The 115,343-nt window shown below is 60.2% G+C and carries 102 protein-coding genes, 5 pseudogenes and 1 other annotated feature (1 of these 108 running past the window's edge); of the genes and pseudogenes, 74 read left to right on the top strand and 33 right to left on the bottom strand.

Translation table 11 applies throughout. From position 1 onward, the window contains the following. The 4 genes from AC1MGT_RS23635 to AC1MGT_RS23620 form a co-directional block, all read right to left on the bottom strand. Window positions 1-310, bottom strand: partial view of an ATP-binding protein gene (locus AC1MGT_RS23635; protein WP_499504455.1) — the start only. The gene continues 2,579 nt to the left of window position 1, outside the view; 310 of the gene's 2,889 nt are visible here — the first part of the coding sequence; the start codon lies at window positions 308-310; its stop codon lies beyond the left edge, outside the window. A gap of 11 nt (window positions 311-321) precedes the next feature. Further along, window positions 322-3,219 carry a DUF1156 domain-containing protein gene (locus AC1MGT_RS23630; RefSeq protein ID WP_499504454.1) on the bottom strand — a complete coding sequence of 966 codons (2,898 nt, stop codon included), beginning with the start codon at window positions 3,217-3,219 and terminating at the stop codon, window positions 322-324. A gap of 77 nt (window positions 3,220-3,296) precedes the next feature. Then, window positions 3,297-6,824 carry a helicase-related protein gene (locus tag AC1MGT_RS23625; protein ID WP_499504453.1) on the bottom strand — a complete coding sequence of 1,176 codons (3,528 nt, stop codon included), beginning with the start codon at window positions 6,822-6,824 and terminating at the stop codon, window positions 3,297-3,299. Between the two features lie 22 nt (window positions 6,825-6,846). Further along, window positions 6,847-7,752, bottom strand: coding sequence for a BrxR family transcriptional regulator (locus AC1MGT_RS23620; protein WP_499504452.1), 906 nt, complete (start codon window positions 7,750-7,752; stop codon window positions 6,847-6,849). 381 nt (window positions 7,753-8,133) lie between these two features. On the opposite strand from AC1MGT_RS23620, the gene AC1MGT_RS23615 reads away from it, so the two are divergent. The 6 genes and pseudogenes from AC1MGT_RS23615 to AC1MGT_RS23590 all read left to right on the top strand — a co-directional run bounded on the left by AC1MGT_RS23615 (window position 8,134) and on the right by AC1MGT_RS23590 (window position 12,609). Next, window positions 8,134-9,063: a hypothetical protein gene (locus tag AC1MGT_RS23615; RefSeq protein WP_499504451.1), complete on the top strand. Its 930-nt coding sequence runs from the start codon at window positions 8,134-8,136 to the stop codon at window positions 9,061-9,063. 98 nt (window positions 9,064-9,161) lie between these two features. Then, window positions 9,162-9,448: pseudogene (locus AC1MGT_RS23610) on the top strand (DDE-type integrase/transposase/recombinase); the annotation flags it as partial. A gap of 468 nt (window positions 9,449-9,916) precedes the next feature. Then, window positions 9,917-10,102, top strand: coding sequence for a YhhA family cyclophane-containing RiPP (gene yhhA, locus AC1MGT_RS23605; RefSeq protein ID WP_499504450.1), 186 nt, complete (start codon window positions 9,917-9,919; stop codon window positions 10,100-10,102). 6 nt (window positions 10,103-10,108) lie between these two features. After that, window positions 10,109-11,257, top strand: coding sequence for a cyclophane-forming radical SAM/SPASM peptide maturase YhhB (gene yhhB / locus AC1MGT_RS23600; protein ID WP_499504449.1), 1,149 nt, complete (start codon window positions 10,109-10,111; stop codon window positions 11,255-11,257). After that, complete coding sequence (gene yhhC, locus AC1MGT_RS23595; protein WP_499504448.1) at window positions 11,226-11,819, top strand: cyclophane-containing peptide 2OG-Fe(II) oxygenase YhhC; 594 nt, start codon at window positions 11,226-11,228, stop codon at window positions 11,817-11,819. The genes yhhB and yhhC overlap by 32 nt, the downstream gene beginning before the upstream one ends. Beyond that, window positions 11,776-12,609 (top strand): aKG-HExxH-type peptide beta-hydroxylase, encoded by an 834-nt coding sequence (locus AC1MGT_RS23590; RefSeq protein ID WP_499504447.1) that lies wholly within the window; start codon window positions 11,776-11,778, stop codon window positions 12,607-12,609. The genes yhhC and AC1MGT_RS23590 overlap by 44 nt, the downstream gene beginning before the upstream one ends. An 858-nt stretch (window positions 12,610-13,467) precedes the next feature. Here the strand turns inward: AC1MGT_RS23590 and AC1MGT_RS23585 are convergent. Together AC1MGT_RS23585 and AC1MGT_RS23580 are read right to left on the bottom strand one after the other, a co-directional pair. Further along, window positions 13,468-14,841 carry an HNH endonuclease gene (locus AC1MGT_RS23585; RefSeq protein WP_499504446.1) on the bottom strand — a complete coding sequence of 458 codons (1,374 nt, stop codon included), beginning with the start codon at window positions 14,839-14,841 and terminating at the stop codon, window positions 13,468-13,470. 494 nt (window positions 14,842-15,335) lie between these two features. Further along, window positions 15,336-18,737 carry a TM0106 family RecB-like putative nuclease gene (locus AC1MGT_RS23580; protein ID WP_499504445.1) on the bottom strand — a complete coding sequence of 1,134 codons (3,402 nt, stop codon included), beginning with the start codon at window positions 18,735-18,737 and terminating at the stop codon, window positions 15,336-15,338. Window positions 18,738-18,914: 177 nt separating this feature from the next. Between AC1MGT_RS23580 and AC1MGT_RS23575 the strand changes: the two genes are divergently transcribed. The 4 genes from AC1MGT_RS23575 (at window position 18,915) to AC1MGT_RS23560 (ending at window position 25,566) form a co-directional block, all read left to right on the top strand. Continuing rightward, complete coding sequence (locus tag AC1MGT_RS23575; protein WP_499504444.1) at window positions 18,915-20,540, top strand: ATP-binding domain-containing protein; 1,626 nt, start codon at window positions 18,915-18,917, stop codon at window positions 20,538-20,540. A 610-nt stretch (window positions 20,541-21,150) separates the two neighbouring features. Then, complete coding sequence (locus AC1MGT_RS23570) at window positions 21,151-23,346, top strand: coiled-coil domain-containing protein (RefSeq protein WP_499504443.1); 2,196 nt, start codon at window positions 21,151-21,153, stop codon at window positions 23,344-23,346. An 88-nt stretch (window positions 23,347-23,434) separates the two neighbouring features. Beyond that, window positions 23,435-24,142 carry an IS6 family transposase gene (locus tag AC1MGT_RS23565; RefSeq protein WP_044663628.1) on the top strand — a complete coding sequence of 236 codons (708 nt, stop codon included), beginning with the start codon at window positions 23,435-23,437 and terminating at the stop codon, window positions 24,140-24,142. A 284-nt stretch (window positions 24,143-24,426) separates the two neighbouring features. Further along, window positions 24,427-25,566, top strand: coding sequence for a glutathione-independent formaldehyde dehydrogenase (locus AC1MGT_RS23560; RefSeq protein WP_499504442.1), 1,140 nt, complete (start codon window positions 24,427-24,429; stop codon window positions 25,564-25,566). Between the two features lie 219 nt (window positions 25,567-25,785). Here the strand turns inward: AC1MGT_RS23560 and AC1MGT_RS23555 are convergent, their stop codons facing one another. Then, entirely contained in the window at window positions 25,786-26,493 is a 708-nt protein-coding gene (locus tag AC1MGT_RS23555; RefSeq protein WP_044663628.1) for an IS6 family transposase, read from the bottom strand. A 123-nt stretch (window positions 26,494-26,616) separates the two neighbouring features. On the opposite strand from AC1MGT_RS23555, the gene AC1MGT_RS23550 reads away from it, so the two are divergent. Then, a protein-coding gene (locus AC1MGT_RS23550) for an IS3 family transposase (RefSeq protein WP_499504441.1) occupies window positions 26,617-27,785 on the top strand; the annotation gives its coding sequence in 2 pieces (ribosomal slippage) (window positions 26,617-26,881 and window positions 26,881-27,785; 1,170 coding nt in all). A gap of 37 nt (window positions 27,786-27,822) precedes the next feature. Further along, window positions 27,823-28,227: pseudogene (locus AC1MGT_RS23545) on the top strand (IS6 family transposase); the annotation flags it as partial. A gap of 271 nt (window positions 28,228-28,498) precedes the next feature. Here the strand turns inward: AC1MGT_RS23545 and AC1MGT_RS23540 are convergent. Together AC1MGT_RS23540 and AC1MGT_RS23535 are read right to left on the bottom strand one after the other, a co-directional pair. Then, a complete protein-coding gene (locus AC1MGT_RS23540) occupies window positions 28,499-29,200 on the bottom strand; it encodes a 3-hydroxyacyl-CoA dehydrogenase NAD-binding domain-containing protein (protein WP_499504440.1) in 702 nt (233 codons plus the stop codon). A gap of 67 nt (window positions 29,201-29,267) precedes the next feature. Then, window positions 29,268-30,848 (bottom strand): isocitrate lyase, encoded by a 1,581-nt coding sequence (locus AC1MGT_RS23535; RefSeq protein ID WP_499504439.1) that lies wholly within the window; start codon window positions 30,846-30,848, stop codon window positions 29,268-29,270. Between the two features lie 1,256 nt (window positions 30,849-32,104). Here AC1MGT_RS23535 and AC1MGT_RS23530 point away from each other — a divergent pair. The 14 genes from AC1MGT_RS23530 (at window position 32,105) to AC1MGT_RS23465 (ending at window position 49,870) form a co-directional block, all read left to right on the top strand. Then, window positions 32,105-32,956 (top strand): alpha/beta fold hydrolase, encoded by an 852-nt coding sequence (locus AC1MGT_RS23530; protein WP_499504438.1) that lies wholly within the window; start codon window positions 32,105-32,107, stop codon window positions 32,954-32,956. A 119-nt stretch (window positions 32,957-33,075) separates the two neighbouring features. After that, window positions 33,076-34,818 (top strand): GMC family oxidoreductase, encoded by a 1,743-nt coding sequence (locus AC1MGT_RS23525; RefSeq protein WP_499504437.1) that lies wholly within the window; start codon window positions 33,076-33,078, stop codon window positions 34,816-34,818. 83 nt (window positions 34,819-34,901) lie between these two features. Beyond that, complete coding sequence (locus tag AC1MGT_RS23520; RefSeq protein WP_499504436.1) at window positions 34,902-36,251, top strand: MFS transporter; 1,350 nt, start codon at window positions 34,902-34,904, stop codon at window positions 36,249-36,251. Window positions 36,252-36,282: 31 nt separating this feature from the next. After that, window positions 36,283-37,080, top strand: coding sequence for a sterol desaturase family protein (locus AC1MGT_RS23515; protein ID WP_499504435.1), 798 nt, complete (start codon window positions 36,283-36,285; stop codon window positions 37,078-37,080). 99 nt (window positions 37,081-37,179) lie between these two features. Beyond that, window positions 37,180-40,239: a xanthine dehydrogenase family protein molybdopterin-binding subunit gene (locus tag AC1MGT_RS23510; protein ID WP_499504502.1), complete on the top strand. Its 3,060-nt coding sequence runs from the start codon at window positions 37,180-37,182 to the stop codon at window positions 40,237-40,239. Beyond that, window positions 40,236-41,054 (top strand): FAD binding domain-containing protein, encoded by an 819-nt coding sequence (locus AC1MGT_RS23505; RefSeq protein ID WP_499504434.1) that lies wholly within the window; start codon window positions 40,236-40,238, stop codon window positions 41,052-41,054. The genes AC1MGT_RS23510 and AC1MGT_RS23505 overlap by 4 nt, the downstream gene beginning before the upstream one ends. Then, on the top strand, window positions 41,051-41,629 hold the full coding sequence (locus AC1MGT_RS23500; RefSeq protein WP_499504433.1) for a (2Fe-2S)-binding protein: 579 nt from the start codon (window positions 41,051-41,053) through the stop codon (window positions 41,627-41,629). The genes AC1MGT_RS23505 and AC1MGT_RS23500 overlap by 4 nt, the downstream gene beginning before the upstream one ends. Window positions 41,630-41,677: 48 nt before the next feature. Then, on the top strand, window positions 41,678-43,228 hold the full coding sequence (locus tag AC1MGT_RS23495) for an AMP-binding protein (protein WP_499504432.1): 1,551 nt from the start codon (window positions 41,678-41,680) through the stop codon (window positions 43,226-43,228). Next, complete coding sequence (locus AC1MGT_RS23490) at window positions 43,225-44,736, top strand: UbiD family decarboxylase (protein WP_499504431.1); 1,512 nt, start codon at window positions 43,225-43,227, stop codon at window positions 44,734-44,736. The genes AC1MGT_RS23495 and AC1MGT_RS23490 overlap by 4 nt, the downstream gene beginning before the upstream one ends. Then, window positions 44,733-45,335 carry a UbiX family flavin prenyltransferase gene (locus AC1MGT_RS23485; protein ID WP_499504430.1) on the top strand — a complete coding sequence of 201 codons (603 nt, stop codon included), beginning with the start codon at window positions 44,733-44,735 and terminating at the stop codon, window positions 45,333-45,335. The genes AC1MGT_RS23490 and AC1MGT_RS23485 overlap by 4 nt, the downstream gene beginning before the upstream one ends. A 16-nt stretch (window positions 45,336-45,351) precedes the next feature. Further along, window positions 45,352-46,158, top strand: a complete 807-nt coding sequence (locus tag AC1MGT_RS23480) for an enoyl-CoA hydratase/isomerase family protein (RefSeq protein ID WP_499504429.1) — start codon at window positions 45,352-45,354, stop codon at window positions 46,156-46,158. A 20-nt stretch (window positions 46,159-46,178) separates the two neighbouring features. Further along, window positions 46,179-47,630, top strand: coding sequence for an aldehyde dehydrogenase family protein (locus tag AC1MGT_RS23475; protein ID WP_499504428.1), 1,452 nt, complete (start codon window positions 46,179-46,181; stop codon window positions 47,628-47,630). A 37-nt stretch (window positions 47,631-47,667) separates the two neighbouring features. Further along, entirely contained in the window at window positions 47,668-48,777 is a 1,110-nt protein-coding gene (locus tag AC1MGT_RS23470) for a porin (protein ID WP_499504427.1), read from the top strand. A 115-nt stretch (window positions 48,778-48,892) separates the two neighbouring features. Further along, window positions 48,893-49,870, top strand: coding sequence for a LysR family transcriptional regulator (locus AC1MGT_RS23465; protein WP_499504426.1), 978 nt, complete (start codon window positions 48,893-48,895; stop codon window positions 49,868-49,870). Window positions 49,871-49,944: 74 nt separating this feature from the next. Here the strand turns inward: AC1MGT_RS23465 and AC1MGT_RS23460 are convergent, their stop codons facing one another. After that, the gene (locus tag AC1MGT_RS23460; RefSeq protein ID WP_499504425.1) at window positions 49,945-50,865 is read right to left on the bottom strand and encodes a LysR family transcriptional regulator; all 921 of its coding nucleotides are present in this window, start codon (window positions 50,863-50,865) and stop codon (window positions 49,945-49,947) included. Window positions 50,866-50,997: 132 nt separating this feature from the next. Between AC1MGT_RS23460 and AC1MGT_RS23455 the strand changes: the two genes are divergently transcribed. The 8 genes from AC1MGT_RS23455 to AC1MGT_RS23420 all read left to right on the top strand — a co-directional run bounded on the left by AC1MGT_RS23455 (window position 50,998) and on the right by AC1MGT_RS23420 (window position 58,055). Further along, window positions 50,998-51,738 (top strand): SDR family oxidoreductase, encoded by a 741-nt coding sequence (locus tag AC1MGT_RS23455; RefSeq protein ID WP_499504424.1) that lies wholly within the window; start codon window positions 50,998-51,000, stop codon window positions 51,736-51,738. A 182-nt stretch (window positions 51,739-51,920) separates the two neighbouring features. Beyond that, window positions 51,921-52,931 carry a zinc-binding alcohol dehydrogenase family protein gene (locus AC1MGT_RS23450; protein ID WP_499504423.1) on the top strand — a complete coding sequence of 337 codons (1,011 nt, stop codon included), beginning with the start codon at window positions 51,921-51,923 and terminating at the stop codon, window positions 52,929-52,931. A gap of 50 nt (window positions 52,932-52,981) precedes the next feature. Next, window positions 52,982-53,983 carry a zinc-binding dehydrogenase gene (locus tag AC1MGT_RS23445; RefSeq protein WP_499504422.1) on the top strand — a complete coding sequence of 334 codons (1,002 nt, stop codon included), beginning with the start codon at window positions 52,982-52,984 and terminating at the stop codon, window positions 53,981-53,983. A 4-nt stretch (window positions 53,984-53,987) separates the two neighbouring features. Next, the gene (locus AC1MGT_RS23440) at window positions 53,988-54,695 is read left to right on the top strand and encodes an IS6 family transposase (RefSeq protein ID WP_044663628.1); all 708 of its coding nucleotides are present in this window, start codon (window positions 53,988-53,990) and stop codon (window positions 54,693-54,695) included. 284 nt (window positions 54,696-54,979) lie between these two features. Continuing rightward, entirely contained in the window at window positions 54,980-55,483 is a 504-nt protein-coding gene (locus AC1MGT_RS23435) for an RrF2 family transcriptional regulator (protein ID WP_499504421.1), read from the top strand. A gap of 100 nt (window positions 55,484-55,583) precedes the next feature. Further along, window positions 55,584-56,765, top strand: a complete 1,182-nt coding sequence (hmpA, locus tag AC1MGT_RS23430; RefSeq protein WP_499504420.1) for an NO-inducible flavohemoprotein — start codon at window positions 55,584-55,586, stop codon at window positions 56,763-56,765. A 121-nt stretch (window positions 56,766-56,886) separates the two neighbouring features. Beyond that, the gene (locus AC1MGT_RS23425) at window positions 56,887-57,264 is read left to right on the top strand and encodes a group III truncated hemoglobin (protein ID WP_499504419.1); all 378 of its coding nucleotides are present in this window, start codon (window positions 56,887-56,889) and stop codon (window positions 57,262-57,264) included. Between the two features lie 83 nt (window positions 57,265-57,347). Further along, window positions 57,348-58,055: an IS6 family transposase gene (locus AC1MGT_RS23420; protein WP_044663628.1), complete on the top strand. Its 708-nt coding sequence runs from the start codon at window positions 57,348-57,350 to the stop codon at window positions 58,053-58,055. 175 nt (window positions 58,056-58,230) lie between these two features. Here the strand turns inward: AC1MGT_RS23420 and AC1MGT_RS23415 are convergent, their stop codons facing one another. Both AC1MGT_RS23415 and AC1MGT_RS23410 read right to left on the bottom strand, forming a co-directional pair. After that, entirely contained in the window at window positions 58,231-58,536 is a 306-nt protein-coding gene (locus AC1MGT_RS23415; RefSeq protein ID WP_499504418.1) for a transposase, read from the bottom strand. Between the two features lie 223 nt (window positions 58,537-58,759). Next, window positions 58,760-59,653, bottom strand: coding sequence for a LysR family transcriptional regulator (locus AC1MGT_RS23410; RefSeq protein WP_499504417.1), 894 nt, complete (start codon window positions 59,651-59,653; stop codon window positions 58,760-58,762). Between the two features lie 283 nt (window positions 59,654-59,936). Here AC1MGT_RS23410 and AC1MGT_RS23405 point away from each other — a divergent pair, with 283 nt between their 5' ends. The 4 genes from AC1MGT_RS23405 (at window position 59,937) to AC1MGT_RS23390 (ending at window position 64,268) form a co-directional block, all read left to right on the top strand. Next, window positions 59,937-61,067 (top strand): alkene reductase, encoded by a 1,131-nt coding sequence (locus AC1MGT_RS23405; protein WP_499504416.1) that lies wholly within the window; start codon window positions 59,937-59,939, stop codon window positions 61,065-61,067. Between the two features lie 174 nt (window positions 61,068-61,241). After that, window positions 61,242-62,144, top strand: a complete 903-nt coding sequence (locus AC1MGT_RS23400; protein WP_499504415.1) for an NADP-dependent oxidoreductase — start codon at window positions 61,242-61,244, stop codon at window positions 62,142-62,144. A gap of 29 nt (window positions 62,145-62,173) precedes the next feature. Beyond that, entirely contained in the window at window positions 62,174-62,866 is a 693-nt protein-coding gene (locus AC1MGT_RS23395) for an IS6 family transposase (RefSeq protein ID WP_499504414.1), read from the top strand. Window positions 62,867-63,090: 224 nt separating this feature from the next. Further along, a protein-coding gene (locus AC1MGT_RS23390; protein ID WP_499500736.1) for an IS3 family transposase occupies window positions 63,091-64,268 on the top strand; the annotation gives its coding sequence in 2 pieces (ribosomal slippage) (window positions 63,091-63,358 and window positions 63,358-64,268; 1,179 coding nt in all). 14 nt (window positions 64,269-64,282) lie between these two features. Here the strand turns inward: AC1MGT_RS23390 and AC1MGT_RS23385 are convergent. From AC1MGT_RS23385 to AC1MGT_RS23375, 3 genes are all read right to left on the bottom strand, one after another. After that, window positions 64,283-64,588, bottom strand: coding sequence for an ArsR/SmtB family transcription factor (locus AC1MGT_RS23385; RefSeq protein ID WP_379737139.1), 306 nt, complete (start codon window positions 64,586-64,588; stop codon window positions 64,283-64,285). Window positions 64,589-64,800: 212 nt separating this feature from the next. Next, the gene (locus tag AC1MGT_RS23380; protein WP_499504413.1) at window positions 64,801-65,772 is read right to left on the bottom strand and encodes an LLM class oxidoreductase; all 972 of its coding nucleotides are present in this window, start codon (window positions 65,770-65,772) and stop codon (window positions 64,801-64,803) included. 88 nt (window positions 65,773-65,860) lie between these two features. Beyond that, a complete protein-coding gene (locus tag AC1MGT_RS23375; protein ID WP_184238331.1) occupies window positions 65,861-66,985 on the bottom strand; it encodes an alkene reductase in 1,125 nt (374 codons plus the stop codon). A 305-nt stretch (window positions 66,986-67,290) separates the two neighbouring features. Between AC1MGT_RS23375 and AC1MGT_RS23370 the strand changes: the two genes are divergently transcribed. After that, window positions 67,291-68,513, top strand: a protein-coding gene (locus AC1MGT_RS23370; protein ID WP_499504412.1) for an IS3 family transposase whose coding sequence is annotated in 2 segments (ribosomal slippage) — window positions 67,291-67,570 and window positions 67,570-68,513 — 1,224 coding nt in all. Because the reading frame shifts where the segments join, the coding sequence is not laid out codon by codon here. Then, window positions 67,569-67,685, top strand: a sequence feature (AL1L pseudoknot). It overlaps the preceding gene by 117 nt. Before the next feature lie 40 nt (window positions 68,514-68,553). Here AC1MGT_RS23370 and AC1MGT_RS23365 read toward each other — a convergent pair. Then, a pseudogene (locus tag AC1MGT_RS23365) lies at window positions 68,554-69,195 on the bottom strand (IS6 family transposase); the annotation flags it as partial. Window positions 69,196-69,492: 297 nt separating this feature from the next. Next, on the bottom strand, window positions 69,493-69,891 hold the full coding sequence (locus AC1MGT_RS23360) for a winged helix-turn-helix transcriptional regulator (protein WP_285383209.1): 399 nt from the start codon (window positions 69,889-69,891) through the stop codon (window positions 69,493-69,495). 98 nt (window positions 69,892-69,989) lie between these two features. Between AC1MGT_RS23360 and AC1MGT_RS23355 the strand changes: the two genes are divergently transcribed. From AC1MGT_RS23355 to AC1MGT_RS23335, 5 genes and pseudogenes are all read left to right on the top strand, one after another. Next, window positions 69,990-70,835, top strand: a complete 846-nt coding sequence (locus AC1MGT_RS23355; RefSeq protein ID WP_499504411.1) for an SDR family oxidoreductase — start codon at window positions 69,990-69,992, stop codon at window positions 70,833-70,835. A gap of 254 nt (window positions 70,836-71,089) precedes the next feature. Continuing rightward, window positions 71,090-71,782 carry an IS6 family transposase gene (locus AC1MGT_RS23350; RefSeq protein WP_499504410.1) on the top strand — a complete coding sequence of 231 codons (693 nt, stop codon included), beginning with the start codon at window positions 71,090-71,092 and terminating at the stop codon, window positions 71,780-71,782. Between the two features lie 26 nt (window positions 71,783-71,808). Then, window positions 71,809-71,970 (top strand): annotated as a pseudogene (locus AC1MGT_RS23345) (helix-turn-helix domain-containing protein); the annotation flags it as partial. A gap of 1 nt (window position 71,971) precedes the next feature. Continuing rightward, a pseudogene (locus tag AC1MGT_RS23340) lies at window positions 71,972-72,025 on the top strand (hypothetical protein); the annotation flags it as partial. A 33-nt stretch (window positions 72,026-72,058) separates the two neighbouring features. Then, complete coding sequence (locus AC1MGT_RS23335; RefSeq protein WP_499504503.1) at window positions 72,059-72,226, top strand: hypothetical protein; 168 nt, start codon at window positions 72,059-72,061, stop codon at window positions 72,224-72,226. Window positions 72,227-72,412: 186 nt separating this feature from the next. On the opposite strand, the gene AC1MGT_RS23330 is transcribed toward AC1MGT_RS23335, so the two are convergent. Together AC1MGT_RS23330 and AC1MGT_RS23325 are read right to left on the bottom strand one after the other, a co-directional pair. Next, window positions 72,413-72,964 carry an isochorismatase family protein gene (locus tag AC1MGT_RS23330; RefSeq protein ID WP_499504409.1) on the bottom strand — a complete coding sequence of 184 codons (552 nt, stop codon included), beginning with the start codon at window positions 72,962-72,964 and terminating at the stop codon, window positions 72,413-72,415. Between the two features lie 2 nt (window positions 72,965-72,966). Beyond that, window positions 72,967-73,650 carry a TetR/AcrR family transcriptional regulator gene (locus AC1MGT_RS23325; protein ID WP_499504408.1) on the bottom strand — a complete coding sequence of 228 codons (684 nt, stop codon included), beginning with the start codon at window positions 73,648-73,650 and terminating at the stop codon, window positions 72,967-72,969. A 74-nt stretch (window positions 73,651-73,724) separates the two neighbouring features. On the opposite strand from AC1MGT_RS23325, the gene AC1MGT_RS23320 reads away from it, so the two are divergent. Then, window positions 73,725-75,338, top strand: coding sequence for a 4-hydroxyphenylacetate 3-hydroxylase family protein (locus AC1MGT_RS23320; protein ID WP_499504407.1), 1,614 nt, complete (start codon window positions 73,725-73,727; stop codon window positions 75,336-75,338). Between the two features lie 5 nt (window positions 75,339-75,343). Beyond that, complete coding sequence (locus AC1MGT_RS23315; RefSeq protein WP_499504501.1) at window positions 75,344-77,290, top strand: propionate--CoA ligase; 1,947 nt, start codon at window positions 75,344-75,346, stop codon at window positions 77,288-77,290. A 138-nt stretch (window positions 77,291-77,428) separates the two neighbouring features. Here the strand turns inward: AC1MGT_RS23315 and AC1MGT_RS23310 are convergent, their stop codons facing one another. Continuing rightward, entirely contained in the window at window positions 77,429-77,734 is a 306-nt protein-coding gene (locus tag AC1MGT_RS23310) for a putative quinol monooxygenase (protein ID WP_499504406.1), read from the bottom strand. A 161-nt stretch (window positions 77,735-77,895) separates the two neighbouring features. Next, window positions 77,896-78,603 (bottom strand): IS6 family transposase, encoded by a 708-nt coding sequence (locus AC1MGT_RS23305; protein WP_044663628.1) that lies wholly within the window; start codon window positions 78,601-78,603, stop codon window positions 77,896-77,898. Window positions 78,604-78,646: 43 nt separating this feature from the next. Between AC1MGT_RS23305 and AC1MGT_RS23300 the strand changes: the two genes are divergently transcribed. Next, window positions 78,647-79,618, top strand: coding sequence for a hypothetical protein (locus AC1MGT_RS23300; protein ID WP_499504405.1), 972 nt, complete (start codon window positions 78,647-78,649; stop codon window positions 79,616-79,618). A gap of 431 nt (window positions 79,619-80,049) precedes the next feature. On the opposite strand, the gene AC1MGT_RS23295 is transcribed toward AC1MGT_RS23300, so the two are convergent. Then, window positions 80,050-81,972 carry a hypothetical protein gene (locus AC1MGT_RS23295; protein ID WP_499504404.1) on the bottom strand — a complete coding sequence of 641 codons (1,923 nt, stop codon included), beginning with the start codon at window positions 81,970-81,972 and terminating at the stop codon, window positions 80,050-80,052. Between the two features lie 323 nt (window positions 81,973-82,295). Between AC1MGT_RS23295 and AC1MGT_RS23290 the strand changes: the two genes are divergently transcribed. The 9 genes from AC1MGT_RS23290 to parM all read left to right on the top strand — a co-directional run bounded on the left by AC1MGT_RS23290 (window position 82,296) and on the right by parM (window position 88,217). Next, window positions 82,296-82,859 (top strand): hypothetical protein, encoded by a 564-nt coding sequence (locus AC1MGT_RS23290; RefSeq protein ID WP_499504403.1) that lies wholly within the window; start codon window positions 82,296-82,298, stop codon window positions 82,857-82,859. Between the two features lie 136 nt (window positions 82,860-82,995). Next, entirely contained in the window at window positions 82,996-83,154 is a 159-nt protein-coding gene (locus tag AC1MGT_RS23285) for a hypothetical protein (RefSeq protein ID WP_499504402.1), read from the top strand. A gap of 497 nt (window positions 83,155-83,651) precedes the next feature. Beyond that, entirely contained in the window at window positions 83,652-84,038 is a 387-nt protein-coding gene (locus AC1MGT_RS23280; protein WP_499504401.1) for a hypothetical protein, read from the top strand. 132 nt (window positions 84,039-84,170) lie between these two features. Continuing rightward, entirely contained in the window at window positions 84,171-84,461 is a 291-nt protein-coding gene (locus AC1MGT_RS23275) for a hypothetical protein (protein WP_499504400.1), read from the top strand. 54 nt (window positions 84,462-84,515) lie between these two features. Continuing rightward, on the top strand, window positions 84,516-84,863 hold the full coding sequence (locus tag AC1MGT_RS23270; protein WP_499504399.1) for a hypothetical protein: 348 nt from the start codon (window positions 84,516-84,518) through the stop codon (window positions 84,861-84,863). Window positions 84,864-84,872: 9 nt separating this feature from the next. Continuing rightward, a complete protein-coding gene (locus AC1MGT_RS23265) occupies window positions 84,873-85,337 on the top strand; it encodes a hypothetical protein (protein ID WP_499504398.1) in 465 nt (154 codons plus the stop codon). Window positions 85,338-85,494: 157 nt separating this feature from the next. Then, window positions 85,495-86,190: a WGR domain-containing protein gene (locus AC1MGT_RS23260; RefSeq protein ID WP_499504397.1), complete on the top strand. Its 696-nt coding sequence runs from the start codon at window positions 85,495-85,497 to the stop codon at window positions 86,188-86,190. A gap of 3 nt (window positions 86,191-86,193) precedes the next feature. Continuing rightward, complete coding sequence (locus AC1MGT_RS23255) at window positions 86,194-86,649, top strand: hypothetical protein (protein WP_499504396.1); 456 nt, start codon at window positions 86,194-86,196, stop codon at window positions 86,647-86,649. 413 nt (window positions 86,650-87,062) lie between these two features. Next, a complete protein-coding gene (gene parM / locus AC1MGT_RS23250) occupies window positions 87,063-88,217 on the top strand; it encodes a plasmid segregation protein ParM domain-containing protein (protein ID WP_499504395.1) in 1,155 nt (384 codons plus the stop codon). 644 nt (window positions 88,218-88,861) lie between these two features. On the opposite strand, the gene AC1MGT_RS23245 is transcribed toward parM, so the two are convergent. The 5 genes from AC1MGT_RS23245 to AC1MGT_RS23225 all read right to left on the bottom strand — a co-directional run bounded on the left by AC1MGT_RS23245 (window position 88,862) and on the right by AC1MGT_RS23225 (window position 95,284). Then, a complete protein-coding gene (locus AC1MGT_RS23245) occupies window positions 88,862-90,244 on the bottom strand; it encodes a hypothetical protein (RefSeq protein ID WP_499504394.1) in 1,383 nt (460 codons plus the stop codon). 379 nt (window positions 90,245-90,623) lie between these two features. Beyond that, a complete protein-coding gene (locus AC1MGT_RS23240; RefSeq protein ID WP_499504393.1) occupies window positions 90,624-91,706 on the bottom strand; it encodes a ParB/RepB/Spo0J family partition protein in 1,083 nt (360 codons plus the stop codon). Next, entirely contained in the window at window positions 91,706-92,974 is a 1,269-nt protein-coding gene (locus AC1MGT_RS23235; protein ID WP_499504392.1) for a ParA family protein, read from the bottom strand. Before AC1MGT_RS23235 ends, AC1MGT_RS23240 begins: the two co-directional genes overlap by 1 nt. Before the next feature lie 421 nt (window positions 92,975-93,395). Beyond that, window positions 93,396-94,283, bottom strand: coding sequence for a hypothetical protein (locus AC1MGT_RS23230; RefSeq protein ID WP_499504391.1), 888 nt, complete (start codon window positions 94,281-94,283; stop codon window positions 93,396-93,398). Beyond that, window positions 94,280-95,284: a tyrosine-type recombinase/integrase gene (locus AC1MGT_RS23225; protein ID WP_499504390.1), complete on the bottom strand. Its 1,005-nt coding sequence runs from the start codon at window positions 95,282-95,284 to the stop codon at window positions 94,280-94,282. Before AC1MGT_RS23225 ends, AC1MGT_RS23230 begins: the two co-directional genes overlap by 4 nt. 466 nt (window positions 95,285-95,750) lie before the next feature. On the opposite strand from AC1MGT_RS23225, the gene AC1MGT_RS23220 reads away from it, so the two are divergent. Together AC1MGT_RS23220 and AC1MGT_RS23215 are read left to right on the top strand one after the other, a co-directional pair. Continuing rightward, window positions 95,751-97,598 (top strand): DUF7380 domain-containing protein, encoded by a 1,848-nt coding sequence (locus AC1MGT_RS23220; RefSeq protein ID WP_499504389.1) that lies wholly within the window; start codon window positions 95,751-95,753, stop codon window positions 97,596-97,598. Between the two features lie 462 nt (window positions 97,599-98,060). Next, entirely contained in the window at window positions 98,061-98,324 is a 264-nt protein-coding gene (locus tag AC1MGT_RS23215; protein ID WP_499504388.1) for a hypothetical protein, read from the top strand. Here AC1MGT_RS23215 and AC1MGT_RS23210 read toward each other — a convergent pair whose 3' ends face one another. Beyond that, window positions 98,325-98,579, bottom strand: coding sequence for a hypothetical protein (locus tag AC1MGT_RS23210; protein ID WP_499504387.1), 255 nt, complete (start codon window positions 98,577-98,579; stop codon window positions 98,325-98,327). It abuts the gene before it with no gap. A gap of 151 nt (window positions 98,580-98,730) precedes the next feature. Here AC1MGT_RS23210 and AC1MGT_RS23205 point away from each other — a divergent pair, with 151 nt between their 5' ends. The 15 genes from AC1MGT_RS23205 (at window position 98,731) to AC1MGT_RS23135 (ending at window position 110,720) form a co-directional block, all read left to right on the top strand. Then, window positions 98,731-99,423 (top strand): hypothetical protein, encoded by a 693-nt coding sequence (locus AC1MGT_RS23205; protein ID WP_499504386.1) that lies wholly within the window; start codon window positions 98,731-98,733, stop codon window positions 99,421-99,423. Window positions 99,424-99,477: 54 nt separating this feature from the next. Further along, window positions 99,478-99,636: a hypothetical protein gene (locus tag AC1MGT_RS23200; RefSeq protein ID WP_499504385.1), complete on the top strand. Its 159-nt coding sequence runs from the start codon at window positions 99,478-99,480 to the stop codon at window positions 99,634-99,636. Window positions 99,637-99,788: 152 nt separating this feature from the next. Continuing rightward, window positions 99,789-101,081, top strand: a complete 1,293-nt coding sequence (locus AC1MGT_RS23195) for a metallophosphoesterase family protein (RefSeq protein WP_499504384.1) — start codon at window positions 99,789-99,791, stop codon at window positions 101,079-101,081. A 67-nt stretch (window positions 101,082-101,148) separates the two neighbouring features. Further along, window positions 101,149-101,637: a hypothetical protein gene (locus AC1MGT_RS23190; RefSeq protein ID WP_499504383.1), complete on the top strand. Its 489-nt coding sequence runs from the start codon at window positions 101,149-101,151 to the stop codon at window positions 101,635-101,637. 15 nt (window positions 101,638-101,652) lie between these two features. After that, entirely contained in the window at window positions 101,653-102,273 is a 621-nt protein-coding gene (locus tag AC1MGT_RS23185) for a hypothetical protein (RefSeq protein WP_499504382.1), read from the top strand. Between the two features lie 184 nt (window positions 102,274-102,457). Continuing rightward, a complete protein-coding gene (locus AC1MGT_RS23180) occupies window positions 102,458-102,940 on the top strand; it encodes a hypothetical protein (protein WP_499504381.1) in 483 nt (160 codons plus the stop codon). A gap of 81 nt (window positions 102,941-103,021) precedes the next feature. Next, window positions 103,022-103,414: a hypothetical protein gene (locus tag AC1MGT_RS23175; protein ID WP_499504380.1), complete on the top strand. Its 393-nt coding sequence runs from the start codon at window positions 103,022-103,024 to the stop codon at window positions 103,412-103,414. A gap of 194 nt (window positions 103,415-103,608) precedes the next feature. Further along, window positions 103,609-106,041: a hypothetical protein gene (locus tag AC1MGT_RS23170; RefSeq protein ID WP_499504379.1), complete on the top strand. Its 2,433-nt coding sequence runs from the start codon at window positions 103,609-103,611 to the stop codon at window positions 106,039-106,041. Between the two features lie 206 nt (window positions 106,042-106,247). Then, entirely contained in the window at window positions 106,248-107,105 is an 858-nt protein-coding gene (locus AC1MGT_RS23165; RefSeq protein ID WP_499504378.1) for a hypothetical protein, read from the top strand. A 17-nt stretch (window positions 107,106-107,122) separates the two neighbouring features. Next, entirely contained in the window at window positions 107,123-107,635 is a 513-nt protein-coding gene (gene ssb, locus AC1MGT_RS23160) for a single-stranded DNA-binding protein (RefSeq protein ID WP_499504377.1), read from the top strand. A 161-nt stretch (window positions 107,636-107,796) separates the two neighbouring features. Further along, on the top strand, window positions 107,797-108,921 hold the full coding sequence (locus AC1MGT_RS23155; protein WP_499504376.1) for a DUF7146 domain-containing protein: 1,125 nt from the start codon (window positions 107,797-107,799) through the stop codon (window positions 108,919-108,921). A gap of 283 nt (window positions 108,922-109,204) precedes the next feature. Then, window positions 109,205-109,510: a hypothetical protein gene (locus AC1MGT_RS23150; RefSeq protein ID WP_499504375.1), complete on the top strand. Its 306-nt coding sequence runs from the start codon at window positions 109,205-109,207 to the stop codon at window positions 109,508-109,510. A gap of 136 nt (window positions 109,511-109,646) precedes the next feature. After that, on the top strand, window positions 109,647-109,775 hold the full coding sequence (locus tag AC1MGT_RS23145; RefSeq protein ID WP_499504374.1) for a hypothetical protein: 129 nt from the start codon (window positions 109,647-109,649) through the stop codon (window positions 109,773-109,775). 123 nt (window positions 109,776-109,898) lie between these two features. Further along, entirely contained in the window at window positions 109,899-110,162 is a 264-nt protein-coding gene (locus AC1MGT_RS23140) for a hypothetical protein (RefSeq protein WP_499504373.1), read from the top strand. Between the two features lie 60 nt (window positions 110,163-110,222). After that, on the top strand, window positions 110,223-110,720 hold the full coding sequence (locus tag AC1MGT_RS23135) for a glycine zipper 2TM domain-containing protein (protein ID WP_499504372.1): 498 nt from the start codon (window positions 110,223-110,225) through the stop codon (window positions 110,718-110,720). Between the two features lie 866 nt (window positions 110,721-111,586). On the opposite strand, the gene AC1MGT_RS23130 is transcribed toward AC1MGT_RS23135, so the two are convergent. Genes AC1MGT_RS23130 through tnpA form a run of 5 tightly spaced genes read right to left on the bottom strand, consistent with a single transcriptional unit; the run spans window position 111,587 to window position 114,580 of the window. Further along, entirely contained in the window at window positions 111,587-111,940 is a 354-nt protein-coding gene (locus tag AC1MGT_RS23130; RefSeq protein ID WP_499504371.1) for a hypothetical protein, read from the bottom strand. An 8-nt stretch (window positions 111,941-111,948) separates the two neighbouring features. Beyond that, window positions 111,949-112,290: a hypothetical protein gene (locus AC1MGT_RS23125; RefSeq protein ID WP_499504370.1), complete on the bottom strand. Its 342-nt coding sequence runs from the start codon at window positions 112,288-112,290 to the stop codon at window positions 111,949-111,951. Then, window positions 112,287-113,831, bottom strand: coding sequence for an IS66 family transposase (tnpC, locus tag AC1MGT_RS23120; protein ID WP_499503200.1), 1,545 nt, complete (start codon window positions 113,829-113,831; stop codon window positions 112,287-112,289). The genes AC1MGT_RS23125 and tnpC overlap by 4 nt, the downstream gene beginning before the upstream one ends. A gap of 30 nt (window positions 113,832-113,861) precedes the next feature. Then, window positions 113,862-114,209: an IS66 family insertion sequence element accessory protein TnpB gene (gene tnpB / locus AC1MGT_RS23115; protein ID WP_499503201.1), complete on the bottom strand. Its 348-nt coding sequence runs from the start codon at window positions 114,207-114,209 to the stop codon at window positions 113,862-113,864. Then, on the bottom strand, window positions 114,206-114,580 hold the full coding sequence (gene tnpA / locus AC1MGT_RS23110; RefSeq protein WP_332533717.1) for an IS66-like element accessory protein TnpA: 375 nt from the start codon (window positions 114,578-114,580) through the stop codon (window positions 114,206-114,208). The genes tnpB and tnpA overlap by 4 nt, the downstream gene beginning before the upstream one ends. Window positions 114,581-115,131: 551 nt before the next feature. Between tnpA and AC1MGT_RS23105 the strand changes: the two genes are divergently transcribed. Then, on the top strand, window positions 115,132-115,343 hold a 212-nt coding region (locus AC1MGT_RS23105; RefSeq protein ID WP_499504369.1), incomplete at its 3' end, for a hypothetical protein.

Here is a 115,343-nt window from a genome sequence, read left to right as displayed (position 1 = left end):
GGGTCGCTCCCTTCGCCAGGTGATAGACCGCCAGAAGCGTGTGGGTTTTGCCGCCGCCAAAGGCCGTCTGCAGCTGGACGACTGGATCGCCGCCCTTCCCCGCCAGGCGCTTTACGACGGAGTCTAGCAACAGGCGCATCCCCTCCGTGATGAAAGTCCGTTGGAAGAACAGCGAGGCGTCCTGATACTCTTCGGGCGCGATGCCCTGATGGACCTTCGAGATGTCGGCGGCGAACTCAGCTTGCTGGAACGTGCCCCTCAGGACATCTTCATGCGGAACGGCGATTTCGCGCCAAGGCTTCAAAGTCATGGTGTTCTTCCTTAGATGTCCATGGCGACTTGCGATCCCAAGTGCCCTTTAACGTGCGACGCCTCTTCAATGCCAACCCACGAGGTGATCAGCTCGTTGTATGCGCGCGCGTCTTCGGCCCACCCTTTGCGCTCGCAGAGCGTGTAGAGGCGATAGGCCAGGCTTCGGATGGGCTCGGCCCGCTGCGGCATTCCCGCTAACAGCGCGCCCGCCACCCCTTCGCCGCTGGCGCGAAGGGCGCGGATGAGCTGATGCAGCGCCTCCCATACCGGCGTGTTGTTGTTCTCCGACGGCGACCACTCGTCAGCGTATTCGACAGGCTTCAACAGCCTGACGCGGCCCGACAAGGCCTCCACCACTCCGGCGTCTCGGACATGGTCCACGCTCGTCCCCTTGGCCCTAGCCAGCACCGTGGCCTTGCCGAACTCGCCGGCAGCCCAGCCATGCTCGTCAAACCATCCTAGGCAGAACTGGGTGTCCGAGTCGAAATCGTCGATCCCCTCGGTCAGCATTCGGTTGATGAGCGTAAGCGCGGTGTGGACCGTCATGGGGCGGCCGTCGGCTTCCAGCACAGACGTGTATTTTGAGAAGATGGCCATCCCCGGGCCAATCACGGCCTGCGCGAGGTCGACCGGGGCGACAGGCGAAATGCCTTCCGCGCCGCCGATCATCACATCCACCGCCTCTTTCAACTCATCCTTCAACTCACGCAGGAAGTCTCGGCGAGAAATTGAGGAGGCGGACTCGACGCGCTGGCGACACACGAGCACGATGCTCGAGGCCAGGGCGTTGGTCCCTTGGCTCACCATCCGGCTGCCATTTTCCGTGCGAAGCGGCCAAGTTCCCGTGATCGCGAAGCCGGCCGCCAGAACCGCCTCCAAGAAGGTCTCCCATCCCGTGCTGCTCGTCCCGGCGTCCGTTGTCTCGGCCTGCTTGAAAGCGTAATAGATCGTGGTTGGAAAAGCAGGGTGAGCCTGGTCGGCCAAGCGATGCATTGCCTCCGTCATCCCATCAAGGAAGAACTTCTCCGCCGCCGGCTTGCTGCCATGCCTGTAAACCGTCGCCACTAGCTCTTCCGCCTTGGGCACGAGCATGGTCGAGAACAACTGGGGGAAGACTGGGCGCAAAGCCCGGCGCAGCCAGACATAGAAGAAGTCGGACAGGTCCGCGTAGCCGATGTTGTCGTAGTAAGGCGGATCCGTGGAAACCACTTTACGAAGCGAAACGCTTTGAGTCTGCGCGTCCTGCTGAGCGGCGTGACCGCGGAACCATTTCGGGGTGATGGCAAACACTTTGTCCATGGCCTTGGCCACGCCATCGATAAAGACCTCCCAAGAGCCCGAGCTGTCGCAGAACGGATTGGCCTCGGCGAAGTCCCACAGCATGGGGAAGCCCTGCCGTCCAAACAACTGGCGCGGGCATTGAGCAGTGGGCTCCCAGCGAACTAAGCTGTTGCCCAGATCCGCCATTTTGTCCAGGCAAAAGGCCATGAAGATCGAGACGGCGTCCGCGTAAGCCGCTGGCCCAAGGCCGCCATCGTCGAGAGAGCGATGATCGTCCTGCCAGCCGCTGGCGATCGCGTCGGCCTTAATCCGCTCCCGCAGCTCCGAAACGAGATCGGAGAATGTGGTCAAGCAGACGATTTGCCTTGGCGTGAACATATGGCCCCACGTGGTCAAGCCATACGCCGAGCACACGCCCCCGGTGATCATCGCGCGCGTGGGCGTCGAGCCGGAAAGGAACGACTGGCGCGCCTCGTCGACAATGGACTCGTTCGCCGCGCGATGAGCGGCCTCCTCCATTGCCTCGGTGGGCGACAGGTAAATGCGGCCTTTCACGCCTTCAGCGACGATGGCCATGAGCTTGACGCCGATGCGACCCGCCTTTCCTTCAGCGCGGATATAGTCGCGCGCGATGGGCGACCCGCTCAGCAGACAGAAAAAGTCCTTAGCCTTCCCCGCCTTGGTCCCGCTCTTCGCGCCCTCTGGTGGCTTGCCGGAGCGCACCTCGAAGCGATAGGTGTCTCCATTGACCACGGGCTCGACATAAGACTCTTTGCCGGCGCGATTCGCAAGGATAAAACTGGACACCAGAGGGACGTCGACATGCGAAAACGCCGGGTTGGGGCTTTTGACTGTGCGAGCCCACAGCCAGGCGAGCACGGTCGCCTTACCGCCGCCCTGCTCTTTACCCAGGTCGACCTCGGGAAAGTGATGGCCAATGCGTTTGAACGCTTCGTCGCGCATCCATCGCCCGTAACGGCGCACATCTTCTGCTAAGCCTTGCGCTCCGTTCCAATCGGTGGGCAAGCGCGCCTGCTTGATCGACTCGTGAATCGGGCCGACAGGTGCTCTGGACGAGAACCTTGGCGGGATCTCGATCATCGCTTTATTGATCAGGACCGCCACAGGGTTCAAATCGGTGGCGAAGCTCTCCAACCCCAATCGCTGAGCTTCAAGCGGCAGCGCGCCGCCTCCGGCGAAGGGATCGTGAAACGCCGGAAGTTTATCCGGGTCGAACAGCTCTTTGGCGTCCGGATGGCCGCGGTTGAGCTCGCAGGTCTCGCGCCAGCTTTTGGCGATCTCAGCGCGCGCCTCTTCGAGGAGCTTGGCGTCATTGGTGTTCTCCCACGACGCGAGACGCCGGATCAGCCCGAAAAGATGATCGCGCTCGAGCTTGGCCTTCTCTTTGTTGACCCCTCGCCCCAGGTTGCGCTCGTAGCCCGGGTCGTTCACCATCTGCGCGAAGATCACCGCGCGCGCCGCCGACAGCGGCCGCCGCGCCCACCACAGGTGCAGGCTGGACGGATGGCCCTGGCGAATGGATTTCTCCTTGCCGGCCGCGTCATTGATATCGTCCAGAGGCAGGGCGACCTCGATGAGCTTTTTGGGGGTTTTGATTGTCGTCATTTGATGCTTTATGTTGTCACAGCGCTTCGCGCTGACTTTGCAGCTGATGGGCCGCTTGAATAATGGCTGCCCTCATCTCAGGCTCCGTTTGTCGTTGATCGTTTGAGCAAGGACGCGAGATCCAGATTAACGCTGGTCACCGCCCAATCGGGCTCCTGCGTGAACGGATCTCGAATGTAGAAGGGGCCCTCGTAGCTTTCCTCGTCGACGAGCACGATCGCGAGAATGAACTTCTCTGCCTGGTTCAGGCCGTAAAGGATCTCGTTGCGCGTGACGGTGATCGTCGAATGGCCTTTCGAGCGCCCCTTGACCTCGATGTGGCGCGCCTGTGGCAACTTGCCATCGACGGCCGGCACCACAGCGGTCAGATCCCAGCCGCACTTTTCCGCTGAGACATCGATTACCTCGTGCCCGAACGCCTCTTCGGCTTTGCGAACCGCGTCCATGGCGACTTTCTCAATCCGGGCGCGAGCCTTCGCGTCAGCCGACCAGGTCGGGCCTTCCGCCTCGCCGCTGCGCATGGCGATCAAGCCGGCGGGAATGCTCAGCGCGCCGCCCACGACCACCGGGACGCTCGACACCACATCGCGCATCGCTTGAAGCTCCTTCGTGCGCGACTCCAACCTGACGGTCAGCTCGTCGATCGTTCGGCGCACATTCTCCAAGGTCAGCCGAACGTCTTTTCCCGCCGAGAGATCTGTTTTCAACTTCTCGTGGCGATCTGACCAGTAGTCTATTTCCTTGACCAGGCGCTCATGGATCGCGGCCAGATTCTTGTCGACCTGGCGCTCGCGCCGCTCGCGGATCTCATCGAAATGCTCAGGCACCATCCGATCGGAGGCGTGGCCCAACGCGGCCACCTCCAAATCTTTCTTGATCCAGTCCGCTTCGATCTCGGGGCCCACCAGCTGGCGCTGCCAGGGCTCGATTGGGTTGAGGTCCAGGTGCGGCGCCCAGCCCGCGTTCGCGATCGCGCCATGGTGATCGATGGTCACAAATTGAAGTCGGCGCGAGACGACAACGCCAGACTCCCCGCCTTCTTTGACGGAATGGTCGATCAGGAACATCAGCTTCGGATTGATCCCCTCGTCGTTGGGGTCCACCAGAACCGCGCCCTGCTTCAACTTGCCTCGGTGCTGCTCGATCATGAGATCCACCACCGATTGCATCAGCGGATGGGCCGGGTGCAGAAGGCTGGCCACCGCCTCGTTGGGCTTGTCCTCGACCGTCACCTTGCCCTTCTCAAAGCAGACGCGCTCGTATTTGGTCACCACCGGATTCAAGCTGCGCCGGTCGCGCCCGCAGATCTGGCGATCGCGCTCCCGGATAGAGGCCGGCACAAAGGTGATCTCGTATCGGCCAGAGCCGCGAGGTCGCAAATCGCCGCCGAGCCGCTCGAACGCCTGGGCGAAAAACGAGCGGATAAAGTAGGGTTGCAGCTTGCGCGCCTCCGCCTTCTCCATCTCCTCTTTCAGCTCGAACAGACGCTGCTCGTCCATGACCTCCTCGGCCAAGGCGTTGCGGCGGATGATCTCCCGCAGCTTCTCCGTCTCGAGCGCGTCGGCGACCACTTCGCGCAGGTGCAGCTTCCGAGCCGGATCCTCGCCGTAGCGAATTGCCTCGATCAACAGGTTTCGCAGGCTCACGCCGTCAAACACCTCGCCCAAGATGTCGAACACGCGGCCGCCCAGAGCCTTGCGCTCGATCTCGATCTTGTCGAAGAGCTTTTGGAACACATCGCCTTCGCGCGTCTCCGCGGCAACCATGTTCCAGAGGTGGCAAACCTGGGTCTGCCCGATTCGGTGAATGCGGCCGAAGCGCTGCTCCAAGCGGTTGGGGTTCCAAGGCAGGTCGTAGTTGACCATCAGATGGGCGTTTTGCAAGTTCACGCCCTCGCCCGCAGCGTCAGTCGCCAGCAGAACCCTTGTGTCCTTGTCGTTTCGGAACAGCTCTTGGACTTTGCGCCGATCCTCGCGATGGACACCGCCATGGATCATGACCACGGCCTCATGCATGCCCAGCAGGCCTCGGATCCTGTCCGCAAGGTAGTTGAGGGTGTCGCGGTGCTCCGTGAAAATGATGAGCTTGCGCTGCAAGCCGTCGGCGCCGCGCATCTCCGGCGTGTTTTGCAGCAGCTCGCGCAGCTCCTCCCACTTGCGGTCTTGGCCGGAGTGAACAAGCGACTTGGCGTGCTCTTCGAGATGGCTCAGCGTGAAGACCTCCGCTTCAAGCTCCGCGATGGTTTGAGCGGCGGTCGCCTGATCAACCAGCTCCTCCTCAAAATTCTCGTAGTCCTCCGGCGCCATGTCCTCGGCCGACTCCCAAATATCCTCGGAGCCTTTGTCGACATAGGTTTCGGCCATCGCCTTCGCGCCGCCGCTTTGCTTGATCTTCTCTTCGCTGATGCGGCGCTTTAACTTCTCCCGCCGGCGTTTCAACGACTGGTAGATCGCCTCGGGGCTCGAGGCCAGCCGGCGCTGCAACGCGGTTAAGGCGAAGCCGACCGTGCCCTTGCGCTTTCCGTCAAGCTTGTCCGCGCGGTTCATCTCCTCTTTAACGTAAGTGGTCACGTCGTTGTAGAGCTGGCGCTCGGCTTCAGAGAGGCTGTAATTGGCGGTGTAGGCTACGCGCTCAGGAAACAGGCGCGTGCCGTCGAATTTCAGGAGGTCTTCCTTGACCATGCGCCGCATCAGATCGGTGACATCCACCTTGTGCGCACCGTCGCGGAATTTGCCATAGAAGCGATCCGAGTCCAGCAGCGACATGAACAGCTGGAAGTCCTCCTCTTTCCCATTGTGCGGTGTCGCGGTCATCAACAAGAAGTGACGCGTGACCGAGCCCAGCAGCTGCCCCAGCTTGAAGCGCTTGGTCTCGTTGACCTTGGTCCCATACCAGGTCGCCGACAGTTTGTGAGCCTCATCGACAACGATCAGGTCCCAGCGAGAGTTGCGGATCTTCTCTTGAAGCTCCTCGCTTCGCGACAGCTGGTCCAGACGCGCCACCAGCAGATCGTGGTCATCGAAGGGATTCCCCGTCCGGCTTTGATCCACCAATTCGCGGGTGAACAGCGAAAAGGAGAGGCCAAACTTTTCAAACAGCTCGTCTTGCCACTGCTCAACCAAGCTTCCAGGTGACACGATGAGGATGCGCGCGGCGTCAGCTCGCATCAAGAGCTCGCGAATGAGAAGACCCGCCATGATGGTCTTGCCGGCGCCGGGATCGTCCGCCAGCACATAGCGCAGCGGCTGCTTCGGCAGCATCGACTCGTAGACGGCGGTGATCTGGTGAGGCAGCGGCTGAACATTCGAGGTATGGACCGCCATCATGGGGTCGAACAAATGGGCTAGGTGAATTCGGTAAGCCTCAGCCGCCAGCTTGAAATCCGCGCCGTCCGCGTCAAAGCTCCATGGCCTGCCCGCTGAGGCGATCGACAGCTTGACCTCGTCGCTCCTGAACAGAACGCGCTCGCCCAGCCGTCCGTCGTCACTCTTGTAGACCACGGTCACCGCGTTAGCGCCGAGTGGATCTGCGCTGACGACGCGCACGACCCGACCCTCCTCAATGCCGGAGATGAGAGCGCCCTTGGAAATCGATTCCAGCTTCATAGTGAACAGTCTTTCATGGAGTTCAGCGCGCCTTCACGGCAAGCTCGGGGGCTTTGTAGCCTGGCGCCAGCGCCGCGCTTTCCACGCCGTAGAGAGTCTGGGGATTGGCAAGCCAGAGGTGATGCGACGACGGATCCAACGAATGGTCTTCAGAGCAGTCCACGCCCCACCGCTTCAAGGCGTAGCCAACCATCGGCGCTCGCAGCTGGATTCGCAGCGCGCCATCGGTCATGCCGTAGTCCGCCTCCACGGCTTTGGGATGCTTGACGCTAGGGTGAGGAACGATGTCGAGCGCGACGATACGCGTCCACTGCGCGTCATGCTCAAGGCGCTCGGCCTCAGGGATCGGTCGGTTCAACGGCGTCGCCTGGATGATCCGGGTCAGCACAAAATCCGCGAAGCGCTTTTTCTCCTGGTCGAACGCCCTTAAATGCCAACGCAGGCCCGTGTCCGCCAACGCCAGCGGCGCGAGCGTCTTGGCCGACGGTCCAGAGGATAAGGAGAGATAGCTCACCTCGACCAGCTCGCCAGCTGTGATCGCGCGCGTGAGAGCCCCCAAAGTCCGCACATCAGGCGAGACAAGCTCGCCAGCGCTCTCGCACGGAATCACGCGGCGGCCGCTGACGCTCAGGCCGTCGCCGATCCCAGAACGAAACCACATCAGAGCGCGCTCGGCCGACTGCTCAAAAATCGGCGCGAAATCGGAAGTCGGCAGGTATTTGCGCAGCGACGCGTCGTAGACCAGATTGCTCGGCGCCAGGCGGCGATAGGCGGCCAGATCACGCGCGGACGCCGCTGGCTTCACGCCGAAGCGCCGTTCGATATCGTGGCGCGTCAGGTCACCGCAAAAAAACGCCTTGACCTCAATGTAGGCCAGGCGCTCTCGTTGTGTTTTTGGAAGATCTTCCAGGCCGACTGAGGTAGGCATCGCCTATCCATTCTTATAATAATTTCCCAAGAGAACAATACCATATTTAAGTGCTGCCATTAATCATTTTGATCAACTTAGGGCATTGCACGCGCGCGGGGCGCGCGAGACGCCAGCGGTTGTGATTGCTCTTCATAGAGCACGCGATCGCTCGCTTGAGGCGCCTGCCACTGCAGACTATCAATTTCGATCACTTCCGCAAAGGGTCGGCTCGGGCGCCCGAGCTCGCTCCCTTAAGTGCCAGCATTAGCGTTCCTTTACGGCTCCCCAAGCATTGCGCCTTTCCTATGGCCTCTTCGCGCTATTGGCCGCTGTCGTGATTCCCAGGTGCGTTGACCCAAGGTAAGATCTGGAAAACATCACCAGGAAAAAGGGCAAGCAATGACGGCAGACGTATTGGAATTGGCTTACAAAGGCGAGTGGCACGAGCTGCTCCGGCGGTTGGAAAGCCAGCCCCATCTTGTGAATGCTCTCAGCGCCAAGGGCTACACGCCTTTGCACCAGGCTGCATGGCACGGCGCCAGCCCGCGCGTGATCGGCGCTCTGCTCGCGTTGGGTGCGAATCCATCGGCCCGCACGTTTAACAAAGATCAGTCAGCGGCCGACATTGCCCTGAACAAGCATCCCGAACGAGAGGACCTGCGCTTTCTCCTCAAAGATCGCAGCCGATCGCTCGCGCCGCTGCTTCGCAAGCTGGTGACGGACAGGCCCAAACTTTTCACCGCTTACGATGGCAACCGGGTGCTGTGCGATCGCGTGATCGAGTGCCTGAGCAGCGGGGATTTGCAGCGGGAGGAAGCCGATGTTGCCCGGGCCTTGTTAACCGCCATTCGCGCCGTCGCTGGCCAGGCCTTTTTCGACTGGGGCAGTGTCTCGGTCGGACATGGTTCGGTCGAGATGAGAGCCACGAGCGTGCTATGGCTTGAAACGATTGTTCCCGCTGTCGTTGAGATGTCGTCGAGGTCCTCCGCAATCCCCCTCGCTCCATCATTCGCCGTAATGACTGATTTGTTTAACCCGATGCCCGCGCAGTGGGGCCTCCGAGGCGACCCGTTCTTGTGGTTAGAGATGGGCCGGGCGCTCTGCCACGTTCCAATCCCGACCGAGAACCGCGACATAGAGCTGGTCCTGCGCGGCTGCTTCACTGCGCTCACTGGCTCCGAACTCAAAAGCGATTGGAACCTCGGCGTTGATCGTTTCTCCCGCGGAGGAATGAGCAGCGGCATAATCAGTGGCGAGGCCTGGTCCAACACATTGCTGCCGACGCTGCGACAACGCGCGCAGTGGTTGCGCGAGTCATGGGCAAGCTAGACTCTTTAGCTGTGGTGCAAGCCTGCGGCTCGACTAGAATGACTGCCATTGCCCAGCATGCATAACCATGCAAGCACGACTGACTTGTTCAAGGGGAGATACTTGGGAAAGAAATCATCCTTCTCTGCGTGCGCTGGTATCGGCGCTACAAGCTCTCATATCGTGACGCGGTCGAAATAATGGCCGAGGGGTGTCTGCCGGCCGCTCACACGACAATTCTGCGCTGGGTGCAGCGCTACGCGCCAGAGTTCGATAAGCGCTGGGCCCGCTTTTCAGCGAGACACGCAGGTCGTTGAGAGTGGATGAGACGTACGTGAAGATCCACGGCCGTTGGGCTTATCTCTACCGGGCGGTCGAGTCTTCAGGCAATACCGTCGACTTTTGGACTGAGCCCCCAGAGCAACCGGCACCGGCAAATGGCATTATTACTCCAAAAGTTTGGGCATTTTTGCTTCAACGGACGGCGGGCGAATCGCGATCGTCGAGGTTTTGGCTTACCGCCGTCCATGCGGTTCGAGCGCGATCATGCACGGCTTTAGTCAGCAGCGCGCTTGGTGGCCGCCTATCGCCGGGGTCTTGCCTTTCTGACTGCGTTGCTACGCCTGTGCTTAGCGAACAAATCCGTCCGCTTCTTGAATCGCCCCAAAACTCCGTTTGGCAACGTTCCGACCCAACTTAAAGAGAAAAATACAAATATCTATCCTTTTGATTTGATTAGCTTTTTTTAAAAAACTAAGGCAGCCCGACATCCCGACACCTGCGGTAAGTGGCTGATATCAAAGGAAAAACTTGCCATTTCCCTTTGTCAATTTATCATATAAAATAGAGCCACTTTGACTTAAGGAGACATGACGTGTCTGAAACATCTTTTGCAGCTCTGGTAGAGGCGGCGCCGCAGCCCGTTTTTCACGGGTTGTTCGACATTGATGTAAAGATGCTATCCAGCGCTGCGCTGGCTCGCCTTGTGGAAGATGTTCGCCACGACGGCCCGCTCGTTGGCAAGGCATACGACCGTACGCACAACCGGCACAACCGCTGATCCCCTGTGCGTATCGACACCCTATTGGTGAAGGTGGCCAGTAGATGCAACATCAATTGCACCTACTGTTATGTCTACAACATGGGAGACGATGGGTGGCAGGACATGCCTGCCCTGATTTCCCGCGACACCATCACTGCTCTGGGAAACTCAATCAGGACGTTTGCCGCCCAGCAAAGTTTGCCCTTTGCCACTGTGCTTCATGGCGGTGAACCGTTGATGATGGGCGCTAGGCGGGTTGAATTTTTGCTGACTGTTTTACGGAATAGTTTACCGGCGCGCTACCCCATCAGTATGCAGACCAACGGAATGCTGCTGACGCCGGAAATTGCGGACCTGTGCTCTCGCTACAAGGTGTCGATCTCTGTAAGCCTTGACGGGCCAAAGCCAGTGAATGACCGGTTTCGCTTAGATAAAAGCGGAGAAAGCACTCACGACCGAGTTGTAGCGGGCATCGAAGTCCTTCGACGCCATCCCGACTCAGAGTTTCTCTACGCAGGGTTGCTATCGGTCATAGACCCGGCATGTGATCCGAAGGCCGTCTACGAGTACTTTAAAGCTCTGGGGGCTCCGTCAATCGACTTTCTGTACCGCGACGGCAACCACAGCAACATGCCCTACGGCAAAGAGTCATTCGAGTCCGTGGAGTATGGAGACTGGCTTGGACGTCTGCTAGACATCTATCTGGCTGATACCAATCCACCGCGCGTTCGGTTCCTGGATGACATCATCAAGCTGTCACTTGGCGGTCACGGCATTAAAGAAGGTCTGGGCGATGCCGAGTATGGGATCGCCATCGTGGAGACCGATGGCACGATCAGTAAGAACGATACGCTGAAGAGCTCCTTCAATGGTGCCGACAAGTTCAGTGAAGCTTGGTCAGTCAAGACCAGCAATTTAGCAGACGTATTTCAGTCTGCTGAGTTCAAGCTATATCACGACCTTCAACGGCCTACGTGTCCAACCTGCAAGTCTTGCCCATACCTGAGGATCTGCGGCGGTGGAATGCCCCTGCATCGGTGGGAGCACGAGGCTAAGTACAACAACCCGTCTGTGTATTGCAACGACCAGAAGGCACTGATTTCTAAGGTCGTTTCTCGCCTTCAGAACGAGGGATTGAAGATTGATTCTCGCATCGCCATCCACAGCGCTTGAGCTCGCTCCTTTCCGTTATGGACTGATTGCCGGCTGCCTAGAACAGAGCGTCGCAAGCGCGACGCTTCAATGGTTCGAGGATAGCGCTCCCTGGAAACTACGCGTGGCGGACTTCTATGAGCAGCATGAATTCAGCTTCGATGACGTTGTGCTCCCGGAAGCGCTGGCAGAGGCATTCTCGCCGAAGGAACTGCAAGAGCTGCGGCGGCACATGGAGGATCGCTTTAACGTCGAGCTGTCAGCTCGCATCGACGTTACGGCGCATCGGCTAACTCATGGGCAGCGCATCAAGATTCACAACGATTTCATCCCGGGTGAAGAGTCGCATCGACTGCTGATTCAGCTCAATCGTGGCTGGGAGGATGCGAACGGTGGGCTGCTGGTCTTCTTCAACAGCAAGGATCCGGCCGATGTGCATCGCGTACTTCGCCCTTTGCACAATACCGGAGTTGTGTTCGAGATCTCTGAGTCGTCCCTGCATGCAGTAACCCCTATTCAAGCTGGGGACCGGTATACGCTTGTCCTCTCTTTTTTCCCCACGCGAAGTGCTCACAACCCGTGAACATGTTGAGCACTATCTAAAGGATCCGGTGATACCCTTGTGGTGGCCAGGTCTTGCCGAGCGGCTCGTGCAGGAATCGGAGATGCACTCAGCGGGGTACTCGACGTCCCAGTGGCTTGCGTCGGTGGCGCCTGCGAAGGTTTGGCGCGTCACTTCCGAGGGCGCTGTTGACTTCAATCTCTCCGTGGAGTTGCTCCCACCCCTACTCGTCCAACGACTGTCATCGAAGGGCGCACCCTTTGCTGACGAGGCCACGATCACTTGCTCACTTGACAGGTTAGGGCGAGCGCTCACCCTGCTTCAGCAAGTTCCTTCCTTGGCAGCTGCAGTCGGGACCCTTGCCAAGAGCATCCACATCTTGGAAGTGTCCGAACCCGGGTTCGACGTCAGTTTTAGCGAGCCATCAATACCATTCTCGGTGTTTCTCAACATCTCAGAAGGTCGGTTTGCGGACCTCCGCACAGCCGAGGCTCTCGTACACGAAGCAATGCACCTTCAGCTATCATTGATTGAGCGGCTTGCTCAAATTGCGACAGTTGATCAAGGGCTTCACTACTCGCCGTGGAAGCGTTCAAAGCGCCCCGTCGCTGGCCTGATGCATGCCTTGTACGTCTTCCGAGTCATAGGCCAATGGCTTGCCCACCTTCCGAAGACTTCCGATGAGGCAAAGGCGTACGCCAAAAAGCGGAGAAAGGAGATTGACAACGAAATTGAGCAGCTGGCTCCTGCATCATTTGTCGACCACCTGACTGCCGAAGGACAGCAGCTACTGAGGCGCTTACTCGCCTAGTGGTACTTGGTCTCGGATCTGTCGTTCGCGCTGGGCCACCTAATGACGGTCTTGACGAAATTGATCGCGAGCGGCTGATCGATGGCGACGCAATCGAGCGGCGCAGATCAACATCAAGTAAGGCCGCGCTCGCGCAGCAGCTGGCCAGGATCAGGTTGCTGGCATTCGATCGTTCTATCCCAATCTTATCAACAAAATCTATGGGGAAATTTTCCTTTTTTTATGCCGTGGTCCCGTCATCAGATGCACGGGCACGTGGTGGATATTGCTACCACTGCCATGCCCCCCCGGAAGTGCGAGTGCCGCGGCGGTCCTGCAGGTAGACCAAGCGCAGTGTGCACAGCTGGGCGACGCGTAGCCCGTGGTACCGCAGCGTCGCTAACATCTCGCGATCGCGCAAGCCCCTGCAGTGTCAACGCGTCGGGTGCGCCAGCAGGTCGCATGCCTGGCCATCGCGATCTCCGACGTTTTACCTTCCTGGCTATCGAGCTTCGGCCGCTTCACGCCGTAACGGATCCATATAGGCCACGGGCGCGGGAGCGCCCTTCGGAGTACCTTTGCTTCATAAACAGTCCCACTTTCACTTCATCGAACGATCGCGGCCGAGTTGCTCGTGTTTCGTCACCACCAAGGGTTCGCCGCCCTGGATCTGGCCGAGCATCTTCCGAGTGCTACGGTTGAGAAACGCTATACAAATCGACCGTTGAATCCAGTTCGAACGAATCACGAAAAGCTGGAATCTTGGATTCTTAAGCAAGCACAAATGCACTGTCGCTCAGGAACCCAAGAACTCCGCGCGATTGCAGCGTAAGAAGATGGCCGCTGTTGTATGACCGCCGCGTTTGGCTGCGAGGGTTTTCAAATTTGTCGCATATCATTTTCCTTGCTGACCGATTCGTCGTGCTGCTGGTGGTTTGGTAAGCGCACCACTTTCCCCTCGAATTCCTGATACATCGTGCCGTATAAACTGTCGGCTATCCGAATCTTTCTATTCTCATCGATGCAAATCAGTCGCAGATCGAACAAAGTGTGCAAATCGGCGCGCAACAGCAAACCGTTACTAACAGCATAACTACCGCCTTGTGCATGTGGCATGACATGTGCACTTTCCAATACGTCAAGGACATCGCAGCCTGAGAAGGCACATTTGCCATCGTAGGCCTCAATCAGCGCACGCCTGAACTGTGCTTGGCCGCGTCGGGTTTTTATTTGCTGAAGGGTGATGTCATCCACCACCGGGTTTTTGTCCGACGAGCTCGGTAACCCAGCCGTCGACTGCTGAGTGGTCGGAGAAGTCGCGGCCTGCAGTGCCGTGGCGGCGCTGACAGGCAAGCCAGCCTCTGGCCGGTCGACCTTGGTGGCCAGTACGGCGCTGAAGTCGACATGCGCTTTGCCGGTTAGCTTCCAACTTTTCTTCAGTGACCGCCAATCATCCAACATGTTGAAGTAGGCTTGTTCCGAGTCGAAGCCGACGCAAGGCCACGGATTGTCGACCTTATGGCCGATGGCAGCGGTACCGATATGTCGTTGGACGTGATCGAACCATTGTGCAATGAGTGCGTTTTGGCAGCCGAGCAGCTCTGCAAGTTCCTTGAGTTCAAACGCGACCTCGATGACGTTCTTTCCCGACAAGTAGCTGGTGTACACCGTAGCAAACCACGTCCTACCAGAGGTAATCCCCCGACCACCTTTGACTGACCTTCCAAGCTGGCCAGTAAATGCGTCAATGAAGCGCTCAGCAAGGCCGTCGGCATCGAGACCGCGTACCGTTGCAAATGTGGGATCCACTGCCTTACGCAAGGGCAGTGTGCCGTCCCAAAGACAATACCAACGCAACAGCTTGTGTAGCGCCTCGGCTGATTTGACGCGTAGCCGATACACGTTGTTATCGGCTGGAACTAGAGTCGATAGACTTGCGACGGCGGCCGACATCCCGGCCTCCCCAGTTTTACCTATAAATCCTTTTGGATAACGTTCGAGGACGTCGACATCGACCATGCCGCTGACGGGATAGCTGCTTCCGCTCACGGAGGTCGCATTCACATAGATGGTCACGCCACCTAACTCAAGCGGACGGGTTGCGATCGAAAGATGGCGTAGTTGCGGTCCTGATAACGCATATCGGTACGCATACTGCACGTGGTCGCCGACGCGATTGCCCCGTTTTGCATGGATTGCTGTCGCCTGGGGCAGTGACTGAACGATGTCTGAAGCGTGCTTTGGAGTAAGCATTCGATTTTCCGTGATAGTTGAGATGGCTGCATCCTTATCGCAACAAGGCGAGCTTTGCTGACTTTCGTATAGATAGAACGACGCGGTGGCGCCAAGCCTAGAGCAGAACCGCCCAGTAATCGACATGCCCTAACACAGGTCGACCACGAACTGTTGGAGCCGAACCTGTCGCGCTACCTCGACGGATTTACGGCAGGCACTAGTCGGCCATAATTTTTTCGATAGCAATCGTCATCATCGTCGACAGCGCTTAGGATTTTTCGGGTCAACACTCTACATTCGACTGCGATACAGAATGCTGAAAGACGAGGGCAGACCCCTGTACAGCCTGCTTTCTCGCCGGTTTTAAGACAAAAGGCTATTCAAGCGTCAACTGGCGCACTGCCATCGCCGCACTGTTGGCGCCACCGATGGCATCTTGGGAAACACGTCCAGAGGCTTTGCTAGATGAAAATAGCTGTTCCTAATATTGGCTGCGTTCAGTTCGATTCTGATCACTTGTCCTCCGTTTGGCGTGCCGAAAAATCCCGAATCCAGCACAGCGTATTGACCAGTGCCATGTCGTCCGATGTGGTGCAGCGGATCGACATCAGGGCTGGATTGGCGATAAACAGCGCCAGGCACTTGGCGCGCGAGATGGCGACATTCAGGCGGTTTTTGCTATACAGGAATTCGATAAAGCGCGGAAGGTAATCGCCGCTCGACGTTGCCATGGAAACGATGACGACTTCCGCTTCTTGTCCCTGGAACTTATCGACAGTGCCGACCCTGGCGCCATCGGGCAGCACCTGCTTGAGCAGGTTGACCTGCATGTTATAGGGCGCGATCACCAGTATGTTTTCCTGGCTCATCGGCCTCGTCTCGCCATGCCTGTCCTTGTAGCGCTGCGCCAGCAGGTCGGCGTAAAGTGTCTTGATTAACGCGGCTTCTTCGACGCTTCTCTGGGAACAGGCCTCGTGCGCGATGGCGAGATAGGCAATACCGGTCGGCTTGAGCGCGGGGTGCGCATCTTGGCGCAGTACGAGTGCCTGGTTGCGATTGGCATCTTCCGATTCGAGCCGCCCATCGTAGATAGCATTGGAAATGAAGCGGCATACATCGGGATGCATGCGATAGCTGGTCTTCAGAAAAATGCCTTGCTCGGGTGCGATGGTCGACACGCCATCGAGCAAGTACTCGAGCGACGATGCTCCTGAACACCCGGGATGTACCCCTTGGATGGGCTGCCCGAGTTGCATCTGGTCGCCGAGCAGCACGATGTTTCGGGCGCTAACGCCCATGGCGACCAGGTTGGCCAGGGCCACCTGGCCCGCTTCATCCACGAACAGGTAGTCCAGTGCTTGGTCCATCTGCGGATCGGCAAACAGCCATGCTGTCCCGGCGACCAGGCGCGCGTCTTGTGCGAGTGCCAGCATGACCTCATCGTTGCTGGCCACGTCTTGGATACGACGGCCGTCGAACTGGGAATCTTCGTTGCGTGCAGTCGACTTCTTGACGCCATAGAAGTCGACGCCGCGCTGCACGGCGACCTTTTCTACCGCTTCCAGCAAATTGTTGATCGCTTTGTGGCTGTTCGACGAGATGCCAACCGAGCAGCCGCGGCGCAGCAACTCGACGATGACATGCGATCCCGTATACGTTTTTCCTGCCCCAGGCGGCCCTTGGACGAAGATCACGCTGCGATCAAGACCCGCGACGGCCTCGATAATCTGAGGCAGCGCGTTGTGCTCGTTGTCAATGATCGGGTTCCCCGCCATGTGCCCTTTAATGCGAGGAGGCTCCCGGTTCAGGAACGCGCACAGCGCGGGATACGCGCCGGTGTCGTCCACGACGCTATCGGCAAAGCGGCACATTGCCTTTTTCAGCTTCTCGCTCGAAATTGGTCCGCCCAAGCCGACGTGGAGCAGCGCGGCAGGCGGCTCCTTGCGCAGGCCGAGTTTAAAGGTGACACGACGCTCGTCATGGTCGACGACGAACTCGCTCAAGAGCTCGCCGGTATCGATCCGCACGCAGTTATCGCCGGTCTTGAGCTTGGTCTCCTGCTCCGCATACAGGTAGGTATAGCGCCTTGACCGTCCTATCGTGGCTGGCGGATGCGCCGGGTCCGGCGTGAGTCCGGCGACGGCCTCGGCATCGTCCAGCAGTTCCTCGATGCTCATGTCCATGCGGTTGAACATGCCCCACCAGACGGGCTTTTCCGCGCGTCGGTGGAAGTCCAGCAACTGGTACGTGAGTTCTTTTAAGCGATGCCCGGCGCTCCAGGTGGCACGGTCTGCCGGCAGGGAATCAATGAGCCTTTCTCGGTAGAGAATCAGCGCCATGTCCGCTTCGCTCAACTGCCCTTGCGGCTCGCCGTCCCGGCTGTCCTTCGCCGTAGCAAACCACGGCGTCGCGGCCGGACGCAGCGTCAGCAGCCATTCGCGTAGTTCATAGGTCGAGCGTACGTCGTCGAAGTTATAGTCTTCGATATCTTGGAGCAGTTTTGGCTCGCCGGTTTCCTTCCACTGTTCGTAAAAAACAATGCTGGCGCCGGCGTTCTGCACGTCGCCCTCACGCGCCTGCATGTAAAAACGCTCAATGTTCTTGATCGAGTAACGCGGTTCCGAGACACGCATCGCCTCGCGCACCACCTTGTAGAGGTCGACGAGCTTGCCCTGGCGCAGCAGGTTGTCGACCTCGGCTTCGCGGGTGCCATGTAACGACATGAGCTTCTTCAGCGCAGTCACTTCGTACGACGCGTAGTGGTAAATATGGGCGTTTGGATGGCGGCGCAGACGGTCGGTGACGAAGTCCATGAATGCTTCGAAGGCCAGCTTCTCTTGCGCGCGCGTGTGGGCCCAGAACGGTTTAAACGTCGCCTTACCGCCTTCGAAGTAATACACCCCGAACAGGTACTCGAGGCCGCCCTCTTCTAGTGGGTCTCCTTCCATGTCGAAAAACATATCGCCCGCATCCGGCGCAGGCAGCCGCGCGAAGCCGCGCCGGCCTTCAGCATCCGGCGCCAACAGGTCGAGATGCCGTTCTCCAGTCTGTCGTGCCTTGAACTGGAGGGCCGCCTGGTGCCTGAGCTTTGCGAACGTTTCCGGAGTCAGCTTTGGGATCCGTATGTCCGTGTCCACCTGCGCCAGGGATGCCATGCTCGTGATCCCAGCGTCCTCTAGCTTCTTAATCTGCAGCCGGCTGATGTTCGCGACCCGGGAAAGATGGTCGTCGGCCAGTCTCCGGTCTTCACACAGGGTGCGCCATTTGCATTGACTGAATTTCTCGGACACATGGGGATAGCTGGCGCCGGTACCGCTCGTCACGCGCGACAGGTAGTCGTTGCGAACGGTTAGAAAATACCGGCTATAGTCCGCGTAACGAAAGCTCTGCTCTTCCTTGTTTCCAAGTACGACGTGCATCAGCTGCGGTGCGGTTTCCTGAATTTTTGCAACCAGCGAAGAATAAAACGCGAGCTGCACGATGAACTTGGCTTTGACGCTGCGGGCCAGCTTAGTATCGGCCACCTCGTAACTGAACGGCCCCAATGCCGATGGCCGCGCGACGCGCCGCAGGAAGTCGGCGTGACCGACAAACGGGCCGTCACGGAGCGTGGCCTGGAAAATGACGCCAACACCACGGCGCATGGCGTCGCGGGTCTCCTCGATCCTTGCATCGAGGCTGGGCTTATCGAGGGCAATGTCTACGAAGGAGTCACTTTCCCCGGCAAGCCGGGCTGCATACGCCGCTTCGTGCGCATAGCCTTTCGCTTGCACAAGGCGGGTCTGGTCATCGTCGACTGTGCGCGGCAGGGGCGTGACCAGATCGATCAAATCGAGGTGCGCAATGTGCTCGCACTCCAGAAAGTTCACGACGTCCGAAGCCGAATGCAGAATCTCGTTGTCGTGGCGTTGCATATGCTTTTATTTCTTTCGTAATAGAAACAAATCATAGCAACTAATTCGCCCTGCTGACAAATCTTGACCGTTGCATTTATGCCAGCAGGTACACCGTAATCATTTTTTAATTGGCTTGTACTGTCGTTCAAGTTTTGTTGATAATACTCAACCTACCTCTTCTGATCGTTCACCACCATGGCCACCGTCTCCCCCTACCTTGTTCCTGCGCTGCGCCTAGATGCCGGACGTTACCGGGAGCTCGAGGTACTGGAGCGCCTGCGCGATTATTTACCAGCTGGGTTCGAGGTATTCCACAACATTGCGCTGCACACGGTTCAAGGCGGCCGCGATTGCTATGGCGAGATCGATGTTGCCGTGCTGTCGCCGACCGGTTCGCTGCTGCTGATGGAAGTAAAGGCTGGCCCAGTCATACTGCGTGACGGCGAAATTTTTAAGCTCTACGGCGATGGAGAATGCGACATCGCACGCCAGGGACGACTGCAACGTGTCGCGATGCAGAACCGCCTGCGAGAAGCGGGGCTTGCGACAGCCATAATCAGCTGCCTCGTCCTGCCGGACTACGAACTCGGCGATGGTCATGTGGCGTCTGTTCCGCGCGATCGGATCATTGATGCACCGCGTTACGGACAGATGGCCACGACGGTACGGTCGTGGCTCGACGCAGCGCACAGCAGCGTCGACCGAGAAGCGTTGCGCCGACTCATGCTCAACCAGTTTCAGGTCACCCCAAACCTGGAGGTGATGCGCGACCAGCTGCAGGACACCGTGCGCCGTCTGTCGGATGGCTTAGCGACCTGGGTGCCCCGTATCGAAGCACCGTCCAGTGTGTACCGGATCCAGGCCACTGCCGGCTCCGGCAAGACGCAGCTCGCCCTGCAATTGCTGGAAAGTGCAGGAGCCAATGGGATCAAGGCAAGTTATGTCTGCTTCAACCGTACCTTGGCCGATCACGTGCCACGGCTGGCGTCGCCGAAGGTGCAGGTCGTGAACTATCACGAACTCTGCGTCGATCATCAGCGCCGCGCGCATGGAGAACCGGAGTTCTCGTCACAGGGATACCGTCAAATGGCCGAGGCTTACCTCGCGGCCAGCCGGGACTTCACGCCGAGCCTGGACCTGTTGATCATCGACGAAGCGCAGGATTTCGATGCAAGCTGGGTGGAAAGCCTGTGCAATCGGCTAAAGCCCGGCGGCCAGCTCTACGTGCTGGAAGACGAAGCGCAACGTTTGTACGAGTACGATGGGTTCGAGCTCGGCGACGCGGTCACGATCCGCTGCAGCGACAACTTCCGCAGCCCGCGCGTAATTTGCGATCTCATCAACGCGCTGTCGCTCGTACGCCCACCGGTCCGCAGCCTCAATCCCTACCCGGGAGAACTGCCTGGCATCCATACGTACCAATCGGACGAAGAACTGTTGACACGGACCGAAGAGGCGGTGGCCGCCCTGATCTCACGCGGCTTTGCGCTCGAAGACATCGTGGTCGTCTCCGGACGCGGTCGTGGCCGCTCCGCGCTGCTCAACCGGGTAGGCATCGGCCCCTACCTCACGCGCCGCTTCACAGGCGAATATGACCGGCTCGGTGAGCCGCGTTGGAGCCAGGGCGACCTGCTGGTCGAATCGGTCTACCGCTACAAGGGACAAAGCGCACCGGCCGTGGTCGTGGCGGAATTCGATTTCGACGAGCTCGACGTCGCCGCGCGGCGGCGCTTATTTGTTGCCCTCACCCGGGCACAGATGGCGGCGGAACTCGTGCTGTCGGTAAGGGCCGAGCAATGCCTGGCTGCAGTGCTGACGTAGGCCCCTCAGGCTCGAATCGAACATTCAGCAGATCTATCGGTCTCGCTGGGCGAGCAACTGCAGCATGAGCTGGCCGACGAACCACGGTGTCGCTGCCGCTAGCAGCGTCCACGTCCTACCGGACGGTATGGAGAAACCGCTCATCGCGGCAGAGTGTCGACGTCTACTTGTAGTATTGCAGCCTGGCAATTGACTCATAAAGTCTTACTTTGTCTCACCAACACCATACAAAACCGAGCCCGCTTTTTGCGTGGTGTCAAAGCGTTGGTGCGCCTGTCATTCGTCAGAATTTTTCCTGAAGTGCAGGAGTCCACTGGAAAGGCTCAGTTGCTCCGCATTACCGGCCGATATTGCGCGACGAGCCCTATCGTCGGGCTGACCTTTGCAACAGAAAATAAAACAATCTTGAAATATTTGGACAGATTGCTTATGGGTATTTAAAATTAGTATTGGACAAGACTCGCAAATGCCACGTCGGGCACGACAGCTACCCTATCAAAGGATGCGTCACCCCGGTCCCGTTCGGCCACATCTCCATAAACTGACAGCATTCGTTCGATGACCATGTCGAGAATCACGTCGGTACACCTTCCTCAGGAAAGGCACCTTTTTGGACCTCAGCTCCCCACAACATATTTACGCCATGGTGTCGGCCGAAGTCGATGCCATCCTCCGTGGACTCAAACATGGTTCCAGCGACGAGAACGTTTCCGAGGCAATCGGCAACGCACGTGAGGTATTCGACAAGCTCGCACGCGAACTCGGCACCGATATCGCTTCGCTGCAAAAGAACACCAAGTGGGAAGTCTTCGAGATCGCCTTTTATGGCGAGACCAATGCCGGCAAGTCAACGATCATCGAGATGTTGCGCATTATGCTCGGCGAAGAAGGACGACGCTCGAACAGACAGCAATTTAAGAAATTGGAGTCCGAGTTCAACCTGACCGAAGAAGGCATCGCGGCGATGCGGGACCGGGTCGAGCAGTGCAAAACGCAGGCCGCCGAGCTACAGGCGAAATACGACGATGTCCTTGCGGCCGCCCGGCAGCGCAGTCAGCAGCTGCGTTCCCGGATCGAGGTGCTCGGGCAGCAGGTCGCGCAGATCAAGGCCGTAGCACCGTTCTGGCAACGATTCATCTATCTGTTCAAGCAGCTGCCGGCACAGAAGCAGGCACGCGAACTGGAACAGGCCTTGAACGACAACGAGGTGCAGGCCGCAGGATCGGCCGCTTCGGCGAAACAGGCCTGCGCCGAAGCGCAACAGCACACCGCGGCGGCGGAAGATGCGCTGGCGCGATCCGAAGGCCAGCTCAACCAACTGGAGCGGCATGCTGACGGCGAAATCATCGGCGACGGCCGCTCTGACAATACCCGAATAACCGGGCGTTACGAATTCACCGTGGCAGGACAACGGTTCGCGCTGCTGGACGTCCCCGGCATCGAAGGCTCGGAGCAGAAGGTTAACGACGAGATCTCGCACGCCGTCGAGTCCGCGCACGCGGTCTTCTATGTCACCGCAACGGCGTCCGCGCCCCAAAAAGGCGATGACGGACGCATGGGCACGCTCGAGAAGATCAAGTCCCACCTGGGCGCGCAAAGCGAAGTCTGGACTATCTACAACAAGCGCGCGACCAATCCGGCCGTGCTCGCGAAGAACGCCCTGGTGAGCAAGGACGAGCAGGACAGCCTGGCCGCACTCGACGCGACCATGCAAGCTGCGCTCGGCGAACACTATTGCGGGCACGTGGCGATCAGTGCCTACCCTGCTTTCCTGGCCGTGGCCGAGTGCCTGGTTCCCGGCTCGACCAAGGCCAAGAGCCGGGCCAAGTTCCTCGACGCCTTCCCTCTGGAGACCTTGCTGGACCGCTCTGGCGCGAGCGCTTTCCGTACCAAAGTGGCATCGGAGCTGGTCAGCAACAGCGAAGCGAAGATCGTCCGCTCAAACTTCAACAAGGCACGCCAGGTGGTGGTTACCGTCGACGTCAAGCTGACGGAGATGCGCAAGGAGACCTTTAAGCCGCTGGCGAAGCGCCTCCACGACGATGCCCTTGATGCGGAGAAGCAGGTTGACCTGGCGATGAATGCGCTCAAGTCGCGCGCCCAGGCGATTGGCGAAGAAGCCGTCGACCGCTTCGTCACCTCGACCCGCGAGCGGATTTACGCGCAGATCGAGAAGGACATCGGCAACGACGACTTCAAGCTTGCGCTGGAACGCTGCCTGCGCCAGGGCCAGGAGGATCTGGCGAAAGAACTGCCGAAGCTGATGCAGGGGGCGCTCGGAAAATTCCAGTCGCAGATCGCCGACGTGATCGATCGTTTCAGGGAGCACGCCAGCGAACTGCTCGAAGCGTACGGCAGCATCGACATGGGCGGCGTCGGCGAGCGCTTCGAGCTGAAGATCAAGATCGACAACGGCATCAATATCCCGGGCTTGGTCGGCGCCGTGGCTGGCGCAGCGATACTGCTCTCGAATCCGGCAGGATGGGCCATCATTGCGCTCGGTGCGGTGACGGCGATCGTCGGCCTGACCAAGGCCGTGTGGGGCGCCTTCAGCTCCAGTTACCGGATGTCGCAGCAGCGCAAGGCAGCGAACGAAAACCTCAACCGCATCGAAGACTCGCTGCGCGAATCGGTGCGCAAGGGACTGGCGGCAGGCTGGCCGCAACTGGAACCGAAGGTCGAGGCGCTGAAGGCGGCCGTGCAGGTGCCGGCCGAACAGGTGCGGCAGGTCGACACTATCCTCGGCAGCGCGCAGAAACAGCTGAAGACCATCATCAAGACGATCGAAAAGACAGGAGCAAAATAATGGAGCAAACCCTTGACGCATTCAAGTCGCAGCAATCCGAGGCATTGTCAAGTTGCCACAGCCGGCCGCGCCTCGATAAAATGATGAGATGACAGGTTCTCAACTTTACCGCGGTTTCCGCTACCCTCGGGAGATCATCAGCCATGTGGTGTGGCTCTACTTCCGGTTCTCGCTGAGCTTTCGCGACATCGAGGAATTGATGGCAAGCCGGGGTATCGTCGTGACTTACGAGACGATTCGCCAATGGACTCTGCGGTTCGGCCAGCAATACGCTGCTGAGCTGCGCCGACGTCAGCCACGACGGGGCGACAAATGGCACCTCGACGAGGTCGTGCTGACGATCAAGGGAAAACATCATTACCTCTGGCGTGCAGTTGACCAGGACGGCCATGTCCTGGATGTCCTCGTGCAGAGCAGGCGTGACCGGCAGGCGGCCAAGCGGTTCTTTCGCAAGCTTCTCAAGGGCTTGCGCTACGTGCCGCGGGTTCTGATTACTGACAAGCTCAAGAGTTATGCGGCCGCTAAGGCTCAGATCATGCCGGGCGTAGAGCATCGCCAGCACAAGGGTTTGAACAACCGGGCCGAGCTATCGCACCAACCGACGCGCCAGCGAGAACGGCAGATGCGCCGCTACAAGTCACCGAGGCACGCGCAGCGTTTTCTATCCGCGCATGGGCCGATCAACAACGTCTTCCGATGCCAGCGCAACCGCCTGTCGGCGCAGCAGTACCGGCACGTGCGTACTCAAGCGTTTTCTCTCTGGAATGAGGTCACCGATGTAGCGAAGAACGCATAACCTGGGACATTTGTTATCCGAGCCGCGGCCATTTCGCTCCGGATTCCGAAACTCGTCTCGTCGGCTCAGCAACTTGACAATGCCTCCAGTTACGGTCCCAGTGTTATAAAACGAACTACAAATGGCGTTAGCTCGGCCTTCGCTCGATTTACGCAACAAAGCCGGCCCAGGCGTAAATCTTTGCAGCGTTCAACAGTGCGCCTTTGTGAAGAATTTCGTTATATTCTTTCTCCTCCTAACGTCGCTGCTCGCGATGAATTTACCCTCGTTCTGAAAGAAAAATCATGAAGGCACTCGTTTATAATGGTCCGTGCGACGTCCAAGTTAAAGACATGCCGGACGCCAAGATTGAAAAGCCGACTGACGTCTTGGTCCGTATCACGACAACTAACATCTGCGGGTCTGACCTGCACATGTACGAAGGCCGCACCAACCTGGAAACGGGCCGTATTTTGGGCCACGAAAACATGGGTGAAGTCATCGAGGTCGGCAACGCCGTCGAGCGCGTTAAGGTCGGCGACGTTGTCTGTCTGCCGTTCAACATCGGCTGCGGCTTCTGCCAAAACTGCGAACGGGGCTTGTCCGGCGCTTGCCTCACGGCAAACCCAGGCACGGCCGGGGCTGCCTACGGTTTTGCCGGCATGGGTCCGTACAGTGGCGGCCAGGCCGAACTGCTACGGGTGCCGTTCGGCGATTACAACTGCTTGGTGCTGCCGGAAGACGCTAAGGAAAAGGAAAATGACTACGTGATGTTGTCGGACATTTTCCCGACCGGCTACCACGCTACCGAATTGGCTGGCCTTAAGCCGGGTGAATCGGTCGTGATCTACGGCGCCGGCCCGGTCGGCCTAATGGCGGCCATGTCTGCGTTCATTAAAGGCGCAAGCGAAGTTTTCGTCGTGGACACGCACAAGGATCGTTTGGCTCTGGCCGAAAAGATGGGCGCGGTGGCGATCGACGACACCGGAGGCGCCGGCGTCGAGAAAATCTTGAACCTTACCAACGGCAAGGGCGCCGACTGCGGCTGCGAATGCGTTGGTTACCAGTGTTGCGACAAGCACGGTAAGGAAGTGCCAAATCTGACAATGAATAACTTGGTGCAGACGGTCAAGGCCACTGGCGGCATCGGCGTGGTTGGTGTATTCCTCCCGCAGGATCCAAAGAGTCCAGACGCGTTAGGAAAGGAAGGTAAAATTGCCTTCGATTTCGGCAATTTTTGGTTCAAGGGTCAGAAGATTGGCACCGGCCAAGCCAACGTCAAGCATTACAACCGTTATTTGGCAAAGTTGATCCATAAAGGTAAAGCAACGCCTTCGCAGATCATTTCACACCAGCTTGGACTAGATGATGCACCGACTGCCTATCGGAATTTTGATAAACGTGCGGAAGGGTGGACCAAAGTCGTGCTAAAACCTAATAAATAAGGAAAATATTATTTATTGGCGCATGCTAAAAGACGATTCACAAAATTAAAGCAGGCGATAGGTTTTACAATAAATGGTTAGTTCGCGCAATTTTCTTTCATTTCGGGAAGTTAAGGAAAGAAGATTGCGCGGAAGGGCATTGTCAAGTTGCTGAGCCGACGAGACGAGTTTCGGAATCCGGAGCGAAATGGCCGCGGCTCGGATAACAAATGTCCCAGGTTATGCGTTCTTCGCTACATCGGTGACCTCATTCCAGAGAGAAAACGCTTGAGTACGCACGTGCCGGTACTGCTGCGCCGACAGGCGGTTGCGCTGGCATCGGAAGACGTTGTTGATCGGCCCATGCGCGGATAGAAAACGCTGCGCGTGCCTCGGTGACTTGTAGCGGCGCATCTGCCGTTCTCGCTGGCGCGTCGGTTGGTGCGATAGCTCGGCCCGGTTGTTCAAACCCTTGTGCTGGCGATGCTCTACGCCCGGCATGATCTGAGCCTTAGCGGCCGCATAACTCTTGAGCTTGTCAGTAATCAGAACCCGCGGCACGTAGCGCAAGCCCTTGAGAAGCTTGCGAAAGAACCGCTTGGCCGCCTGCCGGTCACGCCTGCTCTGCACGAGGACATCCAGGACATGGCCGTCCTGGTCAACTGCACGCCAGAGGTAATGATGTTTTCCCTTGATCGTCAGCACGACCTCGTCGAGGTGCCATTTGTCGCCCCGTCGTGGCTGACGTCGGCGCAGCTCAGCAGCGTATTGCTGGCCGAACCGCAGAGTCCATTGGCGAATCGTCTCGTAAGTCACGACGATACCCCGGCTTGCCATCAATTCCTCGATGTCGCGAAAGCTCAGCGAGAACCGGAAGTAGAGCCACACCACATGGCTGATGATCTCCCGAGGGTAGCGGAAACCGCGGTAAAGTTGAGAACCTGTCATCTCATCATTTTATCGAGGCGCGGCCGGCTGTGGCAACTTGACAATGCCCCTCAAGGTGCCGATTGAGGTACCCTGACTTTTTCGGACACTCCTGTTTGGTAAACTTCACCAACGGGAGAATTTATGAAACGAACGAGAACATACACGCCGGAGCTTCGTGAGGAAGCGGTCAAACTGGTCTTGGCCCAGGGCCTGACGCTTGAAGACGCGGCCACACGCATCGCGATTCCAAAGGGGACGTTGGCGAATTGGGTAAGCGCTGCGAAGAATGACGCCACCCCCTCCGCAGTACCGGGAAGCCGTACCGTCCCCGAGCTGGAAGCGGAGAACGCGAAGCTGCGCAAGGAGCTCGCTGAAGCCCGCATGGAGCGAGATATCGTAAAAAAAGCGGCAGCGTACTTTGCGCGGGAGTCGCTGCCAAGTACGCGGTCATGAAGACGATGCGACTCGAATATCCGATTGCCGTTCTGTGCCGAGCGTTTGGGGTTTCGCGCAGTGGCTATTACGCCTGGAGCAGTGGCGCATTGTCGCCGCGTGCGCAGGCCGACGAACGCCTGAAGGTGGCCATCAAGGCGGTCCACACGCAAAGTCGCGAGACCTACGGGCCGCTGCGTATGCAGCCGGAACTGGCGGCACAAGGCTTCGAGGCTGGCCGTGACCGCATTGCGCGCCTGCGCCGCGAACTGGCTTTGCGCTGCAAGCAGAAGCGCAAATTCAAGGGCACGACGAACTCGAACCATGACTTGCCTGTTGCCGACAATTTGCTGAACCAGACCTTCGCGCCTACCCGGCCCAACGAAGCTTGGGTGACCGATATCACCTATATCCAGACCGGCGAAGGTTGGCTTTACGTGGCCGGCGTGAAGGATGTGTTCACCTGCGAAATCGTCGGTTACGCGATGGGTGAACGCATGACCCAGGGCCTGACGGCGCAAGCTCTCTGGCGCGCCGCCACCAATAAGCGGCCAGCTCCAGGATTGATTCATCACTCGGACCGGGTAAGTCAGTATTGCGCCCATGACTATCGCAAACTGGTAGAGCAATTCGGCATGAAAGCATCCATGTCGCGCAAAGGAAACTGCTATGACAACGCCCCGATGGAAAGCTTCTGGGGCAGCTTGAAAAACGAGCTGGTGCATCACCAGCGCTATGCCACGCGGGCCGATGCGCAGTCCGCAATCCAGGAATACATTGAAAGCTTTTATAACCGCCAGCGCCGTCACTCACGCCTTGGCAATGTTCCGCCAGCATTGTTCGCTGAATCCTTCAGCAAACAGCCGCAGGCAGCTTGAAACAAGAGTGTCCGCTATTGACAGTACACCTCAGGAAGGAAAGACCGTCGATTTTCTGCTGACGGCACATCGCGACATGGCCGCCGCCAAACGTTTCTTCGACAAAGCCATGCGTGAGAACGGTGCTCCGGAGAAGATCGCGATGGACAAGAGCGGAGCCAACAAGGCCGCGATCGACGAAATTAACGGCGCGATGGCTGTCCCGGTCACCGTACGGCAGGTCAAATACCTCAACAACATAGTCGAGCAGGACCATCGCGCGATCAAGCGCTTGACCAAGCCGATGCTGGGCTTTAAGTCCTTTCGCGCGGCCGCCAACGTGCTCGCCGGCATCGAGCTCATGCACATGATCCGCAAGAACCAGTTCAGGACTGAAGGCGTTGCTCGCACATCGTTCGCCGACCAATTTTATGCGTTGGCAAGACAAATCCGTCCAGTTTGAAAGCAGCCCACTCCTCGCCAGCAAATCTGAGCGTCAAATCGCTAACGCGACACAACCGTTCATCATCCTGGATCCTCCAGCCGGTCGGCCAACTGCGCTGATCGTGGCGTCAAAATCAGTCCGAGCGCGACGATATCGCAAGTGGAATCGCCGATTCGAATGATGATCCGGACTTTTAAGGAGCGCCTGATCCAGGCCGGCCCCCGCTACGAGACGTTCCGGACTCGCTGTCGGCAACCGATCTGGACAGCTTACGGCCGCAGGACGACCGCTATCTTTCTGCCAGCTTCCCGATGGTGGAGAACAGTCCGGCTGTTGTCGCATACGCTTCGCCCGAAGTTTTCGGTCCACGAACCAATGCAAGTTTTTCTGACGGATCGACAGGGTTCGGGAAGCGCAGCCCCAGTACATCGGCGGGACGCCTGGTGACGCGGGCAACGCGGTCGACGCCGCATCCAGAAGCGTTGGCGACCAGAATTGCGCTGGGCTTGCCGATTTCATCGAGCCGCCGGAAGAGTCGTTCGCTGAGCTGGGTTTCGACCGGCATCATATCAATGACGAGATCACAGTCCTTCAGGTGGTGAAATCTGGTGGTGGCGTTAAAAAGCGCTAGCCGCCAGTCGCGCTGGCCCGCAGCAAGTGCTCCACTGGCCACTGACTGTTCGTAATGCGAGCGAAGCAGCGCAAGCCCCTGGTCGAGCGCATCCCGCCTGCCGAAGACGGTTACCGGCATGCCCGCGTCAAGCAGGCCCATGGCGAGGTTGATACTCGCACCGTGAGCACCCATGATCCCTACGCGGCCCACTGGCCGTACGGTGTCATTCGCCGGCTGTTCGGAAAAGCCGGCGGTTTCGGTCAAAGTCCGCGCATGCGGGTCTGTGTGAATCTGGCGGTGGTTGCGAAGATGATCGTCCATTGCGCTGTCGCTCTGCGGCGCAATCGCAAGACTGCTTCCGGTATTCGTATTATTCATGCTTGTTCCAGAGATTGGTGAGAGTGTTGGGCGCCGCGCCCGGCAGGCGCCCCGTTCCAGCAGCCGATCAGAACTGATTCATCGTATTGTGCTTGCCACCGGCCTTCAACGCAGCTTCGCCGCTGAAGTAATCCTTGTGATCGTCGCCGATATCCGAACCGGACATGTTCTGGTGCTTGACGCAGGCGATGCCCTGGCGGATCTCCTTGCGCTGCACCCCCTGCACATAACCCAGCATGCCTTGCTCGCCGAAGTATTCCTTGGCCAGGTTGTCTGTCGACAGTGCCGCGGTATGGTAGGTCGGAAGCGTGATCAGGTGATGGAAGATGCCCGCCTCGCGCGCTGAGTCGGCCTGGAAGGTACGAATCTTTTCATCGGCGATGCGCGCCAGCTCCGTCTCGTCGTATTCGGCGCTCATGAGCATGTTGCGTTCGTATGCGCCGACCTCCTTGCCCTCGGCCTTCATGCTGTCAAACACCTGCTGGCGGAAGTTCAGGGTCCAGTTGAAGGACGGGCTGTTGTTATAGACCAGCTTTGCGTTCGGCACCACCTTGCGGATCTCCTTCACCATGCCGCCGATCTGGGCAATATGCGGCTTCTCGGTTTCGATCCACAACAGGTCGGCGCCGTTCTGCAGCGAGGTGATGCAGTCGAGCACGCAGCGGGCTTCGCCCGTTCCCTCGCGGAACTGGAACAGGTTGCTCGGAAGGCGCTTGGGGCGCACCAGCTTACCGTCGCGGCTGAGGAGCACGTCGCCGTTATTCAAGGACTCGATCGACACTTCTTCGGCGTCGAGGAAGGCGTTGTACTGGTCGCCCAGGTCGCCGGGTTCGCGGGTAAACGCGATCTGCTTCGTCAGGCCGGCACCCAGGGAATCGGTACGGGCAACGATCACGCCGTCGTCCACGCCCAGTTCAAGGAAGGCGTAGCGGACCGCGCGGATCTTGGCGAGGAAGTCCTCGTGCGGCACGGTGACCTTGCCGTCCTGGTGACCGCACTGCTTTTCATCCGAAACCTGGTTTTCAAGCTGGATGCAGCAGGCGCCTGCTTCGATCATCTGCTTGGCCAACAGATAGGTCGCCTCTGCGTTACCGAAACCGGCGTCGATGTCGGCGATGATGGGCACCACATGGGTCACGTGCTGGTCGATCTTTTGCTGGATTTCCCCCCTGGCGGCGGCTGATGCGCCATCCAGCTGGCGGAACAGGTCGCCCAGTTCGCGTGCGTCGGCCTGGCGCAGGAAGGTATATAGCTCCTTGATCAGGGCGGGCACCGTCGTTTTTTCATGCATCGACTGGTCCGGCAACGGGCCGAATTCCGAACGCAGGGCTGCGATCATCCAACCCGACAGGTAGAGGTAGCGGCGATCCGTGCTGTTGAAGTGCTTTTTTATCGAGATCAGCTTTTGCTGGCCGATGAAGCCATGCCAGCAGCCGAGAGACTGGGTATACATGGACGGATCGGCATCGTAGGCCACCATATCGGTGCGCATGATCCTGGCGGTGTAGCGTGCGATATCGAGGCCGGTCTTGAACCGGTTCTGGGCGCGCATGCGTGCGGCAGACTCGGGATTGATCGCATCCCATGCGCTTCCGTACACTGTCTTGAGACTGGAAATCGATTCGATATCGGCTTGAAACTGAGACATGAATAACTCCTGATTTGTGGATAAAAAAAAAGCTGAATGACCGAGCGTGTTGCCAGCGCACATACAACAAGCGGCTTCATGCGTTTAATGGTACGCAGTTTTGCTGCATTGCACGAATTAAACCTGTCCGCGATCAAGTAGATTAATTCGCTTTATTTTCAATAACCTACGATTTTCATTTCACATGACAAAAACAACTTTTGTAAAGCAAAATACATTTCTGCGGCTGCGCAGCGAGAATTTTTGCATTGTGAAATGTCATTTACCGTGACGAAAAATTATTCTTGTTTTCACCGGCATTTGCATCCGCCACCTTCGTCGACCTCGATGCCAGGTCGATCCTCGCCGTGAAAGATGTGTCCTTGCCTGGAGGGGCCTTCAGTCGGCACGAGCTCCCGAAGGGTTGGGATCGAACCTTCCACACCGGCCACCTGGTCGTCGAGTTGAACGACTTCGACGTACAGTTCGTGGGCCTGGTGCACAAGTGCCCGCAGTGCCGCAACCGGCTCACGGCGTCATGCTGCTGGCTTGTCTCGCCACTCTGGCACTGCTGCGGCGCCGCGGTCGGCGATCCCCATCTCACGCTAGAAGCCTTGGAAATGAGGACAGGTGCCTGCCTTGCCGCCAATGGTGGCGCCTCGACCGCCCGATTATCGGGCAGGGCCGGAATGAACGAGGCACCTTGGCAAATCCCCTTGCTCGCGAGGCCCTGGCCTCGTTCCGCGCCGGATATTGCACTCGATTGCTCCCTTAAGTGCGCAACACGATATCGGCCGCGAGGATGACTTCCTCTGGCTCGTGGAGTTTCTCATTCAGGCAGTTGTGACCGTTACGGACCTGCGTACATGCGGCTTGCCCAGCGGGGGGGACGGACGAGCGGACGAATCAGGCGCACGCTGGCGCGGCGTCGGACAGCGCCCCGATCATCTAGCGAACTCATCGCTACCGTGCGCCATGCCATGGAATAGAGGAATGCTGACGAGGCGAGGAGCCGTATGCCGCCAAATTCTGGCGCGTAGCACTCGAAAGCAGTGCGTCCGGTGCTTTTCCGTGCGCTTTCCTGGCAGCCGGCGCCTTGCCGCCCCTTTGATGCCGTGACCCCGCGCGTGCGGCCCAGGTGCCATTCCTGCTTTTCCTCAGCAGTATGCTCGCGCCACGCCATCAGCGGACCGCGTCGCGGATGGCGGCACCAGTCCCCGGAGCAAGGGGAACCGTGTAGCATGGCAGCCTGTACCTGCACGCCGAATGAGCCTGACATGATGCCTCTCCCCCCCAAGCAGCAATCCAACTTTGTCGACATCCCATGGCGCGGCCGCACGATACAGATCGAACTCGACTGGGTCGGCCATGCGGTGTCCGAGCACCCGACTGTCGTCTTCCTGCACGAGGGCCTCGGTTCGGTCGCGCTATGGAAGGACTTCCCCAAGCGCTTCTGCCGCGCCCATGGCCTGCGCGGCCTGGTGTTTTCGCGCTACGGCTACGGCCATTCCACGCCGCGTCCGCTTGATGAGCCATTGACTGCGGACTTCATGCACTACGAGGCCGACGTGGTGCTGCCGGCACTGCTGGCCCGGCTGGGCCTCGTCCGCCCGTGGCTGTTCGGTCACAGCGACGGCGCCTCGATCGCGCTGTTGCATGCCGCGCGACATGGGGCGGAGCTGAGCGGGATCGTCATCGCCGCACCCCACATCATGGTCGAAGAAACCGGCCTGGCGTCGATCCGGCAGGCGCGCGAAGCCTACCTGCACGGCGCCCTGCGGGCACGCCTGGCGCAGTACCACCAGGATGTCGATTCGGCCTTCCGGGGTTGGAACGACATCTGGCTCGACCCGGCCTTCCGCGACTGGGATATTCGCGGCGAGGTGGCGAACATCACCGTCCCGGTGCTCGCAATCCAGGGCGAAGGCGATGAATACGGCACGCTCGAGCAGGTACGCAGCATCGGGCGCCTGGCGCCGCAGACGCAACTGATGATCCTGCCAGATTGCGGGCACTCCCCGCACCGCGACCAGGCCGCGCGGATCATTGCCGAGGCCGGACGCTTCATCCTCGGACACCCGGGGCCGGCGCGGGGCGACACGGACGGCGCGTGTCGTCCATCAGAATAACTGATATCAAGCATAAATAGACGTTATTAGAATAGATGGCACATCCGCGTTAATCTCCATGCCTACGCAGTGAACCAGCGGCCCCCAGCCGCGGTCCTGCATGACCTGAGGAGACGCACGTGGAATTGGTGCAGGAATGCTTCGACTACCTGATCGTGGGTGGGGGTTCGGCGGGCTGTGTGCTGGCGAACCGCCTGTCGGCGGATCCCGCCGTGCGGGTCGCCCTGATCGAAGCCGGCGTCGACACGCCGCCGGGCGCGGTGCCGGCGGAAATCCTCGACAGCTACCCGATGCCGCTGTTCTGCGGCGAGCGCTACATCTGGCCGGAGCTCAAGGCGCGCGCCACCGCAAGCGCGCTCCCCAAGGTCTACGAACAGGGCCGGGTGATGGGCGGCGGCTCGAGCATCAACGTGCAGGCGGCCAACCGCGGCCTGCCGCGCGACTACGACGACTGGGCGCGCGGCGGCGCCGGCGGCTGGGGCTGGACTGATGTGCTGCCCTACTTCCGCAAGCTCGAGCGCGACCTCGACTTCGCCGGCTCGCCCATGCACGGCGACAGCGGCCCGATCCCGATCCGCCGCATCATGCCCGCGCAGTGGCCGCGCTTCTGCCACGCATTCGCGGCAGGCCTGCGCGAGAGCGGCCTGCCCTACCTGGACGACCAGAACGCCGAATTCGGCGACGGCGTGTTCCCCGCCGCGTTCTCGAACATCGACGACCGCCGTGTCTCCACCGCCGCCGGCTATCTCGACGCGGCCACGCGCGCCCGGCCAAATTTGCGCATCCATGCGGGCATGCGGGTCGAGGGCCTCGTCATGGTGCAGGGCGCCGCGCGCGGCGTGACCGCCGTCGACGCCCATGGTAACCGGGTGCGCTTTGCTGCGCGCGAAGTCATCGTCTCGGCGGGCGCGCTGCAGTCGCCCGCGCTGCTGCAGCGCGCCGGGATCGGCGACGCCGACCTGCTGCGCGCGCTCGGCTTGCCCGTGGTGGCCGACCTGCCCGGCGTCGGACGCAACCTGCAGGACCACCCGGCGCTCACCTTCTGCCACTTTCTCGCGCCCGAATTCCGGATGCCGCTCGCACGCCGCCGCGCCAGCATGACGGCAGCCCGCTTTTCCTCGCAACTGAATGGCTGCGAGCCCGGCGACATGTACATGTCGAGCGCCACCCGCGCCGCCTGGCATGCGCTCGGCAACCGCCTGGGCCTGTTCTTCCTCTGGTGTAACCGGCCTTACTCGCGCGGGCGGGTACAGATCGTATCGCCCGACTCCTTGGTGGCGCCGGAGGTCGAACTGAACCTGCTGGCGGACGAGCGCGACCTGCAGCGCATGGCGATCGGCGTACGCAGGCTGGCCGAGGTGCTGCAGGGCACCGACCTGCATCGCCACCCCGGCGACTTCTTCCCGGCCGCGTTCTCGCCACGCATCAAGGCGCTCAGCCGCGTGAGCCCGGCCAACGCCCTGCTCACGCGCCTGCTCGGCCTCGGGCTCGACACCCCGGCGCCCTTGCGGCGCTGGATCATCGAGCGTTTCGTCACCGGCGGCCAGCGCATGGCGACGCTGCTGGCGGACGAGGACGCGCTGCAAGCCTTCATCCGCAAGAGCGTGTTTGGGGTATGGCACGCCAGCGGCACCTGCCGCATGGGGCCGGCGGGCGCGCGCGACGCCGTCACCGACAGCGAGGGCCGCGTGCACGGCGTGGCCAACCTGCGCGTGGTGGACGCCTCGCTCATGCCCAGCCTGCCCTCGGCGAACACCAACATCCCCACCATCATGATGGCCGAAAAAATCGCCGACGCGATCCTGTCGCGCCGGCCCGACGCCAGCATCCGGCACCAGCCGGCGCTGGCCGAAGATCCCTGACGCCGCACAAGACGGCACAGAAACAGTTCGCAGTCGCACGGTGCCACCGGCGCCGGGGCACTGCTCAATCCAAGGAGACGAAAATGGCTGTGGTTACAAATGAAACCGTATTGACGGACCGCGAGAGCAACCGCCATACGCTGAGGGCGGTGGTGGCCTCGTGCATCGGCTGGTCGCTCGACCTGTACGACCTGTTTATCCTCTTGTTCGTCGCGCCGATCATCGGCCGGCTGTTCTTCCCGTCCGAGAACGCGATGCTGTCGCTGGCGGCGGTCTATGCCTCGTTCGGCGTCACCCTCTTGATGCGCCCGCTCGGCTCGGCCCTGTTCGGCTCCTACGCCGACCGCAAGGGCCGCAAGGCTGCCATGATCGTCTCGATGATCGGCGTCGGTGTCTCCACCGCGGCCTTCGGCCTGCTGCCGACCGTCGCCAGTATTGGCGTCGCCGCGCCGATCCTGTTCATCCTGCTGCGCCTGATCCAGGGCGTGTTCGTCGGCGGCGTGGTGGCCTCGACCCACACCATCGGTACCGAATCGGTCGCGCCGCGCTGGCGCGGCGCGGTCTCGGGCCTGATCGGCGGCGGCGGCGCCGGCCTCGGCGCCCTGCTGGCCTCGCTGGTCTACTGGATCCTGTCAGGCATCTTCCCGGGCGAAGCCTTCGACGAGTGGGGCTGGCGCTGGATGTTTTTCACCGGCATCATCAGCGCCGTGCTTGGCATCACGATCTTCAGCAAGCTTGAAGAATCACCGATGTTCAAGAAGATGCAGGAAGCCAAAGCACGCAGCAAGGCGGCGGTAACACCGACCGCGCATCCGGTCCGCACCCTGTTCAGCGGCCAGTACCGCAACATCCTGCTGGTGAACCTGCTGCTGACCATCGGCGGCGGCGCCGGCTACTACCTGACCTCGGGCTTCCTGCCGACCTACCTGAAGGTGGTGAACGGCACCCCGGCATCGACCGCCGGCTTCATCCTGATGCTGGCCAGTGTCGGCGTCATCATCGCCTCGATCGCCGCCGGGCACCTGAGCACCCTGATCGGGCGCAAGAAGACCTTCATCTGGACCGGGGTCGCGCGCCTGATCCTGCTGCCGGCCATCGCCCTCCTGATGCCGGGCGTGACCGATACCGTGACGCTCGCGTTCTACGTCATCGTCTTCAGCATGCTCGGCAGCGTGGGCTATGCGCCGATCCTGATCTTCCTGAACGAGCGCTTCCCGACGGCAATCCGCGCCACCGGCACCGGCCTGTCGTGGAATATCGGCTTCGCGATCGGCGGCGTGATGCCGACCTTCGTGTCGCTGGCCTCGCCGATGCCGACCGACCTCCCGATGTCGCTGGCGATCTTCCTGGCAGCCATCAGCGTCGTCTTCCTGATCGGCGCCCTGATCGTTCCGGAAACGATCGGCAATCTCGACAAGCCGGCGCAGTCCTGACCCCATACCGGCCCAGAAAAAGGAGCGCACCATGCATGCAAAGGACCAGAAAATTCGCGAACGCTCTGCCCGCTTTCGCGATGACTACGTGGCCGGCACGCCCGGCTGGTACCGGGGCGAGATGCACCTCGGCTTCACCCTGCTGTTCACTGGCGGCGTGATTGCGTACTGCCTGTTCCAGATCGAGGCGTCACGCTGGCAGGAATGGCTGATCGCGCTGCCGATCTTCCTGTTCGGTAACTGGGCCGAGTGGGCCGCCCACCGCTACCTGCTGCACCGCCCGAGCAAGTATTTCAACGCGGTCTACAAGCGCCACTGCGCGGTGCACCACCAGTTCTTCACCCACGTCACCCTCGAGTACGAGGGCCACAAGATGTGGCGCGCGCTGCTGTTCCCGCCGTTCGCGCCGGTGATGTTCGTGTTGGCGGCGCTGCCGTTGGCGCTGCTGGTGGGATGGCTCTGGTCCGCCAACGCCGGCCATATCGCGATGCTGACCATGGCCGCATACTTCCTCATGTACGAGGCGCTGCACACCCTGTCGCACGTGGTCGACAGCCCCTTCCTCGACCGCCTGCCGCTGGTGAACACGGTGCGCCGCATGCACGTGATCCACCACCACCCGGAGCTGATGGCCACTCGCAACTTCAACCTGACCTTCCCGATCTGCGATGCTTTGTTCGGCACCAGCGACTTGAGGAAAGGACTTTGGGGCACGCTGTTCCACGGCAGCGGCCACGCCACCATGGGCGAGGAAGAGCGCCGTGTCCTCGGTACGGATGAGGGAGCCGCCGGGGCGGCCGATCCAGTTCGCAAGCATCACAAAGTCTGATATTTAAGATCAATAAACATTATTTGTCCTGATGATACTCGCTCCCTATACTGAAATTTCCACTACAGGCATCACGTCCGGGAGTCCGACAGCATGGAAATGAAGATCCCACATGCCCCGCCGCAGCAGCAGGCCAAGCCAATCGTGGCCCGGCCCTTCTTGGGCCGCCCGATGCGGCGCGTCGAGGATGCGTCGCTCCTGACCGGGCGCGGCCAGTACGGCGACGACGTCGGCGTCAAGCCCGGCACCCTGCACGCGGCCATCGTGCGCTCGCCGCATGCCCATGCGGTCCTGAACGGCATCGACAGCAGCCGTGCCGAAGCGCTGCCTGGCGTGCGCGCCGTGCTGACCGGGCGCGACCTGGCCGCCTGGTCCAAGCCCTTCGTGGTCGGCGTCAAGGCGCCGATGGAGATGTGGGCGCTGGCGGTGGACCGGGTGCGCTATGCCGGCGAACCGGTCGCCGTGATCGTCGCCGACACGCGCTACCTGGCCGAGGACGGGGCCGACCTGCTGGTGGTCGACTACACCCAGCTCGATCCGGCCGTCTCGATCGAAGCCGCGATCCTGCCCGACGCACTGGTGCTGCACCAGGAACATGGCAGCAACATCGCCAGCGACCGCCACTTCCGCTACGGTGACCCGGAAGCCGCCTTCGCCACCGCCCCGCACACGGTCGAACTCACGGTGCACTATCCACGCAACTCGTGCACCCCGATCGAATGCGCGGTGGTGATCGCCGACTACCTGTCGGAAGAAGATGGCTATGACGTCGCTTCCAACTTCATGGGGCCGTTTTCCCTGCATACGGTGATGGCGCTGGCGCTGCGCGTGCCGGGCCACAAGCTGCGCCACCGCACCTTTCGCGATTCCGGCGGCAGCTTCGGGGTGAAGCACGCGGTGTTCCAGTACGCGGTGCTGATGTGCCTGGCCTCGCGCAAGGCCGGCGCCCCCGTGAAATGGGTCGAGGACCGGCTCGAACACCTGGGCGGGCTGACCTCGTCCACCAACCGCCTGTCGACCATCCGCGCCGCGGTGGAAAACGACGGCCGCATCACTGCGCTCTCGTACGACCAGCTCGACGACGTCGGCGGCTACCTGCGCGCCCCGGAGCCGGCGACCTTCTACCGCATGCACGGCTGCCTGACCGGCGCCTATGCGATCCCGAACCTCCTGGTCCGCAACCGCGTGGTCCTGACCAACAAGACCCCGGCCGGCCTGGTGCGCGGCTTCGGCGGGCCGCAGGTGTACTTCCAGCTCGAGCGGCTGATGCAGCGCATCGCGATCGAACTGGGCATCGACCAGCTCGAGGTCTACCGCCGCAACTTCATTGCTGCCGACGCCTTCCCCTACCGGGCCGCCGCCGGCGCCCTGATCGACTCGGGTAATTACCAGCGCGCGATCGAACTGGTGCAGCTTGAGGGCGGCCTGGACGCGCTGTACGAAAAGCGCAAGCGGGCCCGTGCCGAAGGGCGCCTGTACGGCATCGGTTTCGCGGCAATCGTCGAGCCCTCGATCTCGAACATGGGCTACATCACGACGGTGCTGCCGAAGGAGGCGCGCGCCAAGGCCGGGCCAAAGAACGGCTCCATCGCCTCGGCCAGCGTGGCCATCGATCCGCTCGGCGGCATCAACGTCACCATCGCCTCGGCCCCTGCCGGCCAGGGCCACCGCACCGTGTGCACCCAGGTGGTGGCCGACGTGCTCGGCGTGGAGCCGGACCAGGTCGCGGTCAACGTCGAATTCGACACCCAGAAGGATGCCTGGTCGGTCGCTGCCGGCAACTACTCGAGCCGCTTCGCCGGCGCTGTAGCCGGCACCGTCCACCTGGCGGCCTGCAAGCTCCGCGACAAGCTCGCCCTGGTCGCCGCGTCCCAGCTGGGCGTGGACGCCCTTGACGTCGTCTTCGCCGGGGGCAAGGTGCATGCGAAGGGCGATCCTGCCCGCTCCCTGCCCTTCCTGCGTATGGCGGCCAGCCCGCACTGGGCGCCTGGCCTGCTGCCGGAAGGCGTCGAGCCGGGCTTGCGCGAAACGGCCTTCTGGACCCCGCCGCAACTCGGCGCGCCGGACGAGCAGGACCGCGTCAACACCTCGGCCGCATATGGCTTCGCGTTCGACGTCTGCGGCGTCGAGATCGACCGCAACACCGGCCGCGTGACCATCGACAGATACGTCACCACCCATGACGCCGGCAAGATCCTGAATCCGGCCCTGGCCGACGGCCAGATCCGCGGCGCTTTTGCGCAGGGCCTGGGCGCGGCGCTGATGGAGGAATTCCGCTACGGCGAGGACGGCAGCTTCCAGTCCGGCACCTTCGCCGACTACCTGGTGCCCACCACCTGCGAAGTGCCAGAGCCGCAGATCATCCACATGGAGACGCCCTCGCCCTTCACTCCGCTGGGCGCCAAGGGCCTCGGCGAAGGCAACAACATGAGCACGCCGGCCTGCATCGGCAACGCGGTGGCCGACGCGCTCGGCGTGCGCGACGTCGAACTGCCGCTCACGCCCTCGAAGATCATCGACCTAATCGGCGCAGAGGAAGCGCCGCCTTCACCGGCAGTGCGCCAGGCGCAGGCCGCTTCCGCGCCCGCACCCGCAACGGCCGGGGGCGGCAAGGGCGGCAAGGCGCTCGCCGCGCGCGGCGAGGTCGTGCTCGACGCGCCGCCGGAGGCGGTGTTCCGGGTCCTGCTCGACCCGGTCGCGCTGGCCAAGGTCATCCCCGGCTGCAACGCTTTGGCCCCGGCCGGCAACGTCCCGGGCGAACACCGCTACCGGGCCGACGTCACCGTGGGCGTGGGCCTGATCAAGGCGCGCTACGCCGCCGAGGTGGCGCTGTCGGAACTCGACCCGCCGCGCAGCCTGCGCCTGGCCGGCTCCGGCCTGTCGGCAGTCGGCAGCGCGCGCGGCAGCGGCCTGGTCACGCTCGAGCCGTCGGGCGGCGGCACCCTGCTGCGTTACGACTACTCCGCCGAAGTCTCGGGCAAGGTCGCGGCCGTCGGCAGCCGCATGCTCGAGGGCGCCGCCAAGATCGTGCTGAACCAGCTGTTCGAGCAGCTCGGCCGCGAGGCCGGCGGCCAGGGGGCGGCAGTCGCCGGCGCCGCGCCAGGCGTGAAACGCGGCCTGTGGGCCCGCTTGTTGGCCCTGTTTGGAGTGAAACGATGAAACCGCAAGTATTCGACTACGCCCGTCCCGACAGCGCCAACGAAGCCGTCGCCCTGCTCGCCGAGGCCGGCGAGGACGCGCGCATCCTGGCCGGCGGCCAGTCGTTGATGGCGGTCCTGAACCTGCGCCTGGCCCAGCCGAGCGTCCTGATCGACATTTCACGCGTGCCTGACCTGAATTACGTCCGCGCAAGCGGCGGGCACCTGGCCATCGGCGCGGCGGCCACCCAGGGCAGCGTCGAGTGGCGCGCCACGCTGGCCACGGAAGTGCCGCTGCTGGCCCAGGCCTTCCCGCACATTTCGCACTTCCAGATCCGCAACCGCGGCACCGTATGCGGCTCGATCGCCCATGCCGACCCGAGCGCCGAACTGCCGCTCGCCCTGCTGGCCCTGGGCGGCGCGGTGGTGCTGCGCAGCCGCCGCGGCGAGCGCCTTGTTGCCGCCGCCGATTTTTTCCAGGGCATGCTGATGACGGCGCGGGCGCCGGACGAACTGGTGGTGGAAGCGCGCTACCCGCTGGCCCGGCCGGGCGAGCGCTACGCCTTCGACGAGTTCTCCGGCCGCCACGGCGACTTTGCCGTGTGCGCGGTGGCGGCGGTGATCGGCCCCGACAGCATCCGCCTGGCCGTGGGCGGCGTCTCGGACCGGCCGCGCGTGCGGACCTGGGGCCGGCTCGGCGGCAGTGAGCTGGAGGCGGCGATCAATGATTTCGCCTGGGAGCTGGAGGCCAAGGACGACCATCACGCTTCGGCCAAGTTCAGACGGCAACTGGTGCGCCACTTGGGGCGCAACGCGATTGAAAAGGCACTCTCATGAAGACCTACCGGAAAAACGATGTCGTGCGCATCGAACTGGTCCTGAACGGCTTGACGAAAAGCGGCATCTGCGAGCCGCGCACCCTGCTGTCGGACTTCCTGCGCCAGGAACTGGGCTCCACCGGCACCCACGTCGGCTGCGAGCATGGCGTCTGCGGTGCCTGTACCGTGAACATCGAGGGCGTCGCCGGGCGCTCCTGCATGACGCTGGCGGTGCAGGCCGAAGGCTGCCGTGTCGACACCGTCGAGGGACTGAACCGGGGTCAGGAAGGCTTGTCCGACCTGCAGGAAGCCTTCCGCCGCAACCACGCGCTGCAGTGCGGATTCTGCACCGCGGGGATCTTGATGTCCTGCACCGATTACCTGGCCCGCAACCCCGACCCGAGCGAGCTTGAAGTACGCGAGATGCTCTCGGGCCACCTGTGCCGCTGCACCGGTTACACCAACATCGTCAAGGCAGTGCTGGAAACGGCCGCGGAGCGCCTCGGGCGGCCGCACGACGCCGGCCTTGCTCCGGACAGCCCGGGCCACGCCGGCGTGGGCGACGCCGGCCAGTCCAGGCTGGTCAACGCATAGATCGACGCATCGATCAACCAAATACGCAATCAACCGGAGGAGAACACCGTGCTGGATCTTGGACGTACATTCCTGCAAAGCGTCGAACGCAGCCCCCACGCGCTGGCGGTCGTCGACGGCGAGCAGCGCCTTACCTACACCGAGTGGTACGATCGGATACAGCGTGCTTGCGCCGGGCTGTCCGCCCTCGGCGTCAAGCGCGGCGACCACCTTCTGCTGGTCCTGCAGAACCGCGTCGAGATGGCCACGCTGCACTGGGCCTGCCAGTTCCTCGGCGTGGTCGCCACGCCGCTCAACTGGCGCGCCAAGCCCGAGGAGGTCGAGTATTGCCTGCTCGATTCGGGCGCCCGGGCCATCGCTTATGAACCAGTCAGCGAAGCGGCGGTGGCGGGGAGCGCGGCAGCAGCCGCGTTGGCACGCATCGCCGTGGGCGGCGCCGCGGGCGGCACGCTCGGCTTCGACGAACTGCTCGCGCACCGCCCCGCGGTGCCGATCCTCGTGGCCGACGTCGAGGACATCTCGCTGATGCTCTACACCTCGGGCACGACGGGCAAGCCCAAGGGCGTGCCGCGCCGCCACCGCGCCGAGCGCGCCGGTGCCCTCGGCCACGTCGCGCAGAACCTGTACCGGCGCGGCGAACGCACCCTCGGCGTCATGCCGCTGTACCACACGATGGGCGTGCGTTCGCTTCTTGCGATGGCGCTGATCGACGGCCTGTTCGTCTGCGTGCCCAAGTTCGACTGCGCCGCCGCCTTCCACTACATCGAACAGGAGCGCGTCAGCAACCTGTACCTGGTGCCGACGCTCTACCACGACATGCTGGCCTGGCGCGAGAAGCATGGGGCCGACATCTCGTCGGTGACGAAGCTCGGCTTTGCCGGCGCGTCGATGCCGGACGGCCTGCTCAAGCGCCTGGCCGAGACCTTCAAGCCGGAGCTGTTCGTCAACCACTACGGATCGTCCGAGGTCTACACCTTCGCCATCGACCAGGATGCGACCCGCAAGGCCGGCAGCGCCGGGCGCGGGGGCATCAACACCCGTCTGCGGGTGGTGCCGCTGGACGCCGAGTCGCCAGACGCCGCGGTCGCGCCTGGCGAGGAAGGCCAGATCATCTGCGACCTGAAGGGCGACGAAGCCTTCGAAGGCTACTGGAATCGTCCCGATGCCGACGCCAAGTCGATCCGCAATGGCTGGTACTTCACCGGCGACACCGGCTATCTCGATGAAGACGGCGACCTGTTCGTCACCGGCCGCATCGACGACATGATCATCAGCGGCGGCGAGAACATCTCTCCGGCCGACATTGAGTCGGTACTGTCGCTGCATCCCTCGGTGGACGAGGTCGCGGTGGCCGGCCTGAAAGACGAACGCTGGGGCCAGAAGGTGGTTGCCTTCGTCAAGGTACGCGTTGCGGTGAGTCCGGAAGCGCTGAACGCGTATTGCCAATCGTCCGACCTGCTGAACTACAAGCGGCCGCGCGAATACGTGTTCGTGCGCGAGATCCCGAAGTCACCGGTCGGCAAGATCCTGCGCCGCATGCTGGTGGCCGGAGAGTACGAGACGGCGGCGCCAGTGAACAATGAAGGGAGCGTGCAATGAAGGTAGACCTCACCCCGACCGGCAAGGCGCGCGACCTGCGCCAGTGGCTGGCCCACCTGGAAGTGACCGGACGCCTGGCGGTGATGCGCGAGGGCGTGCCGCTCGAGCACCGGCTGGCTGCGATCGCCAAGCGCCTCGACGGCACCCGGGCGGCCTACTTCCCCCGGCCGAGCGGCCACGCGGGGGTACGCGCGGGGCTGCACGATATCCCGGTGGTCTCCGGATTCATGTCGCGCCGCGCCTGGATTGCCGAAGCGATGGGCGTCGAACAGGCCGGCCTGCTGGCTGCGTTCCGCAAGGCGGTCGAGCACCCGCTGCCCTGGCGCGAGGTGGATGCCGGCGGCGCCGCCTGCCAGCAGGTCGTGCACCGCTTCGCCGAGGACAGCCAGCACCAGAAACTGAGCCTGCACGCCCTGCTCCCGATCCCGACCCACAGCGAGCATGACAACGGTCCCTACATCACGGCGGGGCTGGTGATCGCCCGCAATCCCGTCACGGGCGTGCAGAACGTGTCGATCAACCGCATCCAGGTGCATGGCCCCGACCGCATGGCGATCCTGATGCTGCCGCGCCACCTGCTCGCCTTCTACCAGGCGGCCGAGGCGAACGACCAGCCGCTCGACGTGGCGGTGGTGATCGGCGCCGATCCGCTCACCCTGCTCGCCTCGCAGGCGATCACGCCGATCGACCACGACGAACTGGAAATCGCCGGCGCCCTCCACGGCGCGCCGCTGCCAGTGGTGAAATGCCTGACCAGCGACGTGCGCGTGCCGGCCGACGCCGAAATCGTTATCGAAGGCAGGCTGCTGCCGAAGCTGCGCGAGCCGGAAGGCCCGTTCGGCGAATTCCCGAAGTATTACAGCGCCAGGGAAAACCGCGAGGTGATCGTGGTCGACGCGGTGACCCACCGGCGCAACCCGATCTACCACACCATCGTGCCGGCCGAGATGGAGCACCTGCTGCTCGGGTCGATCCCGCGCGAAGCCACCATGCTGGCCCACCTGCAGCGCAGCTTCCCCGGCGTGCTCGACGTGCACCTGTCGGTCGGCGGTGTCGGCCGCTACCACCTGCACGTCAAGTTCCGCAAGCAGCGCGAGGGCGAGCCGCGCAACGTCATCCTCGGCGCCTTCGGTGCCCATTACGACATCAAGCAGGTCACCGTGGTCGACGAGGACGTCGACGTGCACGACCCGCAGCAGGTCGAGTGGGCGGTGGCCACCCGCTTTCAGGCCGACCGCGACCTGATTGTCATCTCGGGCGCGCAGGGTTCGGTGCTCGACCCCTCTACCACCGTGGGCCAGCCGGTCGACTCGGTGGCCCCGCCGCACCTGCAGGGCATCAGCGCCAAGATGGGACTGGACGCGACCAAGCCCATGGCCTACCACGGCCATGTATTCACCAAGGTACGCATCCCGGGCGAGACCGAGATCGACCTCGACCAGGAAATCGTCGGCGGCGCCGGCATCGACTGGTCGGCGCATCATGGCAACGCAGTGGTGCCCACATGAGCAAACCGCGCCTGGTCGTCGCCATCACCGGGGCCAGCGGCGCCATCTACGGCGTGCGCCTGCTGCAGGCGCTGCGCGCCACCAAGGTCTGCGAATCGCACCTCGTGATGTCGTCGTCGGGCGTCATGACGGCCCAGCAGGAGCTCGACCTGCGCCGCAGCGACATCGAGGCGCTCGCCGACGTCGTCCACAACGTCAGGGACATCGGCGCGACCATCGCCAGCGGCTCGTTCCGCTGTGCCGGCATGGTGGTGGCGCCCTGCTCGATGAAAACCCTGGCCGGCATCGCCCACGGCCTGGCGGACAACCTGGTCACGCGCGCGGCCGACGTGATGCTCAAGGAGCGCCGCCGCCTGGTACTGGTCGCCCGCGAAACCCCGCTCAACCTCGCGCACCTGCGCAACATGACGGCCGTGACCGAGATGGGCGGCATCATCTTCCCGCCGGTGCCGGCCTTCTACGCCCGGCCCGGCTCGCTCGACGAACTCGTCGACCATACCGTCGGGCGCCTGCTCGACCTGTTCGACCTTCCCCACACCGGCCTGGTCAGGCGCTGGGAAGGCATGGGCGGGCAAACAACCGAACAACACACTCAATAACCTCCAGGAGAACAGCATGACCCAACTGAACCACCCGGCCCACCAGCTGCTCGACAACCTCCAGGGCTTCCGCGTCGACATCGATGCGCAGCGCGAACGCGCCGACATCGTCCTGTCGAACGGCCAGTTCAACATCATCTCGATGGCCCAGCGCGACCAGCTGCGCCTCGTGTTCGAGGCCCTCGACTTCGACGAGCGCGTGCGCGTGATCGTGCTGCGCTCGGAAGGCCAGCATTTCTCCAGCGGCGGCGACATCCGGGGCTTCCTCGAAGCGAGCCCGGAGCACGTGTCCCAGCTCGCCTGGAACATCGCCGCCCCGGCCCGCTGCAGCAAGCCTGTCATCGCCGCCAACCGGGGTTTTTGCTTCGGCGTCGGCTTCGAGATCTCGCTGGCCTGCGACTTCCGCATCGCCACCGACACCACCTTCTACGCACTGCCGGAGCAGAAGCTCGGCCAGATCCCTGGCTCGGGCGGCTCGGCGCGCCTGCAGAAGATGGTCGGCATCACCCGCACCAAGGACATCGTGATGCGCTCGCGCCGCATCCCGGGCCAGCAGGCCTACGACTGGGGCGTCGCCACCGAATGCGTGCTCGATTCCGAACTGGAAGCGGCCACCGACCGCCTGGTCGACGAACTGCGCGCCTTCTCGCCGATCGCCCAGCGCACCGCCAAGAAGCTCCTGAACGACACCGAGGATTCGCCGCTGTCGATCGCGATCGAGCTGGAAGGCCACTGCTACAGCCGCCTGCGTTCCTCGAACGACTTCCGCGAAGGCGTCGAGGCCTTCCACGCCAAGCGCGCCCCTAGCTTCAACGGCAACTGACCCCAAGGCGGATAGTCCGGATGAGCAACCTGAACGCACGCAACTACATCGACGGACAGTGGCAGGGCGCCGCGTCCGGCGCCCTCGGCGAGAGCCGTAACCCGGCCGACGGCAGCGCGATCGGCAGCTACGCCGCCAGCGCCGCCGAGGATGCGCGGCTGGCCATCGCCAGTGCGCGCCGCGCCTTCGACACCTCGCTCTGGGCGCACGATGCGCGCCTGCGCCAGCTGGTGCTGCTGGAGTGGGCGCAGCGCCTGGAGCAGCGCCCTGAGTTACCCGCCCTGCTCACCCAGGAGAACGGCAAGGTGCTGGCCCAGTCGCGCGGCGAACTGGCTGCGGCCATTTCGGAAATCCGCTACTACGCGGGCCTCACCCGCCATATCCACGGCCACTTCATGGAAGTCGAGCCGGGCGCCTACTCGGCCACGCTGCGCGAGGCGGCCGGGGTGGCGGGCCTGATCATCCCGTGGAACGCGCCGGTCGTGCTGCTGGTCCGTTCGCTGGCCCCCGCGCTGGCCGCGGGCTGCACGGTCGTGATCAAGCCGGCGCACCAGAGCGCGCACATCACCGCCGAGGTGCTGCGCGAGCTGGCCGCGGTCGAATCGATGCCGCGCGGGGTGCTCAACCTGGTCCTGGAACAGGGCAGCGAAGTGGCCCAGGAGCTGGTGGCCTCGGATCAGGTCGACGTGCTGAGCTTTACCGGCTCGAACCTGACCGGCCAGCGCATCATGGCCGCCGCCGCCCCGACCATGAAGAAACTGTCGCTGGAACTGGGCGGCAAGTCGAGCTGCCTGGTGTTTCCCGATACCGACATCAGGACGGTGGCGCAGCGCCTGGCCACGGCGGCGACGATCATTTCGGGCCAGCAGTGCACGGCTGCGCGCCGCGTGCTCGTGCATGCCTCCCGCTTCGACGAGATGAAGCGCGCCCTGAAGGCGGCGCTGGAGGCGATCGTGGTGGCGCCTGGCGACGTCCCGGGCGCGGGCATGGGGCCGCTGATCGACGCCCAGTCGCTCGAGCACGTGTCCAGCGAGGTCGAACGCGCGCTCGGCATGTGCGACGAAGTCGTGCTGCGCGGCGGGCGGGCCGGCGGCAAACTGGCCGGCGGCCACTTCCTGACCCCGACCCTGGTCGCGCACGCTGACAGCGGCGCCTTCTTCACGCAGGACGAGATCTTCGGCCCGTTCGTCGTGCTCGAGAAGTTCGAGGACGAGAAGGAAGCGGTCGCGCGCGCCAACCACAGCGTGTTCGGGCTGTCCGCCAGCGTCTGGACGGCGGACGGCGACCGCGCCATGCGCGTGGCGCGTGCACTGCGCAACGGCACGGTCTGGATCAACGACCACAACCGCCTGTTCGCGGAAGCGGAAACCGGCGGCTACCGCCGCAGCGGCATCGGCCGCCTGCACGGCTACGAGGGGCTGGCCGACTTCCTCGAGACCAAGCACATCTTCCGCAACACAGGCCTGGTCTGACTCGCAAATTACAGCATCCACAAAAACAGGAGACAACATGAATCGCCACAAAGGAAAGCGCCGCAAGGCGCAGACGGCCGCCGCATGCCTGGCCGGCTTGCTGTCGGCTTCGGCATGCGCACAGGACAGCGTCACGGTGTACGGCATCGTCGACGCGGCCGTGGCCCGCATTAGCAATGCCGATGCGGCGGGCAATGCCGTCACCAGGATGCCTTCGCTCACCGGTAGCCTGCCGTCGCGCATCGGTTTCCGGGGCGAGGAAGCCCTGGGCGGCGGACTCAGCGCAGTCTTCGCGCTGGAAGGCGGTTTCGGGCCCGACACCGGGATATCCGGACAGGGAGGCCGGCTGTTCGGCCGCCAGGCCTGGGTCGGCCTCAAGGGCGGATGGGGCACGCTCCAGCTGGGCCGCGTGATGAACATGACCTACCACGGCACCGCCAAAAGCGACGTGCTGGGCCCGAGCCTGTTCTCGATCAGCAGCATCGATCTCTACCTGCCGAACGCGCGCAGCGACAATGCACTGGCCTACATGGGCAAGTTCAAGGGCTGGACGGTCGGCGCCAGCTATAGCCTCGGGCGGGACGCAGCCTCGTCCGGAGGAGCCGCGGCGACCAACTGCCCGGGCGAAGCGGCTGCCGACGACAAGGCCTGCCGCCAGGTGACCGCCCTGCTCGGCTACGAGACCGATGCGTTCGGCATCAATGCCACCTATGACCGCATGCGCGGCGGCCCGGGCGCGGCAAACGGCCTCACGGGGAGCGGCAACACCGACCGCCGCGTGGGCGTCAACGCCTACGTCCTGCTCGGACGCACCAAGCTGGGCGGCGGCGTGATCGCCAGGACTACCAAAGCCGCGCCCGGGACCACCGAGTCGGACCTGGTCTACCTTGGCGTCAGCCACCCGCTCAGCGCCAACCTGACCCTGGACGCGCAGGTGGCGCGCAAGGCGGTCGATGCATCGGCGGACGATTCGAACCTGATGGCCGCGCGCCTCACCTATGGGTTCTCGAAGCGCACCGCCGTGTATGGCGCGCTCGGGCGCATGGACAACCAGGGACAGGCGGCGATCGCCCTCGACGTCGGCGGGACCGCGGCGCCAGGACGCACGCAGAACGGCGTCATGGCCGGGTTGCGGCACGCGTTCTGAGCATTGGCGGCGGGGTGGGCATGTCCCTGCTTCGCGCGCCCGCATTTCCCGCACCGGCCGGTGCGGCAAGATGTAAGATGCCAGCTTCGCCCCCCACCTTGTGAAGCCCCCTGCCATGGATTTCCGCCAGATTCACTACTTTATTTCGCTGTACGAAGAAGGCACGGTCACGCGCGCCGCGCACCGCCTGAACATCGTGCAGCCCGCCTTGAGCATGCAGATCGGCAGGCTGGAGGATCACATCGGCGAGAAGCTGTTCGAGCGGGGCAAACAGGGCATGGTGCCGACCGCCGCCGGGCGCGAGATGTACCGCCTGTTCGTGCCGATCATTCGCGACTTCTCGAATGCCGAGGCGCAGATGCTCAGCAGCGGGGGCGCTATCCGCGGGCATGTCAACATTGGCCTGATCGCATCGATCACGGAAGGCGTGCTGGTCGACACACTGAGCGAGTTCTCGAACAGCTACCCGGACGTGGGCGTGACGGTGAGCGACGGCTACACCACCACGCTGACCGACTGGGTGGCCGGAGGGCGCCTGGATGCGGCGATCGTCAACAAGCCGCGCCGCCCGCTGGCGCTCGACATCGAGCACATCGTCGACGAGGAGATGGTCCTGATCACCGGGGCCGGCGTCGCAACGAACCTGCCGCAGAAGCTGCCCTTGCGCCAGGTTCCATTGCTCGGCCTGCCGCTCGTCCTGCCGAGCCGCGGCCATGGCCTGCGCAGCAATATCGACAGCTTCGCCGAGAGCGAAAACATCGAGCTGACGGCGAAGTTCGAAATCGACTCCCTGATCGCGGCCATCAACCTGGTCGAACGCACCCAGGTGGCCAGCATCGTTCCATGCGTTGCGGTGCACCGGCAGCTGGCCAGAGGGACGCTGCGCGCCCACACCATCGTCTCGCCGCGCCTGATACGGCGCGTGGTCAGCGTATCGCACCCGCGCCGCCCGCTGAATCCGGCGACCAAGCTGTTCGTGTCGATGCTGGCGGCGAACCTGCGCTTGCGCGCCCCCAGGGTACTGCCCGACAGCGAATCACCGGAGGACACGCAGGAAGTGCGCGGGGATGGCGAGGCGGGAGGCGGCGCTTGACGGGGCGGCAGACCGGGCCCTGGCTGTGGCATCAAACGATGTAAAAGGCTCGCCGGGGCGGACAAGCGGGCGGATCAGGCGCGCGCCGGCGCGGCGTCGGACAGGGCGCCGACGATCGCATCGAACACGCGCCGGATGCGGGGCGGCACCGGGCCACGTTGCGGGCGATAGACGAACACATCCCACGCGGGCGGGGCAAACTCGTCGAGTACCGCGACCAGGCGGCCGCTGGCCAGCTCGGCGGCGACCAGGTAGTGCGGCAGTTGGCCGTAGCCGACGCCGGCCAGCATCGCGTCGAGCTCGGCTTCCGGATCGTCGGTCAGGAAGACCGGGGAGGTCGGGGTGAGCTGCTGGCTGCCGCCGAGGCCGTCGGCCACGTACCACGGCCACACCCTGCCGCTGGCGCCATCGACGTAGCCGGTGGTGGCCAGCGCCGCCAGCGCCTCGGGCGAGGCGGGAACCCCGGTGCGGGCCACCAGCGCCGGCGCGCCGGCAATCACGAACGACATCTTGGCGACGGCGCGCGCGACGAAGCGGTTGTCGCGCATGAAGCCCAGGCGCACCCCGATGTCGATCTGTTCGTCGACCACGTCGGCGATCGCGTCGGCCAGGCGCAGGTCGATGATAATGGCCGGGTGCGCCAGCGCCAGCCTGGTGAGCGCCGGTAGCAGGCGCATGCGCGCCAGGCTGCGCGGCGCCGTGATCCGCACGCGCGTTGGCAGTTCCGATTCGGAGGCGTCGCTGGCGCGCTGGAACAACGCATCGAACTCCAGCAGCGAGGCGCGGCCGCGCACCGCCAGCTGCGCGCCGAACTCGGTGACCCGGATCTGGCGCGTGCTGCGGTGGAACAGCACTTCGCCGAAATGGCGCTCGAGCTGCTGGATCGCGCGCGTCACCCCCTGCGGCGAAATGGCGAGCCGCGCCGCCGCCTCGCGGAAGCTGGACGACTCCGCCGCCACACAAAAGATTCGTAACAGGTCGGTCTGGTTCAGCACGCGCTAGCTCCTCGATGAGGCTGCAATTATTCCATAAATTCGAATTCTGAAATCGATGTTGTTCCATATACAACGCAGTATCCGGTCCGCATACTGCTTTCCTGAATTGACATTCCTATCGGAGAAAGCACGATGAACCACGAGATCGCAGGCAAAGTAGTCCTCATCACCGGCGCCAGCAGCGGCCTGGGCGAAGCCACCGCTCGCCACCTGGCGGCACAGGGCGCACACCTGGTGCTGGGCGCGCGCCGCCAGGACCGGCTCGAAGCATTGGCCGCGGACATCCGCGCCGCCGGCGGCAAGGCCGTATTCGCCGTCACCGACGTCACGCGCAAGGACGATGTGGCGGCGTTGGTGCAGACCGCGTTGACCCATTTCGGCCGGCTCGACGTGATGATCAATAATGCCGGCCTGATGGCGGTGGCGCCGCTGCGCGAGCTGAAGGTGGACGAGTGGGACGCCATGATCGACATTAACGTCAAGGGCGTCCTGTATGGCGTCGCCGCTGCACTGCCGGTATTCCAGAAGCAGGACAGCGGCCATTTCATCAACATCGCGTCGGTGGCCGGGCTCAAGGTATTCGGCAACGCCGCCGTGTACAGCGCCACCAAGTTTGCCGTGCGCACCATTTCCGAAGGGCTGCGCGCTGAAATCGGCGGCAAGATCCGCAGCACCGTCATTTCGCCAGGCGCGGTGGCGTCGGAACTGAAACATGGCAGCAGCCACGCCGAGAGCGCCAGCGCCGTGCTCGACTTCTACGAGATGGCGATTCCGGCCGACGCGGTCGCACGCGCGATCGCCTTCGCCATCACCCAACCGGCCGACGTCGACATCAACGAAATCGTCCTGCGCCCGACCGTCCAGGAGTTCTGAGCCGGGCCGGCACCCCTTCCACGGCGTCGGCGTCCTCAGGCGGCGCCGCGCCACATTCCAACGCTGTGCCCGCGCTACGCGCACGCAAGGCTCCCGCTCTGCAAGTGCGCAAGGCGTATCATCGTTTGACGCCGCACGCAGTTCGCCCGCTGTCACTGATCTGTCATTTCCATGGAGTACCTATGAAAGCTGTTATCTATAACGAGTCGGTTTCGCTCGATTCCCCGAACGCCCTGACGGACACCACCTTGCCCGACCCTGAGGCGAGCGGGCACGATCTGTTGGTGGAAGTGCATTCGGTCTCGGTGAACCCAGTCGACACCAAGATCCGCGGCGGCGTGCTGCCGCCCCCGGCGGCACCGAAGGTGCTGGGCTGGGATGCCTCCGGCGTGGTGCGCGCCGTGGGCGAGAAGGTCACCCTGTTCAAGCCGGGCGACCGCGTCATGTACGCCGGTTCGCTGCTACGGCCCGGCACCAACAGCGAGCTGCACCTGGTCGACGAGCGCATCGTCGGTCCGATGCCGACGAGCCTTAGCTTCGAGGAAGCGGCCGCACTGCCGCTGACCTCGATCACGGCATGGGAACTGCTGTTCGACCGTTTGCAAGTACGCGAAGGCAAGGCCCCGACCGGGATCCTGCTGGTCATCGGCGGCGCCGGCGGCGTCGGCTCGATCCTGATCCAGCTGGCGCGCCAGCTGACCGGCCTGACTGTGGTCGCCACCGCATCGCGGCCGGAAACCCGGGAGTGGGTGCGCGAGCTTGGTGCGCACCATGTGATCGACCACACGCGGCCGATGCCCGAGCAGTTGCGCGACATTGGCTTTGACGAGGTCGCTTACGTGGCGAGCCTGACCCACACCGACAAGCACCTGGCCGACATCGCCGAGATGCTGGCGCCGCAGGGCAAGCTGGGGCTGATCGACGACCCCGTATCGCTCGACGTGCCTATCCTCAAACCCAAGAGCATCTCGATGCACTGGGAATTGATGTACACCCGCTCGATGTACCAGACCCCGGACATGATCGAGCAGCACAATATATTGGTCAGGGTCGCCGGGCTGGTCGACGCCGGCGTGCTGCGCACGACGCTGGCGGACCAGTTCGGCACCATCAATGCGACCAATCTGCGTCGCGCCCATGCCCTGATCGAGAGCGGCAAGGCGCGCGGCAAGATCGTGCTGTCCGGCTTTTAGATGTTGAGGATCGCCATGAAAACCGCAGGTACCATCACATGAATCACACAATGAAAGCCCTGCTTCTGCAGCAAGCGGGCCCGGACTACACACTGGTGCCGGCAAGTGTTCCTATCCCCACGCCGGGCGCGGGCGAGGTCCGCCTGCGAGTAAGGGCCTCGAGCATCAACCCGGTGGACTACAAGTTCGCGCTCAGTGGCGACGGCCTGGCCATGCCCCACGTCCTGGGCATCGACGCCGCCGGCGAGATCGATGCCCTGGGCCCCGATGTGACCGGGTGGCAGCCGGGCCAGCGCGTGATGGCACTGACCAACCTGTATCGCTGGGGCGCCTATGCGGAGTACGTCGTCGTCGACGCGAACGTGTTGAGCCTGTTGCCGGACGCGCTGTCGTTCGAGCAGGCTGCGGCCCTCCCTTGCGCCGGGTTGACGGCCTGGCAGGCGGTACACCGGAAGCTGAAACTGCAGCAGCCGGGCCAGACGATCGTGATTACGGGGGCCGGCGGCGGCGTAGGGGGTTTTACGGTGCAGATGTGCCACCAGGCCGGTGCGCGCGTCATCGCTACCGCATCGCGTTCGGTCGAGCGCGTCCGCTCCCTGGGGGCCGACGAGGTCATCGACTACCGCCAGGTCGACGTGCTTGCCGAGACCATGCGCCTGACCCAGGGCCGCGGGGTCGATGCGGTGATCGACCTGGTGTCGGCAGAGTCGGCCACGGCCCTGCTGCCTTTGCTCCGCCACAACGGCGAGATGGTGTGCGTGGTCACTCCTCCCCACGAACAAGACCTTCCGCCTTGGGGCAAAGCCATTTCGCTGCATGACGTGGCGCTGGCCTTCGCCTACCAGTTCGGCGACGCCGACAACCTGCGTGACATCGGGCGCGCCGGCGAAATCCTGGCCGGATGGGTTGCGGAAAGACGCATCGATCCGCAGATCACCCGCGTCATTTCGCTCGACGAGGTGCCGGCGGCATTGCGCGAGGCGGAAGCTGGGCACACGCAAGGCAAAGGGCATTGTCAAGTTGCCACAGCCGGCCGCGCCTCGATAAAATGATGAGATGACAGGTTCTCAACTTTACCGCGGTTTCCGCTACCCTCGGGAGATCATCAGCCATGTGGTGTGGCTCTACTTCCGGTTCTCGCTGAGCTTTCGCGACATCGAGGAATTGATGGCAAGCCGGGGTATCGTCGTGACTTACGAGACGATTCGCCAATGGACTCTGCGGTTCGGCCAGCAATACGCTGCTGAGCTGCGCCGACGTCAGCCACGACGGGGCGACAAATGGCACCTCGACGAGGTCGTGCTGACGATCAAGGGAAAACATCATTACCTCTGGCGTGCAGTTGACCAGGACGGCCATGTCCTGGATGTCCTCGTGCAGAGCAGGCGTGACCGGCAGGCGGCCAAGCGGTTCTTTCGCAAGCTTCTCAAGGGCTTGCGCTACGTGCCGCGGGTTCTGATTACTGACAAGCTCAAGAGTTATGCGGCCGCTAAGGCTCAGATCATGCCGGGCGTAGAGCATCGCCAGCACAAGGGTTTGAACAACCGGGCCGAGCTATCGCACCAACCGACGCGCCAGCGAGAACGGCAGATGCGCCGCTACAAGTCACCGAGGCACGCGCAGCGTTTTCTATCCGCGCATGGGCCGATCAACAACGTCTTCCGATGCCAGCGCAACCGCCTGTCGGCGCAGCAGTACCGGCACGTGCGTACTCAAGCGTTTTCTCTCTGGAATGAGGTCACCGATGTAGCGAAGAACGCATAACCTGGGACATTTGTTATCCGAGCCGCGGCCATTTCGCTCCGGATTCCGAAACTCGTCTCGTCGGCTCAGCAACTTGACAATGCCGGTGACGTATATACCTTACCTCGTCAGGCCGCGTGTGGACGGCAAGGACGGGTAACGATCTGCATTCGACGTCGCTGCGGTATGCCACGCTGCCGAATTTGCGCGCTCATCAATAATTCGTGGGACGATCCTGACGCCCCCGTGAGACCGATATAATGTGCGATCTGCGGTGGCGATCGTGCCGCTCCTCCGGGCTGGCCATGAGACTTACTTCCTTCACTGATTACACACTGCGTTGCCTGATATACCTCGGCATGAACAGGGAGCGGCTGGCGACTGTGCAGGAGATCGCCCAGCTTCACAACATCTCAAAGAACCACTTGACCAAGGTCGTGCACCAGCTGGGTGTGAATGGTCTGGTCGAGACGGTTCGGGGGCGCAACGGTGGGTTACGGCTCGCGCGCGCGCCGTCGGACATCAATATCGGCGCCGTCGTGCGGCAGACTGAGCCGGATTTTTTCATTGCCGAGTGTTTCGATCCGGCGCGCCGCGGGTGCGTGCTTTCGGGCTCCTGTGCCCTGCAACGCAAGCTCGCGCAGGCCATGCATGCGTTCATGGAAGTTCTGGATGGACTCACGCTCGCCCAGGTGCTGCCGGAATCTCCGGGAGATAGCGGGGCGGAACGCGTCGGGCAGGCCGTTGCCCTGTACAGAATCGTTGGACCCGCATTGGCACGTCGTGTCGAACCGGATCCCAAAGACTGAACCACCACAATTCCAGGTGCCCCATCGACTAGGGCATTTTGTCCAGAATCTCGGGCGTTTAAACATGTAGAATGAATACATGTTAAATGAGGAGAGAATCATGTTGTCTACTGAGCATCGCGCGATCGTCACCGCAACTGTCCCCATTCTGGAACAAGGAGGGGAAACGCTTACCCGCCATTTTTACCAGCTGCTCTTCCGTGATTATCCCGAAGTGAAACCGTATTTCAATCAGGTTCACCAGCAAAGCGGGGCCCAGCAACGCGCGCTGGCCAACGCAGTGCTCATGTATGCAAAGAACATTGACCGCCTGGAAGCGCTGGGACCACTTGCATCGACTATCGTCAACAAGCACGTCGCATTGCAGATCTTGCCCGAGCATTATCCAATGGTGGGGGCCAGCCTGCTCAAGGCCATCAGCGAGGTACTTGGCGCCGATGTTGCTACCGAGGCAGTGTTGGAAGCATGGGCCGCGGCGTACGGGCAGCTGGCCGACATCCTGATCGGCGCCGAGGCGAAAGTCTATGAAGCGCAAGCGCAGGCGTGCGGCGGTTGGAACGGCTTGCGCAAATTCGTTGTCATGGAAAAACGCCGTGAAAGCGACGAGATCATAACGTTTGTTCTACAGCCACAGGACGGAGATCCGGTAATGGCGTTCTTGCCTGGTCAGTATATCGGCATCCGCGTCATGGTCGGCGTTCAAGAACAGCGCCGCCAGTATTCGCTGTCAGCAGCGAGCAATAGCGTCACGTATCAGATTAGCGTCAAGCGCCAGCCAGATGGCAAGGTTTCGAACCTGCTGCATGATCAGGTGAAAGTTGGCGATATGGTCGATCTGTTGCCACCGTCAGGTGCGTTTACTCTGACCGACAGTGATAAGCCACTGATCCTGATCAGCGGCGGTATTGGTATTACGCCCACGCTGCCGATGCTGGAACGTGCATTGGCAACGGGCCGCGATATTCATTTTATTCACGCTGCACGGCACGGCGGGGTCCACGCGTTCCGCGACAAGCTCGAGGAGCTGGCAGCCGCACACCCGCAGCTGCGCAACTTCTATCTATACGCAGAACACAGCGACGTACACCCGACGCCACACGCAGTCGGCCTGCTGGACAGCAACAAACTGGCGGCGTGGCTGCCCGAATCCCGCGATGTAGACGCTTACTTCCTTGGGCCGACGGCGTTCATGAAAATGGTAAAGCATTCGTTGTACAAACTTGGCGTACCTGAGTCGCAGACCCATTACGAGTTCTTTGGTCCTGCCGAGGCACTGAACTGAATCAGTGAACAGGCAGCTCGGAGCCTGGCGGGCTCCTTGAGTATTTCCCCAGCTGCAGTCATGGGCCAGCCTCTTGCTGGTCCCGCGTGCATGTGACCTCGGTCTACCATGAGAGATACGTATGGCCCCAAGTTCAATCACAGAGCTGTCGATACGGCAGCTGGTCGACAATTTTTATGCACGTGTGCGCGCAGACGCGTTGCTGTCTCCGGTTTTTGAAGAAAAGTTAGCTGGCATATGGAACATGCATATGCCAAAAATGTACGCCTTCTGGACCAAAGTACTGCTCGGAACCGGAGAATTTCAGGGTAACGTGTTTAGCAAGCACATGGTCCTGGCCGGTATCGAGCAGCGGCACTTTGTTCACTGGCTCAGGCTTTTCAAGATAACTGCAATTGACATCTTCGGGGTCGAGGATGCAGCGGTCCCTCTCCTGGTAGCTGAACGTATCGCTGCCAGTTTTCAATTGGGATATTTTGGTAAAGCCAAGGTTGTGTAGCGGCAACTCCAAGCTCGGTATTCACGATTCGGCACGGCATTGTCAAGTTGCCACAGCCGGCCGCGCCTCGATAAAATGATGAGATGACAGGTTCTCAACTTTACCGCGGTTTCCGCTACCCTCGGGAGATCATCAGCCATGTGGTGTGGCTCTACTTCCGGTTCTCGCTGAGCTTTCGCGACATCGAGGAATTGATGGCAAGCCGGGGTATCGTCGTGACTTACGAGACGATTCGCCAATGGACTCTGCGGTTCGGCCAGCAATACGCTGCTGAGCTGCGCCGACGTCAGCCACGACGGGGCGACAAATGGCACCTCGACGAGGTCGTGCTGACGATCAAGGGAAAACATCATTACCTCTGGCGTGCAGTTGACCAGGACGGCCATGTCCTGGATGTCCTCGTGCAGAGCAGGCGTGACCGGCAGGCGGCCAAGCGGTTCTTTCGCAAGCTTCTCAAGGGCTTGCGCTACGTGCCGCGGGTTCTGATTACTGACAAGCTCAAGAGTTATGCGGCCGCTAAGGCTCAGATCATGCCGGGCGTAGAGCATCGCCAGCACAAGGGTTTGAACAACCGGGCCGAGCTATCGCACCAACCGACGCGCCAGCGAGAACGGCAGATGCGCCGCTACAAGTCACCGAGGCACGCGCAGCGTTTTCTATCCGCGCATGGGCCGATCAACAACGTCTTCCGATGCCAGCGCAACCGCCTGTCGGCGCAGCAGTACCGGCACGTGCGTACTCAAGCGTTTTCTCTCTGGAATGAGGTCACCGATGTAGCGAAGAACGCATAACCTGGGACATTTGTTATCCGAGCCGCGGCCATTTCGCTCCGGATTCCGAAACTCGTCTCGTCGGCTCAGCAACTTGACAATGCCCCAGCGGATGCAGACCAGGATCACATCAATCGGAAAGCGCATCCCTTTGAAGTTAAGCATCTCGATTCGTCCTCGGTTCGGGCGCCGCAGTTTACCTGATTGGCCCGCCGGCGTTTGCTAATGCAACAGAACCTTTTTTTACGATATCTCGCTCCATGCGGGCTTCAACGAGCTCCTTGCGCAGCTTCGCGTTCTCCGCTTCCAGCTCGGGGACGGTACGGCTTCCCGGTACTGCGGAGGGGGTGGCGTCATTCTTCGCAGCGCTTACCCAATTCGCCAACGTCCCCTTTGGAATCGCGATGCGTGTGGCCGCGTCTTCAAGCGTCAGGCCCTGGACCAAGACCAGTTTGACCGCTTCCTCACGAAGCTCCGGCGTGTATGTTCTCGTTCGTTTCATAAATTCTCCCGTTGGTGAAGTTTACCAAACAGGAGTGTCCGAAAAAGTCAGGGTACCTCAGTAAGGGCTCGCCGCCGAGCCGGCCGGGGGACGCAGGCCTGCTGGGGCGGCGACGACCTCAGCCATCGATTGTGTCGAACTTGATTGGTTTGTGTCGAACTTAATTGCTTGTGCACAACAGCAGCGCTGGTCTGCGCATACGTCGAGCATTGTGAAACCGCCATCATGGACGCTTGTCGAGCGGTACATGCTCGCTGATGAAGTCGATGAAGGCGCGCAATTTGGGTGTGATGTGCTTGCTGGCAGGCCATAACAGACGGAACGTGTTCTGTTCCAGCGTAAATTCGTTCAGTACCCGTATCAGCGTGCCGCTTCGCAGCGCCTCGCCGACAGCGAAATGCGGCATGTAGGCAATACCGATACCCTCCAGCGCGAAACAGCGGCGGGCCTCATCGGTGTTGCAGGTAATGCGGCGACCTAGCTGCGGTTCCGGCTCGCCGACGCCGAGTTGCAGTTGCCAGGTTTGCAAACGGCCGGTGTTGGGCATGCGGAACTGGATGCAGTCATGATCTTGCAGGTCACGTGGGTGCAGCGGTGTGCCGCGGCGCGCGAAATAATCGGGTGCACCCACCAGCCACATCTGAAACGTGCCGAGCGTGCGCGAGGTCAGCCGAGAGTCGTCGATACTTCCGCTACGAATCACTGCGTCGTACCCCTCGTCGATGACATCGACATGGCGGTTATCGAAATCCAGATCCAGCTCCACTTCCGGATAACGCTGCTGAAATGCAGCCAGCGTCAACACGAACGGTTCGCTGAGCATCGGTAATCCGATGCGCAGGCGACCGCGCGGCGCACTCATGGTTTGCGACAGCTCCGCCTGCGCCGCGTTGAACTCTTCGAGAATGCGCCTGGCGCGCGCCAAAAACATTTCGCCTTCCGCGGTCAAGGTCACGCTGCGGGTGCTGCGGTGGAACAGACGCACTCCCAGGCTTTGCTCGAGCCGGGTGATGCTCTTGCCGATGCCCGACGCCGAGACACCGACTGCTCGGCCGGCGGCGACAAAACTCCGCGTGTCGGCCACGTGCACAAATATGCTGATGGAAAAACTATCCATGGCTTCCCTTGCGCGGACAGTTTGTCCTGTATATGCGGAAGTCTAACCTACTTAATCGAAGGCCATTTACACGTTATCTTAAACTTGGCGGCAGGTCATCGTCGGCAGATGTCTATTCAATATTTCCGAACACGATTGCGGATGGGATGTCCATATTCGGCGACCGGCTGTTATGGCAGCGCTGGACTGACGCTCGCACCATCACCTCATATCACCGGCACGGACGCTGATCGCCGTGCCGGTTCGCTTTCAGCTACTTTTTTCACTAGTTAGGACAAGCATCATGAAATTGCTCGAATCTTACAATCTGGGCGGCTTGCAACTGCCCAACCGCGTCGTGATGGCGCCGCTGACTCGATCGCGTGCCACCGACGACGTCGCCGACGAGATGACCGCAACCTACTACGCCCAGCGCGCCACTGCGGGCCTTATCATTTCGGAGGGCACACCGATTTCGCGGGAGGGACAAGGCTATGTGTCCATTCCTGGCATATATAGCGCCGCGCAGATAGCCGGCTGGCGCAAAAGCACTGACGCGGTACACCGTGCGGGCGGCCGGATATTTGCCCAGCTGTGGCATGTGGGGCGGGTTTCCCACACGTCGATGCAGCCTGGCGGTGCGGCGCCGGTCAGTGCCAGCAGCCTGGTGGCCCGCGGCGCGCTGGCGTACGGCTACGACGCCTCGGGCGAGCCGGACTTCGTGCCGACATCGGTGCCGCACCAGTTGAGCACAGACGAGGTCGCCCGTTTGATTTCTGATTTTGTCACTGCAGCGGCCAACGCGATCGAGGCCGGCTTTGACGGCGTCGAGCTGCATGGAGCGAACGGCTACATCTTCGAACAATTCCTCCATCCGGCTGTGAACGATCGCAGCGACCAGTACAGCGCCGCCACGCTGGCCAACCGGCTGCGTTTTCTGCTTGAAACGGTCGATGCGATCGCCGCGCGCATCGGTCCGTCCCGCGTGGGCGTCCGCTTTTCGCCGTTCGGCAACCTGTTCGATATGCCGCCCTATGCCGAGGCCGAACAGACTTACCTGGAGCTGGGTCGTGCGCTGGCCGAGCGCAAGATCGCCTATATCCACTTGATGGATCAGTCTGGGTTCAAGCTGGGAGATGCGGTCTTGCCTGCGAACGCACAGTTCCCGCGTCTACTGGAGCGGCTACGCGAGGCTTTTCACACCGGCGCCATCATCGTGGCAGGTGGCCTGACGCGCGACCGCGCCAATCAGCTGATCGCCGATGGCGTCATCGACCTAGCCGCATTCGGTGAACCGTTCATCGCCAACCCAGACCTCGTGGCGCGCTTTGAACACGGCTGGCCTCTGGCCATCGCCGACCGCGCCACTTTTTATGGCGGCGCCGCCGCAGGCTATATCGATTACCCGGCTTATGGCGCCGCGCCAACATCATGAGCTGAGCAATTCCAAGGCAGCTTTTCCCTTGCGGAGCTTGACATCCTGCGAACGGACGGTCCAGTCTAGACTTTTTGTTTGCACGGATTGCCATCCTTTTTAAATCGTCGTAGCTGTGCAAGCAGCCTACGCTTGGCATGCGAGTAAAGCCGCAATGCCACAGGAGAAATAAGCATGACTACATTCCAACGCATCGTGCTGGCCTCGCGCCCCTCGGGCGAGGCCACGCCAGAAAACTTCCGGCTCGAAACGGTCGAGGTTCCCGAACTGAAGGACGGCGAAGTGCTGGTCCGCAACGAGTACTTGACGGTCGACCCGTACATGCGCTCACTCATGAACGAGGGCAAAAGCTACATGCCGCCGGTGGAACTAAACGCCACCATGGCCGGCGGCACGGTGGGCGAAGTGGTAGCTTCAAAGAACCCGGAATTCGCCGTCGGCGACAAGGTCGTCGGCGATATGGGCTGGGCCGAAATGGGCGTCTCGGACGGCAGCAGCATGCGCAAGGTTGACACCAGCGAGGTTCCGCTGCAGGCCTATCTCGGCGTGGTGGGGATGCCGGGCATGACCGCCTGGTACGGCCTGAACCAGATCATGGTCCCGAAACCCGGCGAAACCGTGGTGGTGTCGGCCGCCAGCGGTGCGGTCGGCAGCGTCGCCGGCCAGTTGGCCAAGCTGAAGGGCTGCCGCGTGGTCGGCATCGCGGGGGGCAAGGAGAAGTGCGATTACGTGGTCAACGAACTTGGCTTCGATGCATGCGTCGACTACAAGGCTGGCAACCTGGTCGCCGACCTCGCAGCGGCCACCCCGGACGGGATCGACGCGGTGTTCGAAAACGTCGGCGGCCAAGTGCTGGACGCCTCGCTCGCGCGCATGAATCCGTTCGGCCGGATTGCCGTCTGCGGCCTGATCGCCGGGTATAACGGCGAGCCTGTTCCGATCAATAATTTCAGCGCGGTGCTGGTCATGCGCCTGACCATGCGCGGCTTCATCGTCGGCGAGCACATGGAGTTCTGGCCCCAGGGCCTGAACGAACGGTTTTGTCGCGTTAGCCGAGCGGTAGCCCCGATCGGGTAGACTGCAACGCCGCACATTGCCGATCCGACATGCTCAGCTTCAAAGGAATGCGTTTCCCGATTGACGTCGTCTTGGTCTGCATCCGATGGTACGTGGCGTACCCGCTCAGCTACCGGCACATCGAAGAGCTCATGGAAGAGCGGGGCGTGTCGGTGGACCATTCGACGATCAACCGTTGGGCGATTCGCTTCCTGCCGTTGATTGAAACACAGTCACGAAAGCATAAGCGTCAGGTCGGCGCTAGCTGGCGGATGGACGAGACGTACATCAAGGTCAAGGGCGTCTGGAAGTATCTCTACCGTGCTGTCGACAAGGAAGGAAAGACCGTCGATTTTCTGCTGACGGCACATCGCGACATGGCCGCCGCCAAACGTTTCTTCGACAAAGCCATGCGTGAGAACGGTGCTCCGGAGAAGATCGCGATGGACAAGAGCGGAGCCAACAAGGCCGCGATCGACGAAATTAACGGCGCGATGGCTGTCCCGGTCACCGTACGGCAGGTCAAATACCTCAACAACATAGTCGAGCAGGACCATCGCGCGATCAAGCGCTTGACCAAGCCGATGCTGGGCTTTAAGTCCTTTCGCGCGGCCGCCAACGTGCTCGCCGGTATCGAGCTCATGCACATGATCCGCAAGAACCAGTTCAGGACTGAAGGCGTTGCTCGCACATCGTTCGCCGACCAATTTTATGCGTTGGCAAGACAAATCCGTCCAGTTTGAAAGCAGCCCACTCCTCGCCAGCAAATCTGAGCGTCAAATCGCTAACGCGACACAACCGGTGGCACTACCTTGACAATGCATTGCCCTACATGAAGGACGTCAGTCGCACCGTGTGCAGTGCACCAACGCGACCCGTCCCACAGAGAGCGGCACTGCCACTGTGTAGTGGTCTAATGTCTCCGGACACCTCGATAGGTGGATAATTCACCTTCGAAGGAGTTTACATGACCAGGCAGCGCCGCAATTTTGACCCTAGCTTCAAGCTTGAGGTCGTTCGAATGATCACAGAACAAGGCCTCAGCATTTCGCACGTCAGCCAGACGATGGACATTGGCGTTACCGCGATCCGTCGCTGGATGGAACAGTACGAGGCCGAGCAACAAGGCCAGCCAGGCATTGGCAAACCGTTGACGGCTGAGCAGCAGCGAATCCGTCAGTTGGAGCAGGAAAACCGTCAACTTCGTAGTGATGTGGACGTCTTAAAAAAGGCATCGGCCTTCTTTGCCCGCGAGCTCAAATGAGCTATCGGCTCATCGATGAGCTGCAAACGAAGGCCGTACCTGTCGCACAAACCTGTCGTCTCCTTGGTGTTAGCCGGGCTGGATTTTACGAAGCCAAGCGTCGTGCAACTGCGCCGATGTTTTGCAAAGCGAGCGTGCATTTGCGTGCCGCGTTCATGAGCAGCGGCCAAAGTTACGGCAGCCGTCGGCTTGTCACGGCACTGGCCAACAGAGGCCTGCAGGTCGGGCGTTACAAGGTGCGCCGCCTGATGCAACAGGCCTGCCTGAAGCCAGTCTGGAAGCGCAAATTCGTACACACAACCGACAGTAAGCATGCCCTGCCGGTTGCGCCGAACGTCCTTGCCCGACAGTTCAACCCGGCAGCGCCGAATCAGGCTTATGCCTCGGATATCACGTACATCCGTACTGGCGCAGGCTGGCTCTACTTGGCTGTCGTGCTCGACCTGTTCTCGCGCAGAGTCGTGGGCTGGGCAATGGCGCCGAGCATGCCAGCTGCCTTGGTTTGCGATGCCTTGCGTATGGCGATCCAAGCTCGGCGACCAGCGGCCGGACTGGTCGTCCACTCCGACCGCGGCAGCCAATATGCAAGCGACCAGTACCAAGCGTTGTTGACCGAGCATGGCTTCGTTTGCAGCATGAGCCGCAAAGGCAACTGCTGGGATAACGCCGTCGCTGAACGCTTCTTCTTAAATTTAAAGATGGAGCGTGTCTGGCAGCGCAATTATGCGAACCAAGCCGAAGCCAAGCTTGATGTGGCCAACTACATCGTCGGCTTCTACAACTGCGAGCGCTTGCATTCTGTATTGGGCAATCTGCCGCCCAGCGTCTATGAACGCGCAATGGCAGAGAAAGAACTTATCGTTGTGTCCGAAATTACTTGACCACTACACTGAACTCAGATCAGCTTCTGCAAGTTCTTGAGCAATTCCGCAATGTTCCCTTCGTGACGCTTGTAATAGGTCCAAGGTCCGATGCGCTGGGACGTGACCAGCTTGGCCCGCTGCAAGACCGTCAAGTACTGTGAAATTGTTGACTGTGACAGTCCCGCACTCTCCTGGATGATGCTCACGCAGACCCCGACCTTTTCGGGATCGACCTCTTGCTCTGGATAGTGTTTGCGTGGGTCTTTGAGCTTGGCCAAGATCGCCAATCGGGCGGGGTTGTCCAAAGCCTTCAGTGCCTCGTGGATATCAATGCTCATGGCAACCTCAAAACTACTTTTCTCGATATTATAATATCTCAATTACTAATAGCAGTGCACGGATGTAGTGAGAGCCACTACCGCAAAGTTCAGAGTGATGTCAGGCATCAGCAATGCCATCCACCTGTTCGCTGCTCGCTAGTCTCTGTAACCGCTTAGTGCATCACAGAACGTGCGTCAGTCTACCCATAACGAGTTGATCTCTTGCGGCCTCATGGCGCGTGCGCACCAAACCGGGGCGCGATGTAAGAGCCGAGTTCATCCATGACTTCTGCTGCCGGACGGCGACCATACTTGAGATTGAGAATTACATGATCGACGCCAATCGACTCAAGCGACTCCAATAGCGCCAGCAGATGATTTCGCCCCAGCCGGTAGCCCAGATGGATTGGCTCTGGCGGTGCGTCCGGACGCACATCCAGGTCGATGTAAAGCGACTGGAGGAAAGGTTTGTAGGTGTCCCCAGAGTGGGCTTTGACCACCTCTCGCCAGTTTGCCACCATCGTCTTCTGCAACTGCGGTGCCCGTGGATAGGTGATCCACCCGGAACTCTCCCGCGCGATCCACTCCATGGACTGGCGACTGTTGCCCGTCACGAAAAATGGAATCTCGTTCGTAGTCGGCTTCGGAATCAGGTCCGCGCTCTCCAATCGACCGCGACTCCATTGCAGCGGCTCGAAGCCGGTGCGCTGAGCCTTGCGGATTACTTCCAGATGTTCCCGGAAAATATCGCCCCGCTGATCCGGGTCAACATCAAATGCAGGGAACTCCACAGGTCTGTCGCCCGAGGCGACACCCATCAGGAAGCGGCCGCCGCTCAACTGGTCCACGCTCGCAGCCGCCTTGGCCGTGTGCAGCGGGCTGCGCAGCGGGATCGCTATCGACGCAGTCCCCAGTGCAATCGTCGACGTATGTGCTGCGATGAAGCCCAGATAGACCCAGGGATCAAAAACCTGGCCCACATCGCCGAAGCTGGGGTCGCGCAACGGTACGTCCCGGAACCAGAGCGCGGAGAAGCCCAGCGCTTCCGCACGACGGGCCAACTCGACCTGGTTGGACATCGTCGGCGTATCGCCCTGGAAGGCCTCGATGGGGAAAAACAGCCCCAGGCTCAGGTGGCCGGCCTTGAAGGTTCGACCGAACCCTTGGTGCTGCTGATAAGGGGTTGTACTTGGCTGATACATTGTCAGGCTCCTCTGGGTCTCAAGGTTTCCATCGCACGCGCGCAGCGCCACTGGCGCGTCCGAAGCTGCGAACGCGGCCAGTACTGCCTTATGGCCGGTAAGAGGGGTAGTCGGTGTATCCCTTGTCAGTGCCGCCATACATCGTCGCTGGATCTACTGCGTTGAGCGGCCAGCCATGGGCGATGCGCTCAGGCAGATCCGGGTTGGCGATGAAGGGACGGCCGAACGCGATCAGATCGCCCCAGCCCGCCTTGACCACGCGCACACCGCGCTCCACGTTGTATTTACCGGCATAAAGGATCTTGCCGCTGAAGTTGCTGCGCACATCATTTCGGAAGGTCTCGGGCAGCTCTGGCGCGTTGTCCCAATCGGCCTCGGCAAGCGAGACATAGGCAATCCCGACCTGTTCGAGAACCTTGATGGCCTCGATATAGGTTTCATGGGGATCTTCCTCCACCAGCCCCAGATAGACGCGGTCTTCTTCGGTGCTGGCGAACAGCGGGGCAAATCGCACCCCGAGCCGTTCCTTGCCGACCACATCAGCAACCGCCTGTACCACCTCGCGCAGGAAGCGCAGACGATTTTGCAGGGGGCCACCGTATTCATCGGTGCGCCGATTGGTGTGCGAGGAAATGAACTGGTTGACGAGGTAGCCGTTGGCGCAGTGGAGTTCGACACCATCGAAGCCCGCATCGAGTGCATTGCGGGCCGCCTGGGCGTAGAGCTGTACCAACTCTTTCACTTCGGCAGTTGTCAGCGCACGCGGCACCGACGGCTCCGTAAGTGCGCCCTGGCCCGGGCCGGTTTCGACGAACACCTTGACGTTGTCGGCAGCGATTGCCGATGGTGCGACGGGTGCCGCACCGCCGGGTTGCAGCGAGTTATGCGAAACCCGCCCCACATGCCAGAGCTGCGCAAAGATGATGCTGCCTTCGGCATGCACCGCTGCCGTGATCTTGCGCCAGCCTTCAACCTGTTCCGGGCTGTGCATACCGGGCGTCCAGGCATACCCCTGGCCACGCGGCTCGATCTGCGTGCCTTCGGTGACCATGAAGCCCGCCCCGGCCCGCTGACGGTAGTAGTCGGCCATCAGGTCGTTCGGAATGTTGCCCGGCTGGGAACTGCGCGAGCGGGTCAACGGCGGGAGCACGATCCGGTTTTTCAGGGTGTAAGGCCCCAGCTGCGTGCTTTCAAACAGTATTTCTCTATTCATTTCAATACTCCTAAATATTTGGAAATCTCGATGTTACTGGGCAAAATTTTGGCGATGAATCGAACTCAAAACACGCCGAACGGTTGACATGGCTATCATAGCCACATATCGGGATATGTCAATATCTAAATTGATAGATGTCATGTGCCGTGCAGCGTGCACAACTGCGCTCGCAGTCTTGCCCCGCTAATCCGATTTCCCATCCGATAAGGAGCTACATATGTTCAACGCCATCCTCATTGATAAAGACGATTCTGAACCGCCCCGAGTTTTGTAGAGGCTCCATTGTTTGAGAGAATGGAGCTATGAAAAAGGAACCGAAGTATTCCCCCGAAGTCGCTGAGCGCGCCGTGCGCATGGTTAGCGAAGCCGGCAGCCAGTACGAGTCGCAGTGGGCCGCGACCACGTCGATCGCGGCCAAGATCGGCTGCACGCCGGAGACGCTGCGCCGCTGGGTACGCCAGCAGGAGCGCGATACCGGCCAGCGCCCCGGACCGACGACCGCTGAAGAGGAGCGCGTCAAGGCGCTCGAGCGAGAAGTGCGCGAGCTGCGCAAGGCAAACGAGATCCTACGGCTGGCGAGTGCTTTTTTCGCCCAGGCGGAGCTCGGCCGCCACTTCAAGCCGTGAGAGCATTTATCGACCGGTATCGTCATGCCTACGGCGTTGAGCCGATCTGCAAGGTGATGCAGGTCGCGTCGTCGGGTTACTGGCGCTACGCGGCGCAGCAGCGTAACCCGGCATTGCGCTGTGCACGCGTTCAGCGCGACGAGGTGCTGAGCGTCGATATCGAGCGAGTCTGGCAGGCAAACCTGCAAGTCTACGGGGCCGACAAGGTCTGGCGCCAACTGCGACGTGAGGGAACGGACGTGGCCCGCTGCACCGTGGAGCGCCTGATGCGCAAGACCGGCCTGCGCGGCGTCATGCGCGGCAAGGGTGTGCGCACGACCTTAGCCGATGCAAAGGCGCCATGCCCGCTCGACCGAGTCAACCGCCAGTTCAAAGCGCAGCGGCCAAACCAGCTGTGGGTATCGGACTTCACGTACGTCTCGACCTGGCAGGGCTTTGTCTATGTTGCCTTCGTCATTGATGTTTTTGCCCGGCGCATTGTCGGCTGGCGGGTCAGCAGCTCGATGCAGACCGATTTCGTGCTCGATGCACTGGAACAGGCGTTGTACGCGCGTCAGCCCGAACGAAACGAGCTAGTCCACCATAGCGATAGGGGCTCGCAATACGTATCGATAAAGTACAGCGAGCGCTTGGCAGAAGCCGGCATCGAACCATCTGTGGGTAGCAAAGGCGACAGTTACGATAATGCTTTGGCCGAGACGATCAATGGGCTCTATAAGGCTGAACTGATCCACCGCCGCGCTCCCTGGAAGACGCGTGAGGCCGTCGAATTGGCCACGCTCGAATGGGTGTCCTGGTTTAATCATCACCGCCTTCTCAAACCGCTCGGCTATATACCGCCGGCGGAAGCTGAGGCAAACTATTACAAGCAACTGAGCAGTCAAGCTATTCCGGCCTGACTCACACTAACCGGCCTCCATGAAAGCCGGGGCGATTCAGCCCTTTGCGAATGCGATGCATGAGCTCAATGCCTTGTATTGTCGTGGTAGCGGAAGTGAAGCTTTTCAAGCCCAGCATCGGTCCAAGTCTGGATTTGACATTGCGATGGTCCTGCTCGATCAGATTGTTCAGATATTTTGACGAGCGAAGCTTCGTCAAGTCAGGAAGACGTCCCTGCTCTTGAAGTTCGCGAACGGCACGGTGGGAAGCGGCATAACCGTCCAGCGTAATAGTCTCGGGTAACCGGCCCTGAGAACATATGGCTTTACGAAAGAATGCCTTGGCCGAAGCGACGTTGCGCCGCGGGCTGAGCCGGAAGTCGACGGTATTGCCGGCCGAGTCGACAGCCCGGTAGATATAAGCCCACTGACCGCGGATCCTGACGTAGGTCTCGCCCACCCGCCAGGAGGTGCCAGCCGACGTCGCGAAGCGGCTCCAGCGTTTGTCGAACTCCAGTGCGTACCGCTGAACCCAACGCAGGATTGTCGTGTGAGCGATCGGCAGGCCTCGCTCAGCCATCATCTCGACCAGGTCTCGGTACGACAGCTTATAACGCAGGTACCAGCGCACGCAAAGGATGATGATCTCTTGTTCGAAGTGTCGGCCCTTGAACAGGTCGCTCGTGCTCGCGTGACTACGCATGTTAGGCAAAGGCCGTCATTCTAGCTGAGCTGCAGGTTTGCACCAGAGCCCGTTTCTCTAGGCAGTTGCTCCGCAGACAACGTATGGCATACATTGAAGCATTGGACGGCCGAGTTCGGCCAAGAGCGGACACAACGTTGAATGTAGCTGCGTCTGAACTAGCCTAAAAACTGGGATTAGCTGCGGTACTCTGCGGTCAAGCGGATGAGCTGACGCGCCTCGTCGACCATTCGGTCAGCCTCGCGCTCGACGTGTTCGAGAGCGACACGGGACGGATCACGGGCTGGCGCGAGGATCTCAGTGCGCGGCGGGACGAGATTCGAGAATGTCGGGTAGCATGATTTCGAGCCACTCAACCAGACCCTGCACCTTTTCCGCAGCTTCCAGTCCGATCGGCGTTAGCGTGTACTCGACATGGGGCGGCACGGTCTTGAAGTCCTTGCGGTCGACCATGCCGTCTGCCTCCAGCCATTGCAGGGTTTGCGCTAGCATGCGTTCGCTGACGCCGCCGATGCAACGCCGCAGGTCGCTGAAGCGCTGCTTACCAGGCATCAGGGCGATCAGCACGAGCACGCCCCAGCGGCTGGTCAGATGCTTCAGGATTTCGCGCGACGGGCAGGCGGCGGCCATCACGTTGCCGCGCATGAGGCGCTCGGAGAACGTGCCGTGTTCAGGTTCGGGGGAAAAATCAGACATGGTTATCTCTAACTAACATTTGTGTGCGTACTTCCTAAAGAGAAGTATAGTTCATATAATCGGGCCTCGTCCACATCGAACCCTTGAAGGAGTAAACCATGACTATTGCAGTAAGTGGCGCAACCGGCCAACTGGGCCGCCTCGTGATCGGCAAACTCAAACAGAAGGTCGCGACTGACAACATCGTCGGTCTCGTCCGTAACACCGAAAAAGCCAGGGATCTGGACGTCGCCGTCCGCGTGGCCGACTACACCCAGCCGGCCACGCTCGAGGCCGCCCTCGCCGGTATCGATACGCTGCTGCTCATCTCGGGCAACGAAATCGGCCAGCGTGCGACCCAGCACGCCAACGTGATCAATGCCGCAAAGAAAGCCGGCGTCAAGCGCATCGTGTGCACGAGCCTGCTGCGCGCCGACCGCTCGCCGCTGAACCTGGCACCGGAGCACGTCCAGACCGAAGCCGACCTGAAGGCATCAGGCCTGCAGTACACCATCCTGCGCAATGGCTGGTACACGGAAAACTACACGGGTTCTATTACCCCGGCCCTGGCCAATGGCGCGTTCTACGGCAGCGCCGGCGACGGAAAGATCGCTTCCGCCGCACGTGCCGACTATGCCGAAGCGGCTGTCGTGGCCTTGACGAACGAAGCGCACAGCGGCATCACCTACGAGCTGGCCGGCGACAATGCCTACACGCTGGCGGAACTCGCCGCCGAGATCTCCAGCCAGACCGGCAAGGACATCCCCTATGTGAACATTCCGGAAGCCGACTACGCGGCCGCGCTCAAGGGCGCGGGTCTGCCGGAGGGCTTCGCCGCGGCCATCGCATCGTGGGACGTAGGCGCCTCGCAAGGCGCATTGTTCGACGATGGCCGCCAGCTGTCCAAGTTGATCGGCCGTCCGACCACATCGCTGGCCGACAGCGTCAGGCAAGCGCTCGCCTGAGCGCGTTCGATCCGGCCGTCCCGGCGGCTGGATTACCCAAGCTTCATTGAGGGCTGTCTGGCAAATCGCTCAGTGGGACAAGCCTGAGGCGGGGTGTCAAATCGACAGACGCCGCCACGGAAACTCCCCGAATCAGCGTAATCATCCGTCCGTCTGCCTCAGGCGTATGCACGACCTTGATTAGGTTTTGTCGCGTTAGCCGAGCGGTAGCCCCGATCGGGTTAGACTGCAACGCCGCACATTGCCGATCCGACATGCTCAGCTTCAAAGGAATACGTTTCCCGATTGACGTCGTCTTGGTCTGCATCCGATGGTACGTGGCGTACCCGCTCAGCTACCGGCACATCGAAGAGCTCATGGAAGAGCGGGGCGTGTCGGTGGACCATTCGACGATCAACCGTTGGGCGATTCGCTTCCTGCCGTTGATTGAAACACAGTCACGAAAGCATAAGCGTCAGGTCGGCGCTAGCTGGCGGATGGACGAGACGTACATCAAGGTCAAGGGCGTCTGGAAGTATCTCTACCGTGCTGTCGACAAGGAAGGAAAGACCGTCGATTTTCTGCTGACGGCACATCGCGACATGGCCGCCGCCAAACGTTTCTTCGACAAAGCCATGCGTGAGAACGGTGCTCTGGAGAAGATCGCGATGGACAAGAGCGGAGCCAACAAGGCCGCGATCGACGAAATTAACGGCGCGATGGCTGTCCCGGTCACCGTACGGCAGGTCAAATACCTCAACAACATAGTCGAGCAGGACCATCGCGCGATCAAGCGCTTGACCAAGCCGATGCTGGGCTTTAAGTCCTTTCGCGCGGCCGCCAACGTGCTCGCCGGCATCGAGCTCATGCACATGATCCGCAAGAACCAGTTCAGGACTGAAGGCGTTGCTCGCACATCGTTCGCCGACCAATTTTATGCGTTGGCAAGACAAATCCGTCCAGTTTGAAAGCAGCCCACTCCTCGCCAGCAAATCTGAGCGTCAAATCGCTAACGCGACACAACCTCGTCGAGGCGGGCAGCTTCACCAGTGCGGCGAACGTGCTCGACATGTCGAAGGCCGCGGTCTCGCGCTACGTGGCGGACCTCGAAGAGCGCCTCGGCGTGCGCCTGTTGCACCGGACCAGTCTTCGGTTACCTGGTTCTGGTTGGCGAAGTCCTCGCGCCTGCCCTCGTACTGCTGGGCGTATGGGCACGCGCCGGCGCACTGGTCATCGCGATCAACATGCTGGTAGCGCTCCTGCTTGTCCATACCGGTGATTTTTTCAGGCTGAACGACACGGGTGGTTGGGCGATTGAACTGCAAATCATGTACCTGGCTTCCGCCGTGGCAGTCGCACTGTTCGGCGCCGGTCGCTACAGCGTCCAGGGTACTGGCAATCGCTGGAACTGAGCACCGCGCCAGGACCGATTCGCCGATGTAGTGCGAAATATGCCAACGCAAATCATGCGCCGCGCGCCAGCCTGCACATCGGCGAATTCCAGGGCAATGCACTCGGCAGGCGATTCCAGCCGATCCGGCATTCGCACGGCAGTGGTGCAAGGACTGCACGCCTGCACGCTGGAACAGGCTGGCGACTCAGGCAGTAGCCTTGATGAGTTCCAGCACTTCACGAAAGCGTGCATGCCTGCAGTCGCCCAGCCACTCGAACAGGACCATCTCGTGGGTCACGATCGCCGCGCCTGCCTGGGCCAGCCGGCTCATCGCAGCGGCGTGGTCGCTGGCGCGACGCGAACCGCTTGCATTGGCGACGACCCAGACGCACTTGCCGCTATCGAGCAACCCCAACGCCGTCTGCAGCATGCAGACGTGGGCTTCGCAACCGGCGATGACGATCTGGTCGCACCCGGGACGGGCCTCTTCAAGCGCGTCCGGCAGCCCATCCTTGCATGCGTCGAAGTGGGACTTGGCGAGGGTGCGGTCACAGCCGGCCTTGACCTGTTCCACGTTCGGTCCGAGCTTGTCCGGATTCTGTTCGGTCCCTAGTACTGGAATGCCGAGCAGGCGCGCTACCTGGCCGAGCAGCTGTGCAATGTCCGCAGCGTGGCGTCCTTCGTGAATCGCCGGCATCAGCCTCGCCTGGTAATCCACCAGGACCAGTACGCTTTTTTCAGCACTCATCATCAACATCGTCAACTCCGCGGATGCGCTTGCGCCCTGGCGACCAGTTGCGCCAGATAGGTGTCGAACAGGTCCTGCGATGCCTGCCTGAACATGCGAATACGCCCGGTGTGGCTGAGCACCAGCAACCCGACGGTATGCGCGAACAGCGCGGTGACTTCTTCCAGCGCCTTCGCCGCCGTCAGGCCAAGCTGTTGCAAGGCATCCTGCGGGGGCTGCAGCGCATCGCGCAGGCGCGCATTGAGCGCCTCGTTCAATTCCGGCGTCAGGCCGCGCGGCTTCATGCCCTGGAACAGGTAGAAACCGAGGTCGAGGTCGCGCGGATTCTCGCGATAGAAATCGAAGAAGGCCCGCGCCGTCGCGCGCAGGCAGTCCGCTCCCGGACCGCAGTTGTTTCGGGCGTGCTCGACCAGCGCATTGAGCCTGTCGAGCGATTCGCCGAGCAGGGCGCCGTACAAGGCTTCCTTGCTGGCGAAATAGCTGTAGATCGCACCTGGCGTGTAGCCGGCCCGGTGCGCGATCGCGCGGATGCTCGTCTTTTCCATTCCCAGTTCGAGGAAGGCCGAGCGCGCGGCATCCAGGATCAGTTCGCGCCTGACGTCGGCCAATGCCTGGTGCCGCGCCTGGCGCGCGACGTCCGTCACGGTTTCCTTCTTGCCGGTGGTGCGGTGGGTAGCGGTCGATGGCGTGTTCATGGTGCCAGTATAGGCGTTGACAACTGCATTGAACAGCGTTTAATCTGAATGCTCACTGTTCAATGGAGACCGTGATGAACACCCCCCACGAAGTTGCGCCCGCCACCAGCGTCGACCTGATGTCCGGCGACCAGTACCGCGAATCCCTGCGCGCGTACCGACCGAAGGTCTACGTCGACGGACGCGAAGTCGACAGCGTTGTCGACGAGCCGGCCTTGCGGCCCGGTGTCAATGCCCTGGCCTTCACCTACGACTACGCGCTGCGCCCGGAACTGCAGCCGATCGCGCTGGCCACGCAGACGCGGCGCAACCGCGTGGTCAGCAGGATGCTCCACGTGAACGAGTCTGCCGGCGACCTGTTGAACAAGCTCGAGGCGGTGCGCGTGCTGTGCCAGGAAACCGGGTGCGCGCAGCGCTATCTGGCCCACGACGCCCTGAACGGCATTGCGCAGGCGGTGGCCCGGATCGACGACGCCAAAGGCTCGACCGAGCACCGCGCCTGTTTCGATGCCTACCTGGCACACGTTCAGGACAAGGATTTGTCGATCGGCGTGGCAATGACGGACGCGAAGGGCGACCGCAGCAGGAAGCCGCACCAGCAGGCCAATCCGGATACCTACGTCCACGTCGTCGAGCGCAACGGAAAAGGTATCGTCATCAGCGGTACCAAGGCCATCGTGACGGGCGCGCCCTACATGCACGAGTTCCTGGTCATGCCGAGCCGGAACATGGGACGCGAGGACGAAGACTTTGCCGTATGTTGTGCGGTGCGCGTGGACGAACCCGGCATCACGATCATCTCCCGGCCGGCAGGCAGGCCCGGCGAAAAGCTCGAGCACGGCGACGCGCTGTTCTCGCGCAAATATGGACAGGCCACTGCCGTGGTCATCTTCGAGCGTGTCTTCGTGCCCTGGGAACGCGTGTTCTACGCCGGCGACTGGGAACACAGCCAGGTGCTGACCTACAGCTACGCGACCCACCACCGCCACAGCTGTATCGCCGCGCGCGCGGGGTTCGGCGACTTGCTCATCGGCGCCGGCGCACTGATGTGCGAAGCCAACGGCCTCGATCCGGGAGCCAAGAGCAACCTGCGCGATCCGATGGTGGAGCTGATCACCATTACCGAGGGCTTCTATGCCTGCGGTGTCGCGGCAAGCGTGTATGCCACCCGGGACAAATACAGCGGGTCATTCATGCCCGACCCCGTGTTCAGCAACATCGGCAAGTTGCTGCTGGCGACCAAGATCTACGACATGCACCGGATTGCGCACGAGGTCTCCGGCGGCCTGATCGTCGCGCTGCCGGGACCGGACGAAGACCATAACCCGGCCACCGCCGCCAGGCTCTCCGAGGTGCTGCAGGCCAGCCCGGACATCCCCTACGACAAGCGGATCGAGACGGCACGCTTCATCGAGGACCTGACGGCATCCTACCAGGGCGGCTGGTACTCGGTGATCAGCCTGCACGGTGGCGGGTCGCCGGCCGCGATGAAGCAGGAAATCTGGCGCAACTATCCGGTCGGGAGCAAGGTCGAGCTGGTGGAGCGCCTGCTCGAGCGTGGTATCCTGCACGACGAAAGTCGCTCGATCACCAGGAATCTCCAGCCTGGCCGCTGCTGCGATACCGGCTGCTCCAAACCGGGGCAGCCGGTGATGGTGGCGCTCCCTGCGAGCACCCGAGCGCAGTGATGCCGATGCCGCCGGCTGCCGCAGGCGGTCCGGCCCTGATCAATCACTTACTCCTGGAGCACGCATTGGACTACCCGGTCTTTTACCAAGAGTCGATCGAATCGCCGGAGACTTTCTGGGCGCGCGAGGCACAGGCGATCGACTGGCATCGCCCCTTTGACGCCGTCCTCTCCGCCGCACGTCCGGAATTTGCCAAGTGGTTCGCTGGCGGCAAGCTGAACCTTTGCCATAATGCGGTCGACCGGCATCTCGTGGACCGTGCCGACCAGCCCGCCCTGGTCTGGCATTCGACCGAAGTCAACCAGGAACGCATCTACACCTATGCCGACCTGCACGCGGAAGTGCAGGCCATGGCGGCCGTGTTTGCCGCGCATGGTGTCGTCGAGGGCGACCGTGTGCTGATCTACATGCCGATGATTCCGGAGGCGGCGTTTGCCATGCTCGCGTGCGTACGGCTGGGAGCCATCCACTCCGTCGTGTTCGGTGGCTTCGCCAGTGCAAGCCTGGCCACCCGCATCGAAGATTCGGCCCCCAAGCTCATCGTGTCTGCCGACGCGGGTTCGCGCGACGGCAAGGTCATCGCCTACAAGCCCTTGCTCGACCAGGCCATCGAGGCCTCGGCCTACAAGCCGCAGCATGTACTGATCGTGGACCGCGGACTGAGCGCGCCAGCCTGGGTCGAAGGGCGGGACGTCGACTATGCCGGCGCACGGGGCAGGGTGTGCGGGAGCGCGTACTTGCCATGCGTATGGGTCGATGCATCTCATCCCTCCTACATCCTGTACACCAGCGGGACGACGGGTAAGCCGAAAGGGGTACAAAGGGATACCGGTGGCTATGCGGTCGCGCTTTCCTCCAGCATGAAGCACATCTTCGTGGGCGCGCCGGGCGGAGCGTTTTTCGCGACCAGCGACATCGGGTGGGTCGTCGGGCACAGCTATATCGTCTATGGCCCCTTGATTGCCGGGATGACGACCCTGATGTACGAGGGCCTGCCGACACGCCCGGGCCCGGATATCTGGTGGTCGCTGGTCAAGCGCTTCCGGGTGCGGGCGATGTTCAGTTCCCCGACGGCCATTCGCGTGCTCAAGAAAGAAGGGCAGGACGCGGCGCGCAAGCATGACCTGGGCTCGCTGCGGGCCCTGTTCCTCGCCGGCGAACCGCTCGACGAAGCGACGTCCGGCTGGGTGCACGATACCTTGAAGGTGCCGATCGTCGACAACTACTGGCAGACGGAAACAGGATGGCCGATCCTGGGATCGGCCATCGGCTTCGACCGCTGCGCGCCAAAGGCGGGCAGTGCCGGATTGGCGATGTTCGGTTACGACGTCAAGCTGATCGACGAGCTGACCGGAGAAGAAATCACCGGCGCCAAGCGCAAGGGCGTGCTCGCGATTGCGGCGCCGCTACCGCCTGGATGCATGCAGACCGTGTGGGGCGACGACGACAGGTACGTCGACACCTACTGGCGCAGCATTCCCGGGAAAGCCGTCTATAGCACCTTCGACTGGGGAGTGCGCGACGAGGATGGCTATTTCTTCATCCTGGGACGGACGGACGATGTCATCAACGTCGCGGGCCATCGCATCGGCACGCGCGAACTGGAGGCATGCATTGCGGCCCACCCGGCGATCGCGGAGGTCGCGGTGGTCGGCGTGGCGGATTCGCTGAAGGGACAGGTGCCGCTGGTGTTCGCGGCCATCAAGCAGGGCAGCGCGTGCCTGAAAGCCGATCTGAAACAGCTCGTTGTCACCGAGCTGGGAGCGGTGGCGCGGCCATCCGATATCCATTTCGTCTCCGCGCTTCCGAAGACCAGGTCGGGGAAGCTGCTGCGCAGGGCACTGCAGGCGCTGGCCGAAGGGCGCGACCCGGGCGATTTGAGTACCTTGGAAAATCCAGCCGCCATGGTGGAAGTCGCCGAGTCCTTGCAAAAGGAAGCAGTCGATCCTTAGCACCTGGTCCGGTAGGGGATGAGTCGCTTTCCCACCGTCGCCCCGGCCTGGTTGCGGCCTTTGCCGGAAGTCGGAGGCCCCAGTGGGGGGGCGACGTGCACACGGTAACTGAACGGCATTTCCCGTGGCACCCGGACTTTACTCGTGCTCTGCAACTGCAACAGGCTCGAGGACGGCAACCGTCGGTGCTGCCGCCAGCCAGTCGCCGGCCTGTTCCTGGAACCGGAGAAAATGGGCGCTCTCACGGTGCGCTTCCAGTGCAGCTTCGTCCGCGTAAGCCTCGACCATGAGGAAGGTGGCGGGTCGTGTGCTGTCGCGGTACAGGTCGTAGCGCAGGACGCCCGGTTCCAGTCTGGTTTGGGTGAGCAGCGCGCGTAGCGCCGTCTCGGCGTCGGCTTCCCTTTCGGGGCTGGCCTCCAGGGTGGCGATGACTTCAAGGGGCATGTCGGTTCCTTTCTATTTGACAGTTGAACGGTGGGATAAGCCTGCGGGCGGCTCAGATCCTGATCACCACTTTGCCTGGCATTGTCAAGTTGCTGAGCCGACGAGACGAGTTTCGGAATCCGGAGCGAAATGGCCGCGGCTCGGATAACAAATGTCCCAGGTTATGCGTTCTTCGCTACATCGGTGACCTCATTCCAGAGAGAAAACGCTTGAGTACGCACGTGCCGGTACTGCTGCGCCGACAGGCGGTTGCGCTGGCATCGGAAGACGTTGTTGATCGGCCCATGCGCGGATAGAAAACGCTGCGCGTGCCTCGGTGACTTGTAGCGGCGCATCTGCCGTTCTCGCTGGCGCGTCGGTTGGTGCGATAGCTCGGCCCGGTTGTTCAAACCCTTGTGCTGGCGATGCTCTACGCCCGGCATGATCTGAGCCTTAGCGGCCGCATAACTCTTGAGCTTGTCAGTAATCAGAACCCGCGGCACGTAGCGCAAGCCCTTGAGAAGCTTGCGAAAGAACCGCTTGGCCGCCTGCCGGTCACGCCTGCTCTGCACGAGGACATCCAGGACATGGCCGTCCTGGTCAACTGCACGCCAGAGGTAATGATGTTTTCCCTTGATCGTCAGCACGACCTCGTCGAGGTGCCATTTGTCGCCCCGTCGTGGCTGACGTCGGCGCAGCTCAGCAGCGTATTGCTGGCCGAACCGCAGAGTCCATTGGCGAATCGTCTCGTAAGTCACGACGATACCCCGGCTTGCCATCAATTCCTCGATGTCGCGAAAGCTCAGCGAGAACCGGAAGTAGAGCCACACCACATGGCTGATGATCTCCCGAGGGTAGCGGAAACCGCGGTAAAGTTGAGAACCTGTCATCTCATCATTTTATCGAGGCGCGGCCGGCTGTGGCAACTTGACAATGCCGATCCGCCCGATGCGCGATCGGCCCCGCTTCAAGAACACGAGCTGGTACCCGACGCAGATGATCGAAGCAGCCGATGTCGCCGGCCTATGCATTTTCCTCGAGGCGCTGGGCGTGACCATCGATCCACAGCCCATGGTTGACGCCCTGTACGACCAGGTTGCGGGCAAGGAACGACTTACGCTTGCAGAGGGAGAGATCTACTGCTACAGCGCGCTAAGGAACAAGCAACGATTGACGCTGCAAAGTGTAGAGCCGGTCGAGTCTGCACCAATCCAGAAGGACTGGCGTGGAGCGGCCGGCCACCGCTACAAGATCTTGGTGCGCGGTGGTCAGGTGACCTCACTAACGGTTGAGGGTCCGCGCTGGCGCCGACCACGCCACGTGGAAATGCAATGCGCTGTGTGCGGTACCCACTACACCAAAGGCGACCCGGAGTCGGCATTGAACCATCGGCGCAGCCATGCCCAGGCGTTGCGCCTACTGAAGCCACACCCGTCGAAATTGATGCGCGAACGCACGGCACGCGGCCCCCGCGGCGAACGGGTCGACCTCGATGCGCCGCTCTGGATGCATCACGAGATGGAGAAACGGGCGCTACGTTTCAAACGGGATTTTGGATACGACTTCCCCCAGTGGCCAAGCGTCAGCACGCGGGCCGGGCTCAACCCAAACTTCGTCGGCTACCTGTTGGCCGATGCGGACGGAGCGATCGACGGTGCCTGCGCCTTCTATTGCGATGAAGGCTCCTGGCGTTTGGACTGGGCTTGGGTACGGCCGGACCGGCGCCGGCATGGGCTGCTGGCCGCGCGCTGGCCACACTTTTTAGCCGAGTTCGGTGACTTCTGGATAGAGCATCCCATATCGCACGCCATGCAGGGCTTCCTTGCCCTACATGCGTCCCAGGAGCAGCTTGAGCACATCCGCGAGCGCTACCATAACGGATCCCCGATCAATAACGCGGAATAGCGATCAATGGGACCCGTCCGCAGGCCGATCGCGCTGTGCTGTCCGGACGTCGATTAGTCAGGCCATACGCACTAGCGAAAGTGCTAGTAATTTACGAATTGTCGATCTGCTTCTGTAGCCGCTGTGCTGGACAGTGTGGCTGCCGGGCATGCAGACCGTCTAGGTCGGCCTAGCAGGCAAGCCCGTGCTGTTTAAACACTGAGAGCACCCAATCGTACAGTGAAGTAAATGTGGTAGCTCATAAAGTGCTCGGGAGAATTGGGCATGTGTCCCAAATTTACTGTCTACTATCCGCGGAGTTTCAAATTTACTTCGATTTAATAATCACATTTACTTCGCCGAACGCAGTGGAGCACTCCGAAGGGCTGGTTGTTGTCCTGTCGAAATCCAGCTTTCTGTTGACCTGCGGCGAACCGGCGTCTGCTGCTGCGCTACATCCGTGCGGGAAACGACACTGGCTTCCAGTAAAACAGGTTTTTTTCTGTTTTCGGCAGCTCCGCCCCGGCTAGGTGCCATTCGCTCGCCGAGCTGGCGAGGAATGGCAGGCGCATGCTCCGGGCAAGCTCGATGCTAGCGAAGCCGCTATTGACGCGTTCGGCGGCCGCGAAGTTGGAATAACAAGGACGCGATTCGAACGGGGGCTTTTGGCCATCAAAGCGTTGGTCTCCCCCTGGCTCACATCGCCTGAGGCGGCCAAGGATGTGAGCGATACCTTCAACTATGGCGCTTGCCTGCTGATGTATGCGGCCCTCATTCAGACCGAGGCGTTCACCGAGCTGGACCTGTATAAGGCGTTCAAGCCCTAGGTGGCTGATCAGGATGGTGGCACCCGTGCCTATAAAGCCCCCGTGCGCCAATTCGTCGACACGGCGCCCCACCAGCCGGTCTTCGCAGTCGCGCAGCAGGAACTGGGGTGTGGCCGCGTACATGCGGCTCTCCAGCCTTGGCGGCGCTGTCTGCGTGATTCGGTCGCCATGGTCCCGCCCAAATTCCCTACCACTGCCCTCGGCCAGCAGCGACGGGAAATAGGTACGCATCGCGCGCTGACACAAAGGCTGAAGCCCCGAAAAGAATGTGGTGGCGTTGTCTCGGGAAATTCCCTCAATCGCTTCCGCCCAGCCTTCATGTGCGTCTTCTACGCGCCGTACAGACTCGAAGCCGAAGCGCGCGACGTGCACGCTCCGGATATAGCTGTAGCCCACCGTAAGAGCACACGCTCGCAGGTGTTCGCTGGAAGCGGGTAGCCGTTTTTTTGCGCGCGATGCCGACAGCCGATCCAGGTAGCCTTCCTCGCTGAGCACGTAGCGCGCGTCCTTATCTAGACGTTCCAGGTTGCTCGGCCAGGCCTGCGCTACGAGGCCAAGCGCCCTGTTGAGTCCCTGCTCGGCCAAGTCCTGCTCCCCTGCGTAACTGATCACCCAAAGTGCCAGCGTCAGCTGCTCGTCGGTTTGACCTAGTGCGGCCAGCAGCTGCGGGGCCATGTCTACGACGTCCTCCTCGGGAGAGGGTATGGCCACCGGCTGCTCGAACATATGGGCACGCGGGAGATTGTGCCAGGGTGCCGCATGTAGTACGCGCCGTGCCCGTAGGAAGCCGAGCTGGTATCGCGCGTAGAGCGGGTCGGCGCCGAGCGCGGCGTTGAGCAATTTGTTGGCCCGCTCGAAGTCGCCCGCTGCCAAGGTCAGGTATGCGATCTGGTCGAACAGGACGGTCGGCACCCAGTTGTATTTCTCGGGCTCGGAGGGCTTTGCCGCATGCAGGTAGGCCCCCACGTCACGCTGTGCACTGGCAAGTTCGTTGCGATCGGCATGCCGTGTCAGGCGCACATTCAACCGGATGAGCTCTTGAGTCATGTGCTTGTCGGCGGGCCGTTCAGAGCGGTAGAAGAGCTCTCGCAATTCGGCATTATGCTGGGCCATCGTTTGCAAGCGTGGGGCAGTATAGACATGGAAATGGATTCGGTCCCCGATATCGCCCAGGCCCAACTCCTGGATCAATTCGTCCCTCTTGGCGTCGAATTTTCTCGTATTTTCGATTTCAGCGGTCGTGGCCACGATGAACGTGAACGCTCGCCCCTCACCAATCGTCTTGCGCGCGAAGGTGTCGAGCGCGCGCCGGAAATCCCGTGAAAAATGAGACCAATCGAGCGACTGCATCGCCTTGCACTGGATGACCACCCGGGCCGGCGCGTCGCCCTTGGTCGTGGTCAGGCGTATGTCGATGCCGTCTTGGCCGAAATTATTCGCCCCGTAGAAATTCGCGTCCGGGGCGTCAAAGTAGCGCTCGAAAAGTATTAGGCAGAGGTGTTCAAATTCGCGCCAGTCAAGGCGATCCAACTCAGTAAGAAGTGACATAGACGGCTGCGGTCGACAGAAAAAAGCTATTGTAGCGTCCGAACGACAGGCACCTCTCGATCAGTTGTTAACTCGACAATATATCTTCTAATGTCGAGTTAGACTACGACGGCCCCATGTATTGCCTAGCTACAAGAAAGATGCGATACTTCGTCGTCGCCATGCGGCATTTTTGTTCCCAAAGCCAAAGACTCGGCTCGTGCATACGGCGCGTCTTCACCAGCATATCCAAACTTCTATCTACTCGTTCGAGCGCCTGCTTAAACGAGTCGCCTACCGACTCTCCGCCTTATATCGTCGATTTTCGACATCAAGGAGAATCTATGCATACCATCCACGAAGCCGTGATCGAATCGGCTCAGCAACCTGCCCAGGCTGCTCCACAATCCTCGGCACTTGTCGAGCATTCCAACGGCGAACTTAGCCTAGTCGAGACGCTGGGCATTCAGTACGCCAAATCTTTCCCATTCGCGCCAGATGCTCGGGTCGCTGGGTATCTGACCAAAGCAGATATCGGCCCGACCAGCTACGGTTTTCTGCATGGCGCCGATCTTCCGACGGGTGAAAACTTCGTTACCTTCGAAGCCATCGGCGTAGACGCACGCGGGGGCTATGACATCGTGCGTTCCGCAGCCGGCGTCGGTTATGTCATCGTGACTTATGCCTTGCATGCACGTGAGCGCGGCCTGGGTCTTTTGAGGGACCACATCGGGGCCAATCCTGACCACTACGCAGCCCGTTCGCTCATCTTGGGCAATCCGTGGCCACATACGCAAGAGATGATCAACCAGCTCGAGGCAGGCTGGAGGCGTCGCCTGGCGCCGCTGCAGGCCCGCCAACGTCTCGACACCTTTCACCGGGCGCTTGCCGTAGTAAAGACTGTTTAAAGCAATCCTACATTGACTAGTTTTCTAGTCAGCTCCCTCCCCTGCTTTGCCGGTTCACCGAACACCGAGTTCTGTGAGCCCATGTCGCTCTCTCCTTTTATCACGCCGAATTCGGCATTTACTGGAAAGAGACATCATGAAACGACACACCTCCGCAACGCTGAAAGCCTTCTGGCTCGGCATGATTGAGTTCCGCAGCGACATCACTAGCAACTGCGCAGGCCAAGAAGAAGCGTATGACTGGGGCCGAGAGATCGCGCACCGCCTGACGATACGCCGCTTCGACCCGGCCTGATGGCTACCCATAAATCGTGCTTGGGCAGCACCGCCTGGCGCTTGAAGGAGCCCGACGCACCGGGCTTAGTAGCCTTGGTGTACAACGCCGGGAGCATGAAGATCGCAGATAGCCCAGAGACGGATCGGCTGACCTTCGTACTATTCGAAGACAGTTTCAATGATCCGGTCGGCGCTATCGAAATTGTTGGCAGGGCGGGACTAAATTCTTGGTATCAGACCCATGTCGGATATGTCCCTGATCACGAACCTGACGGGCCTGTCCCTATCATGCAGCTCATCTAAAAATGTTGCCGCGCACCTGCTGCTGCGGTATTTCGAAGAAGGGCTTCTGCCAGATGATAAATAAACCCGCAAAGTAACTTGAGCTATCAGGGTGGCCACTACCGTGGCCGCCCCGATGCGCCCTCTTCCGTACGGTTGATGACAGCACCCATGTCATGAGCCCTCCAAGGCACCCCTTTTATAGCGCCGTATGACGGCAATGAAAGGACATGTATGAACACAGAAACCTGCCCATCGAACGATGTGGGCAACGCCAAAGATTCTCCTCTTCCAACAACCGTGGCGCCGTCGATCTTTGACGCATTGCACGCCGTAGCGCACGCTATGGAATACCGCATCAACCTGACTGACCACCGCGGTCGCCGGTTCCTCGATGACTTCTATATCGATAATGCACCGGCAGTTGGCCGCTGTGGAGTCTGGGGGTTTTCGGCAAGTGGAGCATCCCAGCTCGTAGCTTGGCCATGCGGTGCTAAAGGACGTGGCCGGAAGAATGCGCAATGGGTAGCTGACCAGCTCAATGAAGCTGCTGCAGCTTGGTGCGTGCGATACGGTCCCCTACCGAAATCCAAACCAAAAGCAAAGAAGAAACGCAAATAAGAAGCGCAGCACCGGATTCATCTCGGTGTTGCGAACTACCCTTCCCTACCGGTTCACGACATCACAGATGTCGCAAGCCCTCCCCGGCCGCCCCTTTTACAACGCCGATTTCGGCAATGACTGGAGCGCACAATGAACGCAACTTCAACCCAAATTCAATCCGACGCCGCGCAGCAGCATGACACTGCACTTGAGATGGCGGCAGCTGAAACCTGCAGTCGCTCGCCGAATACAGACCGCCTCGATACTAGCTTGTTGGCGGCGAAGCTGTACGCAAAGCGCGGCGCCGATGCATCCTGCCTGCCGCAAACAATCTTCCGTACCCCGGATACAGCCGGATGGTGGCACACCCATTGCCACGCGCGAGTGCTGGAGAAAGCGGAAGTCTTCGCGACGATCCTGCCATCTCGCTACTTCCAATAAACCCTTCAATTCGGGATCGGCTCGATCCCGGTCCCACCATTCAGGAGAAGCACCATGCAAAACACACCGACGGTCGAAAACGCGCCGGGTTCGGATACGCCACTTTTTGCTCGCGAATTCCCTGGCTTTGAACTCGACTTCAAGCTGCCCGAAGGGTTCGAGGACACGTCTTGGCACAACAACGAAACGCCCTCCTTTGACAAGGTTCAGCCGGACGGGACGATCCTGAAGTTGTGGGCGGATTATGCCGACCGCAGTAGGTCGACTCTGCCAGAGGACGAACCGTACTTCCGTTTCTCGCTCGCGCGTTACAGCACGGACCAAGATTGGCTTGGCCAACTCGCGTTCGCCAGCACGCCTCAAGAGGCGCTGGAAATGGTCGCGATGTACGACGGCGTCTAGGAGGCCACGATGAGCCACGGTTTCACTGCAATTCGCGCGGATCATGTGGGCGGCCACGTCGCCATGGCGGTGGTGCCCTACTTCCCGCAGTGGACGATCCCGCTCCACGCACGCAAGCGGCTCCAGCCCTGGGCCTGCATCTTCCACACAGCCGATAGTGGCCCGAGCGAGTTCATTGCGTTCGGAGGTCAAGCCGGCATGATCGACGCCGTGTACGCCCTTCTGGGGCCTCTGCTGCTCAAGATGCACGGCGGTCTCTTTGAGACGCTGGCTGAGCGCGTGGAATTCGACCTTGACAACACTCCGCTGCATAGCGAACGGCTGGTGCTGGTGGCCGACAAGCTCGAGGCCTTCGTCGCTTCGCCATCCTTCACGGTAGACTGCTACTTGGTCGGTGCTGATCCTAACAAAGCGCGGCTCCATTTGGAGACCATGCGAGCATCCATCAAGAACCATCGAAGCCTAGTGCTCTAACGGTATAAATCACAACTCGCGTCCGGCCTCAAAGGCTGGACGCCCTCCCCTTGCTCTCCCACCCGGGACAGCATAACGGTTTCCCTCAACCTGACGAGGCAAGCCCGTACGGCCATCCATTTATCCCGCCGGCTCCCGGCATTAACTTGGAACGTACATGAACAATCAAACAGTAGCGCAGGTCAGCCTGCACAACAACACCGGTAACAGCGACAAGATCTACGAATGCGTGGTGGTCCGTTCTGGTGACCTTTACCTGGTCAACACGCAGAACGGCCGGCGTGGGGGTTCGATGACCCCGCGCACGAAAACGAAGAAACCGGTGTCGCTTGAGGCCGCGATGAGCATCTACGACAAATTGCTGCGCGAGAAACTGGCTGACAATTATTACGTGCTCGAAGGCGACAACGTTGTAGCCGCGCCGGCAGCCTCCAACGACTCAACTGGCGCATTCCATCAACCGCAGCTGCTGAACGATATCGATCGTGACGCGGCGTTGGCGCTGATTGAAGACGACGACTGGGTGATGGAAGAGAAGATGGACGGTAAGCGAATTGCTGTCGCCATTAGTGCTTCTGACGTTCACATCTCAAACAAGTCGGCCCGAGCATGCAGCATTCCCGCACCGATCGTAACTGCAATCCAGTCGCTGGCAAGCCTCGAGTATTTGGGTCCTGTGCTCTATGTCGAAGCTGATGGCGAGCTAATAGGTAATAAGTACCATGTGTTCGATATCTTTTCGATCGACGGTGCCGACTTGCGACATTTGCCATATGAGACCCGTGCCGCGCACTACGCGAAGCTGATCGGTCGAAACAAGGCGCTCGCTGGCGGCGTCTTCGACGCTATCTAAGCTGTGGAGACGTTCTATGGAACTGCTGCGAAGCGCTCTGCATTCGAGCGTATCGAAGGTCGGAATGGTGAGGGCGTGGTGTTCAAGCGCCGAGATATGATCTACGCACCTGGTCGTCCTAACGGCGGCGGGCCAGCACTGAAGTTCAAGTTCAGGGCGAGCTCGACGGCGATCTGTCTAGGCGACACCGGAGGCGGTAAGCGCAGCATCAGGCTTGGAATGCTGTCAAGCGATGGTGTTGTTGTCTACGTCGGCAACGTGACTGTGCCACCCAACCAGCCTATTCCAAAAAGTGATGACCTGGTGGAGGTGCTGTATCTCTACCGATATGAGGACGGCTGTCTTTTCCAGCCTGTCTTGAAAGGAGTTCGCGACGACCAGACGCGACAGGACTGCACTCTCGCGCAGGTGAAGCGCATCAAGTTTAAAACTGATTCCGAGATGGACGACGACAAGTAACCTAAGCAAGAACCAGACTCGAAAGTAGCTTTTTCGAGTCAGGCTCCACCCCGCCAGTGCTGCGGGTTTCTGACCATTGTGGTCAATGGCGCTTGTAGCATGTGTTGGCGCGCTCGGTCTGTCCAGACTGATCATCTTCCTTCTTCCCTCCTGCCCTCCTCCCCGACCTCTTGGCCGATACAGCCAAACTGAGCGCGCGCATTCCGCAGTATTCATGTGCAGGCGCTAATCGTTCCGCAGACAGAAGGAAACGGATAACCGGATACATCCCTAAAAGTCCCTAAAAGTCCCTGTTCGACCCATAAAGACCTTAGAAGACCTTGTCCGGGCCTTCGCTTTACGGTACAGTCTGGGAGTAGTCAATATCGTAATCCGCGTAGTTAGGCGGCAATTATCATCAAGAGGGCAATCACATGGGCAGCAATAGGCAGAAGGAAACGCAACTGGTAGTGGGGCTCGACGATGGACACGACACGAACAAGGTATGTTTTGGCTGGGACGCCGACGCAAAGTGCTGGCGCTATGGGTACCACAAGTCCCGCGCTGTAGAAGGTCTTCAGCAGGTCATGTCGATGGGAGGGACTGACCCTGCCGGCGGCGCATATGAGACGTCCGGCAAGCGTTTCACAGTGGCCGGGTCGCAAAACCTCCTCCAGGCCCTGGATACCCGTATGGCCGGGTATCCCCTGTCCGAGCTGAATCGCATCCTCGTCACTCACTCTCTGGCAGCCTGCGGACTCGGTGACACACAGGTCTACCTGATCACCGGACTGCCCGTCGACCAGTATTACAAAAACGGAGCACCTAACCACGAGCTGATCGGAAAGAAGATCGAAAGCCTCGCTACGCCTGTTGCCCGGATCGGGAAAGGCCCGGCGCTGGCGCCGATCGCCGGCCAGAGTGTCGTAAGCGAAGCCACCGCTGCGTTTTACGACGCACTCATTCATCACGACGGCGAATACGACGCCGGAATTGAAGCGATCATCACACGTCGTCCTGTCGCCGTCATGGACCTGGGCGGCAAGACAACTGATCTCGTCGTGGTTGCCGAGAACGTCAGTTCGGTCTACAAGGACCAGAGCGGCACGAAGGACATCGGCGTTCTCCAGCTGCTCGATCAAGTGGCCGAACAGATCAAGTCGGAATTCGGACTGAATGACAATCCGCCACTGCCGTATATCGAAGAGGCCTGCCGCACGAAGAAGTATGAGCTGTTCGGCGAGGACGTCGATGTCTCCCATATCATCGTGGCGGCCTGCCGAGGATACCTTGACCGGGTGAAGAATTTCTTCGTCTCCAAGCTGCGTGACGGTTCAACAGTCGGCGCGGTGATCTTCGTCGGAGGGGGCACCGCACTGATCAAAAGTGCGCTCGGTGAAGAGGCGTTCGCTTCTATCTTCAAGGGCAAGCGCTTCATTGCCATGGACCCGGAATTCGCTAACGCACGCGGGATGTGGAAGTTTGGAATGTATGTGCTTGAAGCCGCAGAGCGTACAATTCAAACCCCGGCCGAGATGCAGGCTGCGCAAGCAAAGCCCTTGCGTGCCAGTACGGTCGCACCTGTATAAAAGGACTAAGTATGGCGAAGGGTAATCCGAATAGCGCTGCAGTTCAGTACAAGGTACTTGTCAAGCCTACGGACATTGGACTGCTCGTGATCAAGCGTATTGAGCGTCCTCATGTCGACAAGAGCGCCGAGCTACGTCGGTTCATCGAACTCGGATACGCGGCTGAACAGGCTGGATTCATCCTGGACGGTACGATTCTTCGCCACGCCGGTCGCATGTGGGACACTCAACCTAGCCTTAACGTCCAGGCACAAACTCCAGTTAGCCAAACTGGGGCGAACCAAGCCGCTGAACCGCAGCATGCACCGGCTCGACGTTCGGCTAAATCTGAGCCTGAATCAGCCCAGGCTATTTCAGGACCACAAGATCCGGTCCCGCTGACTGAGAGTGCAGACAATGCTCCACCCTCGACCTCATCCTTGCGAGGAAAGCTGCGTGGCTTGTCGGGCTAATAGCCTTTGACGAAGTTTCTGGCGGCCTGCGCCGCCTTTTTTTTCGCCTAACGAATTGCGCGGTTTGTGCCCACCGCGACCAAGCTGAGAATTACGGATCAGCATGCCGAACGGACGACCAAACTGGCTTCTGAAACCTGCTTGATCCACGTACAGCGTCTCCGCTTCTAGCCCGCTCTAATCGCCGCCAGGTCACTCGGTAACAGGCACGAGGTTTCCTCTGCTGATGCCGACGTAGAAGTTTTCTAAGTCCCTCCATCCTCCGATCAAGACCCGCTCGATGCCGCGTGTGACCTCCGCCGCACCGTCAAAGAAACGAACCACCATGCCATTGCTGACGTGTCGAAAACGCTTAAAACGCGTCGCCTTGGCTATTTCGAGAAGCTTTGCGAGTGCTGTGCTTGGTGTGCTGGATGGGATCAACTCTGCGGCGCCTGGAGCCGTTGCTGCGGGGGCAGGGCGGGCCTTGTGGTTCTTGTCCGCTGAGGAACGATTGCCGGCCTTTGACGCAGACAGATCAGTGGCCTTCACACGGGCGAGATAAGCGAAGTCGTCCCCGCAGTTCATCAGGAAAAGCAGGTATTTGACTGCACGGCCACCAGTTGCCCCAGCGTTGCGGATCGTGTCGCTTTTAACGGTCCAAACGTCCTGCAGCCGGTGTCCGGTTTGCTTTGCAGCGTTCATCAAAGTTCCAATACCGCGTCCAGTGATGCCCAGCTCGGCTTGCATCGCTTGAAGGTCAGCAGGGACGTTGAATGGTTTTTCGCCCTTGACGTTTTCATCGAAGGCTCCTTTTTGAAGGGAAGCTTCTTTTAAAGAAAAGACCTTGTTAACTTCATATATAACACCGTGGGACAGGCCAGTCTCTTCTTTGCAGTTTTCAGCCTCCGGCGCGTACGGGAGGACAGGGTTATCCACAAGGGTCTTGACCGATTCATGGGATGCGACCTGGGAAGATCGGGGTTCGCACGTCGAGCTCTTTGCCTGTTCCTCGATAGCCCGTCGATGAATGATTGCTAAGGCCTTTGACAATTTGCTACCAGCAGGCAAGGCTGGCATTGGTGCTGCCTGTCGCATCGGCAATTGCTGAGCTGGATTAGTCGCTGACGTTGTTGTAGACAGCGGCGTTGCAGGGGGAATTACGGTACCTTCATCCTTACTAGCGCTTCCCCCGTCATCATTCTGACGGCCCTTTTCTGGAAGGGACATGAGGCGACGCATAGCTGGCGTGAGCAGGTATTCGCGACCATCCCACTCGCCGTTGTTGTTGCGTCCATCATGCGTCGCGCTGGGGACGAGCCAACCCTTCTTCTTCATCATTTTGATTGTGCGCGAAACTGACTTTGTGCTGATGCCAATCCTCGCGGCCGTGCGGTCGACGCGGATCCAGATTGGCTGCTGTGGGTTTTCGATGTTTGCCCTTCGGATGATTTCGAGGAAGGCGATGCGCGTTGTCTCGGTCAACGCCGCGCGGATCTCATGCCTGGCATCAGCAATTGCTACGTGCGAACGGATAGCGCAATTGAACTCGCCGTATTGCTCTAGAAACTCGGTGTATGGCACGTTTGAGCTCATGCCTGACCTCCATTTTCATGAGGGCAGGGGAGGTCGTCCGGACGACCAGAGAGGTTATATATAGGCGAGCAATAGCCCGCCTGTGAAAGACGTAAGCGCACAGGTACTCCTTAGCGGTGTTGCCACCACAAAGTGTTTGACTTAGCTTACATCGGGGGATATAGTGAGGATTCTGAGTCTTCACTAGCGTTCCCCGATGTAAGGAATCTAGGTGTTAAATGAAAAATCCCTGCCGCCAAGCAGGGATTTTTCGTTTCTGGAATGGTTATTTGTCCATGTCTTTTCTCGCAATCTCCGGTAGTATTTTTCTTGAGTGTTCAAACTTTGAACACTCGTAACTCGTTGATTATTAAAGGTTATTTCGATCTTCTTCCGAAAATCAAGGTTCTGTCGTTCTGTTCGCGTACTCGTTCAACCACTGGTGCAAGTCCTTTTCGAACTTTTCGCCATCCAGGTCGCCGGCTTTAATGCTCACCGTAACGGCGTTTGCGGCCTTCTTAGTCGTAAAGACCTCATGGCCATCTCTCGTGATCGTCCGCGTGCTTTGCTTGGGCTTGGCCTTTCGCGAATGCTGCGCGATAGCTTGGAGGATCCACCCCTTTAGCGCATTTTGTTTTGCGACTCCATCAACCAGGCGGCGCACCCCTTGGATGATGATGTCGGAATGCTTGGGATATTCTTTTACGAGCCCTTTGATCGTGTTGCTGGTCGTATAGCTAAACAAGCTTGGCTTCGCCTCTAACATCTCAACTATCGACGCTGGCAACTCGAGCATGTCCAGGCAGCCCGAAACCGCCGAGGGCTGCACTCCGAACATATTTGCTGCCTCGCGTATGGATTTGCAGTATTCCTTGTCTAACGAACGGCGATACATCTTTGCATACTCGTAATCCGACAGTTTTACATTCCCGGTGACAAGTAACATCGACTCGAGTTCGGCTTCACCATCAGTCCGATGCTCAATAAGGGCGTCAATTTCCGTCCAGCCAATCGAAAGTGCGGCGCGTTTGCGGCGATGGCCGGAGATAAGTTCGTACCGGTCGTCGACAATGCGTACCTTAATTGGATCCGCCTGGCTACCGGCCGCCATCGTCTTAGCGAGGGCATCAATTTCTTCCGGGTTGTATTCCAGGCGTGGCTGGAAGGGCGAGTCGTCAACTTCGGACAGAGGGATGCGTTGAACGCGATCTGTTGAGTTTTTCAACTCTTCGATCATCGCGTCACGTTCACTGATAAGCAAATCGCGCTCCGCGATTTGCTGAGTGTACTTGAGGGCTTCGTTGCGGAAGGCGCCGAGCTGACCAGGCATCGTTGTCGGAGGGCGAATTGGGGTGACCGCCGCGATCGGTGCGCCATCGGCTGCACTGGCATCAGTTGACGCCTCTGCTGTAGAAGGAGGCACAGGTTTCTCCCGGCCAATCCCCTCGGTTTTCCTTTTCAGACGTTCTTCAAGCTTACCCATTACGCACCTCGCCTTGTTCGTGAACCAACTGGGGAGCGCTTCACATCAGACGGCGTGACTGGAGTTTCACCCGCATCGGCGAGCCTTGCCTGCCATGCGTTCTGGATTGCAGCATCGATTTCCGCAACAAATCCGTCGAAGGAATCGAAGGCCCGGTTTAGGGTCCGCTGACTTCCTTCGTAGTGCTCGATGTCGTACAGAGTTTGAAATTCTGCACTCGCGTTCTTCACGATGTCGGTATCGATGATTTCAGCTTGAGCGACCAGCTCGTGATAGGTTTGCTTGATCCATTCTTTCACGACAGCAGTAGTAGCGGCCGAGGTCTTGACTTTGGAGAGCACTACCTTGATGAACTCGAAATTCTTATCGATCTGCCGACTCTTGTTGAGCGTCGAGAAGAGTTCAGCGAACTGGCGGAAAAACTGCGTCGAGGACGCAAAATCGAGCGTCTCAGGTGGGACAGGTACGATAAGGCCATCCGTGGCCATAAAGGATGCGATCGCCAAGTAAGACAACGTAGGTGGCGTGTCGATCAAAATCACGTCGTACTCGGCGCGCAGCGGTTCCAGAGCAGTGTCGAGAACCTTCCAGAATTCAAAGTTTGGCTCTGCCGCCTGCTTGTTTGGAAGGTAATAATCCGCACCGAAGAGGGCAGGGCAGGACGGGATCAAATCGATGCCGCTCCAGTAGCTTGGGCGAGGCGCATACCGCAGGTCCTTTTGTTCGCCATAAACTACTGGCATGACCGTCATTTCCTCGCCCACCTCGGCATCAGGGACGTATCCCATCAGCGTGGTCGAACTGGCTTGAGGATCGAGGTCGATCAAAAGTACCTTGTGACCACGTAGGGTAAGACCCTGGGCAAGAGCCACCGTACAGGTGGTTTTGCCGACTCCGCCCTTGAAGTTGCCAACCGCGCACACAATAGCATTCTGGCCTTCGGGGCGACCTTGATACGGACCATTGGCGCGTACAAAGTCTTGGGTCTCCGCAAGCGTGAACATGCGGCTGCGCGCAGTGCCAGTCAGTGTACCTGCCGGGAAGTTATCCTTTTTGCCGCGCGTGCAAAGGTAGTTCAGTGCGGCCCGGTCAATGTTGCAGAGCTTCGCCACCTTGGTGCTCGAAAAAGACGGAGCTACTTTTCTAGGATGTGGCTCTAACAGGTCGTCGCGCAAGTTGACGAGCATATCTTGTGCGCGGTCGGCGATGGTTACCAGCCCGCTAATGCTAACGCGCGACGGCGCCTTGTTGACAGGCTTCAGAGCCATAGAGTGACATTCCTAACAAAGACGTTGGCTTGTCTACGATAAATGGTCGATTTAACGCAAAACCGTAGACAGGAAAATTTCCTAGATACTATACCAACTGCCGTGGGAAAGAAAGTCAATGATGACGATAGAGAAAATCGTCGTGTTCGGCGAAGTAGTACGTGAACAGCAACTGTACCACGGCCTCAACCATGCTTAAAAACGAAAAGTGTTAAAAAAGGCGATCTTCTTAAACTTGCGCTGACACAAGTCCATGCAAGCAAACGAACGCCAACATGGCTTTTCCGAACTAATTTGCCGGGTCAACGCGGCTGACAAGCAAAGAACGCGTGTTTAACCAGAGCAAACTATTTGCTCAACCTAAGCTTGACCGTTGCTCCATCGCAACGCATGCTAGGTCCGTGCGCGAGTCACTCTGCGTTCAAATAGAAGGGCGGGCTTGCGGCATCATGGAAGCCATGCGAGTGACTAATGCCCGAACATCCTCGATGCGAAGATGTGGCTCGTTGGCGAGGAGCTGCTTATACAGAAGGCTGACAATCTGGAGCGCGTCGACCGCCCGTACTGGAAGCGCTACGGCATTGCGGCCGCGCTGGATCACGCGCACGAAGTAGTGGGAGTCCTGAAAGTCTATATGGAGCGATTTGTCGTGTGTGCGACCGTGGCCATCGAACTTCACGCTGGGGACCATGTTCTCGAACAGGGCTAGGGATAGATAGGCCTCCTGAACGGTAAGCTGGACGATGATCTTGTTCTGCCAGTCGAACTCCCGGCGACCCCCGCCCAGCGCCAGCGCCCCTTCGATTTGGATCGTGTGCTGGTTGCTCGAGCGGGTGCGCGCCTCACTCACGCACAGCGCGGCACCGCTGCCGAAAATCTTGAACGAATAATAGGGTGGGTTGACTGGCGCAGCCGGTGCCGGTGCCGGCGCCGCCGCTGTAATGCTGGAGATCACCTGCAGTCCAATGCCACGGAGGTACGATATCGCCCGGGTCCGGTTTCCGGGATTTGCGTTGGCGACCTTGATCATCTCGATGCCGGCCAACCCGTCGAGTTTGGCCGCAGCGATGATGGCGGCCAGATCGAACTGGAAGCCCAGCTGCTCGACTGTGCGGCGCACGCTTGGCGCCAGCGCGTGCACGACGGCGGCGAGCTGCTGGCGGCGCTTGGCCTCGCCGACGGCGAACCATCTAAGGTCGTCGGCGAATGCCTTGCCTTCGGCGGTGCCAACGAGCTGGCGCAGCTGCTCGCTGGTTACGGAGGGAAGCCGGGCGCTGGCCAGCGTCTCGAGGATGATCGACAGCTTCATTTTTTTGGGTCGTCTTTGATGCGTGTGAACTTGTAGTCGGCAGCGGAACGCTCGAGAGCAAGGCCGAGCACGTCCTTCAATTCGTCGGGACTGGCGCCGTTATCTAATTGTGCCTTGGCGAACGTGTTGCGCAAGGTCCGGCCGCCAGCCCGGGACATGTCCAGGCCCGCGCGCTCAAACGTCGCACGGATCTGTTTGTAGACGGTTTTCTTGGTCATTTTGCCGCCCTCGACATTGGCCGGGAACACAAACTCGCCTGGCAGCGCGAGCTGCTTGACCATTCTCTCCCGTTCGTCCAGCCACAGCCGCAGTTCTGCCACGCCTTCGCGGGGCAGGGACGTGACGTGCTCATAGCTGGTGTCGTGTTTCTCCTCAGGCGTAATGGTCAGGTCGATCGAGCCATCTAGCTCCACCTGGTGGCCGACTTCATGCACGAGCAACCCGATCGCTTCGGCAACGCGCAGCCCAGCCAGCGCCATGACGACTTGCATGGCGCGATCGCGCCGGCGCTTCCAGCCATCGAAGGCACTCACGCGGCGCCGGCGCGGCGGATCCGCCGGCAGGGCGTCGAAGAACCGCTGCAGCTGCTCTGGTGAGAGGGTACGGCCAGCGTCATCTTTTGGAAGCTCGGTGCGGTCGGTTGCCACAATTGCCTGCTTTGCGGGATTAGGCGTTACGCCTAAGTGCTGATAGCAGCGTTCCAGGAGGCGCAAGTAGCGGTATTCGATCTTGCTGTTGAGGACCCGCTTACCGCCGTCGACGCGGTTGACGTAGCGAGCCAAGTCTTCGTGGGTCACCGTCGAGAACGTTTTACCATGTTCCGTTATCCACGCCGAGACGTTGGAGAACATGGAAACGTAGGTTCTGGCGGATTCGCTCGAGACCGAACGGAGCATGCCGTCGGCCGGGAGGCGCTGGGCGGTTTTAGCGAAAGCGTCAGTGCCGAGGAATTCCTTGAACGCCTGTACAGGGTCGCTATCCCACGAAGTGATGTTTTTCATGGCCAAAATGGAAATGGATACGTCGCCAAGTATACCACTAAAGGTAATTAACCCACGGATACGGCGCGTTAGCCCCAGCTGTTCGATGGCCGCTGACTTCGGCACAGCAGGGGTCTTCTCTCTGCTCTCTTTTTGCTCTTTTCTCTCTCTAAGCTCTTTTAGCACTGGGGTGGTCGAGTCGTCAGGGGTGTTCGGAATTAGAGTAGACGCGGTGTGTCTGGAGGGTATGGGTTGGTCATACTATCTGTGGGTTTATTACCTTTATTGGCGCCCGATAACCTGCCCCGCTGTGGGGGCGCGATGAATAATGCCCTGCCTATATACTCGGTAAGAGAAGAATCCATACGCCTTTTGGCTACGATTCTGGTCAGTACTTGGCCTAACGGCAGTAACCGGCGTCGCAAGAACAACCTGGTGCTGCGCCACTGTGCAAATAGCCTATCAACTTAACTTCAACTCAATCACCATGTCCGAGCCGACGCCGCCGCAAATCGCACTGACTGTCAACCAGTTCCACGCCTCCGGCGTCACTGCTGTCCTCGAGGCCAATCCACACCTGACGCTGAACGAACTCCGAAACCCTCTGCATGTGGCCGCCGATCTGGCCAGAACAGAATGTCGCCATCCGCACGCCGCGATCCTGGACCTGATGAGTCACATCTGCTCGATGATGCTGCAGCCAGCTGTAGTAACGGCTCCGCTTGCCCCATTCGCAATTTGGGGAGACGGCACTTGCAGCATGGGGCCCGAGCACCTGCAGCCTGAACAGCTGGACTTCATTGCTGGCGTGGCCGACGTGATCACCCACCGCGCTCTGCGCGCGCGTCTGGGCGATCTGGTTTGGCTGAAAGCCAAGCGTCATGGCAACCGGTTCGCGTTGCGCGCCGTCGACGATTACCGGGCAGCTCCGTTGGAACACGCGACCTGGCATACGCACGGTCGCGCTAGTTGGCACCGTGCCCTGCAGCTGGCGGCGTCGCTACGTGGCGCCGCCGGCGACCGCGTTAAAGAGATGGTCGAGGACCTGACAAGCGCATTTTTCGCGCACAAGGATGAGGGCGGGGTTGTGGCGCTGGCCTATCTGCGGCCGCTAGAAGCTGAACGCCTGGGAAAATCTGCTGCGCAGCAAGTTGCCGCACAGTTGGCGCTACTCGCTCGCCGCGAAGCGGACCGGCCTCACCCATTCAACGCCGCTGCTTATTTACACTCGGCCATCGACTGGTTTAGGCGCATTGGTGATAACGCAGGCGAAGCCGCCATGTTGGCCGAACTGGGCGAAACATGGGAACGTCACGGCGACGCCACTGCTGCCGCGTTTGCGCGTCACGGGTTCTATCAAGATGCCATCTCCGCCTACCGCGGCGTCGCCGGCCGCTTTAGAGAAACACACGATATCCGTGCCGCGCTCGAGCGAGCACGTTTGAAATACGAGCAAGCCGGCCGCGACTCCGTTGGCGAGATGATCGCTGTTCCAATGCCAGCCTTCGATGCCACTGACCTGGTGCGCGCCGCAACGGAGCATGTTCAGCATGAGGACCCACTGCAGGCGTTGTACGCCTTCTGCGAGCTCGACACCACTCCGGTGAAGTCCGAGCATATGGCGCGTGCGCAAGCCTCCATGGGCGAGAGCTTCGTGGCGCGCTTGTTTGGTGTCACCACTCTTGACGGCGACGGCCGTGCGATCGTGCGTACTGCAGCGCCGGCGATTGATACGGCTCCGGATGAGAACCCGCGCGTGGCTCAAGAGGCTATGCGCGACTTCGTGCGCGGTGCCGAACTAGTAGCAAGCGCGATGATCTCGCCGGCACTGGCCCAGATCAAGATCGACCACAGCTTTACGATCGACGACTTCCGGATGCTAGCCCTGTGCAGCGGCGTCGTGCCACGCGAACGCGCGAGTATTTTTGGCAAGGCCCTGTACGCGGGCTACTGCCACGACCTCGAACAGGCGCTGCACATTTTAATGCCCCAGTTCGAGCACGTCGTGCGCCAGGCTCTTAAAGGCGCTCATGCGATCACCGCGACGCACGAGGACGGGATCGACATGGAAGTGGCCCTGGCGGCACTTACGGAGCGATCTCAGATGAACGAGGTGTTTGGCGAGGACATGACGTTCGCTATCCGTTGTTTGATGTGCGTCCAGGGCGGCCCCAACCTGCGCAATGCTGTCGCCCATGGACACGCGGGTACCGATGAGTGCGATAGCCCTGCTGGTCTCTACACCTGGTGGTTCCTACTGCGACTGATCGTGAGGCAATATCAGATACGCGCAAGCGAAGCGAGCTCACCGTCCACGGAATTGGCTGCACCATGACCAACAGCGAGAGGAGGCTGCCACGGTTGACATACTAGATTTCCAACGTCACCTCATTTAGGCGCTGACCGCTGGTAGCAAGACGCGCGACATCGCCAACGGCTGCGTTGAACACGGCAGCGAAAGCCGTGATAGCGGCCACGCCACCACCGACAAAATGACTGTGCTAGGACGTGAATGGACACGGTGTCCATCGCGACACCTTTGCAAGTCACTGTTTACAAAGCAACCTTGCATTTCCTGTGGTTAATCGCTTACACGTTTTGGCCGAAAACGAGCATTGATAATCTGAGGCGATAGACTAGACACGGCAAATAAGTTGCTGTACATTAACGCTGTCGGCCTCCGGCATTTTTGTACCCCAATCTGAGCTCCTTTGTCTATGCAGTGCATAGACAAGTGACGACCGTCACTTACTCCTTTTTTAACCCGCCATGCGGAATTTACTAGGAGTAGTGAAAAATGAAAGTCTTGACCCAAGCATCCAAAGCAGCACACCAGTCCATCCTGGAACAACCTCAAGACGGCCAGCGCTACTCGAAATTTCCTGTGCATGAGCTGGAGTTTTGGCAGAAGCTGTTTGCCCTCGCAAAATCGCCGATCAGTGCCCAGGAAGTACTGGACGAGATCGGCGAAATCGAAAACGAACCTTGCATCGAGAATGAGCGCGTTTTCCGTAACGTGCAACAAGCTCGCAGCTTCGCAAGGCTTGCCTTGTTAAACTGATTAGTGCAGGTCGAGCATTAAGCATTTGGCGACAGGAACCTGGCAACCCAGGGTCTTGTCTGCCATTGCCAACGCCATGTTGGCCACGTCGACGAAACCTCTCGCCTTCATCTCTGGATCTGTTTCGCGCATCGTGTTGCTGAACAGGTTCACGAGATTTTCCTCCGACGGACTGTCCGGATCACTAGGCGCTCCTGCCTCACGCAAAAATCGCTCGTATGCGTCCTCTGGCAGGCTATTCAGGTCTGTAGTCATAAAATTCCTTCAAGTAATAATGTCCCCATTGTAGACGCCGGTCCGCGCCACGCAAGTCGACATCTCCATCTCCGTATCTGCCCTGCGAAAGCGCAGATCCTTCTCAGGACACCTCTTCTATAGCCGCCCTGCGGCATTTACTGGAGGTCTCATGTATCCAACAAACCCAGTCGTTTTTGTCAAACCGGCTGTGGCCCTGCAGTTGAACTTCTTCGGTGACGTTGACGAGATCGACATCACTCCATCGAGGTCCAGCAAAGCGAAATCGCCGGGCCCCGCGCCCCTCCACGACGCTCCCGCGTCGTCGTCTAAAGCTGTCAAGGCCGCCAAGCCTGGACTGGTTATTCAGACCAAGCCCGCCGCTCCCGTTCCTGCGACACCGGCTCCGGTTGTCCAAGAGTTGTTGGTCGACCCGGATGAGCCGATATCGGTTGATCTGGAAGGGATCGAAGCGAGTGACACGCCAGAGACCATTCTGGCCAAACGCATGTTCCTGCGCATGATGTGGGACATCGAGGGCAAGTCTGAAGATGTCGAACCTGACCTATTCGGCCAAAGCTCGTTGGCAAGTCATAAAACGAGTCAATCGGACCTGAATCGTCTCGACGCACTGGTCTGGCTCTACAGTCTCAATCCAGATGGGAGCCTCGTCAGTATCGAATGGGTTTGCGATGTGCTGGGCTTCGACCCACACGGCGTGCGCCGGATCGTAGGCCGTAGTCTCCGTAAGGAACTCAAGCGCCTGATGAACCTTCTGTCGACCATGCTAGGTGCGCATCACGCACAGGTATGCGAAGACAAAATCTCCGACTACCTCGACATCTCCAACTGGAGCACCAACTGAGCTGGGCTTCCTGCTACCGGCCAACATTCTGCAACCATTTTTAAGAAATCGCCCATGAACAGCACGTTCGCATCCTTGTTTGCGCAGGCGCCCGGCCTGGCCAGCTCCTTCAATGACATCTTCAACGATACCGCCGCAGTTCCAGTCGCGCCGCCGACGCCGGCAGCACTGCCAGCGCCGCGCCCGACCCCTTCAACCAAAGCTGGCGAGTAGCGCTTCCCAGCCGCACGAAACCACATTCGATTTTCCGCCGCTCCTGAAAAGGGGCGGCAAACCATACCCGTTCATCCATGCCGCCGGCATCGATGAGCCATGCGCTCTCCCCATTCAAACGCCGATCTTCGGCATCTATGGGAGTATTTACAATGATAATTCTGCATGCCTCGGATCTGCACTACTCACCGGGCAATCTGGTTGAAGCGGATCGATGCTTCGGCCATGCAGTCGAACAAGCAATCGATAATGGCGTTGCTGTTGCGATCCTCACGGGCGACCTGACAGACCATGCACTTGAAGGCCACTCGCCGGCATTGTTGGCGCTTGCAAAACGCATCAAGCAACTGGCGGACCACTGCCCGGTATTTCTGCTGCAGGGCACCTTCTCTCACGAGCCGGTGGGTCTGCTCAAAATGCTCGAGATGATAGGCGCCCGTCATCCAATCATCGTCTCCGACAAGATCGGCATGATCGGCCTGGCGCAAGGGAAGTGGATCGAGTACGACCCGACCTACACCGACGTGCAATACGACCTGGTCATTACCAGCGTGCCGACCGTGAACAAAGCTGAACTGGCTTTGGTCGTAGGCGCAGACAACGCAAGTACCGAAATGGGTAACCACCTGGCCGCGCTTCTCGGGCTGTTCGGACCAGCTAATGCTGCGCTGCGCCGCCGGGGTATTCCCACGGTACTGGCCAGTCACGGCACCGTCGATGGCTCGATGAATGAATCAGGCGTGCCGATGGCAGGCCTCGATCACGAGTTTTCGCTTGGTGCGTTGTTCTCAGCCGGCACCAGCGCCACCATGCTCGGCCACATACACATGCACCAGCAATGGACGCGTGAACACGAGGGTCGGACACAGACCATCGCCTATCCGGGATCGATTGGGCGCTACCACTACGGGGAACTGGGGGAGAAGTACTGCCTCATTTGGGAAGTCAAAGCCGACACGGCTTACTTCACCCCTGTGCAAACACCGTCAAAGCGCATGATCGAAATCGCGTTCGAAGGAGTTCCGGACCTGGAGCAGCTGGCCACCGTAGCGGAGCAATGCCGCGGTGCCTTTGTTCGGGTCCGATACTCCGTCGACGAAGAGTTCGTGAAGACTGTCGATCGGCAAGCCATCAAGCAGATCCTGAGCACGGCCGCGGAAGTGAAGATCGAGGGCGAAGTTCTCACGATCCAGCGCCAGCGGTGCGCCGGTATCTCGACGCTGACCTCGGTCGGCGATCGGTTTATGAAATGGTGCGAGTTCACGAAAACGCCCACGGACGGGCTGGCCGAAAGGCTCGCAATGCTACAAACCATGGCGCCGGAAGATATCGCAAGTTCCTTCGCGCTCACCAACAAACGCCCTGGGGTTGCGGTACCTGCAACAACAGGACAGACATCCCAAGCAATCCAGCCAGAACCTGATTTCGTAGATTTCAGGTTCTAACCTTATCCCACTGCAATCTATGACGCGGCCGCCCTCAAGCGGCCGTTTGTCTATCAGGAGAAAAATCATGGCAATGCACCGAGTAATCTTTGAACACGAAGTTGAAGCCGACTCGCCAGAGGACGCTGCAATCATGGTTCGCGACATGCTCAAATCGAGCTCATCAGCAAGCGTCTTCCTCGTGGACGTCGCCGGCGGCAAGGTCGTCGTCGATACCGAGGATGGCAATGAAGCGGTGATACGCGACGATCGCAAGCGTATCGGCCCTATGGTCATGCGCCGAGAAGGCCCGACCGGTGTAGTGACCTCGCCAGTAATGGCCGAGTTCTACGGCCACGACAAGATCGACAGCAAGACCGACATCGAGCAGGTCAACGGCAAGTGGTTGCGGCTGCGGGGTTTCGGTCCCGAGGCCTACTACGAACTGGTCGGCTTGGATGGCATCGAAAGCGATCCGTTTGCAGTCATCACGGTCAACCGCCTGTTCGCCTCCAACGACAAGCATCCGGCGACGCATCTCGCGCTGGCGGCCTACGCCCATAACGCAAAACACTAAGCGCCGCTTGCGGCAATGACACTGGAAACCGAGGCAATCATGATTCAAGCAATTATCGAAGCGTTCAAGCGCGAAATCACGAAGTACAACCTGGAGCTGCTGCAGCGCTACCCGAAGGATCTGGAAATCGACATGGCGATGCTGGAACACTTCATTTCGCCTGGCCTGAAATACGCGTGGATGGTTGGCGACAGCCACACCCATTCGGCGCCGCTTGGCGTGCACCAAGAGCGGAACGAGCTTCCGACGTACGTCACTCGGCTATCCAACAACGACCGTTTCTACCTGCTCTCGATCGGTAACGGCCCGACGCAGTTCACGCTGAAAGAAGTGGACCGCGCCGCGTTCGCTGCATTGGTAAACACGCCGATCCCGTACAAGATGACCGGTAGCTTTGATTCATTCTGGCTGTATCGAAATGAGTCGCGAGTAGGTAACTGCGTCGTGACCCGCGAGGGCACGTACGAAAAGCCGATGTACAAGATTGCGCTCACGCCGGTGGCTGGCATCAGCAAACTCGACCGCGCCGCCTTGCAAGAATGGGGGCAGCAAGCAGTCGTAAAGAAAACTGGCTCGCTGTTTGCACCTAGTCAGGTCGAATGGCAGGACGAAATCAAACTGCAGCTCGCTGCGTAATCCCCGGACCCGGCACCAACCCTCATGGGTGGTGCCGGGCGCCACCTCCAAGTTACTTGCTTTTCGATGATGCGCATCGATGAGCACAGCTCAAGCTTTTTCCCCGCCGACCTCCGGCATTCATCCCACGCCTTGCGCGTTCCCCTGCAACTCGCCGTCTTACGGCAGATCCTTGGAGCAAATTATGTTCGACCAAAACGATATCAACCTCATTGCCGCTGTCATTGGCATGGTCACTACGATCTTCACCGCGATCGCTGGCCAAGCTATTCGCGGCCGCAAGCAACTGCAAGAAAAGCTGGACATCGCATATGACGACATTGCCTACCTTTTGCAGGTGGAAGCGTTGCATTGTGAGCGCCACAAAGAACTGAGCCGTGCAAGTTTCAAACTGCGCGTCCGCAAAGAAGTAAGCGCAACGGGCATGTCCTGGAGTGGCAGATTCACGCCAGGCCGCGTTCGCTCCTCTCGTTCCGGCCGCGCGCTCTCAACTACCGTCAGCGCACGCATCATCGTGCTGACCAAGATGACGCTGCACGCAGCCCTGCACGCAGTCGCCTACCTGGCACACAACGTCCCACGCTGGTTCGATGTGACCCTAGTGACCGTCGAAAACGGCGTGATGAAAACGATCGCTGGCCGACTCGCCGCTACGCGTAAAGCCTGATCGCCCTGCAATTGATCTTCCCTGCAACGGCCCGCCTTCGCGCGGGCCGATTCCTTTAACCGTACCCACGGAATCGACACGATGAACAATCTCTCGCTACTCGCAGCACCAGCCGGCGCGACACTGCAATCAGCTGCGCCAACTCCCGAACCACTCTCAACAATTTTTGACCGTTACGCCCACTCGGTGATCGGTTGCTATGCGCGGCACTACGATACCGTCGAGGTGCATGGCGTACGCAATTTTGCATCCGGTGCCGATAACGCAACCTGCTACGAAATCGACAACCTCATGCCGACATCCTTCTCCGTTTATGTGCACCTTAAGGATGGAGGGCTCGACTGTGTTGGTGATTTTGGTAATTACGCTGACGCCGTCCAGTACAGTGCGGAAGTGAGTGCGGAATATGGGTGGCCTGTATGGAACCAGGTGCTCAACCAGCATCGCACTACCGACTACGCAAAACTGCAATAACCCGCCTGCCTGCCGACATCATGTCGGTAGGTGTCGCGGCCTTTCCTTGCTTAGATGCACGAACCTGATATGATGGCCCTTGTCGCTCTGCGGCATTGTTGTGCCTCTCCCATTCCTGCTTCCCGATTCTCCTATCGGCAAGCTGCACGCCAGCTGACTCCATTGTTAACACCGCTATGCGGGATGGAGCCACTTTGAAACCACTAAAATTAACGCTGCAAGGCTTCACAGGCATCTTCGCTGCCTTTGGCCGTGACAGCCTCGTACTCGATCTTCAAACAATCCCTCAAGACGCGGCACTCGTCGCACTGGTCGGCCCTAACGGCGCCGGCAAGAGCACGATCCTCGACTCGCTTCACCCTTACCGTGTCATGCCCTCGCGCTCGAGCACCTTGGGGCCAGGCGGCTTCTCGTACTGGACTCAGATCACCGGTGCCACAGCGATGAAGGAACTGTTTTGGGAAAACGATGGCACTCGCTACCGCACGCTGCTGTCCTTCAAGACTACTGGCAAAACCCAAAAGTCCGATTGCTACCTGTTTCAACAGGCAGTTGGAAGTGACGACTGGAGTCCGGTACAGCTCGCAGATGGCACGATCTCCGATGGGAAGTCGTCCACCTACGATCATTGTGTAGACACGATCCTGGGGCCGCCTGAGAAGTTCTTCACGGCGCATTTTTCGGCGCAGGGAAGAAAGACGATTGCTTCGTATGGAGCGGGTGACATCAAGTCGATTCTGGCTTCGGTGCTCAACCTGCAAGGCTACCGCGAACTGGCTGCGAAAGCAGGACAGGTGGGGAAGTACCTCCGCCAGCAGCTCGAGGGCCTTAACAGCGAACTGGCTGAGGCCCGGGACCATGACAACACCGCGGCCGTCTTGGCGGGTGAGGTCACAAGGGTGCAAGGGCTAATTGCTACCAGCGGCGCCGATGAGGAAACCGCTCAAGCAAACGTCAATGGTACGCGTGAGGCTTTAGCTGGGCTGATGGCCAAGCGCGATGCCCAAGCAAACACCGCTGACGAAGTTCGTTTCCTGAACGAGCAAATCGGTAGCGTTTCCGAAAAGGCAGCCAGCGGTAAGGCAAGCGCCAGCGCTCAGTTCTCCCGAGAGCAGGACCGGCATCAAACCGATGCTACAAGCGCCAAAGCTGCAATCGTCACTGCGCAAACCAGTCTCCAGTCGAGCGAAGCGGAAACGCGCCGACTCAACGCGGTGCTGGAAGACAAGGATGCGATCGCTCAAGCGGTAGCACGCCTGCCAGGTCACACGAGCCTCATCGAGCAGCTTGACGCTTCGATTGATGCGAACCAGTCCACTTTAGCTGGCGCTGCAGCCATGCGTGCCGAGCTGAACGCACTAACGGCAAAGCAAGCAAAGCTGTCGAGCGAAGGGCAAGCGAAGACCATCGTCATCAAGAACCTCACGGAGACTGCTGCGCTGGTTGAGCAGGTTCCGTGCAAAGGGTCAGAGATGCAGCTGGCATGCCCCTTGATGGCCCAGGCAAATGCAGCAAAGCGCGACGTTCCGGTTCACCAGGCCGAACAAAGTGCCAAGCGTGCGGAGTATCAAGAGACAGCTTCGAAATTGAAGGACGTCCAATCCATCGTGGCCAGCTTCGACATTGTTGAAGCGAAAGTGCGTGAGGCGCAGAAGGAGCGGAGGATCGCTGCTGCTGCCCTGGATGCTGACAACCGTATTGCTGCGAGAGGCCCGCTCATCGTCGACGCGGAAGCGCGCCTGCCGATATTGGTCCGAGCGATCGAGGAACAGCGACAAATCATCGTCACTGAAACCGAGCGCCTGACAAAAGCAACAGCCGCACTTGCGGCGATTGAATCTGAGAAGGCGCAGGCCCTGACCCAGATCGATACAACGGCACAAGCTGAAAAGAAAGTGCTCGAAGACCGTCTCGCGACACTGGAAAAACCAGTAAGCGACGCTGAGGTAGAGGCATACCAAAGTGCGGTCTCACGTGCCGGCGATGCATTAGTCCAGGCTCAAGCCAGAGCTAGTGCACTCGTCGAACAGAAAGTAACTTTGATGGGAAAGCTTGAAGCAGTGCGTGCACTGGCTGCGCGCTCCGGACAGGTGAAAGAGCAAGCTGAGCGACTGCAGGAAGAAATCGCGAAGTGGCGACTCGCTGAAAAGGGCTTGGGCAACGATGGGTGCGTGGCGTTGAGTATTGACGACTCGGGTCCGGAAATCGCTGCCATCTGCAACAGCCTTCTCTTGGACTGCTTCAACGGACGCTTTGTAGTGCGCCTGGATACGCAGACCGAGACGAAAGCCGGGATGATGAAGGAGACTTTCGATGTGAAGGTATTCGACGGACACCGTGGCACTGAAAAATCTTTGGGCGATATGTCAGGGGGCGAGGAGATTCTTGTCAATGAGTGTTTGACCCGCTCCGTGGCACTGTACGCCTCGCAATCGAGCAGCACCCGCTGTGAGACCCTGTTCACCGACGAAACCGACGGCGCACTGGATCCCGAAGCCAAGCGCACGTTCATGCAGATGAAGCGTGCCGTCCTCAAACAAGGCGGCTATGGTCGAGAGTTCTTCATCAGCCACACGGCAGAATTGTGGGAGATGGCAGATTACAAAATCATGGTAGCTGAACTGTAAAACCAACAACCCGGCGCGAAAGCGTCGGGTTTTCCCTGCGAGCCAAACAGACCACTTCTAATTCTCAAAGATTTCCTGTAAGATATTTCTGTCGGTCTCCGGCATTGTTGTACACCTTTCAGCTGTTCGATACGTCCGTATCGGAGAGCTATCAAAAAATGCTCACTCCTTGATACCGCCGAACTTCGGCATACCTGGAGAATCCCATGAGCCTTAATCCTCAGGCCCCTAAAAAGCCCGATGACTTCGCATTCGCACTGCTGAGTTTTCCTTTTGACACCCTTGAAGCAATTGGCAGCCGCATCGCCTCTGCCGCCTCTGCCTTCACCAGCAAATCAAAGCAGCAGCCGAAGGAATCAGAATCGGCGCAAGTGGTCGAGCGCATGCCCGACATCACTGCCAACCAGCAGTACATGATCGCCGATCGTGTCTACCGCACGGAAGTGCGTGGCCACAACGTCAGCTTTTACCAGTACCACGCCGCGAAGATAATTCGCATCACCTGCCGTGAACTGCGTCACCTCAAACCTATCGATTTCACGCCAGCCATCGCCGAAGGCGCTGCCTTGGTGTACGACATCGACGGTGCGATTCAGTGGGTCCGACAAAACGGGCTCGAATCGAACGCGGCAAAGCGGGCGGCGGCGCCGTCAGCGGCGCCCCGCGCAAGCAAAGAGGCGGTCAAAACTGCGGAATCGAAAGACGACCTGGTACACGCCAAGCCGGCAGTTTCGGCCGCGGCGGCGGCTCCTCTGAACATCACTCCCGCCACCGGCAACAAGAGCATGCCTTTCACCGGGAAAATTGCTTCCTTCGGCGTAACGGAAATCAAGATCGAGGGGCGCAAACCCTACTCGACCTACGCGATGACCTTGCAGTCGGAGACTGGCACCTACAAGAAACAATTCATCGGTGAACATCTCGCTGACCTGGTAGCCGACCACGGTCTGCGTGAAGGCCAGTTGGTCCGTCTGCAGCTGTTGGGCAAACACCATTTCGAAGTCACTGAGAACGGCAAAGTGGAACAACGCTCCCGCAATCACTATGCAATCCAAACCCTTTAAAAATCTAGGAACTACTCATGGCATCAGTCAATAAAGTAATCATCGTGGGCAACTTGGGCCGCGACCCTGAAATGCGGTACATGCCTAGCGGCGATGCGATTGCAAATATCGCGGTGGCCACCTCGTACAAGTCGAAGGACCGCAACACTGGCGAGCAGAAAGAGCTCACCGAGTGGCATCGCATTTCGTTCTTCGGCCGGTTGGCTGAAATCGCCGGCGAATACCTGAAGAAGGGGTCATCGGTCTACGTCGAGGGCCGCCTGCAGACGCGCAAGTACACCGACAAAGACGGCATCGAGCGCTACGCGACGGACGTCATTGCCGAGAACATGCAGATGCTCGGCAGCCGCTCCGGTGGCGACGACGGTGCAGGCGATCACGACGGCGGATATGAACCGCAGCAGCGCCAGGCTCCACGCCAGGCTCCGCGTCAAGCGCCAGCAGCACCGGCACCGGCACCGGCACCGCGCCCACAACAGCAACGTCCAGCCCAAAACTTCTCGGAAATGGACGACGAAATTCCATTTTGACAACATTAATTAACTTGTAACAACTTCCGGATTTGGTGTCGCCCTCGGGCGGCACCACGGAAACCTTCACGGTTTTCTTGAGATGCCCATGTCTCACGAAAGCCTCTATCGACAGAGTGCCTAACCCAATTTTATTCGCCACAACGTGGCAGTGAGGGCATATGGGAATCGACTTTTCAAAGGTGGACTGGGAGAAAAAACTGGTCGCCGCAGGTATTGATAGAAATTGCTTAACGTTGAACAAGGCCGGCCCGTGCCCGCTCTGCTTCGATGGAAAGCGCGGAGGCAAACGCTTCCGCTTCGACAACAAAGGTGGTCTAGGGACCTGGTTCTGCCAGCAGTGCGGCGCCGGAAACGGCTACACGATGATCGAGCGTTACTCAGGCATGTCCAAGGTGGAGATACTTAAGTTTCTCGATGACGGCAATTGCGGGATCAGCTCGGAAACGCCAATCAAACGCTTCACGTTCGAGGACACTGATTTTAGTCCAGAACAGGTGAAGAAGAATCGCAGCAAGCTCGTTGAGGTGTCATCCGGCACTCTCTCTCTAGCAGGCGATGATCCAGTCTCGTTGTATTTGGCCAAACGGGTACCGGGTTGTGATCGGAGCAGAATTAGCGAGGATATACGCTTTCATCCTGGCCTTAAATTTTACGAAGAAGGCGAGGGCGGCCGCTTCATCAACCGCGGCACTTTCCCAACGATGGTGGCGCGGGCGGTCGACGCAGCTGGCAAGCCAATCACGCTTCATCGAACGTACCTAACCCTGAAAGGGGAGAAGGCACCGCTTGGGGACCCAAAGAAGCAAATGAAGGGAATTCGGAAACTCGATGGCGCTGCAATTCGCATCGTCAACGTGCCGGAAAGTCGCACGCTTGGGCTGACAGAGGGGATCGAAACCGGACTGGCTGTCGCAACCGGATATCGTTACCGCATCAACGTCTGGTCTTTGCTCAACTGCGGCAATCTGGCGCTGGCCGACATTCCAGAGGGCAGGTTCGACAAGATCGTGATCTTTGCTGATCACGACTATATCGACACGAAAAAGCAATATCGACCAGGCGAGCACTTCGCTCATCTCCTCAGGGAGCGGCTGGAGAAAAAGGGCTACGAAGTCGAAATCAAGATCCCGCTCAAAGAGGGGACAGATTTTGCTGACGTTTGGCTTGCTATCCACGATGAGCAGCAGAAAGGCGCTCCCAACGGGGCGAAGACACAGGTTCCAATCCAGCCTGCCATGCAATCACGGCCTCATGTACGCCAACAATCGCCAGCGTATGCGTAGCCAACAACTTTAACCCACCGGACAGGCCCTTTTTTTTGGGCCTGTCTGTTGCCTTGTGGAATATTAGGTGTACAATTCGTATGGTCGGTTTTCGGCATTTTTGTACAAGCTTCCAGTGCTCTCGTAAGCACTATACGAATTCCAGCGCCTGTTGGACTTCGCACTACAATCCTCGCGCCCTAGGGCCACAAAGTAACTTTCCGCTTACCGGTTTCCATCGGCAAGCCACTTGCGCTTACTCCTTTTTTTCTCACCGCTTAGCGGGATTTATTAGGAGCTTTTCATGAACCACAATTACCAACTGGCCACAAGTCTCAAAACCACTGGCTGGAATCCAAGTTTCGATGTCAATGCAAAGAACGACTATGGCATGACTCCAACGGAAGTTGCGCTGCAGGCCGGTAATTTGAGTGAGTTCGTGGAAATCACCTCTCACCCAGAATTCGAGCCAGCAAGCATGGGCCGTGTTCGTCTGTTTATGGACATCTGCCGCCGTGAGTCCGAAAGCCACTACAAAGCAATCAAGCAATCTTTCGACGCAATGTTCAAGTACGACACTTCGGTTCGTTCTTACGTGAAACTGGCGTAACTGTCAGGCTGGCGCATCTCCCCGATGCGCCAGCATCTCCCCGCTCTTCCTCCCGCTTTCCACACCCGCTGGAAAGCCAATACGGCTTACTCCTTTTATCCCCGTCGCTTTGCGGCATTTATTTGGAGTAGTTCACATGTACAACACCCTCGACCTCAGCAATGAGCAAGACTTCCTGCAATTCTGCGATTCCATCGATCTGACCTCAGTCGCCGGCGCCACCTTCCAGGTCGGCTCGGAAGTCACTGGCATTATCGAAGCGTAATTCCCACCGCAAGACCACAACGAACAGCCTTATCAGCCCGTTCACGCTCCAACTGTAAGACCTCAACAAGACACCGTACTCGGCGTCACGTCACTTTGCACAACTAACCTTCAAAGGGAAATCATGAAAAAAGAAGTAAGCACTATCGAGCAACGTTACAGCTCTGTCGTCTCTTTCATCGTCGCGCTGCCACTGTGCGCTTTGATTTGGATTGCACTGAAAATTGTATGGCCGATCTTGCGCTTTTGTGCAAAGTTGATCTGGAAACAAGTCATTAAGGCACTGTCGAAATCGCAGGTTGTGAAACCCGCCAAACCGACTTTGTACACCCCGCCAGTCTTCAAGGATGCTCCGAACTTGGCCCGCGCCAAGCAGGTCCGCTTCTAAGCCATTCCACTGCAACGGCCTGTCTTATGACAGGCCGATCTTTTTGTCTGAAGGAACATTATGAATAAAGTTTTCTCGTTAGTATTTATCTTCGCAGTCGCTGCAGCGGCTTCGATAGGCGCAGCAAGCGCCAAGGACGTGATTGCCACCATTATCAACGTGTCACCGATCTATACTGACCGGGTACAGCACCAGCAGGTCTGTGACCAGGCGTATGACCAGCCTCAGCAGGTTAGCGCGGTCAATCCGGGCAGCGTAATCGGCGGTATCGCTGGCGCCCTCCTGGGCAGCCAGGCCGGTGGTGGTAACGGCAAGTTGGCTCTGACGGCGCTTGGCGCGGTCACGGGCGCAATGACCGGCGATCGCGTCATGCAGCAGCAGCGCAATCAGCCGCAGCAGCTCTGTCGCGTTGTACAGCGTGTTGAGCAGCAGATCAGCAGCTACCGCGTTACGTACCAGTACCAGCAGGAGACTTATCAGTCGGTCCTTCCCTACGACCCCAGCCGGGGCGGGGCAGTGACTAACCTTCCGGCACAGATGAGCCTGAGCTTGCGATAGCAAGCACAGGAATCGTTCCGGTTTGAAGAAGCCCGACCCATCCCGCAAGGGAGGGTCGGGCTTTTTTCGTTTACGGTGCCCGTCCGGCCGCCCTAGTCACATCCGCGACGCCGCATAAATAAATTGATGGGAAACGGCAACGGTCGTTGAAAAACGCAAATAACGAGCGTTTCTCCTACAAAACATTTTGTGGTTATTTGATAGAATCTCTCTTAGCTGATCAGCGCACGCAAGCGATAGGATTCTGGGCACAAAAAAGCCCCTGTTGGTCAGGGGCTGTGTCTTCAGGTTTAAATGGGTCTTTCAGTTAAGGCAGTGGGTGCATGTGTGGCGAACGAAATGCGCTTCTACCAGATGGGGTAGCCGGCACTTCCTGCAGCGCATTACCTTCACGTTACCAGTGGGGAATTTTGATGCACCGCCACGGGGAATTTCTCGCCATCCGATGCTAAATCCATTCCCGGCCAGGAGTGCAAAGCGTTCAGGACTGATGAGAGCTTCACCGCCACACGTGCCGAGATAGTTGTTATAGCTCAGCGTAAATGCGATACCGTGTGCGTCTGGGAGCGGCTCGTGGTGCTCACGATAAGCAGCGTACATCAAGAGAAGTAACGCCGAGTGTAGGCGTAGTGTACGGTTACCGAGGAACCACTCATGGTTGGTCGGTGTTTGGCCAGACTGGGACTGCGATCCAGTAACGCTTTTGTAGATCGCGCGCGAATCAGCGGGCTTGGTACGGGCAACGGAAGTCAGTGTTACTGCGCGGGCCCCCATGGCGGCGCACGCCTGTGCAATCGCTACTTTCGATGCGTATGAAGCGCTGGCCTTGTGGTCCAGATTACCTGTTGTGCTCTGCATGTTGGTGCTTAAAGTGATGTGATCGGTAGATGTTCCGAAAAGGACTCGAGCAGGACGCGCATCATCGCATCCTCGCTGCCGGATCCTTCGAGAACGGCCATGAAATCAGCGCTTGCGATACGCAGCAAGAAGATCGGCACACCCGTCATAAGTAGCGCGTGCAGTTTTGCCTTGTCCATCGTCGCCAGCTTCTTGAGCGTCTCAGCGCTCACTCCAAAGATAGCCGGCGCCAGCGGGTCTTGGTACTCCACCATCGCCATCATTGCGTCAATCACAGCGAAGTTTGCTATCTCAACCTTCTTACGCGCGAAGGTGTGAGTGTCGAAAACCGCCTTAGATACCGGTATGTTGTGGTCTTTCACGTTGGCTCCTATGCCCCTGCTTTCGACAGCTGCTGGCCGAACAAAACGAATGTTTCGCCAAGCGACGTAATTGCCGATTTCACAGCGGGATCTTTATCCGAAAGTGACTTGAGTAACGCGATAGGGAACTGCGCGATCAGCGCATCGGCCTGCTCTCGCATCGCCATGAATTGCGATGCGCCGGCGCTGGTCTGCTGTACTGCTTCCTGGAGTTTTTTCTGCTTTTCGGCGAGCGAATCAATATCGGCCACAACTGACTCGCGGTAAGCGTCGTCCCACCACCGTCTTGAGCCGCGTGTCGATTTAGTCGAAGATGGCATCACACCGCTGGGAAGCGGCGTGTTGTTCAAGCAGGCTTGATCTGCTGGGGGCAATTCCAGGGCAGTAGCTCGTCAACGCGGTTGACGGGATGGTCGGCGATCTGCGTCAGCACATGGCGCAACCAGGCTTCGGGGTCGACCCCGTTCAGCTTGGCCGTGCCGATCAGCGAGTAGATGGCGGCGGCACGCTCGCCGCCGCTGTCGGCGCCAGCGAACAGGTAGTTGCGCCGGCCGATGGCGATGCCGCGCAGTGCCCGCTCGGCTGCCGAGTTGTCGATCTCGATGACGCCGTTGTCGCAGTAGCGCAGCAGTGCCGGCCACAGATTCAGGGCGTACAGGATGGCCGCCGACGTGTCGGATTTGCGCGAGAGCTTTTCAAGCGAGGCGCGCAGCCATTGCTCCAGGTCGTCGAGTAACGGCCGCGCGCGCGCCTGGCGCACCGACCGGCGCTCGTCGGGTGGTTTGCCGCGGATTTCGGCCTCGATCAGATACAGTTCGGCGATGCGGCATAGCGCCTCAGTCGTGAGCGGCGAAGGCCGCGCCACGTGCAGGTCGTGGAACTTGCGGCGCGCGTGCGCCCAGCATGCCGCCTCCGCGATCTCGCCGTCTTCATACAGGGCGTTGAAGCCGGCGTAAGCGTCAGCCTGCAGCACGCCCTCGAACTTGGCTAGGTGCGTTTGCGGATGGATGCCCTTGCGGTCTGGCGAGTAGGCGAACCAGGCTGCCGGTGGGCTCAAGTCACCGGCCGGACGGTCGTCCCGCACATAGGTCCAGAGGCGTCCGGTCTTCGTTTTTCCATTGCCTGGCGCGAGCACCGGTACTGGCGTGTCGTCAGCATGCAGCTTATCTGCAGCCAAGACGTGCTTGCGGATCGCGTCGACCAGTGGGCGCAGCAGCGCGCTGGCGGCGCCGACCCAACTGGCCAGCAGTGCCCGGTCCAGATCGATGCCTTCGCGCGCATAAATCACGGACTGGCGGTACAGCGGCAAGTGGTCCGCGAACTTAGCGACGAGCACATGAGCCAGCAAGCCAGGGCCGGCGATGCCGCGCTCGATCGGACGGCTCGGCGCTGGCGCCTGCACGATGGTATCGCAGCAGCCGCATGCCAATTTAGGGCGCACATGGCGGATCACGCGGAAGCTGGCCGGCACGAACTCGAGCTGCTCGGATACATCTTCACCCAGCTGCTTCAGATTTCCGCCACAGGCAGGGCAATCTGTCGTCGTCGGCAGATACACTTTTTCATCGCGCGGCAGATGCTCGGGCAGCGCTTTGCGCGGCGCACGCTGACGCGGCGCTCGATCGGCGGGCGGCATTTCCCGTTCGGCCTCGGCGTCGTCGGCCTGCAGATCTTCCAGCTGCAATTCAAGCTGTTCGATCTGGTGGTCGAGCTTCTCGGACTTGCGACCGAACTGCATGCGCCGCAGTTTCGCGATCCACAATTTCAGATGCTCGATCTCGGCCTCGCGCGTGTTCAACCGCGCTTGCAGTCCCAGGATTTGTTCATCGCGCGCCAGCAGCAGGGCCTTCAGGGCATCGATGTCATTGGGGAATTTGGCGGCGGTCAGCATGGGGCTGAGTTTACGCGAGGCCGCAGACGTTTACAAGCCTGACGTTGGACGCCAGGTACGCTCCGGCCGGCGCCAGTCGATTCCTTCAAGCAGCATCGACAATTGCGCCTGACTCAGACAGACGCTGCCGCTGTTTGCCTGCGGCCAGACGAAGCGGCCGCGTTCAAGTCGCTTTGCCAGCAGACACAGGCCATCGCCGGACCACCATAGCACCTTGAGCATGTCGCCACGCCGGCCACGAAACACGAACACATGGCCGCAGTACGGATCTTCGGCCAACGCAGTTTCGACCCTGGCAGCCAGGCCGTTCATCCCGGCACGCATATCGGTGATGCCGGCGGCAAGCCAGATCTTCGTGCCAGCTGGAAGGCCGATCATGTACGCAGACTGTTGAGAACGAGTTGGAGCAGCGCCGCATCGGCGCCAGTGCTGACACGCACTACTGCGTCGGCAATGACGATCTCGATAACACGTGCTGACGCCATGGTGCCTGAAAGTGCCGGTAGCGTCGGAGTGCTCTGCACCACAACGGGCAGCAGTTGCGCAGACTGCGGTCCTGGTTCGGTCAACAGGCCGGCGCGCAGGTCACGTCTCCATTTGAACAACATGTTCGCGTTGAGCCCATGTTGCTGCGCCAGTTTCGACACCGATACACCTGGCTCGCAGGCGGCAGTGGCCAGGCGGTGCTTGAACTCGGCCGGATAGTTCGGACGTCCCTTGCGGTTGTTCGACCCGCCAACAGTGTCCATAGTAGTTCCCATCAAAAAAGTAACGGGAACTACTTTCGCAGAGTGAAATGGCTACGTACAGACGGTGGTGGGAGGACGCTTACCGATCGTCGAACGCGGTAAGAGTGACACTGTAGCTATACCAGCAGTGTACAAAGATGGAATGCTGGAGGTATCGAACGGCTTCGGCACCTCCAAAGTCAGTTACGTGAAAGACACGGACGCCTTGCTAATGCCCACCATGGGCGGTTCGATCGAGTATCGCCGCGTCAAATGAAGCACACCCAGAGCGCACCAAATAGGCTGACGACTTGCCAAGAGCAGTCGATCAGCGGTGCGCGAAAGTTTTCCATCGGGAATTATTCGTGTACAATTGCCATGTCGCCATGCGGCATTTTTGTAAATTTCAACTTCTCTTTGCGTTGCGCATAGACGAGTTCATCAAGACTCCCAGTTTTCTTTACCGCCCCGCGGTATACCTGTTCGAATAGAACTTACCTCTGCAATTCTCGCGTCGCCGGAACCCCTTCCGGCACGGATGGAGGCTCCTGTGCGCATTCCAGGAGCACTTCATGAAACTCAAAAACCGCAACCCTGCAAATTTTGTTGGCCGGATCATCATCCATCGCCATCAATCGTGGAAAATCCAGTCCGTCATTGGCGACACGATTTACCTCTGCCGAGACTATCTTGACCATAAAGGCCAACTCAAGCTGCATCAGTTCGCTGACTGCCGCCTGTTCCCAACGCATGCCGAAGTACAAGCGCGTTATCCAAAACTCAT

This window comes from Telluria sp. BA11 (assembly GCF_056680305.1).
Note: the sequence above shows the minus strand (reverse complement) of the source record. Positions and strands in the feature narration are given on the sequence as shown.

Coding starts and splice junctions, on each gene's coding strand:
- AC1MGT_RS23280 (WP_499504401.1), top strand. CDS start 83,652: ATGAACACAGAAACCTGCCCATCGAACGATGTGGGCAACGCCAAAGAT.
- tnpB (WP_499503201.1), bottom strand. CDS start 114,209: ATGATCGGCCTTCCAGCTGGCACGAAGATCTGGCTTGCCGCCGGCATC.
- AC1MGT_RS23500 (WP_499504433.1), top strand. CDS start 41,051: ATGAAGACCTACCGGAAAAACGATGTCGTGCGCATCGAACTGGTCCTG.
- AC1MGT_RS23375 (WP_184238331.1), bottom strand. CDS start 66,985: ATGAATAGAGAAATACTGTTTGAAAGCACGCAGCTGGGGCCTTACACC.
- AC1MGT_RS23625 (WP_499504453.1), bottom strand. CDS start 6,824: ATGAAGCTGGAATCGATTTCCAAGGGCGCTCTCATCTCCGGCATTGAG.
- AC1MGT_RS23555 (WP_044663628.1), bottom strand. CDS start 26,493: ATGACAGGTTCTCAACTTTACCGCGGTTTCCGCTACCCTCGGGAGATC.
- AC1MGT_RS23185 (WP_499504382.1), top strand. CDS start 101,653: ATGACACTGGAAACCGAGGCAATCATGATTCAAGCAATTATCGAAGCG.
- AC1MGT_RS23580 (WP_499504445.1), bottom strand. CDS start 18,737: ATGCAACGCCACGACAACGAGATTCTGCATTCGGCTTCGGACGTCGTG.
- tnpA (WP_332533717.1), bottom strand. CDS start 114,580: ATGGACACTGTTGGCGGGTCGAACAACCGCAAGGGACGTCCGAACTAT.
- AC1MGT_RS23210 (WP_499504387.1), bottom strand. CDS start 98,579: ATGACTACAGACCTGAATAGCCTGCCAGAGGACGCATACGAGCGATTT.
- AC1MGT_RS23265 (WP_499504398.1), top strand. CDS start 84,873: ATGAGCCACGGTTTCACTGCAATTCGCGCGGATCATGTGGGCGGCCAC.
- AC1MGT_RS23175 (WP_499504380.1), top strand. CDS start 103,022: ATGAACAATCTCTCGCTACTCGCAGCACCAGCCGGCGCGACACTGCAA.
- AC1MGT_RS23360 (WP_285383209.1), bottom strand. CDS start 69,891: ATGTCTGATTTTTCCCCCGAACCTGAACACGGCACGTTCTCCGAGCGC.
- AC1MGT_RS23440 (WP_044663628.1), top strand. CDS start 53,988: ATGACAGGTTCTCAACTTTACCGCGGTTTCCGCTACCCTCGGGAGATC.
- AC1MGT_RS23300 (WP_499504405.1), top strand. CDS start 78,647: ATGCCGATCCGCCCGATGCGCGATCGGCCCCGCTTCAAGAACACGAGC.
- AC1MGT_RS23330 (WP_499504409.1), bottom strand. CDS start 72,964: ATGTTGATGATGAGTGCTGAAAAAAGCGTACTGGTCCTGGTGGATTAC.
- AC1MGT_RS23190 (WP_499504383.1), top strand. CDS start 101,149: ATGGCAATGCACCGAGTAATCTTTGAACACGAAGTTGAAGCCGACTCG.
- AC1MGT_RS23540 (WP_499504440.1), bottom strand. CDS start 29,200: ATGAATAATACGAATACCGGAAGCAGTCTTGCGATTGCGCCGCAGAGC.
- AC1MGT_RS23565 (WP_044663628.1), top strand. CDS start 23,435: ATGACAGGTTCTCAACTTTACCGCGGTTTCCGCTACCCTCGGGAGATC.
- AC1MGT_RS23465 (WP_499504426.1), top strand. CDS start 48,893: ATGGATTTCCGCCAGATTCACTACTTTATTTCGCTGTACGAAGAAGGC.
- AC1MGT_RS23575 (WP_499504444.1), top strand. CDS start 18,915: ATGGCCACCGTCTCCCCCTACCTTGTTCCTGCGCTGCGCCTAGATGCC.
- parM (WP_499504395.1), top strand. CDS start 87,063: ATGGGCAGCAATAGGCAGAAGGAAACGCAACTGGTAGTGGGGCTCGAC.
- AC1MGT_RS23225 (WP_499504390.1), bottom strand. CDS start 95,284: ATGAAAAACATCACTTCGTGGGATAGCGACCCTGTACAGGCGTTCAAG.
- AC1MGT_RS23445 (WP_499504422.1), top strand. CDS start 52,982: ATGAAAGCCCTGCTTCTGCAGCAAGCGGGCCCGGACTACACACTGGTG.
- AC1MGT_RS23615 (WP_499504451.1), top strand. CDS start 8,134: ATGACGGCAGACGTATTGGAATTGGCTTACAAAGGCGAGTGGCACGAG.
- AC1MGT_RS23470 (WP_499504427.1), top strand. CDS start 47,668: ATGAATCGCCACAAAGGAAAGCGCCGCAAGGCGCAGACGGCCGCCGCA.
- AC1MGT_RS23270 (WP_499504399.1), top strand. CDS start 84,516: ATGCAAAACACACCGACGGTCGAAAACGCGCCGGGTTCGGATACGCCA.
- tnpC (WP_499503200.1), bottom strand. CDS start 113,831: ATGCTGACCGCCGCCAAATTCCCCAATGACATCGATGCCCTGAAGGCC.
- AC1MGT_RS23140 (WP_499504373.1), top strand. CDS start 109,899: ATGAAAAAAGAAGTAAGCACTATCGAGCAACGTTACAGCTCTGTCGTC.
- AC1MGT_RS23455 (WP_499504424.1), top strand. CDS start 50,998: ATGAACCACGAGATCGCAGGCAAAGTAGTCCTCATCACCGGCGCCAGC.
- AC1MGT_RS23355 (WP_499504411.1), top strand. CDS start 69,990: ATGACTATTGCAGTAAGTGGCGCAACCGGCCAACTGGGCCGCCTCGTG.
- AC1MGT_RS23515 (WP_499504435.1), top strand. CDS start 36,283: ATGCATGCAAAGGACCAGAAAATTCGCGAACGCTCTGCCCGCTTTCGC.
- AC1MGT_RS23420 (WP_044663628.1), top strand. CDS start 57,348: ATGACAGGTTCTCAACTTTACCGCGGTTTCCGCTACCCTCGGGAGATC.
- AC1MGT_RS23510 (WP_499504502.1), top strand. CDS start 37,180: ATGAAGATCCCACATGCCCCGCCGCAGCAGCAGGCCAAGCCAATCGTG.
- AC1MGT_RS23245 (WP_499504394.1), bottom strand. CDS start 90,244: ATGAGCTCAAACGTGCCATACACCGAGTTTCTAGAGCAATACGGCGAG.
- AC1MGT_RS23410 (WP_499504417.1), bottom strand. CDS start 59,653: ATGGATAGTTTTTCCATCAGCATATTTGTGCACGTGGCCGACACGCGG.
- AC1MGT_RS23335 (WP_499504503.1), top strand. CDS start 72,059: ATGCTGGTAGCGCTCCTGCTTGTCCATACCGGTGATTTTTTCAGGCTG.
- AC1MGT_RS23385 (WP_379737139.1), bottom strand. CDS start 64,588: ATGAGCATTGATATCCACGAGGCACTGAAGGCTTTGGACAACCCCGCC.
- AC1MGT_RS23400 (WP_499504415.1), top strand. CDS start 61,242: ATGACTACATTCCAACGCATCGTGCTGGCCTCGCGCCCCTCGGGCGAG.
- AC1MGT_RS23195 (WP_499504384.1), top strand. CDS start 99,789: ATGATAATTCTGCATGCCTCGGATCTGCACTACTCACCGGGCAATCTG.
- AC1MGT_RS23350 (WP_499504410.1), top strand. CDS start 71,090: ATGCTCAGCTTCAAAGGAATACGTTTCCCGATTGACGTCGTCTTGGTC.
- AC1MGT_RS23405 (WP_499504416.1), top strand. CDS start 59,937: ATGAAATTGCTCGAATCTTACAATCTGGGCGGCTTGCAACTGCCCAAC.
- AC1MGT_RS23310 (WP_499504406.1), bottom strand. CDS start 77,734: ATGCCCCTTGAAGTCATCGCCACCCTGGAGGCCAGCCCCGAAAGGGAA.
- AC1MGT_RS23285 (WP_499504402.1), top strand. CDS start 82,996: ATGAAACGACACACCTCCGCAACGCTGAAAGCCTTCTGGCTCGGCATG.
- AC1MGT_RS23450 (WP_499504423.1), top strand. CDS start 51,921: ATGAAAGCTGTTATCTATAACGAGTCGGTTTCGCTCGATTCCCCGAAC.
- AC1MGT_RS23180 (WP_499504381.1), top strand. CDS start 102,458: ATGTTCGACCAAAACGATATCAACCTCATTGCCGCTGTCATTGGCATG.
- AC1MGT_RS23535 (WP_499504439.1), bottom strand. CDS start 30,848: ATGTCTCAGTTTCAAGCCGATATCGAATCGATTTCCAGTCTCAAGACA.
- AC1MGT_RS23485 (WP_499504430.1), top strand. CDS start 44,733: ATGAGCAAACCGCGCCTGGTCGTCGCCATCACCGGGGCCAGCGGCGCC.
- ssb (WP_499504377.1), top strand. CDS start 107,123: ATGGCATCAGTCAATAAAGTAATCATCGTGGGCAACTTGGGCCGCGAC.
- AC1MGT_RS23480 (WP_499504429.1), top strand. CDS start 45,352: ATGACCCAACTGAACCACCCGGCCCACCAGCTGCTCGACAACCTCCAG.
- AC1MGT_RS23490 (WP_499504431.1), top strand. CDS start 43,225: ATGAAGGTAGACCTCACCCCGACCGGCAAGGCGCGCGACCTGCGCCAG.
- AC1MGT_RS23135 (WP_499504372.1), top strand. CDS start 110,223: ATGAATAAAGTTTTCTCGTTAGTATTTATCTTCGCAGTCGCTGCAGCG.
- AC1MGT_RS23165 (WP_499504378.1), top strand. CDS start 106,248: ATGAGCCTTAATCCTCAGGCCCCTAAAAAGCCCGATGACTTCGCATTC.
- AC1MGT_RS23260 (WP_499504397.1), top strand. CDS start 85,495: ATGAACAATCAAACAGTAGCGCAGGTCAGCCTGCACAACAACACCGGT.
- AC1MGT_RS23415 (WP_499504418.1), bottom strand. CDS start 58,536: ATGAAACGAACGAGAACATACACGCCGGAGCTTCGTGAGGAAGCGGTC.
- AC1MGT_RS23230 (WP_499504391.1), bottom strand. CDS start 94,283: ATGAAGCTGTCGATCATCCTCGAGACGCTGGCCAGCGCCCGGCTTCCC.
- AC1MGT_RS23435 (WP_499504421.1), top strand. CDS start 54,980: ATGAGACTTACTTCCTTCACTGATTACACACTGCGTTGCCTGATATAC.
- AC1MGT_RS23520 (WP_499504436.1), top strand. CDS start 34,902: ATGGCTGTGGTTACAAATGAAACCGTATTGACGGACCGCGAGAGCAAC.
- AC1MGT_RS23200 (WP_499504385.1), top strand. CDS start 99,478: ATGAACAGCACGTTCGCATCCTTGTTTGCGCAGGCGCCCGGCCTGGCC.
- AC1MGT_RS23155 (WP_499504376.1), top strand. CDS start 107,797: ATGGGAATCGACTTTTCAAAGGTGGACTGGGAGAAAAAACTGGTCGCC.
- AC1MGT_RS23290 (WP_499504403.1), top strand. CDS start 82,296: ATGCATACCATCCACGAAGCCGTGATCGAATCGGCTCAGCAACCTGCC.
- AC1MGT_RS23305 (WP_044663628.1), bottom strand. CDS start 78,603: ATGACAGGTTCTCAACTTTACCGCGGTTTCCGCTACCCTCGGGAGATC.
- AC1MGT_RS23215 (WP_499504388.1), top strand. CDS start 98,061: ATGAAAGTCTTGACCCAAGCATCCAAAGCAGCACACCAGTCCATCCTG.
- AC1MGT_RS23315 (WP_499504501.1), top strand. CDS start 75,344: ATGCCGCCGGCTGCCGCAGGCGGTCCGGCCCTGATCAATCACTTACTC.
- AC1MGT_RS23325 (WP_499504408.1), bottom strand. CDS start 73,650: ATGAACACGCCATCGACCGCTACCCACCGCACCACCGGCAAGAAGGAA.
- AC1MGT_RS23475 (WP_499504428.1), top strand. CDS start 46,179: ATGAGCAACCTGAACGCACGCAACTACATCGACGGACAGTGGCAGGGC.
- AC1MGT_RS23145 (WP_499504374.1), top strand. CDS start 109,647: ATGTACAACACCCTCGACCTCAGCAATGAGCAAGACTTCCTGCAATTC.
- AC1MGT_RS23240 (WP_499504393.1), bottom strand. CDS start 91,706: ATGGGTAAGCTTGAAGAACGTCTGAAAAGGAAAACCGAGGGGATTGGC.
- AC1MGT_RS23585 (WP_499504446.1), bottom strand. CDS start 14,841: ATGCTTACTCCAAAGCACGCTTCAGACATCGTTCAGTCACTGCCCCAG.
- hmpA (WP_499504420.1), top strand. CDS start 55,584: ATGTTGTCTACTGAGCATCGCGCGATCGTCACCGCAACTGTCCCCATT.
- AC1MGT_RS23275 (WP_499504400.1), top strand. CDS start 84,171: ATGAACGCAACTTCAACCCAAATTCAATCCGACGCCGCGCAGCAGCAT.
- AC1MGT_RS23560 (WP_499504442.1), top strand. CDS start 24,427: ATGAAGGCACTCGTTTATAATGGTCCGTGCGACGTCCAAGTTAAAGAC.
- AC1MGT_RS23150 (WP_499504375.1), top strand. CDS start 109,205: ATGAACCACAATTACCAACTGGCCACAAGTCTCAAAACCACTGGCTGG.
- AC1MGT_RS23320 (WP_499504407.1), top strand. CDS start 73,725: ATGAACACCCCCCACGAAGTTGCGCCCGCCACCAGCGTCGACCTGATG.
- AC1MGT_RS23505 (WP_499504434.1), top strand. CDS start 40,236: ATGAAACCGCAAGTATTCGACTACGCCCGTCCCGACAGCGCCAACGAA.
- AC1MGT_RS23630 (WP_499504454.1), bottom strand. CDS start 3,219: ATGACGACAATCAAAACCCCCAAAAAGCTCATCGAGGTCGCCCTGCCT.
- AC1MGT_RS23205 (WP_499504386.1), top strand. CDS start 98,731: ATGTATCCAACAAACCCAGTCGTTTTTGTCAAACCGGCTGTGGCCCTG.
- AC1MGT_RS23395 (WP_499504414.1), top strand. CDS start 62,174: ATGCTCAGCTTCAAAGGAATGCGTTTCCCGATTGACGTCGTCTTGGTC.
- AC1MGT_RS23380 (WP_499504413.1), bottom strand. CDS start 65,772: ATGTATCAGCCAAGTACAACCCCTTATCAGCAGCACCAAGGGTTCGGT.
- AC1MGT_RS23425 (WP_499504419.1), top strand. CDS start 56,887: ATGGCCCCAAGTTCAATCACAGAGCTGTCGATACGGCAGCTGGTCGAC.
- AC1MGT_RS23220 (WP_499504389.1), top strand. CDS start 95,751: ATGTCCGAGCCGACGCCGCCGCAAATCGCACTGACTGTCAACCAGTTC.
- AC1MGT_RS23620 (WP_499504452.1), bottom strand. CDS start 7,752: ATGCCTACCTCAGTCGGCCTGGAAGATCTTCCAAAAACACAACGAGAG.
- AC1MGT_RS23295 (WP_499504404.1), bottom strand. CDS start 81,972: ATGTCACTTCTTACTGAGTTGGATCGCCTTGACTGGCGCGAATTTGAA.
- AC1MGT_RS23530 (WP_499504438.1), top strand. CDS start 32,105: ATGATGCCTCTCCCCCCCAAGCAGCAATCCAACTTTGTCGACATCCCA.
- AC1MGT_RS23235 (WP_499504392.1), bottom strand. CDS start 92,974: ATGGCTCTGAAGCCTGTCAACAAGGCGCCGTCGCGCGTTAGCATTAGC.